General features: G+C 70.7%; 98 protein-coding genes and 6 pseudogenes (1 of these 104 only partly in view). 54 read left to right on the forward strand and 50 right to left on the reverse strand.

All coding sequences use genetic code 11. The features are described from left to right. The 3 genes and pseudogenes from RCO28_RS08125 to RCO28_RS08135 form a co-directional block, all read left to right on the forward strand. Positions 1–119, forward strand: a pseudogene (locus RCO28_RS08125) (electron transfer flavoprotein subunit alpha/FixB family protein); the annotation flags it as partial. A gap of 468 nt (positions 120–587) precedes the next feature. Then, positions 588–1,877, forward strand: a complete 1,290-nt coding sequence (locus tag RCO28_RS08130; RefSeq protein ID WP_308940317.1) for a DUF6986 family protein — start codon at positions 588–590, stop codon at positions 1,875–1,877. A 78-nt stretch (positions 1,878–1,955) separates the two neighbouring features. Beyond that, a complete protein-coding gene (locus RCO28_RS08135; RefSeq protein ID WP_308940318.1) occupies positions 1,956–3,779 on the forward strand; it encodes a protein kinase in 1,824 nt (607 codons plus the stop codon). Here RCO28_RS08135 and RCO28_RS08140 read toward each other — a convergent pair. Together RCO28_RS08140 and RCO28_RS08145 are read right to left on the reverse strand one after the other, a co-directional pair. Then, positions 3,725–4,359 (reverse strand): annotated as a pseudogene (locus tag RCO28_RS08140) (TetR/AcrR family transcriptional regulator). The gene RCO28_RS08135 and the pseudogene RCO28_RS08140 overlap by 55 nt on opposite strands. A 75-nt stretch (positions 4,360–4,434) precedes the next feature. Beyond that, positions 4,435–5,421 (reverse strand): LacI family DNA-binding transcriptional regulator, encoded by a 987-nt coding sequence (locus RCO28_RS08145; RefSeq protein WP_308940725.1) that lies wholly within the window; start codon positions 5,419–5,421, stop codon positions 4,435–4,437. Between the two features lie 242 nt (positions 5,422–5,663). Between RCO28_RS08145 and RCO28_RS08150 the strand changes: the two genes are divergently transcribed. Together RCO28_RS08150 and RCO28_RS08155 are read left to right on the forward strand one after the other, a co-directional pair. Then, complete coding sequence (locus RCO28_RS08150; RefSeq protein ID WP_308940319.1) at positions 5,664–6,629, forward strand: ROK family protein; 966 nt, start codon at positions 5,664–5,666, stop codon at positions 6,627–6,629. Positions 6,630–6,883: 254 nt separating this feature from the next. Then, positions 6,884–7,054, forward strand: a complete 171-nt coding sequence (locus RCO28_RS08155; RefSeq protein WP_308940320.1) for a hypothetical protein — start codon at positions 6,884–6,886, stop codon at positions 7,052–7,054. Between the two features lie 76 nt (positions 7,055–7,130). Here the strand turns inward: RCO28_RS08155 and RCO28_RS08160 are convergent. Then, positions 7,131–7,280 (reverse strand): annotated as a pseudogene (locus RCO28_RS08160) (S-(hydroxymethyl)mycothiol dehydrogenase); the annotation flags it as partial. 406 nt (positions 7,281–7,686) lie between these two features. Here RCO28_RS08160 and RCO28_RS08165 point away from each other — a divergent pair. Continuing rightward, positions 7,687–8,253 carry a GNAT family N-acetyltransferase gene (locus RCO28_RS08165; RefSeq protein ID WP_308940321.1) on the forward strand — a complete coding sequence of 189 codons (567 nt, stop codon included), beginning with the start codon at positions 7,687–7,689 and terminating at the stop codon, positions 8,251–8,253. Between the two features lie 388 nt (positions 8,254–8,641). Here the strand turns inward: RCO28_RS08165 and RCO28_RS08170 are convergent, their stop codons facing one another. The 3 genes from RCO28_RS08170 to RCO28_RS08180 form a co-directional block, all read right to left on the reverse strand. Then, positions 8,642–9,451, reverse strand: a complete 810-nt coding sequence (locus RCO28_RS08170; protein ID WP_308940726.1) for a metalloregulator ArsR/SmtB family transcription factor — start codon at positions 9,449–9,451, stop codon at positions 8,642–8,644. Positions 9,452–9,539: 88 nt separating this feature from the next. Beyond that, positions 9,540–10,463, reverse strand: a complete 924-nt coding sequence (locus RCO28_RS08175; protein WP_308940727.1) for a pentapeptide repeat-containing protein — start codon at positions 10,461–10,463, stop codon at positions 9,540–9,542. A 217-nt stretch (positions 10,464–10,680) separates the two neighbouring features. Further along, positions 10,681–11,082 carry a DUF1992 domain-containing protein gene (locus RCO28_RS08180; protein WP_308940322.1) on the reverse strand — a complete coding sequence of 134 codons (402 nt, stop codon included), beginning with the start codon at positions 11,080–11,082 and terminating at the stop codon, positions 10,681–10,683. A 358-nt stretch (positions 11,083–11,440) separates the two neighbouring features. On the opposite strand from RCO28_RS08180, the gene RCO28_RS08185 reads away from it, so the two are divergent. The 4 genes from RCO28_RS08185 to RCO28_RS08200 all read left to right on the forward strand — a co-directional run bounded on the left by RCO28_RS08185 (position 11,441) and on the right by RCO28_RS08200 (position 17,590). Beyond that, entirely contained in the window at positions 11,441–11,878 is a 438-nt protein-coding gene (locus RCO28_RS08185) for an STAS domain-containing protein (RefSeq protein WP_308940323.1), read from the forward strand. Between the two features lie 194 nt (positions 11,879–12,072). Beyond that, positions 12,073–13,728, forward strand: a complete 1,656-nt coding sequence (locus RCO28_RS08190) for a methyltransferase domain-containing protein (protein WP_308940324.1) — start codon at positions 12,073–12,075, stop codon at positions 13,726–13,728. A 189-nt stretch (positions 13,729–13,917) separates the two neighbouring features. Beyond that, positions 13,918–15,981 (forward strand): ATP-binding protein, encoded by a 2,064-nt coding sequence (locus RCO28_RS08195; RefSeq protein ID WP_308940325.1) that lies wholly within the window; start codon positions 13,918–13,920, stop codon positions 15,979–15,981. A 349-nt stretch (positions 15,982–16,330) separates the two neighbouring features. Then, a complete protein-coding gene (locus tag RCO28_RS08200) occupies positions 16,331–17,590 on the forward strand; it encodes an ABC transporter substrate-binding protein (protein ID WP_308940326.1) in 1,260 nt (419 codons plus the stop codon). Positions 17,591–17,620: 30 nt separating this feature from the next. Here RCO28_RS08200 and RCO28_RS08205 read toward each other — a convergent pair whose 3' ends face one another. Further along, a complete protein-coding gene (locus tag RCO28_RS08205) occupies positions 17,621–18,361 on the reverse strand; it encodes a FadR/GntR family transcriptional regulator (protein ID WP_308940327.1) in 741 nt (246 codons plus the stop codon). A 261-nt stretch (positions 18,362–18,622) separates the two neighbouring features. On the opposite strand from RCO28_RS08205, the gene RCO28_RS08210 reads away from it, so the two are divergent. The 3 genes from RCO28_RS08210 (at position 18,623) to RCO28_RS08220 (ending at position 21,903) form a co-directional block, all read left to right on the forward strand. Beyond that, positions 18,623–19,873, forward strand: a complete 1,251-nt coding sequence (locus tag RCO28_RS08210; RefSeq protein WP_308940328.1) for an SLC13 family permease — start codon at positions 18,623–18,625, stop codon at positions 19,871–19,873. Further along, the gene (locus tag RCO28_RS08215; RefSeq protein ID WP_308940329.1) at positions 19,870–20,421 is read left to right on the forward strand and encodes a DinB family protein; all 552 of its coding nucleotides are present in this window, start codon (positions 19,870–19,872) and stop codon (positions 20,419–20,421) included. Before RCO28_RS08210 ends, RCO28_RS08215 begins: the two co-directional genes overlap by 4 nt. A gap of 474 nt (positions 20,422–20,895) precedes the next feature. After that, complete coding sequence (locus RCO28_RS08220; protein WP_308940330.1) at positions 20,896–21,903, forward strand: NUDIX domain-containing protein; 1,008 nt, start codon at positions 20,896–20,898, stop codon at positions 21,901–21,903. Between the two features lie 15 nt (positions 21,904–21,918). On the opposite strand, the gene RCO28_RS08225 is transcribed toward RCO28_RS08220, so the two are convergent. Together RCO28_RS08225 and RCO28_RS08230 are read right to left on the reverse strand one after the other, a co-directional pair. Further along, entirely contained in the window at positions 21,919–22,713 is a 795-nt protein-coding gene (locus RCO28_RS08225) for an MBL fold metallo-hydrolase (protein WP_308940331.1), read from the reverse strand. Between the two features lie 102 nt (positions 22,714–22,815). After that, positions 22,816–24,195 carry a dipeptidase gene (locus tag RCO28_RS08230; protein ID WP_308940332.1) on the reverse strand — a complete coding sequence of 460 codons (1,380 nt, stop codon included), beginning with the start codon at positions 24,193–24,195 and terminating at the stop codon, positions 22,816–22,818. Positions 24,196–24,490: 295 nt separating this feature from the next. Between RCO28_RS08230 and RCO28_RS08235 the strand changes: the two genes are divergently transcribed. From RCO28_RS08235 to RCO28_RS08245, 3 genes are all read left to right on the forward strand, one after another. Further along, positions 24,491–25,729, forward strand: a complete 1,239-nt coding sequence (locus RCO28_RS08235; RefSeq protein WP_308940728.1) for a geranylgeranyl reductase family protein — start codon at positions 24,491–24,493, stop codon at positions 25,727–25,729. Positions 25,730–25,842: 113 nt separating this feature from the next. Then, positions 25,843–27,093: a histidine kinase gene (locus tag RCO28_RS08240; RefSeq protein WP_308940333.1), complete on the forward strand. Its 1,251-nt coding sequence runs from the start codon at positions 25,843–25,845 to the stop codon at positions 27,091–27,093. After that, the gene (locus RCO28_RS08245) at positions 27,090–27,755 is read left to right on the forward strand and encodes a response regulator transcription factor (RefSeq protein ID WP_308940334.1); all 666 of its coding nucleotides are present in this window, start codon (positions 27,090–27,092) and stop codon (positions 27,753–27,755) included. The genes RCO28_RS08240 and RCO28_RS08245 overlap by 4 nt, the downstream gene beginning before the upstream one ends. Before the next feature lie 13 nt (positions 27,756–27,768). Here the strand turns inward: RCO28_RS08245 and RCO28_RS08250 are convergent, their stop codons facing one another. Next, positions 27,769–28,509: a maleylpyruvate isomerase family mycothiol-dependent enzyme gene (locus tag RCO28_RS08250; protein WP_308940335.1), complete on the reverse strand. Its 741-nt coding sequence runs from the start codon at positions 28,507–28,509 to the stop codon at positions 27,769–27,771. 59 nt (positions 28,510–28,568) lie between these two features. Beyond that, the gene (locus tag RCO28_RS08255) at positions 28,569–29,771 is read right to left on the reverse strand and encodes an MFS transporter (protein ID WP_308940336.1); all 1,203 of its coding nucleotides are present in this window, start codon (positions 29,769–29,771) and stop codon (positions 28,569–28,571) included. Positions 29,772–29,829: 58 nt separating this feature from the next. On the opposite strand from RCO28_RS08255, the gene RCO28_RS08260 reads away from it, so the two are divergent. Together RCO28_RS08260 and RCO28_RS08265 are read left to right on the forward strand one after the other, a co-directional pair. Beyond that, positions 29,830–30,528, forward strand: a complete 699-nt coding sequence (locus tag RCO28_RS08260; protein ID WP_308940337.1) for an alpha-ketoglutarate-dependent dioxygenase AlkB — start codon at positions 29,830–29,832, stop codon at positions 30,526–30,528. Positions 30,529–30,558: 30 nt separating this feature from the next. Beyond that, positions 30,559–31,791 carry an ROK family protein gene (locus RCO28_RS08265; RefSeq protein ID WP_308940338.1) on the forward strand — a complete coding sequence of 411 codons (1,233 nt, stop codon included), beginning with the start codon at positions 30,559–30,561 and terminating at the stop codon, positions 31,789–31,791. 82 nt (positions 31,792–31,873) lie between these two features. On the opposite strand, the pseudogene RCO28_RS08270 reads toward RCO28_RS08265, so the two are convergent. The 3 genes and pseudogenes from RCO28_RS08270 to RCO28_RS08280 all read right to left on the reverse strand — a co-directional run bounded on the left by RCO28_RS08270 (position 31,874) and on the right by RCO28_RS08280 (position 34,047). Further along, positions 31,874–32,834, reverse strand: a pseudogene (locus RCO28_RS08270) (phosphotriesterase). Further along, positions 32,831–33,415, reverse strand: coding sequence for a DUF4865 family protein (locus RCO28_RS08275; RefSeq protein WP_308940339.1), 585 nt, complete (start codon positions 33,413–33,415; stop codon positions 32,831–32,833). The pseudogene RCO28_RS08270 and the gene RCO28_RS08275 overlap by 4 nt, the downstream one beginning before the upstream one ends. Before the next feature lie 71 nt (positions 33,416–33,486). After that, positions 33,487–34,047 (reverse strand): TetR/AcrR family transcriptional regulator, encoded by a 561-nt coding sequence (locus tag RCO28_RS08280; RefSeq protein ID WP_308940340.1) that lies wholly within the window; start codon positions 34,045–34,047, stop codon positions 33,487–33,489. Between the two features lie 208 nt (positions 34,048–34,255). Here RCO28_RS08280 and RCO28_RS08285 point away from each other — a divergent pair, with 208 nt between their 5' ends. The 3 genes from RCO28_RS08285 to RCO28_RS08295 are packed head-to-tail and all read left to right on the forward strand — an operon-like array spanning position 34,256 to position 37,907. Further along, positions 34,256–34,549, forward strand: a complete 294-nt coding sequence (locus tag RCO28_RS08285; protein WP_308940341.1) for an SHOCT domain-containing protein — start codon at positions 34,256–34,258, stop codon at positions 34,547–34,549. Further along, positions 34,546–35,340, forward strand: coding sequence for an ABC transporter ATP-binding protein (locus RCO28_RS08290; protein WP_308940342.1), 795 nt, complete (start codon positions 34,546–34,548; stop codon positions 35,338–35,340). The genes RCO28_RS08285 and RCO28_RS08290 overlap by 4 nt, the downstream gene beginning before the upstream one ends. Beyond that, on the forward strand, positions 35,337–37,907 hold the full coding sequence (locus RCO28_RS08295; RefSeq protein WP_308940343.1) for an FtsX-like permease family protein: 2,571 nt from the start codon (positions 35,337–35,339) through the stop codon (positions 37,905–37,907). The genes RCO28_RS08290 and RCO28_RS08295 overlap by 4 nt, the downstream gene beginning before the upstream one ends. Positions 37,908–37,963: 56 nt before the next feature. On the opposite strand, the gene RCO28_RS08300 is transcribed toward RCO28_RS08295, so the two are convergent. Continuing rightward, entirely contained in the window at positions 37,964–38,431 is a 468-nt protein-coding gene (locus RCO28_RS08300) for an ATP-binding protein (protein ID WP_308940344.1), read from the reverse strand. A gap of 273 nt (positions 38,432–38,704) precedes the next feature. Continuing rightward, positions 38,705–39,034 carry a hypothetical protein gene (locus RCO28_RS08305; protein WP_308940729.1) on the reverse strand — a complete coding sequence of 110 codons (330 nt, stop codon included), beginning with the start codon at positions 39,032–39,034 and terminating at the stop codon, positions 38,705–38,707. A gap of 420 nt (positions 39,035–39,454) precedes the next feature. On the opposite strand from RCO28_RS08305, the gene RCO28_RS08310 reads away from it, so the two are divergent. Further along, positions 39,455–40,555, forward strand: a complete 1,101-nt coding sequence (locus tag RCO28_RS08310) for a PLP-dependent cysteine synthase family protein (RefSeq protein ID WP_308940730.1) — start codon at positions 39,455–39,457, stop codon at positions 40,553–40,555. Between the two features lie 7 nt (positions 40,556–40,562). On the opposite strand, the gene RCO28_RS08315 is transcribed toward RCO28_RS08310, so the two are convergent. Both RCO28_RS08315 and RCO28_RS08320 read right to left on the reverse strand, forming a co-directional pair. Then, positions 40,563–41,048 carry an SRPBCC family protein gene (locus RCO28_RS08315; RefSeq protein ID WP_308940345.1) on the reverse strand — a complete coding sequence of 162 codons (486 nt, stop codon included), beginning with the start codon at positions 41,046–41,048 and terminating at the stop codon, positions 40,563–40,565. A gap of 125 nt (positions 41,049–41,173) precedes the next feature. Continuing rightward, positions 41,174–42,085 carry a DeoR/GlpR family DNA-binding transcription regulator gene (locus tag RCO28_RS08320; protein ID WP_308940346.1) on the reverse strand — a complete coding sequence of 304 codons (912 nt, stop codon included), beginning with the start codon at positions 42,083–42,085 and terminating at the stop codon, positions 41,174–41,176. A gap of 405 nt (positions 42,086–42,490) precedes the next feature. On the opposite strand from RCO28_RS08320, the gene RCO28_RS08325 reads away from it, so the two are divergent. Further along, entirely contained in the window at positions 42,491–44,851 is a 2,361-nt protein-coding gene (locus tag RCO28_RS08325; RefSeq protein WP_308940731.1) for a hypothetical protein, read from the forward strand. Here the strand turns inward: RCO28_RS08325 and RCO28_RS08330 are convergent. From RCO28_RS08330 to RCO28_RS08345, 4 genes are all read right to left on the reverse strand, one after another. Continuing rightward, positions 44,821–47,250 carry a right-handed parallel beta-helix repeat-containing protein gene (locus tag RCO28_RS08330; RefSeq protein ID WP_308940347.1) on the reverse strand — a complete coding sequence of 810 codons (2,430 nt, stop codon included), beginning with the start codon at positions 47,248–47,250 and terminating at the stop codon, positions 44,821–44,823. The genes RCO28_RS08325 and RCO28_RS08330 overlap by 31 nt on opposite strands. Before the next feature lie 251 nt (positions 47,251–47,501). Beyond that, positions 47,502–48,104: a hypothetical protein gene (locus tag RCO28_RS08335; protein ID WP_308940348.1), complete on the reverse strand. Its 603-nt coding sequence runs from the start codon at positions 48,102–48,104 to the stop codon at positions 47,502–47,504. Between the two features lie 386 nt (positions 48,105–48,490). Continuing rightward, a complete protein-coding gene (locus RCO28_RS08340) occupies positions 48,491–49,315 on the reverse strand; it encodes an MOSC N-terminal beta barrel domain-containing protein (RefSeq protein ID WP_308940349.1) in 825 nt (274 codons plus the stop codon). Between the two features lie 50 nt (positions 49,316–49,365). Continuing rightward, positions 49,366–49,803, reverse strand: coding sequence for a DUF6643 family protein (locus RCO28_RS08345; protein ID WP_308940350.1), 438 nt, complete (start codon positions 49,801–49,803; stop codon positions 49,366–49,368). Positions 49,804–50,095: 292 nt separating this feature from the next. Between RCO28_RS08345 and RCO28_RS08350 the strand changes: the two genes are divergently transcribed. Continuing rightward, positions 50,096–51,373, forward strand: coding sequence for a TerD family protein (locus RCO28_RS08350; RefSeq protein ID WP_308940351.1), 1,278 nt, complete (start codon positions 50,096–50,098; stop codon positions 51,371–51,373). A 51-nt stretch (positions 51,374–51,424) separates the two neighbouring features. On the opposite strand, the gene RCO28_RS08355 is transcribed toward RCO28_RS08350, so the two are convergent. After that, a complete protein-coding gene (locus tag RCO28_RS08355) occupies positions 51,425–52,675 on the reverse strand; it encodes a glycosyltransferase (protein ID WP_308940352.1) in 1,251 nt (416 codons plus the stop codon). Positions 52,676–52,733: 58 nt separating this feature from the next. Between RCO28_RS08355 and RCO28_RS08360 the strand changes: the two genes are divergently transcribed. Further along, positions 52,734–53,519, forward strand: coding sequence for an aspartate/glutamate racemase family protein (locus tag RCO28_RS08360; protein ID WP_308940353.1), 786 nt, complete (start codon positions 52,734–52,736; stop codon positions 53,517–53,519). Positions 53,520–53,625: 106 nt separating this feature from the next. Then, on the forward strand, positions 53,626–54,186 hold the full coding sequence (locus RCO28_RS08365; protein WP_308940354.1) for a hypothetical protein: 561 nt from the start codon (positions 53,626–53,628) through the stop codon (positions 54,184–54,186). Between the two features lie 4 nt (positions 54,187–54,190). On the opposite strand, the gene RCO28_RS08370 is transcribed toward RCO28_RS08365, so the two are convergent. Then, positions 54,191–55,261 carry an O-antigen ligase family protein gene (locus RCO28_RS08370; RefSeq protein ID WP_308940355.1) on the reverse strand — a complete coding sequence of 357 codons (1,071 nt, stop codon included), beginning with the start codon at positions 55,259–55,261 and terminating at the stop codon, positions 54,191–54,193. Between the two features lie 316 nt (positions 55,262–55,577). On the opposite strand from RCO28_RS08370, the gene lnt reads away from it, so the two are divergent. The 3 genes and pseudogenes from lnt to RCO28_RS08385 form a co-directional block, all read left to right on the forward strand. After that, positions 55,578–57,158: an apolipoprotein N-acyltransferase gene (gene lnt / locus RCO28_RS08375; RefSeq protein WP_308940356.1), complete on the forward strand. Its 1,581-nt coding sequence runs from the start codon at positions 55,578–55,580 to the stop codon at positions 57,156–57,158. 45 nt (positions 57,159–57,203) lie between these two features. Next, entirely contained in the window at positions 57,204–57,683 is a 480-nt protein-coding gene (locus tag RCO28_RS08380; protein WP_308940357.1) for an NUDIX domain-containing protein, read from the forward strand. A gap of 1,043 nt (positions 57,684–58,726) precedes the next feature. After that, a pseudogene (locus RCO28_RS08385) lies at positions 58,727–59,295 on the forward strand (IS5 family transposase); the annotation flags it as partial. Positions 59,296–59,449: 154 nt separating this feature from the next. On the opposite strand, the gene RCO28_RS08390 reads toward RCO28_RS08385, so the two are convergent. Genes RCO28_RS08390 through RCO28_RS08415 form a run of 6 tightly spaced genes read right to left on the reverse strand, consistent with a single transcriptional unit; the run spans position 59,450 to position 64,156 of the window. Then, positions 59,450–60,493, reverse strand: a complete 1,044-nt coding sequence (locus RCO28_RS08390) for an LLM class flavin-dependent oxidoreductase (RefSeq protein WP_308940358.1) — start codon at positions 60,491–60,493, stop codon at positions 59,450–59,452. Then, positions 60,490–60,723, reverse strand: coding sequence for a tautomerase family protein (locus RCO28_RS08395; RefSeq protein ID WP_308940359.1), 234 nt, complete (start codon positions 60,721–60,723; stop codon positions 60,490–60,492). Before RCO28_RS08395 ends, RCO28_RS08390 begins: the two co-directional genes overlap by 4 nt. A gap of 1 nt (position 60,724) precedes the next feature. After that, positions 60,725–62,212, reverse strand: a complete 1,488-nt coding sequence (locus RCO28_RS08400; protein ID WP_308940360.1) for an aldehyde dehydrogenase — start codon at positions 62,210–62,212, stop codon at positions 60,725–60,727. Then, complete coding sequence (locus RCO28_RS08405) at positions 62,205–62,936, reverse strand: alpha/beta fold hydrolase (RefSeq protein ID WP_308940361.1); 732 nt, start codon at positions 62,934–62,936, stop codon at positions 62,205–62,207. The genes RCO28_RS08400 and RCO28_RS08405 overlap by 8 nt, the downstream gene beginning before the upstream one ends. 6 nt (positions 62,937–62,942) lie before the next feature. After that, the gene (locus RCO28_RS08410; protein ID WP_308940362.1) at positions 62,943–63,494 is read right to left on the reverse strand and encodes an amino acid synthesis family protein; all 552 of its coding nucleotides are present in this window, start codon (positions 63,492–63,494) and stop codon (positions 62,943–62,945) included. After that, complete coding sequence (locus tag RCO28_RS08415) at positions 63,491–64,156, reverse strand: amino acid synthesis family protein (RefSeq protein ID WP_308940363.1); 666 nt, start codon at positions 64,154–64,156, stop codon at positions 63,491–63,493. The genes RCO28_RS08410 and RCO28_RS08415 overlap by 4 nt, the downstream gene beginning before the upstream one ends. Positions 64,157–64,401: 245 nt before the next feature. On the opposite strand from RCO28_RS08415, the gene RCO28_RS08420 reads away from it, so the two are divergent. From RCO28_RS08420 to RCO28_RS08445, 6 genes are all read left to right on the forward strand, one after another. Next, complete coding sequence (locus RCO28_RS08420) at positions 64,402–66,018, forward strand: BCCT family transporter (protein ID WP_308940364.1); 1,617 nt, start codon at positions 64,402–64,404, stop codon at positions 66,016–66,018. Next, complete coding sequence (locus RCO28_RS08425; protein ID WP_308940365.1) at positions 66,005–66,430, forward strand: ester cyclase; 426 nt, start codon at positions 66,005–66,007, stop codon at positions 66,428–66,430. The genes RCO28_RS08420 and RCO28_RS08425 overlap by 14 nt, the downstream gene beginning before the upstream one ends. 79 nt (positions 66,431–66,509) lie before the next feature. Continuing rightward, positions 66,510–67,013 carry a flavin reductase family protein gene (locus tag RCO28_RS08430; RefSeq protein ID WP_308940366.1) on the forward strand — a complete coding sequence of 168 codons (504 nt, stop codon included), beginning with the start codon at positions 66,510–66,512 and terminating at the stop codon, positions 67,011–67,013. A 34-nt stretch (positions 67,014–67,047) separates the two neighbouring features. After that, entirely contained in the window at positions 67,048–67,746 is a 699-nt protein-coding gene (locus RCO28_RS08435; RefSeq protein WP_308940367.1) for a GntR family transcriptional regulator, read from the forward strand. A 59-nt stretch (positions 67,747–67,805) separates the two neighbouring features. Beyond that, positions 67,806–68,225, forward strand: a complete 420-nt coding sequence (locus RCO28_RS08440) for an NUDIX domain-containing protein (protein WP_308940368.1) — start codon at positions 67,806–67,808, stop codon at positions 68,223–68,225. Beyond that, positions 68,200–68,373, forward strand: coding sequence for a hypothetical protein (locus RCO28_RS08445; RefSeq protein WP_308940753.1), 174 nt, complete (start codon positions 68,200–68,202; stop codon positions 68,371–68,373). The genes RCO28_RS08440 and RCO28_RS08445 overlap by 26 nt, the downstream gene beginning before the upstream one ends. A gap of 46 nt (positions 68,374–68,419) precedes the next feature. Here the strand turns inward: RCO28_RS08445 and RCO28_RS08450 are convergent, their stop codons facing one another. The 3 genes from RCO28_RS08450 to RCO28_RS08460 are packed head-to-tail and all read right to left on the reverse strand — an operon-like array spanning position 68,420 to position 71,946. Further along, positions 68,420–69,706, reverse strand: a complete 1,287-nt coding sequence (locus tag RCO28_RS08450; RefSeq protein WP_308940369.1) for a M20 family metallo-hydrolase — start codon at positions 69,704–69,706, stop codon at positions 68,420–68,422. A 48-nt stretch (positions 69,707–69,754) separates the two neighbouring features. Next, a complete protein-coding gene (locus RCO28_RS08455; RefSeq protein WP_308940370.1) occupies positions 69,755–70,564 on the reverse strand; it encodes a class II aldolase/adducin family protein in 810 nt (269 codons plus the stop codon). A 56-nt stretch (positions 70,565–70,620) separates the two neighbouring features. Next, positions 70,621–71,946, reverse strand: a complete 1,326-nt coding sequence (locus tag RCO28_RS08460; RefSeq protein ID WP_308940371.1) for an MFS transporter — start codon at positions 71,944–71,946, stop codon at positions 70,621–70,623. A gap of 146 nt (positions 71,947–72,092) precedes the next feature. On the opposite strand from RCO28_RS08460, the gene RCO28_RS08465 reads away from it, so the two are divergent. Together RCO28_RS08465 and RCO28_RS39315 are read left to right on the forward strand one after the other, a co-directional pair. Beyond that, complete coding sequence (locus tag RCO28_RS08465) at positions 72,093–73,250, forward strand: helix-turn-helix domain-containing protein (protein WP_308940372.1); 1,158 nt, start codon at positions 72,093–72,095, stop codon at positions 73,248–73,250. A 254-nt stretch (positions 73,251–73,504) separates the two neighbouring features. Further along, positions 73,505–73,744 carry a hypothetical protein gene (locus tag RCO28_RS39315; protein ID WP_374991119.1) on the forward strand — a complete coding sequence of 80 codons (240 nt, stop codon included), beginning with the start codon at positions 73,505–73,507 and terminating at the stop codon, positions 73,742–73,744. Positions 73,745–74,005: 261 nt separating this feature from the next. Here RCO28_RS39315 and RCO28_RS08475 read toward each other — a convergent pair whose 3' ends face one another. The 5 genes from RCO28_RS08475 to RCO28_RS08495 all read right to left on the reverse strand — a co-directional run bounded on the left by RCO28_RS08475 (position 74,006) and on the right by RCO28_RS08495 (position 79,142). Further along, a complete protein-coding gene (locus RCO28_RS08475; protein WP_308940373.1) occupies positions 74,006–75,199 on the reverse strand; it encodes a helix-turn-helix domain-containing protein in 1,194 nt (397 codons plus the stop codon). A 107-nt stretch (positions 75,200–75,306) separates the two neighbouring features. Then, positions 75,307–76,680, reverse strand: coding sequence for an NAD-dependent succinate-semialdehyde dehydrogenase (locus tag RCO28_RS08480; protein WP_308940374.1), 1,374 nt, complete (start codon positions 76,678–76,680; stop codon positions 75,307–75,309). A gap of 67 nt (positions 76,681–76,747) precedes the next feature. After that, positions 76,748–77,398 (reverse strand): RraA family protein, encoded by a 651-nt coding sequence (locus RCO28_RS08485; RefSeq protein WP_308940375.1) that lies wholly within the window; start codon positions 77,396–77,398, stop codon positions 76,748–76,750. Next, positions 77,395–77,784: a RidA family protein gene (locus tag RCO28_RS08490; RefSeq protein WP_308940376.1), complete on the reverse strand. Its 390-nt coding sequence runs from the start codon at positions 77,782–77,784 to the stop codon at positions 77,395–77,397. Before RCO28_RS08490 ends, RCO28_RS08485 begins: the two co-directional genes overlap by 4 nt. Beyond that, on the reverse strand, positions 77,781–79,142 hold the full coding sequence (locus RCO28_RS08495; RefSeq protein WP_308940377.1) for an MFS transporter: 1,362 nt from the start codon (positions 79,140–79,142) through the stop codon (positions 77,781–77,783). The genes RCO28_RS08490 and RCO28_RS08495 overlap by 4 nt, the downstream gene beginning before the upstream one ends. Before the next feature lie 322 nt (positions 79,143–79,464). Here RCO28_RS08495 and RCO28_RS08500 point away from each other — a divergent pair, with 322 nt between their 5' ends. Beyond that, positions 79,465–81,123: a thiamine pyrophosphate-dependent enzyme gene (locus RCO28_RS08500; RefSeq protein WP_308940378.1), complete on the forward strand. Its 1,659-nt coding sequence runs from the start codon at positions 79,465–79,467 to the stop codon at positions 81,121–81,123. 864 nt (positions 81,124–81,987) lie between these two features. Here RCO28_RS08500 and RCO28_RS08505 read toward each other — a convergent pair. The 4 genes from RCO28_RS08505 to RCO28_RS08520 form a co-directional block, all read right to left on the reverse strand. Then, entirely contained in the window at positions 81,988–83,628 is a 1,641-nt protein-coding gene (locus tag RCO28_RS08505; protein WP_308940732.1) for an NAD(P)/FAD-dependent oxidoreductase, read from the reverse strand. Positions 83,629–83,754: 126 nt separating this feature from the next. Beyond that, entirely contained in the window at positions 83,755–84,546 is a 792-nt protein-coding gene (locus RCO28_RS08510; RefSeq protein ID WP_308940379.1) for a nitrilase-related carbon-nitrogen hydrolase, read from the reverse strand. Further along, positions 84,539–85,798, reverse strand: a complete 1,260-nt coding sequence (locus RCO28_RS08515) for a M20 family metallo-hydrolase (protein WP_308940380.1) — start codon at positions 85,796–85,798, stop codon at positions 84,539–84,541. Before RCO28_RS08515 ends, RCO28_RS08510 begins: the two co-directional genes overlap by 8 nt. A 26-nt stretch (positions 85,799–85,824) precedes the next feature. Then, a complete protein-coding gene (locus tag RCO28_RS08520; RefSeq protein ID WP_308940381.1) occupies positions 85,825–87,288 on the reverse strand; it encodes an amino acid permease in 1,464 nt (487 codons plus the stop codon). Positions 87,289–87,505: 217 nt separating this feature from the next. On the opposite strand from RCO28_RS08520, the gene RCO28_RS08525 reads away from it, so the two are divergent. Next, positions 87,506–88,672, forward strand: a complete 1,167-nt coding sequence (locus tag RCO28_RS08525) for a helix-turn-helix domain-containing protein (protein ID WP_308940382.1) — start codon at positions 87,506–87,508, stop codon at positions 88,670–88,672. 19 nt (positions 88,673–88,691) lie between these two features. On the opposite strand, the gene RCO28_RS39320 is transcribed toward RCO28_RS08525, so the two are convergent. Further along, the gene (locus RCO28_RS39320) at positions 88,692–89,198 is read right to left on the reverse strand and encodes a PP2C family protein-serine/threonine phosphatase (RefSeq protein ID WP_374991120.1); all 507 of its coding nucleotides are present in this window, start codon (positions 89,196–89,198) and stop codon (positions 88,692–88,694) included. Positions 89,199–89,320: 122 nt separating this feature from the next. On the opposite strand from RCO28_RS39320, the gene RCO28_RS08535 reads away from it, so the two are divergent. Continuing rightward, positions 89,321–89,794, forward strand: coding sequence for a MarR family transcriptional regulator (locus tag RCO28_RS08535; protein ID WP_308940383.1), 474 nt, complete (start codon positions 89,321–89,323; stop codon positions 89,792–89,794). Between the two features lie 273 nt (positions 89,795–90,067). Beyond that, positions 90,068–91,690 carry an MFS transporter gene (locus RCO28_RS08540; protein WP_308940384.1) on the forward strand — a complete coding sequence of 541 codons (1,623 nt, stop codon included), beginning with the start codon at positions 90,068–90,070 and terminating at the stop codon, positions 91,688–91,690. A gap of 188 nt (positions 91,691–91,878) precedes the next feature. Here RCO28_RS08540 and RCO28_RS08545 read toward each other — a convergent pair whose 3' ends face one another. Next, positions 91,879–92,655: an IclR family transcriptional regulator gene (locus RCO28_RS08545; protein ID WP_308940385.1), complete on the reverse strand. Its 777-nt coding sequence runs from the start codon at positions 92,653–92,655 to the stop codon at positions 91,879–91,881. Between the two features lie 93 nt (positions 92,656–92,748). Here RCO28_RS08545 and RCO28_RS08550 point away from each other — a divergent pair, with 93 nt between their 5' ends. The 8 genes and pseudogenes from RCO28_RS08550 to RCO28_RS08585 all read left to right on the forward strand — a co-directional run bounded on the left by RCO28_RS08550 (position 92,749) and on the right by RCO28_RS08585 (position 99,638). Next, positions 92,749–93,912 (forward strand): cupin domain-containing protein, encoded by a 1,164-nt coding sequence (locus tag RCO28_RS08550; RefSeq protein ID WP_308940386.1) that lies wholly within the window; start codon positions 92,749–92,751, stop codon positions 93,910–93,912. After that, positions 93,909–94,748, forward strand: coding sequence for a fumarylacetoacetate hydrolase family protein (locus tag RCO28_RS08555; RefSeq protein WP_308940387.1), 840 nt, complete (start codon positions 93,909–93,911; stop codon positions 94,746–94,748). The genes RCO28_RS08550 and RCO28_RS08555 overlap by 4 nt, the downstream gene beginning before the upstream one ends. Continuing rightward, positions 94,748–95,455 carry a maleylpyruvate isomerase family mycothiol-dependent enzyme gene (locus tag RCO28_RS08560; protein ID WP_308940388.1) on the forward strand — a complete coding sequence of 236 codons (708 nt, stop codon included), beginning with the start codon at positions 94,748–94,750 and terminating at the stop codon, positions 95,453–95,455. The genes RCO28_RS08555 and RCO28_RS08560 overlap by 1 nt, the downstream gene beginning before the upstream one ends. Before the next feature lie 188 nt (positions 95,456–95,643). Next, the gene (locus RCO28_RS08565) at positions 95,644–96,888 is read left to right on the forward strand and encodes an FAD-dependent oxidoreductase (protein WP_308940389.1); all 1,245 of its coding nucleotides are present in this window, start codon (positions 95,644–95,646) and stop codon (positions 96,886–96,888) included. After that, positions 96,875–97,588 (forward strand): annotated as a pseudogene (locus tag RCO28_RS08570) (thiolase family protein); the annotation flags it as partial. The gene RCO28_RS08565 and the pseudogene RCO28_RS08570, both read left to right, overlap by 14 nt. 59 nt (positions 97,589–97,647) lie before the next feature. Further along, a complete protein-coding gene (locus RCO28_RS08575; RefSeq protein ID WP_308940390.1) occupies positions 97,648–98,064 on the forward strand; it encodes a hypothetical protein in 417 nt (138 codons plus the stop codon). Positions 98,065–98,082: 18 nt separating this feature from the next. Further along, positions 98,083–99,156, forward strand: a complete 1,074-nt coding sequence (locus RCO28_RS08580) for a CocE/NonD family hydrolase (RefSeq protein WP_308940391.1) — start codon at positions 98,083–98,085, stop codon at positions 99,154–99,156. Continuing rightward, complete coding sequence (locus RCO28_RS08585) at positions 99,063–99,638, forward strand: CocE/NonD family hydrolase C-terminal non-catalytic domain-containing protein (protein WP_308940392.1); 576 nt, start codon at positions 99,063–99,065, stop codon at positions 99,636–99,638. The genes RCO28_RS08580 and RCO28_RS08585 overlap by 94 nt, the downstream gene beginning before the upstream one ends. A gap of 6 nt (positions 99,639–99,644) precedes the next feature. Here the strand turns inward: RCO28_RS08585 and RCO28_RS08590 are convergent, their stop codons facing one another. The 5 genes from RCO28_RS08590 to uxaC all read right to left on the reverse strand — a co-directional run bounded on the left by RCO28_RS08590 (position 99,645) and on the right by uxaC (position 106,030). After that, positions 99,645–100,148: a hypothetical protein gene (locus RCO28_RS08590; RefSeq protein ID WP_308940393.1), complete on the reverse strand. Its 504-nt coding sequence runs from the start codon at positions 100,146–100,148 to the stop codon at positions 99,645–99,647. Positions 100,149–100,154: 6 nt separating this feature from the next. Beyond that, on the reverse strand, positions 100,155–101,594 hold the full coding sequence (gene gndA, locus RCO28_RS08595; protein ID WP_308940394.1) for an NADP-dependent phosphogluconate dehydrogenase: 1,440 nt from the start codon (positions 101,592–101,594) through the stop codon (positions 100,155–100,157). 79 nt (positions 101,595–101,673) lie between these two features. After that, positions 101,674–103,206: a gluconokinase gene (locus tag RCO28_RS08600; RefSeq protein WP_308940395.1), complete on the reverse strand. Its 1,533-nt coding sequence runs from the start codon at positions 103,204–103,206 to the stop codon at positions 101,674–101,676. Then, positions 103,203–104,612 (reverse strand): mannitol dehydrogenase family protein, encoded by a 1,410-nt coding sequence (locus tag RCO28_RS08605; RefSeq protein ID WP_308940396.1) that lies wholly within the window; start codon positions 104,610–104,612, stop codon positions 103,203–103,205. Before RCO28_RS08605 ends, RCO28_RS08600 begins: the two co-directional genes overlap by 4 nt. Next, positions 104,609–106,030 (reverse strand): glucuronate isomerase, encoded by a 1,422-nt coding sequence (gene uxaC / locus RCO28_RS08610; RefSeq protein WP_308940397.1) that lies wholly within the window; start codon positions 106,028–106,030, stop codon positions 104,609–104,611. Before uxaC ends, RCO28_RS08605 begins: the two co-directional genes overlap by 4 nt. Positions 106,031–106,129: 99 nt before the next feature. Between uxaC and RCO28_RS08615 the strand changes: the two genes are divergently transcribed. Further along, positions 106,130–107,458, forward strand: coding sequence for a lactate racemase domain-containing protein (locus RCO28_RS08615; protein ID WP_308940398.1), 1,329 nt, complete (start codon positions 106,130–106,132; stop codon positions 107,456–107,458). A gap of 15 nt (positions 107,459–107,473) precedes the next feature. On the opposite strand, the gene RCO28_RS08620 is transcribed toward RCO28_RS08615, so the two are convergent. Continuing rightward, the gene (locus RCO28_RS08620; RefSeq protein WP_308940399.1) at positions 107,474–108,535 is read right to left on the reverse strand and encodes a LacI family DNA-binding transcriptional regulator; all 1,062 of its coding nucleotides are present in this window, start codon (positions 108,533–108,535) and stop codon (positions 107,474–107,476) included. 203 nt (positions 108,536–108,738) lie between these two features. Between RCO28_RS08620 and uidA the strand changes: the two genes are divergently transcribed. The 4 genes from uidA to larB all read left to right on the forward strand — a co-directional run. After that, the gene (gene uidA / locus RCO28_RS08625; RefSeq protein WP_308940400.1) at positions 108,739–110,523 is read left to right on the forward strand and encodes a beta-glucuronidase; all 1,785 of its coding nucleotides are present in this window, start codon (positions 108,739–108,741) and stop codon (positions 110,521–110,523) included. A 436-nt stretch (positions 110,524–110,959) separates the two neighbouring features. After that, positions 110,960–112,339, forward strand: a complete 1,380-nt coding sequence (gene uidB, locus RCO28_RS08630; protein ID WP_308940401.1) for a glucuronide transporter — start codon at positions 110,960–110,962, stop codon at positions 112,337–112,339. 103 nt (positions 112,340–112,442) lie between these two features. After that, on the forward strand, positions 112,443–113,315 hold the full coding sequence (locus tag RCO28_RS08635; RefSeq protein WP_308940402.1) for an ATP-dependent sacrificial sulfur transferase LarE: 873 nt from the start codon (positions 112,443–112,445) through the stop codon (positions 113,313–113,315). Then, positions 113,308–113,646 carry the 5' portion of a nickel pincer cofactor biosynthesis protein LarB gene (larB, locus tag RCO28_RS08640; protein ID WP_308940403.1) on the forward strand. 393 nt of this gene lie beyond the right edge of the window, so 339 of the gene's 732 nt are visible here — the first part of the coding sequence; the start codon lies at positions 113,308–113,310; the stop codon falls past the right edge of the window. Before RCO28_RS08635 ends, larB begins: the two co-directional genes overlap by 8 nt.

The following is a 113,646-nucleotide window of genomic DNA, read 5'->3' on the forward strand; positions in this document are numbered from 1 at the left end:
TGGCGATCAACAAGGACGCCGAGGCCCCGATCTTCGACCTGGTCGACTACGGCGTGGTCGGCGACCTCTTCGAGGTCGTCCCGCAGCTCACCGAAGAGGTCAACACCCGCAAGGGCTGAGCCTGTTCGCACCGAAGGCCCCCGGGACCTCCCGGGGGCCTTCGCGCGTCCCCGTACGCCTACGCGAGCGTGAGCGTGGCCCGTACGGGCAGATGATCCGAGCACGCTTGAAGGGCGAGCTCTCGCGAGCGCGGCGTAGATTGAACGACATGGTGCGCAGCCTGCCGAGGCGCCGGTGGCCAGGGAGTGGCGAGGGCCGCGCCGAGGGTGGTCCTCAGGCCGAGTCTGCGGCTGAGGGGGCGGTCGTGGGGCATGCGTTCTCCTTCCGTCGCGGAACAGCGTGGGGGGAGCGCCGCCGATGCTGTGAGGTTCGCGCGAGACAGAAGTGAACGGATCGGGACCGGAGTGGTGAACGGTGCAGGTCCGGGGAGAAAGGGGGTGTTGACCAGATGGAAGGTACACAGATAACTTCGCCATACGGATTGTTGATTCCGTGAAGCGGAAAAGCGTGACGTGGAGGGTGTAAGGATGGGTCAGCAAGAGCAGGTGGCGACGAGCCTCGCGGGCGCGGTCAGCGAGGGCATCAGCGCGTCCCTCGCCCCGGTGGACGCCGAGTTGGAGCGCCGCTATCCCGGAGACCCAGGCACCCGCCAGCCGGTCCACACCGTGTACGTACCGGGTGAGGTCTTCGACGCGGACACCGTCCGCAGCTGGGGCGACCGCGCCCTCGCCGCCCTCGACGAGCACGCCCCGGACGCCGCCACCTTCGCCGAGGCCGTCGGCCTGAGCGACGAACTGGCCGAGCCGGTCTACGCGCGCGTGCGCGCCAAGCTGGAGCGCGAGCCGATTGAAGACCTCCGCGTGGACTTCGAGGACGGCTACAAGGGCAAGGACGAGGACCACGACGCCGCCCGCGCCGCCCGCATCATCGTCGAGGCGTACGAGAACGGCACCGCCGCCCCGTACATGGGCATCCGCATGAAGTGCATGGAGTCCCCGGTCCGCGACCGCGGCATCCGCACGCTCGACGTCTTCCTCACCGGCCTGATGGAGGCCGGCGGCCTGCCCGAGGGGCTCGTCCTGACCCTGCCGAAGGTGACGTACACCGAGCAGGTCACCGCGATGGTGCGGCTCGTCGAGGAGTTCGAGAAGGCCCGCGGCCTGGAGCCGGGCCGGATCGGCTTCGAGATCCAGATCGAGACCAGCCAGTCCATCCTCGCCGCCGACGGCACCGCCAACGTCGCCCGCATGATCGACGCCGCTGAGGGCCGCGCCACCGGCCTGCACTACGGCACCTTCGACTACAGCGCCTGCCTCGGCGTCTCCGCCGCGTACCAGGCCAGCGACCACCCGGCCGCCGACCACGCCAAGGCGATCATGCAGGTCGCCGCCGCCGGCACGGGCGTGCGCGTCTCCGACGGCTCCACCAACGTCCTGCCGGTCGGCTCCACCGCCCACGTCCACGAGGCCTGGAAGCTGCACTACGGCCTGACGAGGCGCGCCCTGGCCCGCGCGTACTACCAGGGCTGGGACATGCACCCGGCGCACATCCCCACCCGGTACGCCGCCGTGTTCGCCTTCTACCGGGAAGGCTTCGAGGCCGCCGGCAAGCGTCTCTCCGCCTACGCGAACCACGTCGACGGCGACGTGATGGACGAGCCCGCCACCGCCAAGGCCCTCGCCGGCTACCTGCTGCGCGGCCTCGACTGCGGCGCGCTCGACATCGCCGAGGTCGCCCGCCTCACCGGCCTGACCCGAGCCGACCTCGAGGGCTTCTCCTCGCCGCGCCGCGCGGCCCTCACAGCATCGGCCCAGTAACGGCCGCACGCGGTGTCACTGCTGCCCCTTAGTCTGTACGCGTCTTGGCAGTAGGCCGTACAGAGGATCGGGGCAGCGGTGGCTTCGGGGGAGAACCAACAGGGTGACGGCGTCGGCCGCCTGCTCGCGGGCCGGTACCGCGTCCAGGAGCAGCTCGGCCGCGGCGGCATGGGCATCGTCTGGCGGGCGGTCGACGAGGTCCTCGGCCGCCCGGTCGCCGTCAAGGAGCTGCGTACGTTCACGGACGCGGCCGCGACGGAGCTGTCCGCACTCCGCACCCGTATGCAGCGCGAGGCCAGAGCCGCCGCCCGGGTCCGGCACACCGGCGTCATCGCCGTGCACGACGTGGCGGAGGTCGACGGCCGCCCGCTGATCGTCATGGAGCTGGTCGACGGCCCGTCCCTGGACGACGTCCTGCGCGAGCGCGGCACGCTCCCGCCGCGCGAGGCCGCCGCCATCGGCGCCAAGGTCATGGAGGCGCTCGCCGCCGCCCATCAGGCGGGCGTCCTGCACCGCGACGTCAAGCCGGGCAACATCCTCCTGGAGCGCGGAGGGCGCGTCGTCCTCACCGACTTCGGCATCGCCATGGTCGACGACCCGGGGGACGGCAACTCCACCAACCTCACCCGCAGCGGCGAACTCGTCGGCTCCCTCGACTACTTGGCGCCCGAGCGAGCCCAGGGCCACGAGCCCGGCCCTGCCTCCGACATCTGGGCCCTCGGCGCGACGCTCTACGGCACGGTCGAGGGCAACGCCCCCTTCCGCCGCACGTCCACCTGGTCGACGCTCACCGCGATCGTCAGCGAACCGCTGCCCGCCCCGGTCCAGGCCGGCCCCCTCGCGCCGGTCCTCCAGCAGCTCATGGCGAAGGACCCGCAGGCCCGCCCCGACGCCGAGACGGCCGTCCGGCTCCTCACCGCCGTCGCCGAGTCGGACCGGGACGACGACACCACGGTGCTGCGCCCCGGCGCCCGGCCCACCCCCGGCGTCCCGCCCGTGCACGGAGCGCCGACGGTCGGCTCCGGCGGCTTCCCCGTCACGCCCCCGCCGGTCGGCAGCGGGCCGCAGTCACCCCATGGCCCGTACGCACCGGGCCCGTTCGGCGCGCACGGCGCGGACACCCCCAACGGCTCGGACACCCCGCTGGTCACTCCGGTCCCCGGCGCCCCGGCCGAGCGGGGGCGGCGCCGTGCGCTGATCGTCGCCGCTGCGGTGCTCGCGGTCCTCGCGGCGGGCGGCGGTGGGTACGCGTGGCTGGCCGGGGGAGACGGGCAGCGCGTCGAGGCGGGCGGCAGCGGAGGGCCGAGCGCGCCCGAGTCCCCGTCGAAGGAGGCGGGCCCGAGCGCGTCGGGCAAGCCCAAGCCGACCGAGCAGGGCGACAAGTCGCCTTCCCCCTCGGCGAGTTCACCGGACGGCTCCGCGGACAAGCCCGGCGAGGACGCCTCGAAGCCCGCGGCCGAGGGCGGCACCACGAGCGGCGGCTCCGACGGAGGAGCGGGCGGCGGCTCGGACGGCGGCGGCTCCACGGGCGGCGGTTCGGGCGGTACGTCGGGTGGCTCCGGCGGCGCCTCCGGAGGCTCGGGCTCGTCCGGCTCCTCGGGCGGCGGCGGAGAACCGGCGCCGGTCTGCCACCCCGCGGGCGGCGGCAAGTACAACTGCGACGTCTGGCGCACGGCCGACTCGTACACGGCGTCCGGTGCCAAGGCCGGCGTCCTCAACGCGGGCACCAACTACTTCTACTGCCAGCAGAACCTGGGCCGCCGCGAGACCTACCAGGGCTGGACGAACGTCTGGTGGGCCAAGACGGACGACGACAGCGGCAACACGAACGTGTTCGTCAGCGACGTCTACATCAAGGGCGGCGAGAACGACAAGCCCCTGCCGGGGTTGCCGGTCTGCTGAGCGGTGCCTACGCCCGCCCCCCCGAGCGGCCGCTGCAGCAGCAAGTCCGCCGCGTCCGCGAGGACTTGCTTGCGGGTGCGGTCGCCGTGGTCCGCGAGGAGGAAGTGTTCGCCGATCGCCGCGCAGAAGGCGAGCAGGCTGCGGGCCTCGACCTCGGCGGGGTCGGAGCAGAACGTGCCGATCATCTCCCGCAGCAGGTCCATGCGCCGGTTGTCCACGCGCCGCAGCCGCTCGGCGACGGACTCGTCGCGCCGGGCCCAGTCGCGGACGGCCAGGTCGAGGGGGAGCAGCCGGTCGTCGGAGAAGGTGAGGGCGGCCGCGCGCTGGATCCTGGTCTTGGGGTCGCCGCCTTCGTCCTCCACGCGGGCGATCACTTCGTCGATGCTCTCCCGCTCCCAGGTGTCGAGCATCTCCGTCAGGAGCGTGTCCCGGTCGGCGAAGTACCCGTAGAACCCGCCCTTGGTGACGCGCCGAGGGCCTTCGCGAGGGCCTCGACGCGTACGGCGTTCGGGCCGCCGGCGGCCAAAGCCCGCAGCCCTTCCTCGATCCACTTCTCACGCGGCGTACGGGGAGCGGCCACGGGGTTCCTACAAACACTGCTCAGGGGTCGACAGGGGACAGCGGGCAGGGGCCGGGGGGGGCAAGGCCCCGACTCTCAGTCCACCGGCGGGAGTTCGCCCGAGCCGCGCGTGACGAGCCGGGTCGCCAGCTCGAAGCGCTGGGCGGTGTCGGGCGCGCCGTCGAGCCGGTGGAACAGGCGCTCCGCCGCCGTACGGCCCAGCTGGGCGGCGTCCTGGGCGATCACCGTCACGCCGGGGCGCAGCAGGTCCGCCAGCTCGAAGTCGTCGAAGCCGACCAGGGCGACCGGGCGTTCGAGGTCGGCGAGGACCCGTACGACCGTGACCGTCACGCGATTGTTGCCCGCGAAGATCGCCGTGACCGGCTCGGGTCCGGAGAGTATGGCCTCGGCCGCCGAGCGGACCCGCTCCGGTGCCGTGGAGCCGAGCGAGACCCAGGAGTCGTGCACCGGAAGACCCGCCTCCGCCATCGCCGCGCGATAGCCGCGCAGGCGCTCGGCGGCCGTGTGGATGCGGGGCTGGTCGCCGATGAAGCCGATCCTGCGGTGACCGTGCGCGATCAGATGGGCCACGCCGTCGCGCGCGCCGCCGAAGTTGTCCGAGAGCACCACGTCCGCGTCGATCCGCCCGGCCGGGCGGTCCACGAAGACCGTGGCGACGCCCGCCTTCAGCTCCGGCTCCAGATAGCGGTGGTCGTCCCCGGCCGGGATCACCACCAGACCGTCGACCCGGCGCGCGCACAGGGCGAGCACCAACTCCTGTTCGCGGTCCGGGTCTTCGGCGCTGGAGCCGTTGATGAGCAGGGCGCCGTGCGCGCGGGCGACCTCCTCGACGGCGCGGCTGAGCGGACCGTAGAACGGGTCGGCGAGGTCCTCCAGTACGAGACCGATGCTGGCCGTGCGACCCTTGCGCAGGACCCGGGCGCTGTCGTTGCGCCGGAATCCGAGCGCCTCGATGGCTTCCTGGACGCGGCGCTCGGTGTCGGGCGTGACGCCGGGTTCGCCGTTGACGACGCGGGACACCGTCTTCAGGCCGACGCCGGCGCGGGCTGCGACGTCCTTCATCGTGGGACGGTTGCCGTAGCGGTGCTCGGGTCGGGCGGTCTCGGCCACGTGTGCTGTCCTGTTCTGGTGCAACGGAGCCCCGTGGGGCTCGGAGGGTCGGGGGTCGGCGGGTTCGACGGCTGTGCCGTCGAGCATAGAGCCTAGACAACGTTGTCAGTCTCGGTGGAGACTGTCCGTAGGTCCCCCCACCAGCGGAATGCCCAGCGGAACGCCCAGCAGAACGACCAGGAGATCCGACTCTGATGCAGAACGACATCGTCGCCGCGCTCGACATCGGCGGCACCAAGATCGCTGGTGCGCTCGTGGACCTGCACGGGCGGATCCTGGTGCGGGCCCAGCGCCCGACCCCGGCGCAGGAGGACGGCGAGACCGTGATGCGGGCCGTCGAGGCCGTCGTCGCCGAGCTGTCCACGTCGTCGCACTGGCCGCGGGCCCGCGCGCTCGGCATCGGCAGCGCGGGCCCCGTCGACGCGTCGAAGGGCACGGTCAGCCCGGTCAACGTACCGGGCTGGCGAGGCTTTCCGCTGGTCGAGCGCGTGGTGGCGGCGAGCGGCGGGCTGCCCGTGGAGCTGATCGGCGACGGTGTGGCCATCACCGCGGCCGAGCACTGGCAGGGCGCCGCGCAGGGGTACGACAACGCGCTGTGCATGGTCGTCTCGACGGGCGTCGGCGGCGGCCTGGTCCTGGGCGGGCGGCTGCACCCGGGCCCGACGGGCAACGCCGGGCACATCGGCCACATCAGCGTGGACCTGGACGGCGATCCGTGTCCCTGCGGGGCGCGCGGTTGCGTGGAGCGGATCGCCAGCGGGCCGAACATCGCGCGCCGAGCCGTCCGCGACGGCTGGGTTCCCGGGCCGGACGGCGACAGTTCGGCGGCCGCGGTCGCTGCGGCGGCGCGTGCGGGCGACCCGGTGGCGCGCGCCTCCTTCGAGCGCGCCGCCCAGGCGCTCGCGGCCGGGATCGCCGCGACGGCCACGCTCGTGGAGATCGACATCGCGGTGATCGGCGGGGGAGTGGCCAAGGCGGGCGACGTCCTGTTCACCCCGCTGCGCCGCGCCCTGCGCGACTACGCCACGCTCTCCTTCGTCAGCGGCCTGACCGTGACCCCGGCCGTCACCGGCACCGACGCGGGCCTGATCGGCGCGGCGGCCGCGGCCCTCGGGGCGCCGGGGCGGCGGCGGGACATGGTGGTGGGCGGCGGGGCGTGAGGGTTCTCTGCGCGGGCTGCCCAACGTACGTGTGACGTAGGGGAGTTGAGGCCCGCGCGCTCGCACCGGGCGCCACCGCGGGGGGTGCGCCCGCGTGCTTCCCGGTCTGCGTCACTGGCAGATGCCCGTATGGGAACCACGACCGGGGGAGAGCGCGTGCGGGCCGGGCAGGCGGGGATGGACTACATACGGCTGGCGGCCGTGCTCACCGACCCCGGAATGATCACCGAGGAGACGGCCGGGAGCGTGCTGGGATGGCCCTCGAGGTGCTGCGGTCGGCGGACGACCCGCGGGGGTTCCGCTGCGTCGAACAGCGGCGGGCGATTTTCGACGACGACATCATGGTCCTGGCCACAGCCGAGCAGCGCGAGGGCCTCAGCCGCGCACTGGGGCTGACGTTCCAGGCCCCGCTAGGCGGCTGCTGACCCCGAGGGGCCGAGTTCCGGCTCACCTAAGGCACGCCGGGCACGCCGGGCACGCCGGGCACGCCGCACTCTGCCGTCAGAACAGCACCACCGAACGCAGCACGTCCCCGCGGTGCATCCGCTCGAAGGCCGGCTCGACCTCGTCGAGCGCGATCGTCTCGGTCACGAACGACTTCAGGTCGAGCCGCCCCCGCAGATACAGGTCGATCAGCATCGGGCACCGTCGTCTCCGTACAGGCACCTCCCGCAGCGGGTCGCCGCCGTCGATGAACAGCCGTCCGCCGGGCGCGAGCACGGCCGCCGCGGACCGGTCGATCGCCACGACGTGCCCGGTGTCGAGCCGCGCGGCCACGGCTCGCGCGGCGGCGCCGGGTCCGCAGCCGATCTCCAGTACGCGCAGCTGCGGTTCGAGCGGGAGCGCGTCGACGGCGCGGGCGAGGCGCGGGGAGAGGGCGGACATGGCATCGACGGTACGCCGGGCCGTCCCCTCCGGCGCGTCGCAGAAACGGCTGGCGGGCGTCGGTGCGGCCTGGGTAGCGTCCCGGCTCGTGACCTCTTCCGTGCCGTCTTCTGTGCCGTCTTCCGTGACGCCTGCCGTGACGTCTTCAGTGGCCTCTTCCGTGCCCTCTTCCGTGAGCCCGTCAGGCGCTCCGGCCACGGCAGTTGAGCCGTTGCGGCCGGCGTCCGGTACGCCGCGTCTGCGCACCCGCCGCCTCTGCCTCGACCCGTACGTCCCCGGCGACGAGGACGGGTTCGTCGCGCTGTTCGGGGACCCGCGGGTGCATCGGTGGATGGGCGACGGCACGTCGTCGGAGGACGCGGACCGGGCCCTGTTCGGGCGGATCTTCAGCAAGGTGTACGCGCGGCGGCTCTTCGACGTATGGGCCGTGCGGTACGAGGCGCGGCTGATCGGGCACGCCGAGATCAAGCCGACCGAGGAGAGCGGCGGCCACGAACTCGTCTACGCCCTGCACCCCGACACCTGGGGCCGCGGCCTCGGGCGCGAGCTCGCCGGGGCGATCGCAGCCCACGGCTTCGGCACCCTGGGACTGACCGAGGTGCACGCCACCGTGGCCGCGCCGAACGAGGCCTCGCTCGCGCTGCTGCACCGGCTCGGCTTCGTCCACGTCCGCGACCTCACCGAGGACGACGGCAGCACGACCCGGCTCCTCACCCTGCACGCCGCCCCGCTCCCGTAGGTCCTGTCTTCAATCTCCCGTCTGCCCCGCGGCGCCATGCACGCACTCTCGCCGCACCGGGCGAAGACCCAAGTAGCTCCGCTACGAGGGCCTGCGCCCGGCACGCCGAGAGCACGCACCTGATGCCGCGGAGCCGCCCTTCGGGCGACGACGGGAGATTGAAGACAGGACCTAGGCCCGCGCCCCGCGCGACACGCCTGACATGCAGGGGCAGCGCGGGCCGCTTACGGTCGTGGCACGTGCTCGAACCCGTGCGCGACCGCCCGCCGCCGCTGAACCCGGCGGCCACCACAGACCGGTTCCCGGCCACCACAGACCGGTGGACCGCAGAGCGGGCGGGGAGGTCCGTTGAGGCCCGGACTTCCCCGCTCTTCCTTGGACGAGGGCGTCAGTGCTGGTCCGCGAGGCGGCGGCCGCCCTCCAGGAGGGTCTTCAGGGCCGAGAGGATCATGATCCAGCCGCCACTGACGCTCTCCAGCATCTTGCTGTCCGGGCCGTCGAAGCCGTCGTGCGTGATCGTCAGCTTCACCCCGGCCGAGTCCTCCTCGGCGGGCTCGATGTCGAAGGTGACCTGGGAGCGTTCCTTGACGGCCTGCTCCCACTCCTCGTCCGAGGTGATGCCGATCATCTCGCGGTGCATGGGCTGCAGCGTGTGCCAGGTGTACGAGAGGCGCCGGCCGGGGACGGCCTCCAGGACCCGCTGGCCGAGCTCCTCCGCCTCGCCGTCGGGGCCCATCTTCCACTTGACCGTCGAGCCGACCTCCCAGGTGGACTGCGGACCCCAGCCGTCCATGTACTCCTTGATGAACTCCCAGTCGGTGAGCGCCTCGTAGAGCTTCTCCGGGGTGGTCTGGATGTACGTCACGTAGATGAACTCGGGCTTGCTCATGGTGCTTCCTTCCAGATTCCGCTTGAGGCGGGAGAGGCTCGCGAGGCGGCCCCGTTCGTACTGTCCGATCCAGCGGTCGGCGATCTCCTGGATCGGGACCGGGTTGAGGTAGTGCAGCTTTTCGCGGCCGCGCCGGACGGTCGATATCAGCCGGGCCGACTCCAGGACCGCCAGGTGTTTGCTGACCGCCTGCCGGCTCATGTCGAGCCCCTCGCCGAGCTCTCGCAGGCTCTGCCCGTTGCGGTCGTTCAGCCGGTCGAGCAGTGCCCGGCGACTCGGATCGGCGAGTGCGCGGAACACGTCGTCCATCGTCACGTCCGCCATTATAGGCAACCATTTGGTTGCCCTTCAAGCGTCGCTGTACGGGGGCCCGACGGGGCAGGGGAGTGTGCGGGACTCAGGCCGTCCAGTGGCCGGGGCGCGTCACCGTGTCCGGGAGCTGGGTGTGCTCGTCGCCGCGCGCCGCGTTGACCTGCGCCTGGGTCAGGAACAGCGCGCCGCGCAGGTCCGCGCCGGACAGGTCGGCGTCCCGCAGGTCGGCGCCGATGACGTCGGCCGTGCGCAGGTCCGCGCCCGCGAGGTCGGCGGCGATCAGGAGGGCGCCGCGGAGGTTGGCGCCGCGCAGGTCGGCCTGGCGGAAGCGGGCGCCGATGAGGTCGGCGCCGCGGTGATTCTTGTTCTTGCGCGGCTTCTTGCCCGGGGTCTTGCCCGAGGTCTGGCCTGTCTTCCGGTCTGTCTTCTGGTCTGTCTTCTGGCTTGGCTTCCGGCTGTGCTTCTGGCTTTGCTTCTCGTCCGTCGTCCGGCCCGGCTTGTCGTCCGGTACGGCGGCACGCGCCAGCTCGCTCGCGCGCAGCAGCAGGACGTTGATCTCGCCGCGCAGCGCGGCCACGTCGACCGCGATCACCGTCTCGGCGTCCGCGCGCGTCAGGGCCCGTACGTCGTCGAGGGCGCTCCGGAGGTCCGCCCGCAGGGGCCGGGAGGTCGGCAGGGCCAGGGCCTCGTTCACGTACCAGAGGAGTTCGTGCAGGTGGCGCATCACCGGGAAGACCGCGAACATCTGCCGCGAGCTGTCCGGCTCGGCGCGCCAGTCGCGGCCGCCGAACGTCACCTGCGAGACCTGCTGGCCGGCGCCGAAGCAGTCGTAGACCGTGCAGCCCGGGTAGCCGCTCTCGCGCAGCCGGGCGTGGATGCCGCAGCCGAAGTCGGTGCGCAGATTGCCGCAGGGCGTGCCCGCGGCCTTGTCCGCCGCGAAGTCCGAGGAGGCCGCGAACGGCAGGGCCACGCAGCAGAGCCCGAAGCAGTTGGCGCAGTCCGCCTTCAGCTCGTCCCGGGCGACTCCGACCGCCGAGGGTTCTGCTGCGGCGCGGCGGTCAGGGGCGGCGGCGGACGCGGACTGCTTCGACAAGGCGGTGGGTCTCCAGATACGGGACGTGGCGGGCGGCATGCCCGGGCGGGAGCGCCGGACGTCCATTGTCCCCGACCGGCCACGACGGCCCGCACCGGGAGAGCCCACCCTGGCCGCACCGGAGCGCCCCCGGTCAACCCTCGCGCGCAGTGCGCCTGCGCGCCAGGACGTCCTCCACGTCGTACGGCTTGATGCCGAGCGGTGGGCCGGGCGGCGGGCGGAGGAGCATGCTGGTGATCTTCTTGTTGATCTCCGTCAGGATCCTGCGCGCGGTCGCCTCGGTCGGTGCCGCCTCCGCCGCCGCGAGCGCGTCCTCGGCCTCCTTGCGGAGAGCCAGGGCGGGCGGGAGCACGGAGATGTTCTCGCGGCGCATCTTCTCCTTCAGCCACCACTGTTCGTCGTAGGGACGGTCGAGGCCGGGGAGCGGCCGGCCGATGCCGGGCAGCTCGGCGAAGTCGCCGCGCTGTTCCGCCTCCCGGATCTGTCTGTCGACCCAGGACTCGAAGCTGACGGCGGGGGGTTTCCGCTCGGTCACCGTGCGCTCCTCTCGGAGATCGGAGGTCGGAGGTTGGAGGTCTGTCTACGCGTATCCCCACGGTACGTCGGGCCGGTCACCGCGTGCGGCGGACGTGGGTCGCGTCCGTACGGCGGTCTCCGTACGGGTACCGCGTGATTCGCGTGGGGTTCGGCCGGGAAATGGCGCGATGTCGCCCCAACGTCCGGGATGGGGACGTAGGTTGGCGGTGCGGGGGAGTGTGACGGCGCAATCGGTGCGTTTCAGGCCGAGTGGCGCCGTACCGTACCCCAGGGGGCACACGAGCACGGACCGCGCACGCGGCGCCCGCTCGCGCGCATCGACACGGGCCCTCGCCCGGCAGCCGGACGGAGGAGCGATGTCCACGCAGAGCCACCGCCTGACCATCACCGAGCTCTCCGCCCGGCAGGAGTCAGCCGTGCTGCGCGTCAGCGGCGAACTCGACCACAACGTCGAGCAGTTCTTCCTCAGCACCCTCGGCACGAGCGTCGCCGCCGGTCGTGTGCACCTCGTCCTGGACGTCACGGCCCTCGCGTTCTGCGACTCGCGCGGCCTCAACTGCCTGCTCGCCATCCGCTGGCTGCTCGCCCGGCGCGGCGGTCTGCTGGTCCTCGCGGGGGTGGGCCGTCGCCTCGCCGAACTCCTCGCCCAGACCGGAAGCACGGAGCTGCTGCCCGCCCGCCGCACCGTCGCCCAGGCGCTCGCCGACCTCCCCGAGGAGCACCGCCCCGACTGGCCGCCGCACCGTGACGACACCGGCGCGCAGGAGACCCGCGCGCCGGTCGGCGAGGGCTAGGGACGGGCCTGAGTCCGCCGCGCACTGGCCGAAACGCCGATCAATCGTGGCTGATCGACCAACTGTGCCCTTGTATACGTCGGTTGAAGGGATGAACCGGCCAGGTCTGGACAGGCGATGCACGCGGGCACCGTGACCGTCCGCGAACGCAAGGCACTCGCAGGCATCCGACGATCGAAGGGTTCTCCCACATCGTGCGACCGGCCCAGGAGTTCGGCGACAACCCCGTCGCAGTCAGGCAAACCGGCCACTACACGGAGGAATACGTTCCCAGCTTCGTCGAGAAGTGGGACTCGCTCATCGACTGGCAGAAACGAGAGGAGAGCGAAGGCAATTTCTTCGTCGATCTGCTGCGCAAACGAGGCGTGAAGAGCGTCCTCGACGTGGCGACCGGCACCGGCTTCCACTCCGTGCGGCTGCTCGCCGCCGGCTTCGAGACCGTCAGCGCCGACGGCAGCGCGGAGATGCTCTCCAAGGCCTTCGCCAACGGCATGAAGGACGGCGGCCACATCATGCGTGTGGTGCAGGCCGACTGGCGCTGGCTCAACCGCGACGTGCACGGCGAGTACGACGCCATCGTGTGCCTCGGCAACTCCTTCACGCACCTCTTCGCCGAACGCGACCGCCGCAAGGCCCTCGCCGAGTTCTACGCGATGCTCAAACACGACGGCATCCTCGTCCTCGACCAGCGCAACTACGACGCGATCCTCGACGACGGCTACACCAGCAAGCACAAGTACTACTACTGCGGCGACGACGTCGAGGTGGAGCCGGAGTACGTCGACGACGGGCTGTGCCGCATGAGGTACCGGTTCCCGGACGAGTCCGTCTACCACCTCAACATGTTCCCGCTGCGCAGGGACTACACCCGCAAGCTCATGACCGACGTGGGCTTCCAGCGGGTCGAGACGTACGGCGACTTCCAGCACACCTACCGGGGTGAGCAGCCGGACTTCTTCGTGCACGTCGCGGAGAAGGAGTACCGCGTCGACGACACCGACGCCCGCTACTCCGGCGCCGTCAGCACCGCCCGTACGTACTACAACTCACCCGACGCCGACACGTTCTACGCCAAGGTGTGGGGCGGCGAGGACATCCACATCGGCCTGTACGAGCAGCCCGGCGAGCCCATCGCCGACGCGAGCCGCCGCACGGTCGAGCGGATGGCCGGCAAACTCCCGCTGACGAAGGAATCCGTGGTCCTCGACCTCGGCTCCGGGTACGGCGGGTCCGCCCGACTGCTCGCCGAGCGGTACGGCTGCAAGGTGCTCGCCCTCAACCTCAGCGAGGTCGAGAACCAGCGGCACCGCCAGCTGAACGCGGCCCGCGGCCTCACCGACCGCATCGAGGTCGTGGACGGCTCCTTCGAGAGCATCCCGTACGGAGACGCCGAGGTCGACGTCGTCTGGTCCCAGGACGCCTTCCTGCACAGCGGCAACCGCGCCACGGTGCTCCGGGAGATAGCCCGCGTCCTCAAACCGGGCGGCCGGCTGATCTTCACCGACCCGATGGCCACGGACGACTGCCCGCCCGGGGTGCTCCAGCCGATCCTGGACCGGATCCACCTCGACGACATGGGCTCACCCGGCTTCTACCGCAAGGAACTTCGCGACCTCGGCTTCACCCCCGGGGACGCGGCCGACGCGGACGGCTTCGAGGAGCATCGCGAGCAACTCTCCACGCACTACGCGCGCGTGCTCGCGGAAACCAACCGCCAGGAGAAGGAGGGCCTCGCCCGCGAGGTGAGCCACGACTACCTCGCCCAGATGAAGAAGGGCCTCGGCCACTGGGTCGACGGCGGCCGGCGCGGACATCTGACGTGGGGGATCTTCCACTTCGTGCGCGGCTGAGGTGTGACGGGGACGGCGGCGCTCACCGTACCTTCGGTGGTGCGCCGCCGTTCTCGCCCCAAGTCCCCTGTGAGACACGCCATGTGACGGTAATTCAGAATCCGCTTGCACCCCTCCCGGCGTGCCGCGATATTGATCCCCTGCCGAGTCGCCACACCGTCGTGGCTGCCGGGCGCGGGAGGGCGGGGCATGGCGCAGCAATGGCCGGGCAGGTCCACGCGGGACCAGTCCGTACACGCGTACCTGAAGGCCCGGGTGCTGCCGCAGGGACAGGCCGCCGCGGAGCGCCGGACGGCCGCCGCCGGAGTCCCCTTCACGCTGATCCTCGGCCCGCGCGGCAGCGGCAAGACCACCTTGCTCGACGCGCTCGCGGGGCACGCCGCACTCCTGCCGATGGCACACCTCGACCTGATGCGGTTCGCGCAGGGCGACAAACAGCCCGTGGACGTGCTCCACGAAGTGGCGTTCACGCTGCAGGCGCGCCGTGAGCACCCGCCCCATCTGACCCTCAGCGGCTACGAGTTGACCCGCAGGGCGCTCGCCGTCCCCGTAGGTCACATGGGTCGCGAGGACGCCCGCCGCGCCATGGCCGAGGCGCTCGCGATCCCGCTGGGCAGACGCCTCGCCACGGCCATCGAGGTCGGGCAGATAGCCGGGCCGCTCGTCGGCCTGCCACCGCTCGCCACCGCCGTCCTCCAACTCGTCCCGCTGGCCGAACGGACCAGGGCCTGGGGCCGGTTGCAGACCTCGCTCGGCACCCGCGGCAGCCTCACGTCCACGGTCTCCGCCCTGGACAAGCTCGTCGCCGTCAGCAGCGACTACCACGTCACCGAACGCGGCGGGAGGCACCGGGCCGAACGCGAGATCTTCGACGCCTTCCTCACCGACCTGGTACGCGCCTACGAGGACAAGGAGTGGGCCGCCCGCTGCCTGGTCCTCCTCGACAACGCCGACAACCGGCTCGGCCGCCGCTTCCTCGACCTCCTGGAGGCCGCCCGAACCCCCCACCCCGGCGACCCCCTCGTCCTCTTCGCCACCACCGGCAGCTACCCCGGCGCAGCACCCCAGCCCGGCCCCACCGCCGTCGGACTCTGGCCACCGGGCAGACCCTTCGCACCCGAACCGCTGGAGAGCGGCCGGGTCCTCGGGCGGCTGCGCAACCTCACCCGCGCCGAGGTGCAGGAACAGGCCGCCGAGGTGCTGGGGGCCGTGCCCGCGCCGACCGGGCCGCCCGCCCTCGGCGCCGTCGGCGTGAGCTGGCTCGGCTGGATCGTGCACGAACTCACCCGCGGCCACCCCGCCGCCACAAGCCACGTCCTCGACGAACTCCTCGACTGCCGCGCCACCACCCCCTGGGACGAACGCCTGCGCCGCGTCCTCGAACCCGGCCCGCGCAGCGGCCAGTTGCTCGACCGGCTGCTGCCCCTCGGCCTCTCGCACGAGCTGCGGCGCATCCTGCGACAGGCCGCCGTCGCCCCCGACCTCGCCGAGTCCCTGGTCTCCGACGGCCTGCCCGAAGGCGCCGCGGGCCCGCCCGCCGGACTCTTCGAGTTCTGCTCCGACCCGCTGCGCACCCTGCACATCGACACGGGCGAGGAACGGCGCGACGGCGGCCCCGGCGTGCCCCACCCCGCCCTGCGCCGCCTCCTCCTCGGCGGCCTCGGCGGGCTCGGTGGCCTCGGCGGGCTCGGTGGCCCTGACGGCCCCGGTGAGCCTGGTGGCCCCGGTGGCCCTGGCGGCCCGGTCGCCGAGCACACCCGCCGCCGCGCCGCAGCCCACGCCCGCGCCGACCGGCGCGCCGAGGCCTACCACGCCCTCGCCCTCGGTGAACTCCCCTTCGCCGCCGCCTACTTGGACGACACCTTCGGCACCGGCGACGTCCGCGACTGGTGCGCCGACCTCTGCAGGCTCCGCCGCGCCCCGCTGCCCGCCCCGCGCGAGGACGACGACCACCGGCCGTGGCGACGGTACGAGCACCTCGTACGGCATCTCGACGACGACTCGGTCGGCCCGCGCCTGCGGACCATCACGCGCCTCCTCGCGGCGAGCTGGATCAGCCCCGAGCCGCCCGAGGACCCGGCGACCGACCTGGTCGGTGACCCGTACGGAGACCCGCTCGCCGATCCGTACGCCGAGCTCTATCCGGAGATCAACGCCCGTTTCAACACCTTGGCCGCAGCGCACACCGGGGACGTCGTCTGGGTGGCGACCCTGTTGCAGAAGGCCCAGCAGTACAGCAAGGAGCCGTGGTAGCCGTGAACGCGCATGCCGGGGACGACCGCAACGACGATCCTGAACTCCCGTACGGGCCGGGCCCCTTCGAGCCCGAGCCCGGCGACGTCATCCGCCCGCCGAGCGCGCCCCCGAGGCGTGGCCTGCGTGCCCTCGTCGTGGCGTTCGCCGTGCTCGTCGCGGCCGTCGCCGGGTACCTCCTGCTGATACGTGAGCCCGAGTGCGCCGACGGCATCGCCGAGACGTCGGACGGCCAGTGCGTCGGCATCAGCGACGGCGCGCACGCCTTCCCCGGACTCGTCGGCATCAGCGCGAAGATCCACGAGGAGAACCGGCGCGTCGCGGACGAAAGCCCGTCACCGTCGTCCACATGGAATCCATGTCCGGCGGCTCCGCCGACCGCGGCAAGGAAGCCACCGTCGAGGCCGTCACCGGCGCCCACCTCGCCCAGCGCACCGTCAACCACGAGCGCGGCACCCTGCCCCGGATCCGGCTGCTCCTCGCCAACACCGGCAACAACGACGCCCACGCCGACGACGTCGTGGACGCCATCCTCGCACTCAAGGAGACCGAGCGGCTCGCCGCTGTCGTCGGCGTCGGGCAGAGCAACTCCCGCACCCTGAAAGCCGTACGACGCCTGCGCGACGCCGGGGTGCCGACGGTCGGCGCGACCGTCGCCGCCGACCAGTTCGTGTCCTCAAGGGCCGGGTTCTTCCGCGTCTCCTTCCCCGCGAGCGACCAGGCCCAGGCGGCCGCCGCGTACCTGAAGAAGGAGCAGGACGCCGCCGAGGCCGCCGCACGGAAGAAGGGCGAGAAGGCCGACTACGACGTCCAGGTCGTCTGGGACCGCAAGGAGGACGACGGCTACAACAAGGCGCTGCGCGAGACCTTCGAGAAGGCCGCGAAACAGCGCGGCGTGCATGTCAGGCCCGGCTTCATCCCCGTCTGGTCCGACGCGGGCGGCGGCGCCGGCAACGCCCTGCACGGCGCCGCCGACAAGATCTGCCGCGAGGGCGAACAGCGTCCCGACGCCGTGTACTTCGCGGGCCGCGGCCGGGAGATCCGCAGCCTGATCGAGGCGGCGGGCGAGGGCGGCCGCAGCTGCCCGGTCACGCTCGTCTCCGGCTCCAGCGCGGTCGGCGTCTTCTTCGACACGACCGGCGCGAGCCGCACCGAGGAGCTCAGGACCCTCGGCGAACGCTGGTCCGCCTCGGGCATGAAGGTCCTCTACACCGCGTTCACCCACCCCCGCGTCGCCGCGAAGACGTACGGCGACGGCGCCAACTCCCCGTACCCGAAGTTCGAACGCGACTACCTCGCCGTACGCGGCGGCACCCCCGCCCCGCTCGCCGACGGGCAGGCCATGCTCGGGCACGACGCGCTGCTCGCCGTGGGGCGCGCCGCGCGGGCCGCGTACGCGCACTACCCGGGCAGCAAGGACGTCGCCGCCGACGTGCGGGCGGAGCTCGGCCAGCTCAACAACGGGAACGCCGTGCGCGGGGTCACCGGGAAGGTCGCCTTCCACGAGCAGACCGGCGAGCCCGTCGAACGCCCCATGGCCCTGGTCCGGCTCCACCGGCCGGGGACGGAGGAGGGGCGGTTCGAGTACGTGGAGGCGCTGTACCCGTAAGGCTCAGGGGAGACGCTGTACCCGTAAGGCTCAGGGGCGCGGCTCGTCGGGCTCGTGGAGGAGGACGTCGTCCTCGGCGGGGGACCAGTCCAGGAGGCGTACCTTCGCCACCGTCCGGACGTGGCGCCGCATCGCCGCCGCTGCCGCCGCGGGGCGGCGCGCCTCGATCGCGTCCAGGATCGCGTGGTGCTGCGCCAACGACCGCTCGGGGCGGCCGGGTTGGCGCAGCGACTCGTGGCGGCTCTCGGTGATCTGCTCCGCGATGGACCGCATGAAATCGGCGAGCAGCGCGCTGTGCGCCGCCGCCGTCACGCCCGCGTGGAACCTGCGGTCGCCCTCCGTGCCGTGCCCGTCCGCCGCCAGCTCCTCCGCCATGTGATCGAGGGCCGCGCGCAGCACCGCCAGATCCTCGTCCGTGCGGCGCTCGGCGGCGAGTTCGGCGAGCTTGGTCTCCAGGGCCTCCCGCGCGTCCAGGACATCGGGCAGCCTGCGCCGACGCTCCACCAGCTCCTCGACCGGCTCGACCTCCAGGCTGTCCTTGCGGAGGTACGTACCGCCGCCGTGCCGCACCTCCACCAGGCCCTGCACTTCCAGGACGACCACGGCCTGCTTCACCGAGGCCCTCGACACCCCCAGGCGCTGGGCGAGTTCACGCTCGGCGGGCAGCCGGTCGCCCGCGCGCAGGCCGCTCTCCGTGACGTGGTCCCGCAGCCGGTCGACGACCTGCTCGTACAGCCGCGTCCTGGCCATCGGCCGCAGTGCGTCGCTCATGGTCCACCCCCACCGGATCTCATGGTCCACCCCCACCGGATCTCATGGTCCACCCCCACCGGATCTCATGGTCCACCCCCACCGGATACGGATCCGCAGCGTAGCAAGGGGCCTGGCTGTGTGGCTGTGTGGCTGAGTGGTTGAGCCAATTTGCGTCCGCTCTCTTGACGGCGGGATCCGCGCGCCCGAGTCTGAGGGGCACTTGGGCGCAAGTGGCCCAGCCACTCTGCCAGTTGAGCCCCTCCGCCGGTTGGAGCTGCCGTGTCCGCAGAACTCATCTCGATCCTCGTGCTCGCCGTGGTCTTCGTGATCGCCACGACCCGCTCCATCAACATGGGCGCACTCGCCTTCGCCGCGGCCTTCGGCGTCGGCGAACTCGTCGCCGGTATGGACGCGGACGGCATCTTCGCAGGCTTCCCCGGCGACCTGTTCGTGGTCCTCGTGGGCGTCACGTACCTGTTCGCGATCGCCCGCGCCAACGGCACCACCGACTGGCTGGTGCACGCCTCCATCCGGCTCGTGGGCGGGCGGATCGCGCTGATCCCCTGGGTGATGTTCGTGATCACCGGCGCCCTCACCGGGATCGGCGCGGTGAGCCCCGCCGCCGTGGCCATCGTCGCGCCGATCGCCCTCAGCTTCGCCGCCCGCTACGGCATCAGCCCGCTGCTCATGGGCGCGATGGTGGTGCACGGCGCACAGGGCGGCGGCTTCTCGCCGATCAGCATCTACGGCTCGATCGTCAACGGCATCGTCGCCCGCGAACAGCTCCCCGGCAGCGAGCTGTTCCTCTTCCTCGCCTCCCTCGTCGTGAACCTGTTGATCGCCGGGATCCTCTTCGTCGTACTCGGCGGCCTGAAGCTGCACGGGCAGGACCTGACGGCGGGCGAGGAAGACGACGAGGGAGAGGGCGTGCGGCTCAACCCGGCGCGGATCGCCACCCTGGCCGCCCTGGTCGCCCTCGTCGTGGCCGTGCTCGTCCTCGAACTCGACGCGGGACTGAGCGCGATCACCCTCGCCGTGCTCCTCAGCGCCTGCTGGCCCGCCGACAGCAAGCAGGCCGTCGGCGCCATCGCCTGGCCGACGGTCCTGCTGATCTGCGGTGTCCTCACCTACGTCGGCGTCCTGGAGGAGATAGGCACCATCGAGTGGGCGGGCGAGGGCGTCGGCGGCATCGGCGTACCGCTCCTCGCCGCCGTACTCCTCTGCTACATCGGCGCCCTCGTCTCGGCCTTCGCGTCCTCCGTCGGCATCATGGGCGCCCTCATCCCGCTCGCCGTGCCGTTCCTGGCGCAGGGCGAGATCGGCGCCGTGGGCATGGTGGCGGCGCTGTCCGTGGCCGCGACGGTGGTCGACGTGAGCCCCTTCTCCACGAACGGCGCCCTCGTCCTCGCCGCCGCCCCCGACGTCGACCGCGACCGCTTCTTCCGCCAACTCATGGTGTACGGAGGCCTGGTGGTCGCCGTCGTACCGGCTGCGGTGTGGCTGGTGCTCGTGGTACCAGGGTGGGCATGACCTCTCACCAGGACCGGGAACAGGGCCGTTACCAGGACCAGGACCAGGACCCGCGCGTCGGCCCACCGAAGCTCGGCGGCGAACGCGAGACGCTGCGGGCCTTTCTCGACTACCACCGGGCGACCCTCGCCCTGAAGTGCGCGGGCCTGACCGACGACGAACTGCGCCGACGATCCGTGCCGCCCTCGACGCTGACCCTGCTGGGCCTCGTACGACACCTGGCCGAGGTCGAACGCGCCTGGTTCCGCCGCCCGTTCGAGGACCAGAACGCGCCGATGGTGTGGTCCGACGAGATCGACTTCCAGGCCGCGTACGACGTGAGGACCTCGACCCGCGCCGAGGCCTTCGCCGCCTGGGAGGCCGAGGTCGAGACCTCGCGCCGCATCGAGCGCGCCGCCGACTCCCTCGATGTGGCCGGATTTCAGCCACGTTGGGGCGAGGAGGTGTCCTTGCGGATGGTGATGGTCCACGTCCTGCTCGAGTACGGCCGCCACAACGGCCACGCCGACTTCCTGCGGGAAGGGATCGACGGGGCGGTGGGGGCGTAACCATCGGAGGCTGAACTTCCTTTACACATAGGGACGTTGAGCGGATAGCGGTAGCACGTCGACGGGCAATTCCGGTTCATTGCCCGGACTCAATCACGCACCCGGTCCAAGCCGCTGATGGGCGTGCTATCTCCGTATCGGTCCCTTCCGCGGAGTGCACGCGATCACCGGAGTCGTAAAGCGGGGTGCATGCCGCCGGGGCACGGCATATGCCCACCGTGTCGTGCCTTCGGCGAATTCCCGAAGACCGCCCGCCGCGACTTCGACGTCCTCACCGAAAATGCCCAACCAGACCGTGTTGTACGGCAGTTGTGAACGGAACCCTTTCCACCGGCTATTCCGGCAGACGGAGTTCCCGGCCCCGCGCGATTCCCGCAGCCGGAACGCGCTCTATGGTGTGCCCTGCTCTGCCGGTGGTTTTCCCGGCACAGTGGAACGGGCAAGCCACAGTGGGCCAAGAGAAGAGGGGGAACCGTGATCATCTGGATCAACGGTGCGTTCGGTGCGGGCAAGACCTCCGCCGCACGGGACCTTGTCGAACTGATCCCGAACAGCACGCTCTTCGACCCCGAGGTCATCGGCCGCGGGCTGCGCCACCTGTTGCCCCAGAAGCATCTGGACGAAGTGAGCGACTTCCAGGACCTGACGATCTGGCGACGCCTCGTCGTCGACGCCGCCGCGGCACTCCTCCACGAGGTCGGCGGTGTCCTCGTCGTCCCCATGACCCTGCTGCGCCAGGAGTACCGCGACGAGATCTTCGGCGGCCTCGCCGCCCGCCGCATAGCCGTACGCCATGTGCTGCTCACCCCGGCCGAAACGATCCTGCGCGCCCGCATAGCCGGCCTGCCCGCACCCGAGTGGGCATACGACCACATCGAGCCGTACCGGGCGGCGCTGGCCGGTTGGCTCACCCGCGATGCCCATCCCGTCGACACCAGCGCCCTCACCCCGTACGAGACCGCCGAGCGGATCGCCGAGGCCGTCCGCAGCTCGGATCTCGGGCTCTGCGACATCGTGCAGACCCCCGAGCCCACCTCCGAGACCCTCGCCTCGGGCGTGCTGCTCTTCGACGAGCGGGACCGGGTGCTGCTCGTCGACCCCACCTACAAGCCCGGCTGGGAATTCCCGGGCGGCATCGTCGAGTCCGGCGAGGCTCCGGCGGTGGCCGGGGTGCGCGAGGTCGCCGAGGAGACCGGCATCCGACTCGACCGGCTGCCAAGCCTGTTGCTCATCGACTGGGAGGAGGCCCAGCCTCCGGGGTACGGCGGGATGCGGCTCCTCTTCGACGGCGGACGCCTCGACAGCGCCGCCACGGAACGTGTCCTGCTGCCCGGCCCCGAACTCCGTGACTGCCGTTTCGTCACCGAACAGGAGGCGGCGAGCCTGCTGCCCCCGGTGCGCTACGAGCGGCTGCGCTGGGCCCTGCGCGCCAGACGGCAAGGCCGACCGCTGTACCTGGAGGCCGGGGTGCCGGTCGGATGAGTCCCCCTACCGGGCTCAGTCCTCGTATCTCCCCGCCGCCGCGCGCAGCATCGCACCCGCGCCTGTCAGCACCGGCTCGCCGTGCCCGAAGCAGGCCACTTCCGGGTCGAGCGCGGCCAGTTCACGGAAGGAGGCCAGGGCCCGCTTCCGGTCGACGTTGAAGACGCCGAGGATCACCTCGCCGTCCATCGGTGACACGGCGATCGCGTCGCCGGTGAACAGCACGCCGTGGCGCGGGAGATGGATGCCGATGCTGCCGTCCGTGTGGCCCGGCGCACCCACGATCCGGGCGCCGCCGCCGAAGTCCAGCACGTCCCGGTGCTCCACCTCGTCGACGGCTTCCGCCGGGACCGCGGTCGGCGGATCGGCGGGCAGCAGCTTCGCCACCTCTCTCCGTATCGGCACCTCCCAGTCCTCGAACACCGGCTGCGGGCCCGCCGTCTCACCGCGCACGAACGGGGCGTCGAGGCGGTGCACGTACACCCGCGCCCCGCTCAGCTCGGCCAGCTCGGCGGCTCCGCCCATGTGGTCCTCGTGGAAGTGGGTGACGACGATGCGGCGTAGGTCGGAGACGCGGTGACCGAGTGCCGTCACGACCTCGACCGTGCGGGCGGCGGAACCCACCGGGCCGGCGTCGATCAGCGTCAACTCGCCCTTGTCACGCCAGAGATAGGCCTGGCCCACGACGAAGCGCAGCAGATACAGCAGCCCCGGCAGCAGCTCGACCACGTCGGGCCGCTCCACTTCGACACGCGCGCCCGCACCGGCGTTCACGTCCGCGGTGCGGGTGCGCAGCTCGTTCTCGTCCATGCCGCGAGCCTAGGCAGCCCACCGCCCGACGCGACAGGGTCCTCTGCTGACAGCAGAGGACCCTGGGCAAGCGCCTGACTTGGTGGTTTCGTGGGCGGGCGGTCAGCTCGTCGCGTACTTCTGCAGGACGCTCGTCGCGTACCTCTGCAGGAACAGCGCCTCCGTCACCGAGAGGCGCTCCAACTCCTCGGGCGAGACGCTCTCGTTGACCGCGTGGATCTGCGCCTGGGGCTCGCTCAGGCCGATCAGCAGGATCTCCGCGTCCGGATAGAGGGAGCTGAGCGTGTTGCACAGCGGGATCGAGCCGCCCTGCCCGGCGTACTGCATCTCCTCACCGGGGTACGCGATCCGCATGGCCTCCGCCATCGCCGCGTACGCCGGGCTCTTGGTGTCCGCGCGGAACGGCTGGCCCTGCCCGATCTGCTCGGTGCGGACCCGCGCGCCCCACGGCGTGCGCGCCTCCAGGTGCGTGCGAAGCAGCTTCGCGGCCTCGGCGGCGTCCACGCCCGGCGGCACCCGCAGGCTGATCAGCGCCCGCGCGCTCGCCTGCACGGAAGGCGTCGCGCCCACCACGGGCGGGCAGTCGATGCCGAGCACGGTGACCGCGGGACGCGCCCAGATCCGGTCGGCGACGGTGCCGTCACCGATCAGCTCCACGCCCTCCAGAACCTTCGCGTCCTTGCGGAAGTCGCCCTCCGCGTACTGCAGTCCGTCCCACACCTGCCCGCCGTCCAGGCCGTCCACGGTCGTCGAACCGTCGTCGGCGCGCAGCGAGTCGAGCACCCGCACCAGCGCCGCCAGCGCGTCCGGAGCGGCACCGCCGAACTGGCCGGAGTGCAGATTGCCCTCCAGGGTGTCCACCTCGACGCGCACCAGCGTCATCCCGCGCAGCGTCGACGTCACCGTCGGCAGACCCACCCGGAAGTTGCCGCTGTCCCCGATCACGATCGAGTCGGCCTTCAGGAGTTCGGGGTGAGCCTCCGCGTACCGTTCGAGGCCGCCGGTGCCCTGCTCCTCGGAGCCCTCCGCGATGAACTTGACGTTCACCGGAACCCCGCCGTCCGCCTTCAGTGCACGCAGCGCCAGCAGATGCATGATGACGCCGCCCTTGCAGTCCGCGGCCCCCCGCCCGTACCACCGCCCGTCCCGCTCGACGAGTTCGAACGGCGGGGTCGCCCAGGCCGCCTCGTCAAGGGGCGGCTGCACGTCGTAGTGCGCGTAGAGCAGCACGGTCGGCGCGTCCGCGGGGCCGGGCAGGAATCCGTACACCGACTGCGTACCGTCCGGGGTGTCCAGGAGCTCCACGTCCCGGAAGCCCTCCGCGCGCAGCGCGTCCACCACCCAGTTCGCGGCGGCCTCGCTCTCGCTCCTCGGGAACTGCGTGAAGTCCGCCACCGACTTGAACGCCACCAGCTCGGCCAGCTCCGCCCGCGCGCGCGGCAGGAGGGAGGCGACGGTCTCGGCGATCTGCTGCGACGGCATGGGCACGCTCCTTGTGGGTGCGACGTTGTGTACGTAGGAGTGCGTGTGCGCACTTCGAATACGGGCTCGATCTTCCCACAGGCGGGTGTGATCGGTGCCCGCCGTAGGATGCCGTGGACAGCGGCGGAAGACAGCTGGATCGGAGCAGCAGCCCATCGTGAGCAGCGAGAACTCGAGCGAGAAGCCGACCGACGAGCGGCGGGAGCAGCCGGGCACGGGACCGGACGGCACGACCCCCGAGGAGGCGCGATCGCCCGAGGTGGACCGGACCGCGGAGGCGGAGCGTTCGCCCGAGGTGGACCGGACCGCGGAGGCGGAGCGGGCTGTGTGGGACGTGATCGTCGTCGGCGCCGGGCCCGCGGGAGCCTCCGCCGCCTACGCCGCAGCCGTCGCCGGACGCCGCGTGCTCCTCCTGGAGAAGGCCGAACTGCCGCGGTACAAGACATGCGGCGGCGGGATCATCGGCCCCTCACGCGACTCCCTGCCGCCCGGCTTCGAACTGCCCCTGCGCGACCGGGTGCACGCCGTCACCTTCTCCCTCGACGGCAAGTACGCGCGTACGCGCCGCTCGAAGCAGATGCTCTTCGGCCTCATCAACCGCCCCGAGTTCGACCATCAGCTCGTCGAGGCCGCGCAGAAGGCCGGCGCCGAACTGCGCACCGGCGCCACCGTCTCGCGCGTGGAGCAGCACGGCCCCGCGGTGCCCGACCGGCGCACGGCGGCGGTCGTCCTCTCCGACGGCGAGACCCTCCTCGCGCACGCCGTGGTCGGCGCCGACGGCAGCGCCAGCCGCATAGGGGCGCACGTCGGCGTCAAGCTCGACCAGGTCGACCTCGGCCTGGAGGCGGAGATCCCGGTTCCGGAGACGGTCGCCGAGGACTGGGCGGGCCGCGTGCTCATCGACTGGGGCCCGATGCCCGGCAGTTACGGCTGGGTCTTCCCCAAGGGCGACACCCTCACCGTCGGCGTGATCTCCGCCCGCGGCGAAGGCGCCGCCACCAAGCGGTACTTGGAGGACTTCATCGCCCGCCTCGGCCTCGCCGGTTTCGAGCCGAGCATCTCCTCCGGGCACCTGACGCGCTGCCGCAGCGACGACTCACCGCTCTCCCGCGGCCGTGTCCTGGTCTGCGGTGACGCGGCGGGCCTCCTGGAGCCGTGGACCCGCGAAGGCATCTCGTTCGCTTTGCGCTCCGGGCGGCTCGCGGGGGAGTGGGCGGTCCGGGTCGCGGAGGCGCACGACGCGGTCGACGCCCGCAGGCAGGCCCTCAACTACGCCTTCGCCGTACGAGCGGGCCTCGGCGTGGAGATGAGCCTGGGCCGGCGCATGCTGAGCGTCTTCGAACGCCGCCCGGGACTGCTGCACGCGGTCCTGACCGGCTTCCGCCCGGCGTGGAACGCCTTCGCGAAGATCACCCGCGGCTCCACGTCCCTCACGGAGCTCGTCCGCACCCACCCGCTGGCCCGGCGCGCCCTCTCGGCACTCGACCGCGAGGAGAAGCAGGGGGTCCGGGAGGGGACTGAGGAATCGGCGTAGCCCACCAGCGGGCTCGCGGTACTCCGCCTACCCCGCGTACTCCCCAGGTAGTACCCCCGATGACCGCGCACGGCGGACGTCGGGGAGGGGAGGTCCGGTCTAGCGTGGCCGGTATGGACGAGGAGCACACCCGCAGGCCGGGCGGCCCGGTGCCCTGGCGGCACGCGGGGCCGCCCGGTCTGCGGCGCTGGGACGACGGTGAGCAAGGGGCGGCGGACGGGAACCGGCTGCCCTGGGTCTCGACACTCTTCGTGACCGTGTTCCTGCAGGTCGGATCGGGTTTCGCGGAGCATGGCCAGATCGGCGACCGGACGCCGCTCGACGGTTACGGCCGGGCGTTGCTGCTCGTCGCGGGAGCGATCCTGCTGCTGCGCCACCGCTTCCCGGTGGTCGTGGCCTTCGCGGCGTCGGCGGTCACGTTGGTCTATCTCGGGGCGGGGTATCCGTACGGCCCGGTGTTCCTGAGCGCGGCGCTCGCCTGCTTCGCGGCTGTGGTCGCCGGGCACCGGCACGCGGCGTGGGGAGCGCTCGGCCTGCTGTGGGCCGGGCATCTGCTGATCTCGCACTGGCTGTACGCGTGGCTGCCGCCGGACGGGGACCGCGCGGCGCCCTGGGCGCAGGAACTCCTCGTCGTGGCCTGGGTGGTGGCGATCCTCGCGCTGTCCGAGCTGGTGCGCGCCCGCCGCGAGCAGTGGGCCAGGGAGCGCGCGGAACGGCAGCAGGCCGCGAAGCGCCGCGCGGACGAGGAGCGGCTGCGGATCGCCCGCGAGCTGCACGACGTACTGGCGCACTCGATCTCCGTGATCAACGTCCAGGCGGGCGTGGGACTCGCGCTCCTCGACAGCGACCCGGAGCAGGCGCGTACGGCGCTGACCACCATCAAGTCGGCCAGCAAGGAGGCGCTCGGCGAGGTACGGCAGGTGCTCGACACCCTGCGCACGCCGGGGGACGCGCCCCGCGCTCCCGCGCCCGGCCTCGACCGACTGCCGGAGCTGGTCGAGCAGGCGGCGAGCGCGGGGCTCACCGTGGAAGTCGCCCGCGAGGGACGGGAGTCGGCCCTGGCGCCCGGCGCCGATCTGGCTGCGTTCCGGATCGTGCAGGAGGCGCTCACCAACGTCGTACGCCACTCCGGTTCGCGCCGCGCGTCCGTACGGGTGCGGCACACCGAGGCGGCCGTGGAGCTGACCGTCGACGACGACGGTCCCGCGACCCGTACCGACGCGGGCGGCAGCGGCAACGGCCTGGCCGGAATGCGGGAGCGGGCCGCCGCTCTGGGTGGCACGATCGAGGCGGGCCCGCGCCCGGACGGCGGTTTCCGGGTACGGGCCGTCCTGCCGCAGCGCCCCGAGGGGGGAACGACGTGATCCGCGTACTGCTCGCCGACGACCAGGTGCTCGTACGAGCCGGATTCAAGGCGCTGCTCGACGCCCAGTCGGACATCGAGGTCGCGGGGGAGGCGGCCGACGGCGAGGAGGCGGTGCGTCTGGTGCGCGAACTGCGGCCGGACGTGGTCCTGATGGACATCCGCATGCCGCAGCTCGACGGCCTCGCCGCGACCCGCGCCGTCACCGGGGACCCGGACCTGGAGCAGGTCAAGGTGGTCATGCTCACCACCTTCGAGCTGGACGAGTACGTCTTCGAGGCGATCCGCTCCGGCGCCTCCGGCTTCCTCGTCAAGGACACCGACCCCGATGAACTGCTGCGCGCGGTACGGGCGGTGGTGCACGGTGACGCGCTGCTCTCGCCCGGCGTGACCAGGCGGCTTATCGGCGAGTTCGCGGCCCGCTCCAAGGAGCCCGCGGCGGCGGACGCGCTGAGCCAACTCACCGAGCGGGAGCGGGAGGTGATGGCGCTCGTCGGCATCGGCCTGTCGAACGAGGAGATCGCCCGCCGCCTGGTCGTCAGCCCGCTCACCGCGAAGACCCACGTCAGCCGCACGATGGTCAAGCTGGGCGCCCGCGACCGTGCCCAACTGGTAGTCCTCGCCTACGAGTCGGGCCTGGTCCGGCCGGGCTGGCTCGGCTGACCCGCTCTCTCCCCTACGACCAGGTGACCGCCGAAGTCTCCCGCCACAGCCGGGCGAGGCCCGGGTCGCCGGTGAGGCGAGGGGCCGGGAGCCGGTTCCACAGGGAGAGGTAGACCCGCGCGGCCGGGCCGCTCAACTCGCAGTCGGCCTCGCCCTCCTCATCACGCGTGGTGACCGGGGCGTCCTGCGAGAGCCGTACGGTCCACACGTCATCGGTGTCGGTGGCACGCACCCGCAGCACCGCGGGCTTCTCGGTGCGGACCTCGCTGCGCCGGCGGGCGTGGAAGCCGCGCAGGAGTTCGTCGATGCCGTCGACGGCGAAGCCGGGGGAGATCGCCACATGGCTCGTGCTCAGGCGGGCCGACTCGGCGTCCACCCGGTGCACGGTCGTCTCGTGCGCCTGCCGCCGGGCCCAGAACGCCAGCGGGGACGGCGCGGGCAGGAACGTCCAGCAGTCCAGGTCGGCCGGGGCCGAGGTGAGCGCGTCGACGAGGGCGGCGTGGCCGGTGCGGAACCATTCGAGCAGCTCCTTCCCGTCGAGGTCGGGGAGGCCGCCGTCGGGGTGGTACGAGGTGTGCCCCTCGGCGACGTACGCGGTGGCCCAGCGGTGCACCATGCCCGTGTGCCGCAGCAGGTCACGGACCTGCCAGCCGGGGCAGGTGGCCACGGCCGCGCCGGGCCCGGCCTCCTCCGCGGCATGGGCGAGCAACCGGCCTTCCCGGTCCAGGACTTGGACGTGTTCGACAGTCTTCATGGCCAGATGATGCCCCCGCTACAGGTGGCTAGGCGGCGCTGTCCCACGTTCCGGAAGGTTCACTCCCGTACGCCCGCGCCCCGCACCGCGTACCCGATCACCGCCGAGACCGCGGCCAGGACCGCCACGCTGGTCAGGGCCACGGGCAGCGAGAACCAGTCCGCCATGAAGCCGATGGCGGGCGGGCCGAGGAGCATGCCGCCGTAGCCGAGCGTGGACGCGGCGGCGACCCCGCTCGGGCCGGCGAGAGCACCGGCGCGCTCGATCGCGACCGGGAAGATGTTGGCGAGGCCGAGCCCCGTGATCGTGAAGCCGACCAGCGTCGCCCCCACCGAGGGCGCGAGCGCGCCGACGAGCATGCCGACCGCGGCCGTCGCGCCGCCCGCCACCAACGTCCGGGTCTGGCCGAGGCGTTCGAGGAGCGTCGTGCCGGTGAGGCGGCCGACCGTCATGGCGAGCGCGAACACCGAGTACCCGGCGGCCGCGACACCGGGGTGTGCGCCGAGGTCCTGCTGCAGATGCAGCGCGCCCCAGTCGGCGAGCGCGCCCTCGCCGTACGCCGTGCACAGCGCGATCAGGCCGAAGACGGCGACGATCCAGCGCGTACGGCCGCCGGGGCGCGGGGACTCGGCCGTGGCCGGCCGGTCGGCGGAGGCCGGGATGGAGTGGCGCAGCAGCGTCGGTGCGGCGGCCGCGGTGATCAGCAGGCCGAGGACGGTCAGGCCGAGCAGGTGCCGGGTGGGGGAGAGGTGTCCCGCGACCAGGCCGCCGAGACCGGCGCCGAGCATGCCGCCGAGGCTGAACGCGGCGTGGAAGCTGGGCATCACGGGCCGGCGCAGGGCGCGGACGAGGTCGACGGCGGCGCTGTTCATCGCCACGTTGATGCCGCCGTAGGCCGCGCCGAAGACGAGCAGCACCGCGCCGAGCGCGAGCGGGGAGCCGGTCAGCGGGGGCAGCGCGACACTGAGCGGCATCAGGACGCCGCAGGCCACGGTCACGGCACGGCTGCCGTAGCGGCGACAGAGCCGGCCGGTCAGGGTCATCGTGATCACGGCGCCGGCCGAGACGCCGAGCAGGGCGAGCCCGAGATCACTGGCGGACGCCCCGGTCTGCTCCTTGATCGAGGGGATCCGCACGACCCAGCCCGCGAAGATGAACCCGTCGAGCGCGAAGAAGGCGGTCAGGGCGAGCCGGAGGCGCTTGAGGGTCGCGGTGCGCGGGTCGTCGGACGCCGTCGTCCTGAGTTTGTTTAGTATCGGCACAAAATCAGCGTACGGGCCGGGCGGGGGTACGGGCAAAGCGCCCTGGACAATGGGAACCATGCAGGACCGCCCCGAGCGCCCCGGCCGCCCCGAGCGCCCCGATGAGCTGTTCGCCCTCCCCCGCGAGCGGACCGAGATCGCCCCCGGCGCCGTGCACGTCCCGGACTGGCTCGGCCCGCAGCGGCAGCGGGAGTTGGTCGCCGCCTGCCGTGACTGGTCGAGGCCCCCCGCCGGACTGCGCACCGTGCGCACACCGGGCGGCGGCGAGATGACCGCCCGGCAGGTGTGCCTGGGCTGGCACTGGTACCCGTACGGCTACGCCCGCACCGTCGTCGACGGGGACGGCGCCCCGGTCAAGCCGTTCCCCGACCTGCTCGGCAGGCTCGCGCGGGAGGCCGTGCGCGCGGCGTACGGACCGGACCTCGCGCCCGGCGCGTACGACATCGCGCTGGTCAACTTCTACGGCGAGCAGGCGCACATGGGCATGCACCGCGACAGCGACGAGCGGGCCGACGACCCCGTGGTCTCGCTCAGCCTCGGCGACACCTGCCTGTTCCGCTTCGGCAACACCGAGTCGCGGGGCCGCCCTTACACCGATGTGGAACTGCGCAGCGGCGACCTCTTCGTCTTCGGCGGACCCTCGCGGTTCGCGTACCACGGCGTGCCCAAGGTGTGGCCGGGCAGCGGAAGCGGCGCCATCGGGATGGAGCGAGGTCGGCTCAACATCACACTGAGAGTCTCCGGACTCCAGGGCTGAGCCGTGCCCGATCATGGGAGACTCGCCTGCATGAACGGCAAGGCGGCGTCCGGTGAGGCGGCTCAGGTGGCCACGCGGAATCGACTGGAGAGAGGGCGCGGCGCACTCGGCCCCGCACTCGAACTCGTACACACCGGACGCGCCCCCACCCGCGCCGTCCTCACCGCCGAACTGGGCGTCACCCGCGCCACGGCGGGCGCCGTCGCCGCCGAGCTGGAGGCGCTCGGCCTGATCCGCGTCGAGCCCGGAGCCGCCGCCGGCGCGCAGGGCCGCCCCTCGCACCGCCTGGTGGTCGCCGACGACGGCCCGGTCGTGCTCGCCGCCCAGGTGCACGCCGACGGATACCGCGCGGCGCTCGTCGGCCTCGGCGGCACCATCGCCGCCACCGCGCCCGGCTGCGAGACCATCGACGCCGACCCGGCGCAGATCCTCGGCTCGCTCGTCGAGGCCGGAGTGGAACTCCTTGAGCAGACCGGGCGGCGCTGTGTCGGCGCCGGGCTCGCCGTGCCGTCGGCGGTCGCCGAGCCCGAGGGCCAGGCGCTCAACCCGCTCCACCTGGCCTGGCCGGTGGGCGCCCCGGTCCGCGAGATCTTCGCCGAGCGGGTACGGGCAGCGGGCCTCGCCGGTCCCGCGTTCACCGGCAACGATGTCAACCTCGCCGCGCTCGCCGAGCACCGCCACGGCGCCGGCCGAGGCTCCGCCGACCTGCTGTGCGTGGCGACGGGGCACCGGGGCGTGGGCGGCGCGCTCGTCCTCGACGGCCGTCTGCACACCGGGAGTTCGGGCCTCGCCCTGGAGGTCGGCCACCTCACCGTCAACCCCGAGGGCCGCCCCTGCTACTGCGGCAGCCGCGGCTGCCTGGACGTCGAGGCCGACCCGCTGGCGTTCCTCACCGCCGCGGGCCGCGCCCCCGGCCCCGAGGTCTCACTCCTCAAGGAGTCCCGCGAACTGCTCACGCACGAGTACGACGACCCGTCGGTACGCGCGGCCGCCGCCGAGCTCATCGACCGCCTCGGCCTCGGCCTCGCCGGCCTGGTCAACATCCTCAACCCGGACCGCATCATCCTCGGCGGCCTGCACCGCGAACTCCTCGCCGCGGACCCGGAACGCCTGCGCGCCGTGGTCGCCGACCGCAGCCTGTGGGGCCGCAGCGGCGGCGTCCCGATCCTCCCCTGCACCCTCGACCACAACAGCCTGGTCGGCGCGGCGGAACTGGCCTGGCAGCCGGTGCTCGACGACCCGCTGGGGGCGCTGGCGGGGTAGGTCGGGGAGCGGGGAGCGGGGAGCGGGGGTCGGGGGTCGGGGGCCGGGAGTCGGGGGCCGGGGGGCGCCGGAAGGGGCGCGCCTACCGCCACTCCACCCCGAAGGCCCGAGCCGCGTTCTCCGTCAGCAGGCGGTCCAACTGGCCCTTCCCCAGGGCGAGTTCGAGCCGCGGACGCAGCCGCCGCAACAGGTACGCCATGCCCGGAGTCTCCGGCGTGGTCGTGTCCCCGCCGAGCAGCAGCCGGTTGCCGAAGCCCGCCTCGGCCAGGGCCCGTCTCCCCGATCTTTGCGGATCAGGCCGCGGAGATCGGGGAGACGGGCCCTGGCGCCGTCAGCTGATCCGGCAGGCGCCAGTCCGTGGCGTGGTGGGCGCGCGAAGGGCCGTCGAACACCAGGAACGCACCGCTGCGCGCCGCCTCCCGCTGCTCGACCGGATCCGGCGACTGCCCCAGGTGCCCGAGCAGCACCCGCTCCGGCGCCACCCCCAACTCCCCGCAGAGCAGGTCGAGTACGTCGAGGGCGCCGGTGCCCAGCTCCAGGTGTACGGCGATCGGCGCGCCCGTGCGGTGGTGGGCGCGCGCGGCCGCCGTCATCGTGCGCCGGGCGTGCGCGTCGACCCCGTGGAAGGCTCCGGCCACCTTGACGAGACCGGCCCGTACCGACGTACCCGCGATGCCCTCCGTCAGCTCGGCGGTGAACAGCTCGGCGAGCCGGTCCACGTCGAGGCGGTCCAGCAACTCCCGGGCGTACTGCGCCGCTTGGTGCAGCCCGGTCGCCGCCACGATCCGGACGCCGCTGTCGGCCGCGAGGCGCGCGAGCTCCGCCGCCCCGCGCCCCATGCCGTACGGAGTCCACTGCACCACCGCGTTCCCGCCGAGCTCCCGGAACGCGCGCAGCCGGGCGGCGGCCTCCTGCGGATCGTCGAGTTCCTTGCCGGGCAGGTGCGGGCTGCGCAGGAAGAGGTGGTCGTGGGCGTCGCACACGCCTAGTTCGGCGGGCGGCAGATCGCCGAGCACGGTGCGGACGGCGGGCGTCGTCGTCATCGCGACCCTCCCGCGAGCGCGGCGCGTTCGGGCGCGGACACATGCAGGACGCGGTACACCTCACCGCTTGGGGCGGAGGGCGGCGGCGCGGACCACAGCGAGAAGTGCGTCAACTCCCAGTGGTGCGGGTCGAGTACGACCGCCGCACACACGGCACCGGTCTCGTCCGCCGTCTGCCGGGCAATGTCCGAGGCTGCCCCGAGCGCCTCCGCCACGTCCGCGTCGACCGGCAGCCGCTCCCGCAGGCGTACGGCGAACCGCGCCTCCTCGCCGGCCGCGCGCCCCTCCACGTACACGTGCCCGTTGCCGTGCCGAACCGTCGGGCGGCCGAAGTCGGCGCACAGGCCCCGGAATCCGGGCCCGGCGAGGAACGCGGCCATCGGGGCGGAGCCGGACCAGAGGTAGAACGGCGCGTACTGGTTCACCGGCGAACCGTCCTGGCCGCGCTCCCGCACCAGATAGGCCTTGAACCCGAGCCCGGGCAGGTCGTCGAGCGGATGGCCCTTGGTCTTCACGCGCTCGTGGATGACGCCCATGTCGTAGTCGGCGGGAAGGGTGATCTCGTACTGCATGGCGTGCACGGGCGGCTCCTCGGCTGCGTCCGGGACGGGGTGTGCTCGGGCGGGTCAGGTGTGGGGTGTGCTCGGATGGGTCAGGTGTGGGGGCGGAGCAGCGCGAGCGCGCCGCGCACGGCCGTGTCGAACGCCTCCGGGCTGCCCGACGAACGGGCCAGGACATAGCCGCCCTGGACGGTGGCCACGAGCAGGGCGGCGGTCTCGTCCGGGTCGAGACCGGGCGGGAACTCGCCCTGGTCCAGGCCCTCTTGGACGATCTCCGCGAGCCGGCCGCGGAGCCAGCCGAGCGTCTCGTCCACGGGCGCGCGCAGCCGGTCGTCGGCGACGACGTCCGGGTCCATCGTCAGCCGCCCCACCGGACAGCCCCGCAGCACGTCCCGCTCGCGCGTCAGATACGCCGCGATCCGCTCGTACGCCGAACCCGCACCGCCGAGCGCACGCTCCGCGGCGCCGCGCAGCTCCTCCGCGGTCCGGGTGATCGCCGCGAGGGCGAGGTCGGGCTTGCCCTTGAAGTGGTGGTACATGCTGCCCTGCCCGGCGCCCGCCCGCTCCTGGATCGCCTTCGGGCTGGTGCCGACGTACCCGCGCTCCCAGAGAAGCTCGCGCGTGGACTCGATGAGTCGGTCCTGAGTGCTCATGACAGCAGTTTACATACTAGTAGGTACAGATGGGGGAGAGGTGCTCTGAGCAGAGCGGGAAGCAGCCCGCGCCCCCTCCCGTACTCCCCGGGAGGTACGCGGACTGCCGCTGGCGGTACGACGACTCGGGCCCCCTCCGCGAGCGAGTCTCGATGCATCACCAGCCATTACGGCGCGGCACTCGCCGCCACCGAGGAGATGAATCGACATGCAGACTCTGGCGAATTGGGACGGCGGGCCCGGCCCGTGGATCCTGTTCTTCCCGCTGATCTGGGCCGCCGTGATCGTCGGCGTCGTGACCCTGCTGCGCCGCACCGTCTGGCGCGGCCGGGGTCGCGGCCCGCAGTCCGGGCCCGACGCACAGTCGCCGATCACGGTGCTCGGCCACCGCTTCGCCTCCGGCGAGATCGACGAGGACGAGTACTGGCGGCGCCTGTCCGTCCTGGACGAGCAGTTCGGACGCAGCGCCGGCGGGCGCGGCAAGAAGGGCGGTGCGGCGTGAACACCGCGCCCGCCCCAGATGTCGCGGCCCGGGTCGTCGACGCCGTGAAGGTGTACGGCAGCGGCGACACCGAAGTGAGGGCCCTGGACGGGGTGACCGTCGGCTTCCCGGCCGGCCGGTTCACCGCGATCATGGGGCCCTCGGGCTCCGGCAAATCCACCCTCATGCACTGCGCCGCCGGACTCGACACGCTCACCTCCGGCAGCGCGGCCATCGGCGGCACCGAACTGAGCTCCCTCGACGACCGCCGGCTCACCGTGCTCCGCCGCGACCGCGTCGGCTTCGTCTTCCAGGCGTTCAACCTGCTGCCCACGCTCACCGTCGCCGAGAACATCACGCTCCCCCTCGACCTCGCGGGCGCACGCGCCGACGCCGAGTGGATCGACGCGCTCGTGGACGTGGTCGGCCTGCGCGACCGGCTGCACCACCGGCCCTCCGAGCTCTCCGGCGGACAGCAGCAACGCGTCGCCGTGGCACGGGCGTTCGCGGGCCGACCCGATGTCGTCTTCGCCGACGAACCCACCGGCAACCTCGACTCCCGCTCCGGCGCCGAGGTCCTCGGACTGCTCGCCCGCGCCGTACGGCAGATGGACCGCACCGTCGTCATGGTCACCCACGACCCGGTCGCCGCCGCCCACGCCGACGAGGTCGTCTTCCTCGCCGACGGCCGGCTCGTCGACCGCATGCCCGAGCCGACCGCGGAGCGCGTACTCGACCGCATGAAGGCCCTGGACGGCGCCCGCGGTGAGGCGGACATTCCGGATCGCCACACGCAAGGAGTGCCGTCATGAGCTCCGCGTCCGCCACCGCGCGGATCAGCCTCACCTCCCTCCGCGCCCACAAGCGCCGCTTCGCCGGTACGTTCGCGGCCGTGCTGCTCGGCGTCGCCTTCCTGACCGGCACCCTGGTCATGGGCGACACCCTGCGCGCGAGCTTCGACTCGATGTTCGCCGGGGCCACGAGCGGCACCGACGCCGTCGTCCGCAGCGCCGACACCATCACCACGCCCGGCCAGTCCCAGGGCGTGCGCGGCCCCGTCGACGCCGACCTGGCCACCCGCGTCGAGCAGGTGCCCGGCGTCGCCGCTGCCGCCCCGAACGTCCAGGGACCCGGTCAACTCGTCGGCGCCGACGGCGAACCCATCGGCGGCCAGGGCCCGCCCACCCTCGCCGGGAACTGGATCGACGACAGCCGCCTCAACCCGTACCGCCTCGCCGAGGGACGCGCACCGGAGCGCAGCGGTGAGGTCGTGGTGAACCGGGGCGCCGCCGAGACGGGCGGGCTGACGATCGGCGACAGCACGGTCCTGCGCACCCCCGACCCGGTGCGCGTCACGATCGTCGGACTCGCCACCTTCGGCGGGGCCGACGGCATGGCGCAGACCACGTTCACCGGCATGACCAGGGCCGACGCCGAGAAATACCTGACGCCGCAGCCCGGCGAGGCCGCCTCGATCCAGGTCCGCGCCGGTCCCGGCACCAGTCAGCAGGAGCTCGTCGACGCACTGACTCCCGTACTGCCCAAGGGAGTCGAGGCCATCACCGGCGAGGCGGCCGCCGCCGAGAACACCGACATGATCTCCGGGCAGTTCCTCGACCTGTTCACGACCTTCCTGCTCGTCTTCTCGGGCGTCGCGCTGCTCGTCGCGACGTTCTCGATCCACAACACCTTCGCCATCGTCGTCGCCCAACGCACCCGCGAAAACGCCCTGCTGCGGGCGCTCGGCGCGGCGCGCGGGCAGGTCGTGGGCGCCGCGCTCGCCGAGGCCGCCGTGGTCGCCGTCATCGCCTCCGCGGCCGGGCTGCTCGGCGGCATCGGGGTCGCCGCCGGACTGCAGGCGCTCTTCCCGGCCATCGGATTCCCGTTCCCCGAGGGCGAGTTGGTGATCAGCGCACTCTCGCTCGGCCTGCCGCTCGCCGTCGGAATCCTGGTCTGCCTCGGCTCGGCCCTGCTCCCCGCCGTGCGGGCCGGACGCACCGCGCCGCTCGCCGCGCTCCGGGAGACCGCCGTCGACCAGTCGGGCACCGCCCGCGGCCGTACCGTCGCCGGACTCGCCCTCGCGCTGGTCGCCGTCGGCACGACCTTGGCCGGGGTGCTCGTCACCCCGTCGATCTGGCGCGCAGGGGCCGGAGCCGTCCTCGCGCTCGCCGCGTTCGTGGTCCTCGGGCCCGTCGCCTCGACCGCAGTGCTCCGCGTACTCGCCCGCCCGCTCTCCCGGCTGCGCGGTGTCACCGGAGGCCTAGCCGGGCGCAACGCGCTGCGCAGCCCCAAGCGCACCGCCGCCACCGCGAGCGCGCTCATGATCGGCGTCGCCGTGGTCGCCCTGTTCACGGTCTTCGGCGCCTCCCTCAAGGCCACCATGAACCAGACCGTCGACCGCTCCTTCGCCGGCGACGTGGCCGTCAGCGCCCCCTCGTTCGGCGCCGGCGGCAGTGGCCTCAGCCCCGCCCTCGCGGACCGGGTCGCCGAGCTGCCCGAGGTCGAGAGCGCGGTCGGGCTCGGCCGCGGCGTCGCCGAAGTCGACGGCGCGGGCCGCCAGTTGACCGTCACCGACCCTGTCGCCCTCGCGCAGGGCCTGGACCTGGGCGCCGTACGCGGAGACCTGGCCGCCCTCGGCACCGACGGCCTCGCGCTCTCCGCCCCCGAGGCCGAACGCCGCGGCCTCGCCCCCGGAGACCGCACCCAACTCGCCTTCACCGACGGCACCCAGGCGAGCTTCACCGTCCGCGCGGTCTACGCACAGCCCGAACTCGCCGGTGACTACGTCCTCACCCGCGAGGCCTGGGCCCCGCACCGCGGCCAGGACTCCGACACCGTCGTCGCGGTCACCTTCAAGGACGGTGTGGACGCCGGTTCCGGCAAGGCCGCCGTCGAGAAGACGGCCGCCGCGTACGGCAATCCGGAGGTGCAGACCCGCGAGGAGTACGCGCAGTCCTCGGCCGGCGGCATCGACATGATGCTGGCGCTCGTCTACGCGCTGCTCGCCCTCGCGGTCCTGATCGCGCTCCTCGGCATCGCCAACACCCTGACCCTCGCCGTCCACGAGCGCACCCGCGAGCTCGGTCTGCTGCGCGCCGTCGGCCAGACCCGCGCCCAGCTGCGCGCGATGGTCCGCTGGGAGTCGGTCCTGGTCGCCGCCTTCGGTACGGCGGGCGGGCTCGCGCTCGGCGGATTCCTCGGGTGGGTCCTCGTCCAGGCCTCGCAGGGCACCGGCGACACCGACTTCGCGTTCGCCGTGCCGCCCGCGCAGCTCGCGGTCGTCGCCCTCGTCGGGCTTGCCGCGGGAGCGCTCGCCGGGTGGCGTCCGGCCCGTCGCGCGGCCCGTCTCGACGTACTGCGCGCGATCGCCACGGAGTGAGCCGACGCGGTGGGCCAGGTGGACTCCCTACCGCGGACGGCTTCTCAACCGCCCGGTCAGCCGACGAAGGCCGACCGGGCGGGAGCCTGTGGTGCGTAGGCGCTGCGCGCGGGCGTGGCCACGTCGGACGCGAGCGCGGGGAGGGTGAACCAGACGACCTTGCCGCGGTCTCCCTCGGGCCGAACGCCCCAGGTCTCGCTGACCGCCGCGATCAGGGCGAGACCGCGCCCGCAGGTGTCGAAGGCGGCGGCCGCGCGCAGTTCGGGCATACGGGGATCGCGGTCGTGCACGGAGACCGTGAGCCGGTCGAGCAGCAACTCGATCTCCACGGTGCACTTCTTGTCCGGGCCGGCGTGCCGGTGGACGTTGGTGAGAAGCTCGGTGACTCCGAGTTCGGCGAGCTCGATCAGCGGATCGAGGTGCCAGTGACGCAGTTGGGCAGAGATGATTCTGCGGACTTTTCCGATGCGTGACGGCAGGGCTTGGAGCTCCACCGTGCAGTGCCTGCTCGGCTTGCTGATCACGGCTGCGACTCCCCGAATGGTGAGGTCCGGAAGAAGACGACATACAGATCCGGGAACGCAGAGCGCCCCTGGATCCCACAGTGCTGCCTGCTGCTGGGCGGTGGACGCCGGTTCACAGCGTGACCGCCGATAAACCCTGAGTGATGTGTGACCAGAGTGACTCAGGGGGTGCAGCTCCGCAACTCGGCGTCCGTTCACGCCTCTTGCGCGCTGTGGTGCCCGCCCGTTCCACCCTCGCGAGCCGTGCTCCGCGCCGGCCCGGATATCCGCCGGTCAGGCGCCCGAAAGCCGCCCGCCCGCGCGGTGCACCGCGTCGATGAACCGCCGCACCGACGGCGGGCCCGCCTCACCGGGGCCGGGATCGTCCTCGCCGAGCGTCAGCGAGTACCGCGTGCCGTTGACGGTGGCCTGCGCCTTGCCGTCCGGGCCGAACCAGGGGCGGCCCGCCGAGACGGCGGCGAGCGGGGCGCTGTCGATCTCGCTGCCGTAGCTGGTCAGCAACTCCAGGCGGCCGCCGCTGATCCGCACCTGTCCGGCCCGGGTCAGCGAGCGCAGCCGCCGCCCGATCCGCACCCCCTTGGCCGTGAACTCCGGCTCCGCCATCCCGCCCGCCCCCTCGTCCGATCGTGCACCGTCGATCTGAGTGTGCCCGCCCGCGAGGTCGAGCACCAGTGCCTCCAACGACGGTACGTGCCCGGCCATTCCCGCCGGGGCGCAGGGGTTCTGTGCGCGCCCGGACGTGCGCCCGGAGGTGCTCTCGTACGTGCCCTCGTACGTGCCCTCGTCCGTGCTCCAGTACGTGAGCCCATGCGCACGCCGGACGGCTGTTCCCACGGTCTTCCTTTGGGCTGCCCAAAGAGGTGTTTATGCAGGTGAGAAGCGTGCGGAAGGTGTCTATCATCGAGCTGACCGACCGGGTCGCCGAGCCGTCCGACCGGTCCCGCACCGGATCTTCCAGGGCCGGGCACGACGCCAAGGAGCGAGCGCGTGAGCACCACACAGCAGCCCGGGGCCCCGAAGGCCATGAGCACCCTCGACGTGGACCGCAGCGACGCGGCCTACCGCGACTGGCTGAAGGAAGCCGTACGCAAAGTGCAGGCGGACGCCAACCGCTCCGCCGACACCCACCTGTTGCGCTTCCCCCTCCCCGAGGAGTGGGGCATCGACCTGTACCTGAAGGACGAGTCGACCCACCCCACCGGCAGCCTCAAACACCGCCTCGCCCGCTCGCTGTTCCTGTACGGCCTGTGCAACGGCTGGATCCGCCCCGGCCGCCCCGTCATCGAGGCGTCCAGCGGCTCGACGGCCATCTCCGAGGCGTACTTCGCGAAGCTGATCGGCGTGCCCTTCATTGCCGTGATGCCGCGCACCACCAGCCGCGAGAAGGTCCGCCTGATCGAATTCCACGGCGCCCGCTGCCACTTCGTGGACGACTCACGGAAGATGTACGAGGAGGCCGCGGACCTCGCCGTCCGCACCGGCGGCCACTACATGGACCAGTTCACGTACGCGGAGCGGGCCACGGACTGGCGCGGCAACAACAACATCGCCGAATCGATCTACCAGCAGCTGCGGTTGGAGCGCTACCCGGAGCCCGCGTGGATCGTCGCCACCGCCGGCACGGGCGGCACGTCGGCCACCATCGCGCGCTACGTCCACTACCTGCAGCACGACACCCGCATCTGCGTGCCCGACCCCGAGAACTCCTGCTTCTTCGACGGCTGGGTCAACGACGACCCGGACTGCACCAGCGACTGCGGCTCCCGTATCGAGGGCATCGGACGCCCGCGCATGGAGCCCAGCTTCGTGCCCGGCGCCATCGACCGGATGATGAAGGTGCCGGACGCCGCCAGCGTCGCCGCCGTACGCGCCCTGGAGCAGGCCATCGGCCGCAAGGCGGGCGGTTCGACGGGAACCGGGCTGTGGAGCGCCCTGAAGATCGTCGCCGAGATGGTCGCCGAGGGCCGCACGGGCAGCGTCGTCACTCTCCTCTGCGACCCGGGCGACCGCTACCTCGACAAGTACTACTCGGACAGCTGGCTCGCCGAACAGGGCCTGGACATCCGGCCGTACACCGCGACGATCGAAACCCTGCTCGCGACCGGGGTGTGGCCCCAGGAGTAGGCCGCGTTCAGCTCTGCGAGGAGTTCGCCGCGATCCGCTTGTCGAGCCGGCCCGCGGCATCCTGGAACGAGCGCCCCATCCCTGGCCGCGCCACCTTCAGCAGGGCCCGCAGTGGTGCGGACCCGTCCGCCGCGAAGGTCCACTGCACCCGCGTCCCGGTCCCCGCCGGGGTCAGCAGCCACTCCTCGACGAGCGCCCGCAGACCGGGTGCGTTCACCGTGTCCACGCGGTACGCGTACCGCTGGTCCGGTTCGGTGGCCAGGATCGTCTCCTGAAGGTGCCCTCCGCCGACCAGCTTCACCTCGCGGCCCGCACCGTCGGCCGTCGGCCGGCACAGCGTCACGGCCCTGAACCACGCGGGCCAGCCCGTCACGTCCTCGGCGAGCGCCCGGTACACGGCGGCGGGCGGTGCGGACAGCTGCCGCGCGAACACCAGGCGCACCGGAGCGGTGCCGACGAAGTCGAGCCCCACGGGGCTCAGTTGGCGGGCCATGGACTCAGCACCCCACGGGGACGGCAGTCGATCGGGCCCGGTCACCATAGCTGGCAGCCCGTCAGATGTCTCTAGGCGCGGGTGAGGCGTCGGGCGCAACTCCCGGATGCGGCAGGGGCATTCACTCAGGCCTCCACCGAAGCGCCTCCGCCGCTCTCCTGCCCGCTCTCCCGCCCGCTGTCCTGTCCACTCGCGTCGCCGCTCCGCTCGCCCTCGCCGTCCCCCGACACCTCGCCCGCGACGACCAGTCGGTTCAGCCGCTCGGAGATCTCCGTACGCACCTCTGCCGGAAGCCCCGTGTCCGTCACCCACGTGTCCACCTGCTCGAGCGACGCGAACGAACTCAGGCCCACCGTCCCCCACTTGGTGTGGTCCGCGACCACCACGACGCGGCGCGCGGACTGCACCAGACTCCGGTTCGTCTCCGCCTCCGCGAGGTTCGGCGTGGAGAGCCCCGCCTCCACCGAGATGCCGTGCACCCCGATGAACAGCAGGTCGAAGTGGAGCGTACGGATCGCCTGGTCCGCGACCGGGCCCACCAGCGAGTCCGACGGCGTGCGCACCCCGCCCGTCAGCACCACCGTGGCGCCGCTCTGCCCCTTGCCTGCCAGCCGCTGCGCCGTGTGGAACACGTCCGCCACCCGGACCGAGTTGGTCACCACCGTCAGATCCGGCACGTCGACCAGGCGATGCGCCAGTGAGTACGTCGTCGTACCGCCCGAGAGCGCGATGGCGCTGCCAGGGGCGACCAGTGCGGCCGCCGCCCGCGCGATGTCCTCCTTCGCGCTCAGCTCCAGGCCCGACTTGGCCTCGAAACCCGGCTCGTGCGTGCTGGCCTCGACGATCGGGACGGCCCCGCCGTGCACCTTCTCCAGGACGCCCTGCCGCGCGAGCGCGTCCAGGTCCCGCCGCACCGTCATGTCGGACACGCTCAGCTTGCGGGTGAGTTCGTTGACCCGCACTCCGCCCCGGCGTCTGACCTCGTCCAGGATCAGGGCGCGGCGCTGCTCGGCGAGCAGGTTCTGGTTCTCGCTCACGCCCGGTCCCGGTCCTTCCGTCGCGTACGGTCCTCGGCCTCGGCCCTCGTGCGCCACCTCGGCGGGCGGCCTCCGATACCGCGCCGCCAACTGGCATTCATCCTCGCACGCTGCACTGACAGCGGTTCCATCGCCCGTACGTGCGGCGGGACCGTACACCTTTGGGAGATTCCGTGACGAGGGGTGCCCAGCGGGCCCGCGAACGAGGATCCTGGTCACGCACCATGAACTGCACAGTCACGGGGGGTCGGGGGACCAGTGGGGCGTGGGAACGACACAGCTGAACAGCGGGGACAGGACCAGTCGCCGCCGGACCCGTCCGCACCCGGCGAGGCCGGCGAGGCCGGCGACCGCATCGCCCTGGAACTCCTCGTCCACGGAGTCGGCGGCACCACACCGCAGGAGATGCTCAACGACCCGAGCACCGTGCGGATCACCGGCGACAGGACCGCCGCGGTCCACCGCCGCGCGGACGACGTCGACGCCGAGGAACGCCCCCAGGACTACGCGGACCAGCCGGTCGCCGAGGCGTACGTCTGGTCCAACCTCACCTCGGGCAACGGCGCCCGCGCCCTGTGGCTGCTGCTGCTTCCGTTCATGGTGGTCAACCTCGCCCACTGGATGCGCCCCACCGCCGACGGCATGCGCCGCGCGGTGAGCGTGTACGGCATGCTCGTGCGGCTCGTCGCCCTCACGCTCACCGTGCTGCTCGTCGCCGCCGTCTGCGAAGTGGCCCTCGACCTCACCGCCTGGCAGTGCGCCGGCACGCGCGCGTGCGCCGAGGACCGTGCCTGGCTCGCCTTCCTGGCGCCCAGCGAGAGCGGCACCGGCTGGTGGACGCAGCCCGGCCGTCGCCTCGCCCTCGCCGCCCTGGCCCCCGCGGCCCTCACCGCCCTGCTCTGGTACCTCGCGCAGCGCACCTGGAGCGCGTACGAGTCCCAGCAGCCGCTGCCGCACCAGAGCGAGCCCGAGGAGGACGGCTCGCGCAGCGCCCTCAGCCGCCCCGGCTTCTGGTACGGACGGCGCCTGGTCGCCCGCCTGCGCGCCGCGCACACCGCCGCGGGCCTGCTCACCGTCGCCGCCGCCGTCGGCACGTCTGCCGCCCGCTACGACCGCACCGCGGACAGCGCCGCCCTGCACGCCTTCGGCGTCGTACTCGAAGCGGTCCTGGCCCTCGGCGCCGTGATCGTCGTGGTCGTCGTCTGCCGCCGCGGCCGCAGCGAGTCCACCCTCGACGACCACCTCGACCGCGTCGTGCGGACCCTGCCGCTCGCCTCCCTCGCCGTACTCCTCCTCGCCGTGGTCTACGCGGGCCTGGACCGTCCCGAATGGCGCTCATCGGGCCGGCTGCCGGGTGACGAGACCTTCGGCGTGATCGCCCTGGTGCAGGGCCTGCTCGTCCTCGCCCTCGCCGGAGTCGCCTGGGCCCTGCACCGCCGAAGTGCCGTACCGGGCACGGTACTTGGCGGCCTCGGCGGCCCCGCTGTCGCGATGCTCGCGTGCGCCCTCGGCGGCGTCATGTCCGGCGGCGTCGCCCAGCGCGTCGGGGACTGGCTGGACGACGGCAGCACGCCCGGCGCGGACGGCGCCGCCTTCCTCGGCCCGCCCGTCGTCCTGACCTGGCAGTCAGCGGTCATCCCCGTCCTGCTCGCCGTCGTCCTGCTGCTCGCCGTCGTCCTCGGCCTGCGCACCCGCCGACGCAGCCGCCTGGAGATCGCCCGCGTGCCGAGGGACTACGCGGGCGAGCGCCCCGACACCGAACGCACCCGCCGCATCGCGGGCACCCGCGCCCGCGCCGCCCTCACCGACCACGCCCCAGTCATCGTCGGCATCGTCTCCGCCCTCACCCTGCTGCTCGGCGCCGCCGCGCTCGTCGGCGCCTGGGGGACCAGGGAGGTGCCCGGCGAGGCCGCCGAAGGCACGCACGCGTTCATCGAGGGCGTCGCGGACACCACCCAGGCGCTCGGCTCCTGGCTGATCGGCTTCGGCTTCATACTCTTCGTGACCTGGGGCCGCCGCGCCTACCGCGACCCCTCGGCCCGCCGCACCATCGGCATCCTCTGGGACGTCGGCACGTTCTGGCCGCGCGCCGCCCACCCCTTCGCCCCGCCCTGCTACGCCGAGCGTGCCGTGCCCGACCTGACCTGGCGCATGGCCACCTGGACCCGGCAGACCGGCGGCCGCCTGGTCATCTCCGGCCACTCCCAGGGCAGCGTCCTCGCCGCCTCCGCGCTCTGGCAGCTCCGCCCTTCGGTGCGCCGCCGCGTCGCCCTGCTCACGTACGGCTCCCCGCTGCAGCGCCTGTACGGCCACTGGTTCCCCGCCCACTTCGGGCCCGCCGCCCTGATGTCCCTGCACCGCGAGGTCGACTGCTGGCGCAATCTGCACCGGCCCACCGACCCCATCGGCGGCCCCATCGGCCTGCCCGGCGCCTGCGGCCCCGACGTCGACCACGCCCCCCTCAAGGACCCCCTCGCCTACGGCCGTACGGAGAGCCAGCCGCTGCCCGCGCCGATCCTCGGGCACGGCGACTACCAGGCGGACCCGGTCTTCGCCGAGGTCCGCGGCACTCTCCTGGCCCGCCTGCGCCCCGGAGCCGGACGCCGGCAGAGCCACGACTGCGTCGGCGACAGGACCGCCGCACGGGCGGTGTCACCGGCCGGCCTCCCCGCGCCGCGCGGGGACGGCGGTGAGCCCGTGGCCGCCGATCCCGCATCCGGCGCCGCGGAGCCCCGTCAGGGCAGCTCGGGCAGGTCCTCCGGGTAGAGCAGCGTCAGATCGTCCGTGCTCGCGTCGGCGAACTGGGCGACCCGGCCCGCGTGCCGCTCCACCATCGCCTCGAATGTCTGGCGCGCGGTCCGCCCGTTGCCGAACGCCGCGCCTCTCGGCAGCACCGTGAAGTACTTGAGCAGCGCCTCGGACGTACCACTGCCGAGGCGGTACTCGTGCTCGTCGGCCTGCTGCTCCACGATGCGCAGGAGCTCCTCCGGCGCGTAGTCACCGAAGGTGATGGTGCGTGAGAAGCGGGACGCCACACCGGGGTTGACCGAAAGGAAGCGCTGCATCTCCGCGGTGTAGCCCGCGACGATCACCACGACCGAGTCCCGGTGGTCCTCCATCAGCTTCACCAGCGTGTCGATCGCCTCACGGCCGAAGTCCCGCCCGGAGTCCTCGGGGGACAGCGCGTACGCCTCGTCGATGAACAGCACTCCACCACGCGCGCGTTCGAAGGCCTCCTGTGTACGGATGGCCGTCGAACCGATGTGCTCGCCGACCAGATCGACCCGGGACACCTCGACCAGATGCCCCTTGCCGAGCACGCCGAGCGAGGCCAGGATCTCGCCGTAGAGCCGCGCCACCGTCGTCTTTCCGGTGCCCGGCGAACCCGTGAAGACCAGGTGGCGGCGGACCGACGCGGCCTTGAGACCGGCCAATTGACGCTTCCGGCCGACCTCGATCATGTCGGTGAGGGCACGCACCTCGCGCTTCACGCTGTCCAGGCCGACGAGCGCGTCCAGCTCACCCAGAACGTCCTGCGAGCTGCGGACCTGCTCCGGCTCGGGCTCGACCGCCGGCTCCGTCGGCCGCTGCTCGGGCACGCCGCCGAGCAGCCCCGCCGACTGCGTGGCCCGCTGCACGACGGGCTCGGCCTGGGACGGCGGGCGGACGCCGCCGCTCTCGTCGCTCGTGCACTCCTCCACCTGGGGCCCTGCCGTACCGCCGGAGGCCTGGGCGCCGCCGTCCCCGAACTCGTAACCACCGCGCGCGCAGCGCTCCGTACGGCAGCGGCGGAGCGTGGCCCGGCAGCCGTCGAGGACATGGAAGCCGTAGCCACCGCTGCCCGTCACCCGGCAGTTGACGAAACTGCCGCGCCCCTCGGCCGACACATAGAAACCGGCCTCCGAAGGAGAGGTGACCTCGCAGCGCTCCACCGTCGGATCGGCGCCCTTGGTGACGATGACGCCGGTCTGCGCGCTGTCGATCGTGCACCCGGCGAGCGTTCCCCCGCTGCCGTGGTCGCGGAACCAGGCGCCGGTCGCGACCTCGCGGATCCGGCAGTCGTCCAGCTGCGCGATCGCGCCGTCGCTCACCGACACCGCCGTGTTGCGGACCTGCGCGAGGTCGCTGTCCACGACGTCCACGCGTGAGCCGCGGTCGAGCACGAACAGCGCGTCCGGCACGTCCCGCACGCGGCAGGCGTCGAGCACCGCCGTCGCACCGTCGCTGACCCACACCGCCGGGTAGTCGCCCGTACTGCCGTGGATCTCCGACTGGTTGGCGTCCACGCGCGTGCCCGGGTCCCACACGGAGAGGCCGTTGCGGCCGAAGCGGCTGATCGTGGAACGGGTCAGCGTGAGCACGGAGCGGGAGCGCAGGTCGATCGCGTTCTCCGGGATGTCGTGCAGGCGGCAGTCGGCGAGGGTCAGCACCGCGTCCGTGTCGAGCGTGATGCCGTCCGCGCTCGTGCGGTGCACCTCGCAGTCCGTGAGGTGGGCGCCGGCCCGCCCGGTGATCTGCACGCCGGCGCCCTTGACCTCGTACACCTCGCAACCCAGGCCTTCCAGCTGGGAGTTCTCGCCGGTGACCGAGATTCCCGTGCCCGAGGCGTGGTGCACGCGGCAGCGCTCGAGTCGGGGATGGGCGCCGCCGCGCACGGTCACACCGCTCTGCCCGGCCGCGACGACCTCGCAGTCCTCGAAGACTCCGCCCGCGCCGTCGAGCACGGCGATGCCGATGCCCGCGGGGTTGTCGACCGTGCAGCGCCGCACCGTCGGACGCGCCCCGGAGCGCACTTCGAGCCCGGCGGCGGACCGCGTGACGATGCGCACGTCCACCAGCTCGGGGGCGCCGTCCTCGACGAGCAGCGCGGGCGCCGCCCCGTCCTGCCCCTCGAACTGCAGGTCCTGCAGTACGGCCGAGGCGCGCACGGTCAGCGGCACCCCGTCGGCCGGAGCTATCCGCACCGATCCGGGGGAGCCCTCGGGCCCACGCAGCGTCACCGCCCGCTGCACCACGAGGTTCTCCCGGTACGTCCCGGGAGCAACGCTCAGCACGTCACCGTCGCCGGCCGCCTCGAGGGCCGCGGCGAGCGATCCGTACTCGCCCGTGCGGCGCCGCCACCGCGAAGTGCCGGTGTGCGTCACCTGGACCGTGCCCTGTGCCATGGCGTTGCTGTGCCCCCACCTCGTGCGATCCCGTCGGACAGGCGTCCACCGTAGCGTGCGCGGGGGACGGGAGTTGACCGCTCACCCCGGTCTGTGGATAACCCGTCCCGAGCGGCCCGGGGAGGTGTTGTGATGCTGCGGTGTCGGGCCGATGAGCGGGGCGCGCAAGCCGGGTCGAGGAGCGGCAGGCACAGGGCAGTTCGGCGCGCTCATGGTCGGTGGGCGCAAGGGTGCGTGCCGGACGGCCGGGCTCAACTCCCGGTGCCCGTACGGCCCCAGTCCGGTCCTGCGGCCGCCCACTCGCGGTCCCAGTCCGCGTACCGGCGGCACACCAGCCGCCACAGGACGAGCCGTCGGGCGCCCTCGATGGTCGCTCCGGTGGCCGCGGCGACGCCGAGTCCGGCGAGCACGGCGTGCACCGTGGCCGTCCCGGGGTCCATCGGCCGCGCGACCGGCCGGCCGGCGTGATCGGTCCACAGCGGGACGCGGTCGCCGGGGGCGGCGACGGCACCGGCGGTCACGGTGCCGGAGTGCTGACTGCCGTCGGGAGCCGTCCAGTTCGCGATGACGCGGCGATGGCCGTCACGCGCGGTAGCGGTTTCCGGGTCGGGGTCGACGGGTGGCTGCGTCACGGTTCTGACCACCGTCGCCGTCACCTTGTGGCGATTTTCGTGCTGTGCCCGCACCGCCTGGTGCAGGGCGTCTTCGGTGAGTCCACCCGCGACAGAGCCGACGAAGGGCGCGGCCACTGCGATGAGTACCGCGGCCGCCAGGGCCACCAAGGCCTCTACGAGATCGGTTTTACGGCGCAACGGGTTGTGCCGCCAGCGCCAGAGTCCCGCGATCGCCCGCACGATCCTGCACCTCCCCCTTCCGCGTCCGTCATTACCGCCAACGGCACGGCCCAAGCGCGAGTGGCGCCGAGAGAGAGCGAAATCACCCTTCCCGGCGGCCGACCGCGCACGCGTCCGGCTCGCCGAGCCGTTCCGCGTCGCGAACCGGATCGACGCCCGGTGGCCGCATCTTCGCGGACCGAGTTCCGTACCGCCTCTTGCCCAGTGTGCGCCTGGACGCTTTCGGCCACACCCCGGGATGGGTGGCGGCGACGCTCCGGATCGGGCCGGTGCCGTGCGGTTGTGCTGATGGGTGCGGCCGCCGATGTCGCGTCGGTGGTGTCGTCCGACATCAGGAGAGGGTCGACGACCGTCCGCAGGGGAGCGGGTTCCCGCGGAGGAGCGCCCTATTCGAGGATTTTCACGGGATCGCCGACGTGGATCGTGCCCGTGCTCTCGGGCACCAGGTTCTGGCCGAAGACCAGCTGGTCACCGAAGCGCCGATGCCGGGCGAGCGTGCGCAGCGGCTCCTTGCCGCGCTCGGCGGTGCGCTGGTCCGTGGTCGTCACGACACAGCGGCCGCAGGGCTTGGCGACACGGAAGGTGAGCTCGCCGATGGCGATGCGTGACCACTCGTCCTCGGCCCAGGGCGCCGTGCCGTCGACGACGACATTGGGCCGGAAGCGGTTCATGGGAAGCGGGCCCTCGTCGGCATGATCGCCCTGCTCGATGAGGGAGTTGAGGGCGTCGAGGGAAGACAGCGCGGCGAGCAGCAGCGGGAATCCGTCGGCGAAGCTGACCGTCTCGCCCGGCTGCGCGTACCCCGGGTCGAGGGGGCGGCGGTGGGCCGGGTCGTCCATGTGCACCAGGCGTATCCCGGCCTCGAGCCACTCGCTCAGCCAGGCGCTCGCGGACTCCTCGGCGGGGACGGCCTCCACCTTGTCCCGCCAGACCTCCACCGGGACCGTGCGGGACGCATCGGGCACCGGGACGGTCAACGGCGCGCGCCCCGGTGCGGTCAGGCGCAGGCCGCCTCCGGGCAGGGGTTCGGCGGTCACCAGTGCGAGCCGTGGCTGCTGGCGCTGTGTGACGGACCGGCCGTCCGGCTCGACCACCATCCACCGGCGGTCACCGGTGAGCCCCCAGGGCTCCACGACGGCCTCCGTCGTGGCATGCCCCTGCACCGATTTGAGCGGGTGGATGTGGATCGAGCGCAGCGTTGGGTTCGGCATGGGGCCATCCTGCCAGGAGGCACTGACAGCCCCAGGAGCCGGTCGAGCCGTCAGTACCCGCGGCCGGGGTGCTGGCGGTAGTACGGGTCGTCATACGGGTTGGGTGCCGGTGCGGGGCGCGGTGTCGCCGGGCGCATCGCCTCGTAGCCCGTGCCGCCGAACGGCCGTTGCTGCTGCGGCTGTCCGCCCGCGTACCCGCGCGGACCGGAGGCCTGCTGCGGGATGTGCGGAGCGGGCGCCGACTGCATCGGGGCCTGCTGCTGCGGATAGCCGTACGAGGAGGTCTGCGGGGAAGGCGCGGCCGGCAGGGCGGGCAGCGCCGACGGAAGCGCCGGCAGGCTGCTTCCGGTGTCGTAGGCGGAGGGGACCCGGATCGGGGCGATTTGCGGAGTGCCGCGCTCGGCCACGAGCGAGTCATAGATCGGGGTGTCCGGGAAGGACGGCGCGGAGTAGTAACCGCCGCCATAGGTGGAGCGGGGGGAGGTCATGGCACATAAGTTAAGCCCAAGATGTGCTGGTTGGGGAGACCGATAAGAGGGTTGCTTTACGTGTCGGTAGTGACCGGGGATCCCCAATCCGAGCGAACTCGGCTAAAAACGGTCGCCCCTGAGGGTGTTGATCGTGTAAAGGGCACGTTACCGGCGGTTGACCAGTGATCTTCGTGCCCCCGAGTTGGGGCCCCCGGATCCTCGGGGAATAGGTTGGCCGTAACTAATCGGTCGCTCCTGGGCGGCCGTTCATGAACCCTTCCCGACCCGACCACTCGCAATGGGGGCGGACATGTCAATGCCCAAAGGATCGAATGTTCCGGTGCCCGCGCCGGCGGTGCGCGTCGAAATCGGCTGGCAGTCCGGCCCCGGCGTACCGGACGCGGACGCCTCGGCGTTGCTCCTCGTGTCCGGAAAGGTGCGCTCCGACAGCGACTTCGTCTTCTACAACCAGGCCGAGCACGCCTCGGGAGCGGTGCGGTACGAGGGCAAGCGGCCCGCGGGCGGCCAGGTGACGGACGCCCTCGTCGTCGACCTCGCGCGCGTGGAGCCCGATGTCGAGACCCTCGTCCTGGCCGCTTCGGCCGACGGCGGCACCTTCGGGCAGATCCCCGGCCTGCACATCCGGCTGCTCGACGCGGCGAACGGCACCGAACTCGCCCGCTATGACAGCGGGGACGCGTCCGTGGAGACGGCTTTCGTGCTCGGTGAGCTCTACCGGCGCCAGGGCGCCTGGAAGTTCCGCGCCGTCGGCCAGGGCTACGACAGCGGACTCGCGGGCCTCGCCACGGACTTCGGGATCGCCGTGGACGAACCCCAGGACACCTCACCCGCCCCGGCCTCCGCAGTGCCCACCGCGCCGACCGCCACGCCCGCCCCGGCTGCCGTGCCGCCTCCGCCGCCCTCCGCCCCAGCCGCGCCGATCAGCCTCAGCAAGGTCACGCTCACCAAGGAGTCCCCGGCCGTCTCCCTGACCAAGCAGGGCGGCACCTCCGGCGCGATGCGGGTCAACCTCAACTGGCAGGTCCGCAAGCCGCAGGCGAAGGGCTTGATGGCCAAGCTCAACAAGGCCGTCGCCGCCGCCCAGTCCGGCGGACTCGACCTCGACCTGGGCGCGCTCTACGAACTCACCGACGGGCGCAAGGGAGTCGTGCAGGCGGTCGGCAACACCTTCGGCGCCCTGCGCGAGCCGCCGTACATCCATCTCGACGCGGACGACCGCACCGGTGCGCGCTCCAGTGGCGAAAACCTGACCATCAATCTGGATCACTCGAACGAGTTCAAGCGCATCCTCATCTTCGTGACGGTCTACGAGGGCGCCCGGAGCTTCGCCGACCTCAACGCGACCGTCACCCTCTCCCCGCAGCACGGCGCCCCCATCGACTTCCACCTGGACGAATGCACGGTGCCGTCCACGGTGTGCGCGCTCGCCCTGCTCACTCAGGAGGGTGGCGAGCTCGTCGTGCGCCGCGAGGCCGCCTATCTGGTGCCGGAGCGCGGCGTCAGCATGCAGCGGACCCTCGACTACGCGTACGGCTGGGGCATGAACTGGAGCCCTGGACGCAAATAGCGGACTACAAGAAGGGGCGGGTTTCACGGAAGGGCGCGCGGTTGCGGTCCCTCACTGGTCGGGTGCGGCCTCGGCACGGTCCGGGCGCTTATAGGTGCGCCCTTTCCACGCGGCGCCCTTTCCTCTGTAGTGCTGGAACGCGGAGTCCACGGTCATGAGCAGATAGAGCAGCGCCGTCATCGGCAGCAGCGGCGCCAGCCACAGCGTCTGGCTGTAGTAGCGGAGCATCGGCAGATACGTCGCGATCATGATCAGCCACGCCGCACCACCCGCCGCCGCGGCAACCGGCTCGTCCCGCACCAGGCCAGCCACCAACGTGACCGGCGGCGCCAGATACACCACCGCGAGCCCGAGCACCGTGCCCACCAACAGCGCCGGACTGTGCCGCAGTTGGGAGTACGCGCTGCGCGAGATCATCTGCCACAGGTCGGCGAGACGCGGATAGGGGCGCACGCTGTCGACCCGCTCCGCGAGGCCCAGCCAGACCCGGCCGCCACAGCGCTTCACCGCCCCCGCCAGCGCCACGTCGTCGATCACCGCGTGCCGGATCGCCTCCGGCACCCCCGCCCGCTCGGCTGCCTCCGTCCGCAGCAGCACACAGCCACCCGCCGCGGCCGCCGTCCGCCCGCCCTCCTTCGCCACCCAGCGGAACGGATACAGCTGCGCGAAGAAGTACACGAACGCCGGGACGACCAGCTGCTCCCACACGCTCTCCACCCGAAGCCGGGCCATCTGCGACACGAGATCGAACCCGCCGGAACGCGCCGCGGCCACCAACTCCCGCAAGCTGTCCGGCTCATGGGCGATGTCCGCATCCGTGAGGAGCAGATACTCCGGCGCCTTCCCGGTCGCGTCGTATCGGCCCTCGCGCCCGGTCGCACGCGCGCGTGGTCCCTGTTTCCGCTCGCCCGCCGCGCGCGCGTAGGCGATTCCGTGCCGCACCGCCCACAGCTTTCCCGTCCAGCCCGCCGGAGGCTCACCCGGCGACGTCACCGTCAGCGGAAGGCCCCGATGACGGTCGGCCAGGGCGCGCGCCAGACGGCCCGTACCGTCCGAACTCCCGTCGTCGACGAAGACGATCTCCGCCCGGCCGGGATAGTCCTGCGCGAGCAGCGACGGCAGGCTCTCGCGCAGCACGGCCGCCTCGTCCCGCGCGGGGACGACGACGCACACGTACGGCCAGTCCTCGGGGTCGCGGCGCGGTGGCAGGCGCAGGTCCGTGCGCCAGAACAGGCCCTGGCCGAGCAGCAGCCAGAGCCAGGCGGCCAGGGATACGAGGGCGGTCCACGCAACGGCGCTCATCCCCGGGAGTCTGCCCCACAGGGCAGGGCCCGCAAGGCCGATCGACTATGGTGACCGGGTGAAGATCGCGCTAGTCGACTCCGGAATCGGACTCCTCCCGGCCACCGCGGCGGTACGCCGTCTGCGGCCCGACGCCGACCTGGTCATCTCCTCGGACCCCGACGGAATGCCCTGGGGACCGCGTACGCCAGAGGACCTCACACAGCGCGCCCTCCTCGCCGCCGAGGCCGCCGCCGCGCTCGGCCCCGACGCGCTGATCGTCGCCTGCAACACCGCTTCCGTACACAGCCTGCCGACGCTGCGCGCCCGTCTGGAGCCGCAGCTTCCGGTGATCGGTACGGTGCCCGCCATCAAGCCCGCGGCGGCCGGCGGCGGACCCGTCGCGATCTGGGCCACGCCCGCCACCACCGGCAGCCCCTACCAGCGCGGGCTGATCCGGGACTTCGCCAACGGCGTCGACGTCACCGAAGTGCCCTGCCCCGGCCTCGCCGACGCGGTGGAGCAGGCCGACGAGAGCGCCATCGACCGCGCCGTCGCCGCGGCCGCCGCCCTCACGCCGCCCGAGGTGACGACCGTCGTCCTCGGCTGCACCCACTACGAACTCGTCGCGGAGCGTATTCGCGCGGCCCTGCAGCAGCCCGGCGCGGAGCCGCTCGTGTTCCACGGCAGCGCCGGTGCCGTCGCCGCCCAGGCGCTGCGCCGTATCGACGTGCCCGCGCAGCCCGACGCCGAGCCGACCGGGTCACTCACCGTGCTGCTCAGCGGGCGCGAGGCAGCCCTGCCCGGCCGTGCTCTGCACTACGCCGAGGGGCGTCTGCTCGGTCAGCTCAGCACCGCTCGCTGACACCGTCCGCCGTTCTCCGGAGCGGGCTCTCGACCTGGCTTTCCCTGCGCGTCATCACGCTCGGTGATGTCCTGCCTGCGGAGCGGGACACGAGTAGCCTTTGCGTATGAGGCACCATCCGCACACCGCGCGGGGCGCCCACGAGCCCCCGCCGGACGTCTGGACCGGACACGCGACCAATCGCATGCAGTGGCTGCTCGCCCTGGCGGGCGCCGCGTGCCTGGCGCTCGGTATCAAGCTCGCCGTCGACTCGTCCTGGACCACGGGATTCGGGGCGCTGATCATGGCCGTGGTCGGCTGCGTCGCCGTCGGACTCCTGGTTCTGTTCGGCACGCTCGCGTTCGTGAACGTCGCGGTGCGCGTCGACCAGGACTCGCTCGAGGTGCGCTGCGGTCACATGGGTCTGCCCCGCCGCCGTATCCCGCTGTCGCACATCGTCGGCGCCGAGTTCGTCCCGGATGTGTGCCCGCGCCAGTGGGGTGGTTGGGGCTACCGCTGGCGGCCGGAGAAGGGCACCGCCGTGATCGTGCGACGGGGCGAGGCCGTGGTGCTGAACCTCGGTGACGGGCACAAGTTCACGGTCACGGTGGACGACGCGGAGTCGGCGGTCCAGGTCATCAAGGACCGGCTGCGGATGCGCTCTACGGGGCCCGCTGCAGGAGTCTGAGGGGTCAGCGTCCGTCGGCGTCCGCCCAGTCCTCGTGCAGTGGACGGGCTGTGGCAAGGCCCGCGAGCACACCCACGCCGACGGTCACCGCCGCGAAGCTCAGAGTGTTGCCGACCGTAGCCGTCGCGGCGACCGAGGCCAGCGCGAGTCCCGCCGTCAGTACGAACGGAGTGGACCGCGACGAGCGCCACAGGGCGTGAAGGAGCCAGCAGAACGCGGTCGCCGAAAGTGCCACACCTATAAGGCCCTGTTCTGCGGCGAGCTGCAGAGGTGCGGAGTGCGGCCTGATGTCGGAGTGGAGCAGCTGTTGGGCCGCGGCGCTGAACTCGGCGTACCGGCCTGGCCCGACGCCCAGTGCCGGGTCGCGCTCGGCCAGCAGCAACGCGTCCTGCCAGAGCGCCACGCGATGGCCGGACAGTCGAGCCGTGAGGGTGTCGGCCAGACCGCCGGGGATTGCCGAGGCCGCCGCCGCCCAGACCGTCGCGACCAGCAGTCCGACCGCTAGTCCGAGACCGGCGAGGGCCCTGCCCCGGTGTGTGACGCGTGCGGCGGCGAGCGAGCACAGCAGCACCGCGACGCATCCGACGAGACCGGCCGCCGAGCCGAGCGCCGCCGACACGGCCGCCGTCCCGAGCGCGAACAGACGCAGGACGAGCCGGAGCCCGCCCCTGCCCGTCGCCCAGGCTCCGCAGCACGCGGCACCGGCGGACAGCACCAGGAGTGCCGCCACCGGACTTGTGTGGCCGAGCGGGGACGTGCTGATCCCGGACATCCCGGTACGGGAGGGGTCGGCGCTCGACACGGCGGGGGAGGCGGTCACGGCGAGGTACAGGCCCGCGGCTGAGGCCATGGCACAGGCCCCGACGGGCAGCACCGCGCCCCCGATCCGCCCGCAGGCGTACCCCGCCGCCAGGGCGAGAACGGCGAGCAGGACTCCTTCGGGCCCACCTCCTCGCGCTGTCGCGGTGATCAACGCCCATAACGCGCAGCAGGCCAGAATCGCCATGCCCGCGACATCGGCCGCGCCGCGGCGGGCGGACGCACCGTCACAGATGCGGACCGTCGCAGAAGTCATCGGCTGTTTCCCCCCCCCCCCCGGTCGCCCCCGACTGCCTCCCCGTCCGACCGAGCCGGGCAACAGCGCCGGACAGCCGGTCGGAGGCACGGGCACACGGTAATGGCTGGGGTGCGGATTTGTGCCCCTGTCACGGGGATGCGGAATCTTGTAGTGCAGGCATACGGAGGTTGAAGGGCGGCGGAGGATGATCAGCGCTGCAGGGACGTGGCGTTCAGCGGGCCGCACGCGCGCGTGCCGATCGCTCGCCCTCGGGGTGCTGCGCGGCCCGGACCACCATGCGGCCCTGTCAGTGCCGCGCCGTAGACTCCGCGAGGTGACAGCCACCACCACCTCCACCGACGTGCCGGGCCCGCAGGAACCGGATTCCGGGCGTTCCGCGCGCGACAAGCTGCTGCGGCGGTTCGCGCCGCCCGTGGCCGCCGTGGTCTCGGGACTGCTGATGTACGCCGCGTTCCCGCCCCGCGAACTGTGGTGGCTCGCACCGATCGCCTTCGCCCTGTTCGGCCTCGCCGTGCACGGTCGGCGGGCGCGCGCCGGGTTCGGACTCGGCCTGCTCATGGGGCTCGGTTTCCTGGTGCCACTGCTGTCCTGGACCGGCGTCGACGTGGGCCCGTTGCCGTGGCTGGCGCTCGCCGTCACCGAGGCGGTTTTCGTGGCCCTGGGGGCGGCGGGCATCGCCTTCGTGACCCGGCTGCCCGCCTGGCCGCTGTGGGCTGCGGCCGTGTGGATCGTCGACGAGGCGCTGCGGGCCCGGTTCCCGTTCGGCGGCTTCCCGTGGGGCAAGGTCGCGTTCGGGCAGCCCAGTGGTGTCTTCCTGCCGCTGGCGTCGATCGGCGGCACGCCTCTGCTCGGGTTCGCGGTGGTCCTGTGCGGGTTCGCGCTGGCCGCGCTCGTACGCGTAATCGTCACTACAAAGGGGGTGCGGGACCGGGCAGTCATCGCAGCGGGGGCGCTGACCGTGGCGCCGGTCGTCGCCGGGGCCGCCGTGCTGCCGGCGATGTCGAACGAGGCGGAGAACGGCACCGCGCGGGTGGCCGTCATCCAGGGGAATGTGCCCCGCATGGGCCTCGACTTCAACGCCCAGCGGCGGGCGGTGCTGGACTACCACGTACGCGAGACGATGAAGCTCGCCGACGCCGAGGTGAAGCCCGACCTGGTGGTGTGGCCGGAGAACTCCTCGGACATCGACCCGTACGTCAACGCGGACGCGTACGCCGAGATCGACAAGGCCGCCAAGGCGGTCGGGGCGCCCATCTCCGTCGGTGCCGTCGTCACGGCGGAGGACGGCACCGCGCGTAACCGCCAGATCCTCTGGGACCCGAAGACCGGTCCCGGGGCGGTGTACGACAAGCGGCAGTTGCAGCCCTTCGGGGAGTACATGCCCTACCGCGGCTTCTTCAGGATCTTCAGCAAGGACGTGGACCGCGCGGGCAGCTTCGTGCCCGGCGACAAGCCCGTCGTGTTCGACATGGCGGGCACCGGGATCGGTCCCGTGACCTGCTACGAGGCCGCGTTCGACGGGGTGGTGCGGGACCAGGTCGAGGCCGGTGCCGAGATCCTGTCCGTGCCGAGCAACAACGCGACCTTCGGGCGCAGTCAGATGACGTACCAGCAGCTCGCCATGGACCGGGTGCGGGCCGTCGAGCACGGACGCGCGGTGCTCGTTCCGGTCACCAGCGGCGTCAGCGCGGTGATCCGCCCCGACGGGTCGATAGCGCAGGACACCGGGATGTTCGTGCCCGACACGCTCGTCGCCGAGGTGCCCAAGCGCACCTCGCAGACCGTGGCCACGCGCGTGGGTGCCTGGCCGGAGGCGCTGCTTGTCGCGGTCGGCGTGGGCGGACTCGGCTGGGCCCTGGCGCGATCGCTCAAGGCACGGCGCCCGGCGGCCTGACGCACCGGGCGGGCAGTGTCGTAGGTGGCCGTTAGGGTCGTCGGCATGGCGATTCCTGAGTTCCTTCGTGAGATCCGCGCCTCGGCGGGGCACCAGCTCCTCTTCTTGCCGGGCGTCACCGCGATCGTCTTCGACGACGAGGGCAGAGTGCTGCTCGGACGCCGCTCCGACACCGGCAACTGGGCGGTCATCGGCGGCATCCCCGAGCCCGGCGAGCAGCCCGCCGAGTGCGCGGTCCGCGAGGTGTACGAGGAGACCGCCGTGCGCTGCGAGGTCGAGCGCATCGTGCTGGTGCAGGCGCGGGAGCCGATCCAGTACCCGAACGGCGACATCTGCCAGTTCATGGACATCACACTGCGCTGCCGGGCGCTGACTACTGAGTGCTATGTCAACGACGATGAGTCGCTTGAGGTGGGCTGGTTCGAGCCCGACGCTCTGCCACCCCTGGAGGAGTTCGGCATTCATCGAATCAAGCAGGCCATGGAGAATGGGCCGACTTGGTTTGAAGGTAATGCGTCGGTGTGAAGCGGTCTTGGGGCACCGTCGGTGCGGGAGGTCGAGTCGACGAATTGCGCGGGAATGGGAAGGCGTTCCTTCAGGTCTTCGAGGAACCTGGGAACCGGAATGTCGCGCCACTCGCCCGCTAGGCGGTGCTTGAGGGGAGAATGGAGGGCGACGTACTTTCCGGATCCGTCTTTGACGCGGGTAATCTGTCGGCGAGTGCGCAGAGTCCCCTTCAGGAAATCGCCAGGCAAGACTCCCAAGGATCCCCCGATTCGCAGACCGGCGCCCGCCATGAGCCAGACGGCAGGCTCAAGTCGTGGACCGATTTCCTGAGCGAGTGCGGCTACTTCAGCTTCACTCGGAAGTGATCGCTCGTCCACGGGCAAGGTGGGATTGTCCGGCTTCTTGGCCTCCTGCACAGGATTGTTGGGGATGCGCTTAGGCTGCACAGCGTGCGAGAACAGGCCGGAGAGCGGTATGCGTCGAGCCTCGATGGTGTTGGAGGCCGCCCCATCCCGGCGCCACCGGGCGTACAGCGCTTCCACGTCCGAAGCGGGGCCAGCCACTCATCGGCATAGTGATGGACCGACACCTCGCCCGCAGCAGGATCGATGTAGGCATTTTCGCGCTTCGGCGACTGGGTGATGTTGTATTCGATAAGTCCGGCCAAGCCAAACGTGTTTGGGTGACACAGACCTGGCTCCGAGGGCATGGAGGTCTTATTTGCGAAATCGTGGGCCCGGATCGGAGCCGTTCCGGTCCGATAGACTCCTGAAGTCGTAGAGGCTGACTGCCTCGGGACGTACGTCATGAAGTTCGCTGGTCGGGCGCCCTGAGCTGCGGTTCTGACCGCAGTCGGGCGCCTGACCTGCAGCGACGTGCCTTTCTGGAGCTTTCACAGTCGTTCGCATTTATGCGGCCGGAACTCCCCACAGCCTCCCCCACTAGGGCCGATCTCCCCAGGAACTCCCCAAGGAAACGGATGGACAGCTGCCCCCGGGAGGGTCCGGATGTTAAGTGATCCAGGCCTTGGGGCGGCGGCTCTGTCGGTTTGGCCCCAGGCCGTGTCCCACAGTGGATCGCTCGTTACTCCGTTCGTGGCGTGTCGACATGAACTGACGGATGAGGTTTGGGGTGTTGATCGAGCCGTTGCTGGCGCCGGGGCGGATGGGCAGGCCGGTGCGGGACCGGTGCCAGGTGGTCAACGGGATTCTGTGGAAGCTGTTCACGGGGGTGGCATGGCGGGACCTGGCCGAGTGCTTCGGGCGGTGGAAGACGGTCTACGAGCGCTTCCGGCTGTGGTCGGCCGACGGGCGCTGGGACGGTCTGCTGGCTCACGTCCAGCAGTACTCTGATGCGGTCGGGGCCGTGGACTGGGCGATCGTCTGCGTCGACTCGACCACGGTGCGGGCCCACCAGCACGAGGCCGGGCCCGAAAGGGGGGAACTGGCCGGGTGAGGCGATCGGCCGGTCCAGAGGCGGGCTGAACACAAAGATCCATCTGGCCTGCGACGGCCATGGCCGGCCCCTCGCCTTCACCCTCACCGGCGGGAGCGTCAACGACTGCACCCAGTTCGAGGCCGTCCTGAACCGCATCCGCATCAACAGGCCGGGCCCGGGCAGACCCCGGACGGGTCTCCTGGAATGACTTCCTCGCAGCGGTCGTCAGTCGGGGATTCGCGGCCTGAGGGCGGCTGCGGAGCAACGTCGACCGATGGTGCAGGTAAGGGGTGGTTGAGCCTTCCGGAAGGCTCAACCACCCCTTACGCGCGCATCGCCGCCAGTCGTCACTGGAAAGCCGGCATGACCTCCTTGATGAACAGTTCCAGGGACTTGACCTTCTCCTCGTGGGGCAGGCCGGTGTCGATCCAGAAGCTGTACTCGTCGATGCCCATCTCCTCGTACGCGCGCAGTCGTTGGACGACCTCGTCCGGGGTGCCGATCATCGCGGTCTTGTGCAGGGCCTCCGGGGCGAACTCGGGGCGGTCCGCGAACTTCGACTCGGGGCTTGGCTGGAGGAAGCCGTCGACCGGGGCGTTCTTGTTGCCGAACCAGGCGTCGAAGGTGCGGTAGAAGCGGTTGATCGCCTCCGCCGCCGGGCGCCAGCCCTCGGGCTCGTCGGGGGAGTGGACGTGGGTGTGGCGCAGGACCATCAGGTCGGGTCGCGCCACCTCGGGGTGGTTGGCCACCGCGGTGTCGAACTTGCCCTTGAGGTCGGCGACTTCCTCGTCGCCCTTCATCAGCGGGGTGACCATGACGTTGCAGCCCTGGGCCACCGCGAAGTCGTGCGAGTCGGGGTCGCGGGCGGCGATCCACATGGGCGGCGTGGGCTGCTGCACCGGCTTGGGCACGCTGGTCGAGGTCGGGAACTTCCAGATCTCGCCGTCGTGGGCGTAGTCGCCCTGCCACAACGCCCGTACGGCGGGCACGAGTTCGCGCAGGTGCTTGCCGCCGTCACGGGCTGAGAGGCCGTCGGCGAGGCGGTCGAACTCGAACTGGTAGGCGCCGCGGGCGAGTCCGACCTCCATCCGGCCGTTGCTGATGACGTCGAGGAGCGCGCACTCGCCGGCGGCACGGACCGGGTGCCAGAACGGGGCGATGATGGTGCCCGCGCCGAGCCGGATGGTCGACGTCTTCGCGGCCAGGTGCGCGAGCAGCGGCATCGGGCTCGGGGAGATCGTGTACTCCATCGCGTGGTGCTCGCCGATCCACACGGTGCCGAACCCGCCGGCCTCGGCCATCAGGGCCAGCTCGGAGAGGTTCTCGAAGAGCTGCCGGTGGCTGACCTCCTCGTCCCAGCGCTCCATGTGCACGAACAACGAAAACCTCATGACTGCTCCTCGTGTGCGGGGGTGCTCGGGCCGTTCAGCTCGGTGTCCATCTCGGTGAGCGTGATGTCACCGGTGGCCCAGTGCGTACGGGGGACTTCGTGGACGACGACCCGGATGTGCTCGGGGCGGGTGCCGGTGGTGCGCAGGACTGCGGTGTGCACCTCGTGCAGCAGGTCCCGGATCTGGGCCGGGGTGCGGCCCTCGGCGAGGGTGATGGCGACCTGGGGCATGTCAGCTCCGCATCGTGAACGGGTCGGCCACGGGCTCGTCGCTCGTGTTGATCCAGACGCTCTTGAGCCGTGTGTACTCCTTGATGGACTCGGTGCCGTGCTCGACGCCGACGCCGCTGGTCTTGAAGCCCTGGCGCGGGGACATCGGGGACATGGCCCGGTAGGTGTTGACCCATACGGTTCCGGCGTCCAGGCAGGCCGCCATGCGGTGCGCCCGTGCGAGGTTCTGCGTCCAGACCCCGGCGGCGAGCCCGTAGTCGGTGTCGTTGGCCAGGCGGACGACCTCGTCCTCGGTGTCGAACGGCATCACGGCCAGGACGGGGCCGAAGATCTCCTCGCGTACGACCCGCATGTCGTTGTGGACGTCCACGAGGACGGTGGGCTCGTAGAACCAGCCGCCGAGGCCGCCGTCGGTGGGGTTGCCGCCGGTCAGCACGCGGGCGCCCTCCTCGCGACCGAGGTCGACGTACCCGGCGACCTTGTCCCGCTGCTCGGCGAAGGCCAGCGGGCCGAGTTCGGTGTGCTCGTCCATCGGGTCGCCGATCCGGATGGCCTTGGCGCGCTGCGTGACGCGCTCGACCAGCTCGTCGTAGACCGACCGGTGTGCGAAGACGCGGCTGCCCGCGATGCAGGTCTGGCCCGCGGCGGCGAAGATGCCCGCGACCACGCCCATCGCCGCGTTCGGGATGTTCGCGTCGTCGAAGACGATGTTCGGGGACTTGCCGCCGAGTTCGAGCGTGGAGCCGATGAAACGGCTCGCGGTCGCCGCGGCGATACGGGAGCCGGTGGCCGTGCTGCCCGTGAAGGAGATCTTCGCCAGGTCGCGGTGGTCGACCAGGGCCTGTCCGGCCTCGGCGCCGAACCCGGTGACGACGTTGACGGCGCCCGGCGGGAACCCTGCTTCCAGGGCGAGTTCGGCGAGCTTGAGGACGGTTGCCGAGGTGTACTCGGAGGGCTTGATCACCACAGTGTTGCCCGCGCAGAGCGCCGGGGCCAGCTTGCTGCTGGTGAGCGTCAGCGGAGAGTTCCACGGGGTGATCGCGCCGACGACGCCGAGGGGTTCGCGGGCCGTGTAGTTGAGCACCTGGCGGTCGGAGGTGGGGATGAAGTCGCCGTGGATCTTGTCGGCGAGGCCGGCGTAGTAGTGGAAGTACTCGGGCAGGGTGGCGAGTTGGCCGCGCATCTCGCGCAGCAGCTTGCCGTTGTCCCGGGTCTCCATCCGCGCGAGTTCCTCGGCGTTCTCGGTGATCAGGTCACCGAGCCGGCGCAGCAGATGCCCACGCGTGGTCTGGCTGAGGTTCCGCCAGCGCGGGTCCTCGAAGGCGAGGCGGGCGGCGGCCACGGCCCGGTCGACGTCGGCGGCGTTCCCGCGCGCCGCCCGGTAGAGGGGCTGCCGGGTGGCCGGGTTGGTGCTCTCGAAGTACTCGCCCGACGCGGGCTCGACCCACGTACCGCCGATGAAGTGCTGCAGCGTGGTGAGTTCAGACATGTGCGCGCTCTCCGATGAACGTGGTGAGGGAGTCGACGAACGCCTGCGGGCGTTGGACGGGCAGCATGTGCCGCGCTCCGGGGACGACGACCGCGCGGCAGTGCGGCAGCGCCGCGGCGAGCCGGTGCGTCATCTCGGGCGTGGAGCCGGGGTCGTCCGCGCCGGTCACGGCAAGCGCGGGTACGGCGATGTCGCCCAGGTGCGGGGCGAGTTCGGCGTCCGCGGTGGCGAAGACGCGGTAGCAGCCGAGGAAGGACCCCACGTCGTTGGCGAGCAGCGTGGCTTCCGTACGGGCGATCCGGTCGGCGTCGACGTCCGTGCCCGCGTACCAGCGCTGCAGGGAGGCGGCCGTGCTCGCCGCGCAGTCGGCCTCGGCGGCGCGCAGCCGGTCGAGGACGGACGCGCGCTCCTCGGCCGTCCGCGCGCACACCGAGCTGACCGACGTGAGCGTGGCCACCAACTCAGGGTGGTGCAGGGCCAGTTGTTGTGCGACGAGCGCGCCGAGCGAGAACCCGACCAGGTGCGCGCCGACCGGGATCTCGCCGGCGACGCCGTCGGCCAGCTCGGCGAGCGTCACCCCGTCGTGCACAGGCGGGCGCGCGCCGTGGCCCGGCAGGTCGGGGGTGATCACGGTGAAGCGGTCGGCGAGGAGCGCGGCGGCGGGCTCCCACATGGTGTGGTCGAGCCCGACGCCGTGCAGCAGCACCAGGGGCGGCTTGGTCATACGGGCCTACTGTTCGGTGGAGAGCGGGGCCAGGCGCTGCTGCGGGCGGCCTTGGGCGGCGGCCGCGAGCGCGATGACGATCTCGCCGGGGTGCGGCGCGTCGGGGATGCGGACCTCGATGGTCTGGTGGTGCGAGCGGATCGTGGCGTCGGTGATGTGCTTCAGCGGGATGTCGAAGACCACGCCGGCCGGTCCGCGCTTCTCCACGGCGGGCAGCAGGGTGGTGGCGTTCGCGGCCTTGCGGAAGTGGTCGCCGAACTTCAGCGTGTGGATCAGCGCCGAGCCGTGTTCGACCTCGCCGTCCAGGCCGACGATCGCGGCCTTGCCGTACGCCTCGGCGGGTGCCTGCAGGGCGTCGAGGACCTCGGGGGCGAGTAGCGCGCCGATGTCGGAGGCGGTGGCGTCGATGCCGGGGTTGAGGTCTTCGACGAAGCCCTGCCCGGCCCACGGGTTCTCGATGATCGCGGCGACGACGGCGACCCGGGCGGGTGGGCTGACCGGGCGGCCGCCCTCGCTGCGGATCTCTTCGACGTAGGTCACGATCTTGCGCACGTTCATGAGGGAACTACCTCCAGGGTTTCGGTGGTGACGACGGGGTCGGTCATGCGGTCCCCGATGCGGGGGTGCGGGCGCGGGCCGGTGGACGCGGCCGCGATGACGACGAGTTCGTCGGCGCGCGGTGCGTCGGGGACCCGGGCGCCGATGGTCTGGTAGTGGCTGCGGGTCGCGGCGTGGGTCTTGTGCCAGAGCGGGACGACCAGAGTCTCGCCCGCTTCGGCCCGGTTGTCGGCGAAGCAGATGATCGACTCGCCCTGCAGGTACTCGCGGACGAGATTGCCGAAGTACGGGGTGTGGATCAGCGCACCGGCGTGTTCGATCTCGCCCGCCGTGCCGACGACGGCGGCCTTCCCGAACGCCTCGACAGCATCGACGCCGCCCAGTGCGCCGACGAGACGGTCCGTGAGGAACCTCGCGAGCGTCGGGGCGATGCGCAGCTGCTCCGCGGTGAGGTCGACTCCCGGTCCGGAGCCCACCCAGGGATTCCGGATGACGGCGGCGACGCTGGCCCGCCGGGCCGGCCGCGCGGGCGCCTCGCCGGCCTCGGTGAGGACGACCTCCTGGTGGAGCACGAGCTTGCGGAGACCGATGCCCGCGTCGGCGACGACGGACGGATCGGATTGGTCAGACGGATGCAGACGATCCTGGATGCGCTCTTGCATGCCACAGGACGTTAGACATCCGGCTAAGCCTCGGTCAAGAGGGTGCCTGTAGTGGATTTCCCGGAAGGGTAAGAAATGGGTACAGACTGCCCCAGTGGAAGGCTTTGACCTGGGCATTAACCCTGTATGTGGGCGCCTTGGGAATTCATTCCGCTCGACCTCTTGACGCTCAATCTGTGACATGCCTTACTGCTTCTTGCATGCCAACGCCGTGGCCTGTTGGCCCCGCGGACTCAAGGAGTTTCATGGCAAGTCACCTTCGAGCAGACGCGGAGACGTCCTCCGCGCAGCCGCCGGGGAGCACGGATGCAGACACCGGCGACGGTCCCGCCTGTAGCACTACCGTCAGTCCGGAGAATGGTCGTGAAATCGGTTCCGTTTTCTGGGCCTCACTCGGCCTGTCCGCCGTCTTCGTGGCCTGGGCCGTGCTCTTCACGGACAACCTGAACAAGGTCACCAGCGCCTCCCTGAACTGGGTCACGGGCACCTTCGGCTGGACCTATCTGCTGGTCACCCTCGCCATCCTGGTGTTCCTGGTGTTTCTCGCGTTCAGCCCCGCCGGAAGCATCCGGCTCGGCAAGGACGCCGACCGCCCCGAGTTCTCTACGCCGGCCTGGATCGCCATGATCCTCAGCGCCGTCATGGGCATCGGCCTCATCTCGTACGGTGTCGCCGAGCCGGTCTCACACCTCTCCACCCCGCCGCACGGGCTCGCCGAGCCGGGCACACCGTCGGCGGCGGTGCGGGCCCTGCAGTACTCGTACTTCGACTGGGGCCTGCACGCCTGGGCGATCTTCGCGGTCTTCGGGCTCGCCATCGCGTACTCGACCCATCGCAAGCAACGCCGCACGCTGGTCAGCCAGTTGTTCGTGCCACTGCTCGGCGACCGCGTCAACGGGCCTGTCGGCAAGGCCATCGACGTACTCGCCGTGTTCGCGACGCTCTTCGGCACCACGACCTCGCTCGGTCTGGGAGCACTTCAGATCAACAACGGCCTGGGCACACTGTTCGGGATCCCGGTCAACTCGGTGACCCAGGTGCTCATCATCGCCGCCGTCACTGGGCTCTTCACGCTCTCTGCTGTGACCGGCGTCAGCAAGGGCATCAAGCTGCTCAGCCAGGGCAGTTCACTGCTCGCCGTCGGCCTTTTCGTGTTCATGCTGGTGGTCGGCCCGACCGTGTTCCTCGCGAACCTGTACAGCGAGGCGGTGGGCCAGTGGGCCACCGACTTCTTCCGGATGAGCCTGCAGGGCACCGCCTTCGGCGGGCTCGAATGGATGCAGCTGTGGACCTACTTCATGATGGCCTGGTGGGTCTCCTGGGGCGCCTTCGTCGGCGTCTTCCTCGCCCGCATCTCGCGCGGCCGCACCATCCGCGGCTTCATCGTCGGCGTCCTCGCCGTCCCCAGCGTCGTCTTCTTCACCTGGTTCACGGTCTTCGGCGGTACGGCGATCCACGTCGACCTCTTCGAGGACGGCGACATCGCCCAGCAGACCGCCGCCGACATCAACTCAGCCTTCTTCGCCACGCTCGACCACTTCCCGCTCGCCTCGGTCACCTCGGTGATCGCGATCGTCCTGGTCGTGATGTTCTTCGTCTCCGGCGCCGACGCCAACACGTACGTCCTGTCGATGATGACCTCGAACGGCTCGCTCACCCCGCGCCGCCCCGTGCTCGTCCTCTGGGGAGTCCTCACCGGCGTCACCGCCATCGTCCTCATGCTCGCGGGCGGACTGAACGCCCTGCAGAACACCGTCATTGTGACGTCCCTGCCGTTCCTCGTGATCATCGCCGGCCTGGCGGTGTCCTTCTGGAAGGAACTGGACGCCGACCGAAAGGAAAAGACCCATGTCGCACGCTGAAGCCCGCCGCCTGCTCATCGAGAAGGTGTGGAACGCGGCCTGGGGCGAGGGCGACGCCGACGCACTCGACACGCTCCTCGGCCCCGGCTACCTCCGGCACGGATCGGACCCGCAGCCGCAGGACCTCACAGCCTTCAAGGCCGCGATCGTCTCCACCCGGGCCGCGTTCCCCGACCTGACCACGACCGTCGACGAGATCGTCGTGGACGGCGACCGCGCCGCCATCCGCTGGCACAGCAGCGGCACCCACCTGCACTCCTTCCTCGGCGTCCCCGCCACCCGCCGCCGCGTCGACGTCAGCGGTGCCACCTTCGCCCGCTTCGAGGGCGACCGGATCGTCGAGGAACACGTGACGTGGGATCCGCGGGCACTGCTCTCGGCCCTCGGCATCATCCCCGTAGGACAGGACTGAACGCGTGTCGGACGACGACGGCACCCCCACCCCGCACAAACAGCAACACGGCATGGCCGGAACGACAAGGAGCACGCACATGACCGCACTCGCCACGAAGCCCGACATCGACGTGATGAAGCAGGTCAACCGGCAGTTCGTCACCGGAGTCACCGTCGTCACCGCGATGGACGGGGACACCCCGCGAGGGCTGGCGGTCAACGCCTTCTCCAGCATCTCGCTCGACCCCGCGACCGTGATGGTGTGCGTCCAGCGCACCTCGTCCACCCACGACTGCCTGTTCCGCGCCGGCCACCTCGCGATCAACATCCTGTCGACGGACCAGCTCGACGTCGTCGGCACGTTCGCGGGCAAGTCCGACGACAAGTTCAAGGACCTGGACTGGGAGAGCGGACCGTTCGGTAGCCCGCTGATCGCCCGGAGCAGCGCGCGGATGGAGGTCGAGATCCGCGAGCGGCTGCAGGCCAGCACCCACACCGTCTTCATCTGCAGGGTCGTGCACGCCTCAGCGTCCGAGCTCCCCGCGATGGTCTACAGCGCGGGTAAGTTCTACGACGGCGGCGCGCTCGCCCCCCTGGCATGACCGGCGGGCCGCTCACGAGACGGAGGAGGAGTCGGTGAACAGCGGAAAGAGCCCGGCGAAGAACGGCTCGGCGCAGGGCCGGGTGATAGCCGAGATGCGGCGGCGCATCATCGAGGGTGGCATCGAGCCCGGCGCCCCCCTCTCGGAGCTCGCCCTCGCCGACGAGTTCGGAGTCAGCCGTACACCGGTACGCGAGGCCCTCAAGCAGTTGCAGACCGAGGGCCTCGTCGAGATCCGGCCCCGCGTCGGAACCTTCGTCACCACCCCGTCCCGGCGTGAGATCACCGAACTCTTCGAGATGAAGGAACTCCTGGAAGGCGCCGCTGTCCGCCTCCTCGCCCAACGCGGCCGCGTCCCGGAGCTCGACCTCCTCGAACGCAACCTGCGCGAGGCCGACGAAGCGGTGGCCCGCGACGACCGGGAGCGGTACGCCGAGCTGGTCCGGGAGTTCCACGACCTGCTCATCTCCGGCGCCGACAACACCAAGTTGGAGGCGCACTACCGCATGCTCATGAACCAACTCGCCTACTCACGCCTCGTGAAGACCTCGCTCAGCCAGCCGGGCCGCGCCCTCCAGTCGGACCGCGAACACCATCGCGTACTCGAGCTGATCCTGGAGAAGGACGGCGACAGCGCCGAGCAGGTCATGCGCGAGCACGTCCGCGCCAGCCGACGCGCGTTGCTGGCGGGCCTGCCCACCAGCGGTCGGCAGACGCCGGGGGGCTCCCCATGACCCAGTCAGCTGCTCGGCAACTGACGCCCATGACCGCGTCGTACGCCTCGACTCCGACCATGGTCGCGCAGACGGCCCGACCCGGCATCGTCGTGGCCGTCGTTCTCACCTGGCGCGGGCGCATCGGCCTGTTCAAGCGGAGCCGCGACGTCGGGCACGACGCCGGCCACTGGCACTGCATCACCGGTCACCTCGACAACGGTGACTCCGCGCACGCCCAAGCGCTGCTGGAGCTTTTCGAAGAGACCGGGATCCCGGCCGCCGAACTCACCGACTTCCGCCCTGGGCCGGTCCTGGAGCTCCCTGATGCCCGCGGCCACTGCTGGCGAGTGCACACGTTCCGTGCCGGGACCACACGCCGAAAACTGCGGTTGAACTGGGAACACGACGCGTACCGATGGGTGCGTCCCCAGGACGTTCCGCGCTTTGACGGTCAGGTGCCGTGGCTGCGCAATGTCCTGGAAGCGATTGCTGCCTGATGGAAAAGGACCGGGACGGTTTGGGGGCGACCCGGCCGCCGCCTACGCGGGCCTGCTCTTCGAGCGCGACGACGTCCACTACGCCGGTGCGCGCATGGACTACGGCCGGGAGTCGATCGTCCGCGACGACTGGAAGAAGGTGTTCTAGGACGAGGAGCTCGCCCGCGATGCCTGCTTAAGCGTCGTCCAGTTCGTCACCGTGGGTCGTCCAGTGCACCGGACATCAGCTGCTCGAGCACCCCGGTCAGCAGATCGGTCCCGGCGCAAACGTCCCGGTCGTGGGTGTACTCGCCCTCGTTGTGCGAGATGCCCTCGACGCTCGGCACGAAGAGCATGATCGAAGGCGCCACGTCCTTCATATTGACCGAGTCGTGGCCAGCCACGGTCATGACGTTCTCGTGGCTCAGCCCCAGTTCATCGGCTACCCGGGCGGCGAGCTCGACCCCTGCGGCGGGGAAGGGCGCGACGCCCCAGCCATGCGTCTGTACCTGTTCGATGCTGACCGAGGCGCGCGCCTCGATCTCCGGGATGGATTCGGCCAGCTTCTTGGCCGCTTCGTCGAGCAGGGCCTCGTCGGGCGAGCGCAGATCCACATGGAGTCGGACTTCACGGGCCACCACCACAGGGGAGTTGGGCAGGATGGTCATCTCGCTCACCGAGGTGTGCAGCGGGATGTCCGTGCTCTGCTCGGCCAGTTCGCGCGCGGCCACGACCAGGAGGGACGCGCCCACGAGAGCATCTCGCCGGTCCGCCATGATCGTTGATCCGGTGTGAGACTGCTCGCCACGCACCACGATCTGGTACTTCCGCGCCGCCCAGGTGGAGTCGACGAGTCCGATCGAGGTCCCCTCGTTCTCCAGGCCTCGACCCTGTTCGATGTGGATCTCGGCGTACGAGGCCACGCTGGGACCCTCGTAGTCGCCGATGGTCCCGATCTCTTGGAGCGCGGACCGCACCGTCGTGCCGGCGGGATCCGTGGTCGCGAGTGCGACATCGGCCGGAAGCTTCCCAGTGAAGACGGCGCTGCCCATCATGCTGGGCTTGAACCGTGAGCCTTCCTCGTTGAACCAGTTGACGACGGCCACGTTGTAGCGCGGGCTGCTCTCCGAGTTCTCCGCATGGCGGACGGCCCGGTGTGCGGCGTGAGCTGAGGCGAGGACGCCGTACGCGCCGTCGTAACGGCCGCCGAGCGGCTGGCTGTCGAGGTGCGAGCCACTCAGGACGTACGGCGCTCCGGGAGCGACGGTGAAGAGACCGAACTGGTTCCCGATGTTGTCGTAACGCACCTCGAATCCGCGGCTGGTGAGCCACTCATGGAGCCAGGCGCGCTGCTCGCCGTCGGCTGTGGTGGCGGCCTGGCGGTCGACCCCGCCGCCGGGAGTGGCTCCGAAGGCCGAGAGCGTGGCGAAGTCGTTCAAGAAGGCTGTGTCGTGCTCGTTCGGGGTGAAGGCCGGGCTGTCAGAGTGCGTGCGATTGTTCACGATCGTGTCCTTCGTGTCCGTATTAGCTGTGGGCCGGGGTACTGCTCGTCAGGAACGGTGGTCGGGGGCGATGCGGTCGGCGAGGCGCTGCAAGGCGGCCCAGGCCAGGTCCCAGTTGTCGCTGTTGTCGTGGTCGTCGGCACCCTTGGGGAGCTCGTTGTTGAGCTGGCGGGCCGTGTGCTCGGCGATGTCGTGCGACGGCAGGTTGAGCTCCAACCCCGCCGATTGCGCGGCGATTTGGATCTCGCAGGCGCGCTCCAGGTAGAGCATCCGCAGGAAGGCTCGGCTCGCGCTCTCGCCCACGGTGAGCAAGCCGTGGTTGCGCAGGATCATGGCGTTGTGGTCGCCGAGGTCTGAGACGAGGCGGGCCTTCTCCTCGTTGTTGAGGGCCACGCCTTCGTAGTCGTGGTAGGCGAGACGGCCGTAGAACTCCATCGACATCTGATTGACGGGCAGCAGCCCGTCCTTCTGTGCCGCGACTGCGCATCCGTAGCGGGCATGGGTGTGCAGGACGCTGTGCGCATCCGGCCGGGCCTGGTGAATCGCGCTGTGGATCACGAAGCCGGCGGGGTTGACTCGGTGCCCGCTGGGGGACACCAACTGGCCGTCGATACCGACGACGACGAGGTTCGACGCGGTGATTTCCTCGAACAGCAGGCCGTAGGGGTTGATGAGGAACCGGGGCTCCTCGCCGGGCAGCCGCAGCGAGATGTGGCTGAAGATGAGGTCTGTCATCCGGAAGTGGGCGACGAGGCGGTATACCGCGGCGAGTTCCACTCGGAGATTCCACTCGTCTGCGTGGGTCGTGAGCGTGGGGTCAGGGGTGCTGATCCCCGCGTGAGATGCGGCCATGGTCATGACCAGGCTCCTTCCCTGCCGTTGATGGAGAGGCAGCTGAGAGTGGGGGCCTGCGATCAGTGCTTGAGGCCGGCCTCGTGGACGCTGTAGCGGGGGGTGAGCACGCCACCGACGAGCGCTATGGCGCCGATCAGCACGAGGATGGCCGCGCTGGGCCACAGGGTGTCGCCCGTCCTGGTCAGAATGGCGGTCGCGACGAGTGGAACGCAGCCACTCAGGAGACCGGCGAAATTGGAGGAGACGGCGACTCCGCTGTAGCGCACCTGTGCCGGAAAGAGGCTGGTGAGGACCGCTCCTGCGACAGCGTAGGGGTAGGAGACGGCGGCGACCGCGACAGTGATCGCTACGACGACGACGATCGGATTCGCCGTACCGATCGCCCAGAAGACGGGGAAGGCGAGCAGCATGGTGGCCAACGCTCCGCCGATCACCACGCGGCTGGACCCGTAACGCTGTCCGAGGCGCCCGCCCGAGACGATGACCGGGATTTCGACGACGGCAGCGATGACGGTGGCGAGCAGCAGCAGGGAGGAGCTGAGGCCCAGGACTCGCTGGCCGTAGCTGATGACGAAGGTGGTCACGAGGTAGAAGCCGCCGGCGCCGATGAACATCACAGCCGTACCGATGAGCAACTGACGCCAGTCACGCCGGAAGACCTGGCGCAGAGGCGCCTCGGCCACCGTGTCCTCCTCCTGGAGAGCCTTGAAGGCCGGGGACTCCTCGAGCTGGCGCCGGATCACGACCGAGATGGCGAGCATGGGCAGGGCCAGCAGGAACGGTATGCGCCATCCCCAGGCGTCGAAGCTTTCCTTGGTGAGCAGCACCGAACAGAGGAAGAACGCACCAGAGGAGAGGACGGTGCCGACCGGGGAGCCGAGCTGGGGGACGCTGGCGTAGACCGCACGGGAAGCGGCAGGCGCGTTTTCGGCGGCGATGGTGACCGCCCCGCCCCATTCGCCGCCGACGCAGAGACCCTGCAGGAAGCGGAGCGAGGCCAGCATGATGGGGGCGGCCACACCGATCGTGGCGTAGGACGGCAGCAGACCGATGAGCACGGTGGCCACGCCGATGCCGACGATCGTCGTCATCAGCACCCGCTTGCGGCCGACCCGGTCACCGAGCCAGCCGAAGAGGAGCGCGCCGACCGGGCGGGCGACGAATCCGACGGCGAGGGTGGCGAACGATGCCATCGTGGCGGTGAGGGCGTTGTCCGACACGAAGTACTGCACGTTGAACACGACTGCCGCGGCCGTGGTGAAGAGGAAGAAGTCGTACCATTCCATGGCTGTGCCGACGAAGGCCGCGACGGCCACACGGCGCGCGACTGCGCGGTCCGGGGATGCCGGATCGGCGGAGTGGGCGGCCGTGACTGTGTCGCTCATGGTGAACTCCGGGGGAAGACGGGCCGGATGTTGGCTGACATCCATTCGACCCGGGGCCGGGCATCTGGAACATTGCCGTCCGCCTCTGATATCAGCAAGATGCTTGTGCACTCGCACACCCTCGAGGCTTCGTCAGGGAGGCACGGATGAAGAGCCTGGAAGCCCGTACGAGCGACTCCCTGCCGCGCTGGCGGGAGCTGGTCGGGTCTCTCGCCCTGGAGGTGGACACCCTGGCCGAGTCATTCCTGGCCAGGCTGAATGAAGCCGGGGTTTACCAATCGGGGCTCGTTCCTGAAGAGCATCTGCGTGCATCGGCGCGCGACTCCCTCGCGTTGATCCTGCGCGCCCTCGCCACTGACTCGACCACGACGAAGCTGAGCGATCTGCCCAATGAGCTCGGGCGACTCCGCGCCCGCCAAGGTGTACGGGGCGAAGATCTCGTCGCGGCGGTACGGCTCGACTTCAGCGTCGTCTGGTCCGCGATGCTGGCGCAGGTACGCCCCGACGACATGGCAGTGCTGGCCTTGCACGCCGAGAGCCTGTGGCGGGTGGTGGACGACTATGCCCGCGCCGTCCAGCAGTCCTACCTCGAGGAACGGGCTCTCATGGCCGCAGCCACACGCGACGAGCAGATCACCTATCTCGCGGAGTTGCTGGCGCCCGGAGGCCAGGCTTCCCGGAACGTGCCGAACATCGCCCGAGCCCTGGGCGTCGACGCCGATGACACGTTCCGTGTGGTCGTGGCGGAGACAGCTGCCTCCCACGACGCGCATCGAGCGGCGGCGCAGGTCAGCGCGCTCGGAGAGCGCCTCTTCGTGCTCAACCAGCCGGGAAGAGTCGTCCTCGTGTGGCCGGCGGGCACGTCGGGCCCCGAACACGATCTGCAGCAGCGGCAGTTGCGGGGCATGCAAGGTGGCCTGGTCCCTGACGTCGAGGGACTGGGAGCCGTCCCTGCGGCGGCTGCGACGGCGTACGAGATCTGCCGGACCCTCCGGCCCGAGGACACCGGTCTGTTCACGCTTGCTCAGACATGGACCCGCGTCACCAAGAGCCAGCTCGACGAGCAGCACGGCTTCTCCACCGAGCTGCTCAGCAGGCTTCAGGCGGTGGCGGAACCGGATCGGAGCGTGATCGTGGATACGGTCCGTGCCTACCTGGCAACAGGAAGTCTCACCGGCAGTGCCGAGAGGCTGTACTGCCACCGCAACACGGTGTTGAACCGCCTGGGGCGATTCCAGAAGCTCACCGGCCTCGATGTCACGATCCCGGAGCAGGCGGCCATCGCACTTGTTGCTCTGGCTTAGTGAGGCGGTGCGGAGGAAAGTCCGCAATCAGGGCAGGGCTGCCCAACAAGGCGCAGCCCACGCTGCACTCAACTGACGGCCGATTCAGAGCCAGCGGTGGTCACCGCGCCTCTGACTACCCAGGGTGCTGGAACGGGGTTATGAGCCCGTCCGGTAGGCGTTCCGGTAATCGGGGCGGGGCAGTTGGTGTCGACGAGCCGACCCGGCCCACGTCGGGTCGAAGTCTCCGTTCGCTCATCAGAATGCAGAGCGTCATGAGCACGATGCTTCCGCCACGCCCCAGCGACGACATCGCTTTGATGGTCGCCCGAACTCGGAGGCTGGCGGCGGACAGGGTTTCCGAGTGGTCGGTGCCGTCGGATCCGGCAACTGTCGGCCCGATCCGCTCTCAATGCATCCGCAAGCTCGAGTCGTGGGGGCTGGACGGGATCGCGTTCACAGCTGAACTCGTACTGAGTGAGCTGATCACCCATGCCATCCGCGGCCATCACTGACGAGGGTGGGCGCGGTCTGTTCCTCGTCGGGCACTATGCCGAACGTTGGGGCATTCGCTACCCGCCTCGGGGGAAGGTGATCCGGGCCGAGCTGTCTGCGCACGCACAACAGGAGGAGCCGAGCGTTGAGTTGACGGACGACTTCCTGGACCAATGGGATGACTCTGAGCTGTAGCCTGCCCCGGCAGCGCCGGGGGACCCCGCCAAGTCATGTTCTCCGTGACGCCCCGATGCCCCGATGCCCTGATGCTCCGATGGCTGTCACGTCTGGTGCAGACGATTCGCGCTGAGAGCCAGGGCCACCAGTGCCGCGTCCTCGGGACGTCGTGGATCGCGACCGGTGAGTTCGGCAAAGCGGTTGAGGCGCTGCTGGATCGTGTTGCGATGGCAGTACAAGGTCGCAGCTGTGTCAGCCACGGACCCGCCGCCCGACAGGTGAACCTGGACGGTTTCCAACAGCCGGTCCGCCTCCACACAGGGAACTCCGCTGTGCAGCCCGCCCAGTATGTCTGCCGCCAAATACCGACCCAGGTCCTCGGCCCGGTGGACCAGGACATCGATCCAGCTGTCCTCAAGTCGTCGCGGTCCAGCGGCGTCGGGCGGCAGTACTCGGGCAGTAGCGGTGGCCAGAGCCACTGCACGGGGCACCTCGGCCAGCCCTGTCACCACCGGGGAGACCCCGCACGGTGCCCCGTGGAGCTGTGCCAACAAGGCATCTCGGGTCAGCCGAGGGCTCAGCTGAACGACCAACACCATGTCTGAGGCGATCGCCTGGTGCTGCAGCGGGGCGTCGAGACTGCGGAGAGCGCCGGCGACTCCCCGAAGAATCCCCTCGCGCTCTCCGGACGCGACCGCACACACGAATTGCTCGGACATATGGAACCCGAGAGCCCGCGCGGCGTCCTGCACCACGGTGGAGTTTCGTCCGCCGCTGTCGAGAAGCCGACTGAACCACAGGCGCCGCTCATCCTCCGTACGGCGCCCCATCTCCAGAACGGTGCGCTGATAGGCGGTCATGATGCCGGTGACATGCCGCTCGACCGCCTCCCACACGTAGTAGGCGGAGTTGACCAACTGCGCTCGACCCGCATCTCCCGCGTGCCGCACCAGGGCAGCCCAGACGACCCGGAAGTCGACACGAGCAGCCTGCAGCAGCGCGTCCAAGGGAACGCCTTGTCGGGCGCGCTGTTCCCCGACCCGCTCGGATACTCCGGTGATGCGCTCCGGCACCGGCAACTGGGCGACAGTGCGCAGCAGGAGTTCGAACGCCTGCCAGGCGCTGTCCCGGAACTCCTCGTGCGAGACCAGGTCGGAGTAGGACGCACGCACGGGCCGGACGTATCCGGCCCACTCGTCGACCAAGTCGTCGATCTCCTCCAGGCATTCGCGCGCCAATGCGACGGCATGGCGGTCCGGCGGGGGCAGGGCGAAGTGCGACGTGTGCATGTCTTCCATCGTGACGTTGTCCTCACCTGGCTCAACGAACGTCGTTGCTTGTCCCAGCGCCCACTGCCCCCGTGCTGCACCGAGGCGCACTTCAACTTCTCGCGCAGTTCGAGCGCTCAGCCACGCACCCGGATCACCTTCCGATTGACGAACTCGCTCATTCCGTAGGCGCCTAGCTCCCGTCCCACGCCGGAGAGCTTGACGCCACCGAAGGGAAGATCCTCCTGAGTGTCGGAGGGACCGTTGATGGAGACCATGCCGACGTCGAGCGCATCGGCGACCGCCCTCGCTGCAGAAGCCTCGCGGCCGAAGACGACACTGCCGAGGCCGTACGGTGTGTCGTTGGCGAGGCGAATCGCCTCCGCGGTGTCGGGCACGCGATGGACGACCGCAACCGGACCGAAGATCTCCTCGTGGTACGCAGGCATGTCCGGTGTGACGCCGGTGAGAATGGTGGGTTCGACGAAGGCGCCGCTGCGCAGCGGGCGCGCGCCTCCTGTCACCGCCGTCGCGCCGCGCTCAACTGCGTCGTTCACCTGCGCCATCACTCTGAGGGCGGCCTCTTCGGAAGAGAGGGGGCCGAAGGAGACGCTGTCGTCCGTGGGTTCGCCAACTGTCAAAGACCGGACCGCGTCGGTGAAGGCGTCCAGGAACCGGTCGTAGACGGGATCGACCACGATGAACCGTTTCGAGGCGGTGCACGCCTGGCCCGCATTGCTCATCCGGCCCTGGACAGCAGCACGGACCGCCGCCTCCAGGTCGGCGTCGGGAAGGACGATGAACGGGTCGGAGCCGCCGAGTTCGAGGACGTACTTCTTGAGGTGACGCCCGGCGACTTCCCCCACTGCGCGGCCGGCACGCTCCGAGCCTGTGAGGGACACACCCTGAACCCGCTGGTCGGCGACGATTCGAGCGACCTGTTCATTGGTGGCGTACACGTTGACGTACGCGCCGGCCGGCAGGCCGGCTGCTCTCATCACCTCCTCGATCGCCTGGGCCGACTCGGGGCAACTCGGGGCGTGCTTGAGGATGATGGTGTTGCCGAGGACGAGGTTGGGAGCGACGAAGCGGGCGACCTGGTAGTACGGGTAGTTCCAGGGCATGATCCCGAGCAGTGCGCCGAGCGGCTCCGAGCGGACGACCACGTCGTCACCGCCGCGGATGTCGAGCCGTTCGTCAGCGGCGAAGGCGGGGCCGCGTTCCGCGTAGTACGCAAAGATTGCCGCCGCGAGATCCACCTCGGCCAGCGCTTCGCGGGTGGTCTTGCCCATCTCGCGCGTGATGGTCGCGGCCAGCTCGTCCCGCCGGTTCTTGAACTCATGGGAGACGGCGAGGACGGCGTCGGCTCTGTCCTTGATCGAACGTCGCCGCCAGTCCGCGAACTCCTCCGCGGCGGCCGCGATCGCGCGGTCCACCGTGCCCTCGTCCGATGGTGCGTATCGGCGCACGACAGTGTTCGTGGCCGGGTCGACGACCTTGTATTCCGTCACGTGATCTTTCCTTCGCTACTTCTGGCGGCCGGCGTCGGGCAGCTCGGTGCTGCGGTCTGGTCCTCGATCAATCGACATGGAGGAGCGTCCGGAGGTCCTCGCCCGCTCTGATCCGGCGGAGGAGCTCGGGTTCGGCCGCGTCGGAAAGCTCCGCCTGATGTACGACGACGGCCAGTGAGGACGCCGGCAGGGCGATCACCCCGTTGGCGTCGCCGAGGACGAAGTCCCCGGGAGTGACGCGGACGCCGCCGATGTGCACGGGAACCTGGCGTCGCTCCCGCCGGCCGTCCAGCCTTTTCGTGGTCAGGCAGCTGGTGCCGCGGGCGTAGACGGGCAGGCCGGAGTGCGCATCCCTGAGCGCTTCCACGTCGGTCACCACACCATCGACGACGATGCCCGCCGCCCCGCGTGCTCGTGCGGCAGCCACTGTGACGGCGCCGATAGGGGCGTGGGTATGGTTGCCGCCCATGTCGACGACCAGGACCTCGCCAGGGTTCAGCTCGACGAGAGCGCGGTTCACCGCTGTGGCGTCGGGTGCGTCCAGGGCGAGGGTGACGGCGGTCCCGACCATGCGCCGCCGTTGGCCGAGCTGCCGGACAGCCGAGCTGACGAAGCCCTCTTCGAGCAGATGGCCGAGGGTGGGGAGGTCGACGCAGCGGAGGCGTTCCAGTAGGTCCGCCGATGATCCGAGTCCGGCCGAGAGCGGAGAGATGGTCACTGGTCGGCCCCCGGCTTGACCACGGCGATGCAGTCGATCTCCAGGGATACGCCCCACAGCCCCACGCACACCGTCGTCCTCGCGGGCCGGCGGGCGGCGAAGTGCTTCTCGTACACCTCGTTGTAGGGGGCGAGCTGGTCCGGTGAGCTGAGGAAGGTGTTGACCTTGACGACGTGGTCGAGATCCGAACCCGCCGCAGTGAGAACGGCCTCGAGGTTGCGCAGCGTCTCCCGCACCTCGTCCTGGAACGTGCCGATCGACACCCCCGGCGCGGCGGGTATCTGACCTGTCGTGAAGACGAACCCGCCGGCGCAGGTCGCCTGGACGTAGGGGCCGACAGCGGCCGGGACGCCCGGTGCGGAGTCGATGCGCGTGATCTCGCTCATGCCTCGGCTCCCGTCAGGCGTGCGGCGGGCTGGGGCTCCAGGCCGGGCTCGTCGATGTCTCCGAACCGGGTCTCGGCCAGCAGGAGCAGGGCCAGCAGGGACAGGGAAGCGGCGCCAAGGATGTACCAGGCGATCGAGGAGCTGCTGCCGGTGAGCGTGAGCAGCCATGCGGTGATGGCGGGGGTTGCCGCGGAGCCCAGCAAGCCCGACAGCATGTAGGCGACCGAGAGCCCCGAATACCGCACTCGGGCGCCGAAGAGTTCCGCGAGGAAGGTCGCAATCGGCCCGTAGTTGGCGGAGAACGCGAGCATCATGAGTGCGTACGCGACAAAGACCAGGGGCACCGACCCGGTGTCCAGGAGCCAGAAGAACGGGAAGGCGAACACGGCCTCAGCGGCAATGCCCGCGTAGATGACGGGCTTGCGGCCGACGCGGTCGGACAGGCGGCCGAAGTACGGGATTGCCAGGAACGCGATGACGCAGGAGAGCATGACCGCCCACAGCATCAGGCCCTTTGAGTGGCCGAGGTCCTTGGTTCCGTAGCTCACGCCGGAGGCGACCAGCAGGGTGAAGGTCGAACCCGTGGACAGCGTCGTGACACCGCCCAGCAACACCTGGCGCCAGTGCCGGCGCATCAGCGCGACGAACGGGATCTTGGCCTTGGCCCCCTCCTGCCGGACTGCTTGGAAGGACGGCGTCTCCTCGATGTTCAGCCGGATGTAGATGCCGACGCCGACGAGGACCGCCGAGGCCAGGAACGGAATCCGCCACCCCCAGGAGAGCAGCGCAGCCTCGCTCAGGCCCGAAGCCACCAGCAGGAACGCGCCGTTGGCGAGCATCGTCCCGATGGGCACGCCGACTTGGACCATGGAACCGAAGAATCCGCGCCGGTGTTCGGGTGCGTGCTCGACGGTCATCAGTACGGCGCCGCCCCACTCACCCCCGAGCGCGAGGCCTTGCACCAGGCGCAGGCCGAGCAGCACCAGAGGCGCGGCAACTCCGATGGTGTTGTAGTCGGGGACGAGGCCGATGGCGAAGGTTGCCACGCCCATCGTCATCAGGGAGACCAGCAGCATGGACTTTCGTCCGACACGGTCGCCGAAGTGACCGAAGAATACGGCACCCACCATGCGTGCCAGGTACGCGGAGGCGAATGTCAAGAACGCCAGAATTGTACCGACTGCGCCGCCGAATTCAGGGAAGAATACTTTGTCGAACACCAGCGCAGAGGCTGTTCCGAACAGAAATAGGTCGTACCACTCGACCGTGGTTCCTATTACGCTGGCGACGGAGATTCTCCGCATCTTCTTCGCGTCGAGTTGGCTGTCGGCGGTTGCCGAGGAGCTGGACGGTGTCATGTGAACTCCGGTTGAGCAGAGAGATCGTCGGAGGTGAAGTGGGCGCCGTGCGGTTCGCCAACGGTGCCTCCGCGAGCTGGCTGGCCACAAGAAGCAGGAGCACATCGCCGCAGGCCGATGAGTGTGCAGTTGAACAATGAGTCACGTCGTAGCGCTGAAGCCCAAGTGAAGACTCCCCGTGACCGGCGACGTGTGTCGGCCCGGTCCTGTTCACCTGCACATCGCCGTGCCGTTTTCCGGGGGCTTACGCCTCGTGTCTTCCGGATCCAGGAAAGGAAAAATGGTCGGGTAACCACGGTCTCAACAAAAGGAATCAACTCCGATGTCGAACGCCGAATCACCTGAGCGCCCCCTTTCTGCGGGCCACCTGATCGTCGCGCAGCTGGAGCGTGAAGGAATCCAGCGGGTGTACGGCGTTCCCGGAGAGTCATTCCTTGACGTTCTCGACGGCCTGCACGACTCGCCGATCTCAACGGTGGTGACCCGGCACGAGGGTGGTGCGGGGTTCATGGCGTTGGCGGAGGGGAGGCTGACGGGGTTGCCCGGGGTGGCCATGGTCACCCGGGGCCCGGGCGCAGCGAACGCCTTCATCGCCGTCCATACCGCGTACCAGGACGCCACGCCGATGATCCTCTTCGTCGGGTTGATCCCGGTGGCCGATCGCGGACGGGAGGCGTTCCAGGAGTTCGACCTGAGCGGATGGTTCGGCAGCACAGCAAAGAAGGTCGTCATGCTGGACGACCCCGCTGCCGCGTCACGAGTCGTCGCTGAGAGCGTCCATACGGCGTGCAGTGGCCGGCCCGGGCCGGTGGTGATCGGCCTTCCCGAGGACGTTCTCACCCAGCCGACGGGCACGTCCCGCACGGTTCAGCCGCTCGAGGTGCCCCGGCCGCGCGTTGCCGAGGCGGACGTGAAGGAGCTGGTGCACCGGTTGGAGCGCGCGAAGCGGCCCCTCGTTGTGGTCGGGGGCGAGGGATGGACCGCCGAGAGCGGACAGGAACTCATCCGCTGGACGACGGATCACTCGATCCCCGTCCTCGCCGACTTCCGCGCCTACGACGCCGTCCCCCACGACCTCGAGGGTGCGGGGTCGTTCGTCGGCTCCCTCGGATACGGTCGCAGCGACCACGCGGCCCGGCTGCTCGACGAGGCCGACCTCACGGTCCTTCTCGGTACTCCGCGCGGCGACGTACTCAGCGACGGATACACGCGCGGACTGGACTCGGAGACCGTGCTCGTACTCCCCGGCGACGCACGCGGCCACTGCGGCCGCATCGACCAGTTCATCGCCGCCCACGCGCCGTCCCTCGCCCTCGATCTCGTCACCACACCTACAGCACCGGATGCCGATGTCGCCTGGTTCAAGGCCGCAAGGGTGGCCCACGACCGCTTCCGCACTCCCGTCCCCGAATCCGCCGCGGACAGCGCTCACGTCGACCTGACCGCGGTCATGGCTGTACTTCGGGAAGAGCTCGCACCCGATGCCGTCATCACCTACGGCGCAGGCAACCATGCCCTGTGGCCTGCCCGTTACCTCTCGCACGGGAGCCCGGCCTCGCTCATCGCACCACGCAACGGTGCCATGGGCATGGGAATACCGGCCGCCGTAGCCGCTGCACTCACATTCCCCGAACGCGAAGTTGTGTCCGTCGCGGGTGACGGCTGCTTCCTGATGAATGGTCAGGAAACGGCCACTGCAGTGGGGTACGGCGCAGCTTTCGTAGCTCTCGTCGTCGACAATGGCTGCTATGCGACGATCCGGGAGCACCAGGAGAACGCCTACCCGGACCGTCCGTCGGGCACCCATCTGACCAATCCGGACTTCGCGGCGTGGGCCCGCTCGTACGGCGCCTACGGCGAAACCGTGCGGTCGGCCGACGACTTCCGCGAGGCATACCGGCGCGCCCGCGCGAGCGGGCTCCCGGCGGTGCTCCACCTGGTCCAGGACCCCGCTGTCCGCGCGCCGGGGAGCGCAGACTGAGCCGCGATGTTGCGACCTTCGCCAGCCCGAAGGCGTCCTCGTCGCCGCGCACCATCGCAGTCAGCCACTGGTGAACTCGCGTACTCGCCCCCGGAGGTGATGGCGATCTTGCAAGGCTGGCGGTGGCCTCAAGTCCTGCGCCGGTCCTCGTGTGGTGGCGCGCGCCGCGCTGTGCCGAAGCCCGGCCTCGGATCGGTTCCGGGGCCGGGCTGGGGGCTGACAGGCCACGCGTGGTTCGCCGTTGGTGATGGGGCCGTTCAGTTGGTGAGGCATTTCGCAGCGCTGGCCTGGTCTCGTTCTGCTTGGTCGGCCACCTCTCGCTCGGCTGCGTCGAGTCGTGCCGCCAGGTTGGTCCGTGCTTCGGCGATCGCACCGCTGGCCAGAAGCTGAGCGAACCTCTTGTGCTCTGCGAAAGCTGCTTCGAAGTCCGCTTCGGTCGCGGTGATGACCAGTCGCAGTTGTCCATCAAGTGCCGGTGTGCTGCACCGACAGCAAGGAGATGCTGGGAGCCCAGAAGCGCGACTACTTCTGAGGCAGAGCAACTCGCGTACTGAACTCATGAGTTGAAGGAAGGCTGCGACCCTAACTTTGACGTGGGTCCGACTCTGCGGCGCAGTGCCCTCACGTGCATCGGGCCGGACTCCCGGGCAGAACGCCGGGCCGCCCTCGACACCCTGGGATGGAGCAGGAACTACCCCGGAACAAGACTGTGTTGGAGGCATGGAAAGCTCATCCGCGCCCTTGGTAACGATCTCCGAGGGCGCGGATTGACGCGTGTGGCCGACCCTGGTCGGGGGCGACCTCTCGCCGATGCGATACGTGAAAGCAAAACGGGGTCTGCGAGGCGAACCCAGAAGCAGATCCCTAGGCCAGTCGGATCGGCTTCAGTTCATCGAAGCGGTCGCCGGGGCCAGGGTTGGCGGCGCTGCTCTTGCCGCCCAGTTGGGTCATGACGCCCCAGACGGCGTTCAGGCCGGTCGTGACGGCGCCTTCGGCCCAGCCACCGGTCCATGACACGTCGTCACCCGCTAGGAAGATGCCGCGGTGGGCGGGGTCGAAGCGGTCTTGCATGAAGTGGGTGTAGAGGCGTTCCTGGTAGCGGTAGTGGCCGGGCAGGTTGTCGCTGAAAGCGCCCATGAAGTCAGGGTCGTCCTCCCAGGAGATGGTGACGGGCTCGCCGACGATGTGCGAGGCGATGTCGACGTTCGGGTAGATCTGCTTCAGGGAGTGCAGCATCAGCCGGACGCGCTCCTCGACATCGAGCGGCAGCCACTTCAATGCGTCGTCGTTCCAGGTGTACGAAAGGCAGATCAACGCCGGCTTGTCGGGGCCGTCGTCCAGCAGGTATGTGCCACGGGTCAGGCGGTCCGTGAGGGTTGTGCTGAGCACGTGCTGTCCGGTCTCCGGGTCGATGTCCTTCCAGAAGGGCCGGTCGACCACGACGAACGTCTTGGACGACTGCATGTAGTGCGTGCGCTCGATGGCAGTCCACAACTGGTGGCTGAACAGCGACTCGTCCGTATCGATTCGGGCGGACAGGAGCCACGACTGGCAGGTGGCGATGACTGCGGGATAGGCCGACGTTTTTCCCCATCGGTCGGTCACCTCGATATGACGGCCTGGCCCGTCGCCCGTCCGCCTGATCTTCCGCACCGCGCTGAGAGGCGAGCTGCCGTGCAGAGAGGCGAGGCTGGTCCCGGCCGGCCAGTGCGCCAGGTGCTCAGGGGCGTGCTGCCACAGGAGTTGGGGAAGGCGCTGCGCGCCGCCGAGAATGCGATGTTGGTCGTCCTCGGCTCCCACATAGACGACGCGCAAGATCTCGAGCATCGAGTCGGGGAAGTTGGTGTCCCAGCCGCCCGTGCCGAAGCCGACCAGCCCGAACGCTTCCCGGTACTCGAACGGGAGGGCGGAGAACGCCTTGGACGTGGCGAGGTAGTGCGACAGGGACATGTCGTCCAGTTGCGGCACCAGCTCGTTCCAGAGCTGCTTGATCGTGCCGTAGTCGCGGTCCGCTATCGCCCGTTGCATGGAGCCGAAGTGGGACCGCTCCACCAGACTGTCGTGCCAGGCAGCAGCGACGTCGTGGAACATCTGCGGCAGATCGGCGGCGGACTCGGCGTAGTGCTTGCGTCCGGCGATCTCGATCACGGTGCTGTCGGAGGCCGGGGTGAGGGGGTTCGGGAACGGCTTTGTGTCGAGGCCGAGCATGCCGATGTAGTGGAAGAGGGCGCGAGCGGACCGGGGGAACCGCATGCCTCCCAGGTCTGCCACCGGATGGTCGGTGCCCGCCTGACGTGCGCCACGCATCCGACCGCCGAGCTGGGCGGACTCGTAAACGACCGGTTTGAGGCCGAGCTTCATCAGCTCGTACGCGGCGACCAGACCGGACATGCCGGCGCCGACGACGGCGATCTCCGTGCCGTGGTGCTCGGGCGGGATCCAGCCGAGCCCGTCGGGGTGGGCCAGGTACTCGTCGTAGGGGAAGGGGAAGTCCGGGATCAGCATGCTGATCCCGCTGTGCGGGGGCGTGTTCACGGGCTGTCCTGAAGGTTCGTGCCGGGGACGGCCCGGCGCGGATCGGTTGTGCGAGAGAGGTCGTACGGAATGAAGGGGCGTTCTGAGACGTGGCGGTCAGCCGCGCCGGGAGAGGTAGTCGGTGTCGTGGCGCGCCGCGCGCAGAATGTGCCGGCTTACCTCGCCCACCACGAGTGCCTCACCGGACTCACCAGCCGCGACGCGTTTCCCATACGGGTCGCTGAGGCAGCTCAGTCCGGCGAAAGTGGGCCCGGCGTGGTTGGCGTATGCGATGAAGATCTGGCTCTCGAGTGCCCGCGTCGGCACCACCATGCCCGGCACGAGCCGGGTGTCGAACGGCGCGGGCCGACCGTCGACGGGCACCCGCAGCGGCACCGCCGTCGGTACGCACAGCAGCTCGGCGCCGGACAGCGCCACGTCACGGACGAACTCGGGGAACTCCACGTCGAAGCAGATGCCGAGCGCCACGCGGACGCCCCGCAGTTCAACGACCTGAGGCCGTAGCCTGCCGGGCGTGAAGAACGCGTTCTCCGCAGCCCCGAAGAGATGGGCCTTGTGGTACCTGCTCAGTTCCCGCCCGTTGCGGTCGAAGAGCGAGGCGCTGATGAAGCGTTCACCATCCTGGTGGTCGACGGTGGACGCCACGATCGCCACCCCAGCAGACCGCGCCACGGCCGCGAGCTGCTCCCGGTGACGGGAGCCGTCGTCGTCGGCTACGGCCGCCGGGCCGTAGCCGCTGGCGAACAGCTCCGGTGTCACCAGAAGCTCTGCACCGCGAGCGGTCGCCCGATGCGCGAATTTCTCGACAGTCGCCAGGTTGCGGCTGGCGTCGCCGACGATGCCGGTCGCCTGCATCACGGCCACCCGCACGGCTCCGGGCTCAGTCATCTAGCGCACCCTCGCACAGCCGCCGGACCACCTCGGTCAGCACGTCGACTCCGGAGCACAGGTCGCCGTCCTCGGTGAACTCGCCCTCGTTGTGGCTGATCCCGTCCTGGCTCGGGACGAACAACATGACCGTCGGCACGACGTCGTTCATGTTGATGGAGTCGTGTCCGGCCAGCGTGTACACGGGCCGGCTGGTGAGACCGAGGGAGTCGGCACACTCACGCGCCAGGTCCACACCGGCTGCCGGGTACGGACGGACACCCCAGGCATGAGCTCCGCGTACCTCGACCCGGACGTCGGCCTCGTCTTCAATGAGCTTGATGCCGTCGTCCAGCAGCTGCTTGGCCTCGGCGAGGATGTCCTCGTCGGCGGAGCGGAGATCCATGGTGAGATCGACCCGACGGGGAACGACGACGGGGGAGTTGGGCAGCACGGTGAGCTGTCCGACGGAGGTGTGGAGAGCGCCGGCGGGGTAGTGGTCGGCCAGCTGGCGCAGCAGCACCACCAGGCGGGAGGCCCCGAGCAGGGCGTCGCGGCGGTCGGCGATGACCGTGGACCCGGTGTGCGCCTGCTCGCCGTGCACGGTGACGGTGAACTTCTCCGCTGCCCAGCAGGAATGCACGAGCCCGATCGTGGTGCCGGAATCCTCGAGCGACCGACCCTGCTCGATGTGGATCTCCGCGCACGCGGCGGGCACCGGCCCGGTCCCCGACCCGGAGTGCCCGATGGCGCCGAGGGCATCGGCGACCGTCACGCCCGCCGCGTCCCGCGTGCTGAGGGCGTCCACCGCGGTCATCTTCCCGGTGAAGACCGAGCTGCCCATCATGGACGGGGCGAACCGGGAACCCTCTTCGTTGAACCAGTCCACAATGGCCAGGTTGTACTTCGGCCGATGACCGGGATCGTGGCCCTCGGCTAGCCGTCGGCCCGCATGCAGGGCTGCTGCGACCCCGTATGCCCCATCGAACTTGCCGGCGAGGGGCTGACTGTCGAGGTGGGAGCCGACCAGCACGTAGGGCGCACCGGGGTTCCACTCCAAGAGGCCGAAGATGTTTCCGATCGCGTCGACCTCGACCGTGAAGCCGTACTGGTTCAACAAGCTGGTGAACCAGGCCCGTGACTGGGCGTCGGCGACGGTCGCGGCCTGCCGGTCGACGCCTCCTCCGGGTGTCTCGCCGATCGCGCTGAGCGAGCGGAAGTCACGCAGGAACAGGTCTGCGTCGGAGCCCGTGGTGGTGTGCTTGAGGGTCATGTCTGCCTCCTCAGGAGAGAGTCTGGTCAAGGGAGTTCGGAGGGCCTCGGCGCGGAGGACCGGGCCCGGTCCTCCGCGAGGGCGAGGACGCGGCCGCGTACGCAGTACCAACCGAGAACGAGAGCGGGGACGATGAAGATCAGCGTGCCGATGGTGTAGGTCCCGACCGGGTAGTCGAAGACCATGAGGACGAGGACCCCGAAGAGGAACAGAAGCGTGAGGTAAGACGTCCAGGGGGCGCCGAACAGGCGGAACGCGGGTCGGGCCACCTTGCCCTGCTGGGACCAGCGATACAGCCGCAGTTGACAGAGGACGATCGTCGCCCACGTACAAAGGATCGCCAGGGCAGTCGCGTTGATCGCGATCTCGAATGCTTGCTCCGGGACGATTGCATTGAGCCCCACTCCGAGGAGCGCGAGCACTGCTGTGAAGAGGACCCCGCCGTACGGCACGCCCTGACGGCTGAGGCGGCCCATGAAGCGGGGAGCGGTGCCGGTGCGGGCCATCGAACGGTAGATGCGTCCCGTGGAGTACAGCCCCGCGTTCAGGCTGGACAGCGCCGCAGTGAGTACCACCAGATTCATCGCCCCGCCGGCTCCGGGGACACCGAGCTTGGTGAACACCGTGACGAACGGCGACTCGTTGGCCTGGTAGGAGTCGTACGGCAGCAGAAGTGCGAGCAGAACGGTCGAGCCGACATAGAACACCGCGATCCGCAGGATGACGGCGTTGACTGCGCGCGGCATCACCTTGGCCGGGTTCTTCGTCTCCCCGGCCGTGACGCCGATCAGGTCGATGCCGGCGTAGGCGAAAACGATGCCTTGCACGACGATCACCACGGGGAGGATTCCATTCGGCAGGATGCCGCCGTGCTCGGTCAGCACCGACACGCCCGTGCTCTGGCCGTCCGCCGGGAAGCCGGCGGCGAGGATGACGCCTCCGACGACGAGGAAGATGGCGATCGCCACCACCTTCACCAGGGCGAACCAGAACTCCAGCTCGCCGAAGAGGCGAACGGAGACGAGGTTGGCGCACGTCACGACGAGCAGTGCGGTGAGAGCAAGCAGCCATTGCGGGACGCTGGTCAGTGCCGGCCAGAAATGGAAATAGGTGGCGACCGCGGTGATGTCGACTATGGCAGTGAGCGCCCAGGATATCGAGTAGACCCAGCCGGATACGAAGGCGGCCTTCTCGCCGAAGAATTCACGCGCGTAGGAAACGAAAGAACCAGAATTTGGGCGATGAACAACCAACTCGCCTAGGGCCCGGAGGATGAAGAAGGCGAAGACCCCGCAGAGAGCGTAGACGATGGCCAGCGCCGGGCCTGCCGAGGCAAGTCGTCCCCCCGCTCCCAGGAAGAGTCCTGTACCGATCGCGCCCCCGATACCGATCATTTGTATCTGGCGGTGCGACAACCCCTTCTGGTATTCGGGTTCTTCGCTGTCGGAGCCTCTCGGTCGTGCTGTGTCCGTGCCCGTTTCCACAGCCACGAGTGCCTCCTTGTGTCGCCGTTGAACTGGGTGCGAACGGAAGGTTGCCAGCGGCCGTGTGAACCGACAATGAAATGCTGCACCGTGCGCGGAGCCAAAAATTAGGCGCATGCACAAAACTGCGGCGGGCGATCTCAGAGATGAGGGGTGATGTCCGCGCGTGCGAGCGGCGACGTAATATTTCGAGGCCCTGGGCGCCCATGGGAAGGAGACGTGCGTGACCGATGAGGACGAACGGCGATGGGACGGCCTCATCGAGCAGACGCGCGGTCGTTTGGGTGCGATGGTGGAACAGTTCCTCGCTCGCACGATGGCGGACCCGTCCTATGCCGATTCCGAACTGACGGCAGAGGATTTGCGCCGGGCGAGTGTGGAGTCGTTCACGGCGCTACTGGACAGTCTGTCTTCGGACGGGACCACTAATGGGCTCGCCGTCATCGCCGAATCGCTGGGCACCCGGCGCGCCCGACAGGCCGTTCCGCTGGACAGCCTGCTTCGCGCTGTCCGGTTGGACGCGACTGTGCTGTGGGAGCACCTGGCGGAGCCGTCGTCCGGGGTTGACCCGACTCTGCTCGTTCGCAACGCCGGACGGGTGTGGGGCACGGTGGACGAGTTCGTGCTGCATGTGCAGGACGCCTATCTCGCGGAACAACTGGCCATCGAACAGGCCAACGCCGATCTCCAAAGGCAGTACCTGTCCCAGCTGTTCGCGGCGACAAGGCCGACCGAGGCCGCCCTGGAGCGCATCGCCGGGGCGCTGCGCATCTCTCTGTCCGGAAATTTCTGCGTGGCCGCGGTCTCCCGTGACGACGGAGCAGTGGTGCGCCGGCGGATCCGCGGCAAGGCGCGGAGCGCGCATGCCTTCTTCGCCTACGACATGGGCCATCACACGCTGTTCGTCTGGCCGACAACCGAGGCTGCCCTGAGACGGCTGGTGGCCCCTGCGAAAGAACTCTTCGCCGACATGGCTGTCGCGGTCGCACCCGTGGCACGAGGGCTGGCGCGGGTGAGGGAGTCCGCTGCGGCTGCCCGAGAGATCATGATCGACCTACCGATGGACAGCTCGGGCGTGGCCACCTTGTCGGATCGGTGGCGGTCGGTCACTCGGCACCTTCTCGCCGGTGTGGGTTGCGACTTGGGCCAGATCGTCTTCCCACACCTGGAGAATTGCACGGATCTCGAGCGCAGGAAGATCTTGGAAACAGTCAGCACCTACCTGGACTCCGGGAGCTTGGGGGAGACGGGGCGGGTTCTGCACTGTCATCGCAACACTGTTCTGAATCGGCTGAATGCCTTCGAGAGGTACACAGGGCTGGACGTGCAGCGTCCCTACGACGCTGCGGCCGTGATCATCGCTCTGGAGAAGCACGGAGCACGGCCCTGACGGACGAAGCTGAGGAAGTCTAGGAGGGATTGCTTCCGGTGCCGGTTGCGCTGTTTTTCAGCGAGATGATCCAGAGTTGAATCCCCTGGCGCGACGTGGGTGAGACGCAGCTGCGAGGTGAACCGGCGTCAGAAAGCTGGAGGCGTCCGCGACCTCGCAAGTCAGCGTGGACTGGAGGATCATCCGCAGACTGACGGGCGGTCGTCCATAGCGGATCGCGTTCATCACGAGTTCGCTGACCATGAGCTCTGTGCTGAAGGCCAGGTCGTCCAGGTCCCAGGCGGCCAGCCGGTCGGTCGCGTAGGTGCGCGCGATTGAGGAGTTTGTCCGGCATCAGGTCGATGTCCGCGAGCGTGCGTACGGCCGTGCGCAGCCGCCCCATGATTGCGGAGGCATACAGACCACGGCCCACCACGTCGCCGATGACGAAGGCGATCCGGGCGCCGGAGAGCGGAATCACGTCGTACCAGTCGCCTCCCACACCCGCCCGTGCGCTGGAGGGCAGATAGCGGGCGGCCGTCTCCACAGCGCCGTGTCTGGGCATGCGGGTCGGGAGCACGCTCCGCTGGAGAGCCAGGGCGGTCGTGCGTTCATGGATGTACTGGCGGGCGTTGACATAGGTATGTGGAGATACCTATGTTGTCATACATGCTTCCTGGCAGTGCTCCCGAACAGCGCATCGACCGTGTGGCCTCCGAGCTCGCGGCGTGCCTGCCTGCGCTGCACCGGGCACTTGAGCGGCGGGTGGCAAGGGAGTACCCCCACCCCAAGCCGCCCGAGGGGCAGCTCGCGCTGCTGCGGTTCGTCGCGCAGCGCGAAGGCGCCACGGTCCGCGAGGCGGCCGATGCGCTGCTGATGAAGCCCAACAACGTCAGCGCCCTGGTCTCTCAACTCACGGAGCGGGGCGAACTGGAGCGCCGGCAGGACGCCGCCGACAAGCGGATCGCGCGCCTGCACCTCACGGCCTCCTCCCGGCAGCGGATCGCCGAGGTGACCGCCCTCGAAGAGGGGTACCTCCGCGAGGCGCTGCCGTCCCTCACCGAGGGCGAGATGGACGCGCTCGGTTCCGCCGTCCATGCGCTGAAGTCGCTGACGCGCCACCTTCACCCCACGGCGGGCTGACGGGGCAGGGGCGCCGGCTCACACATCCGCGTGTGCCGAGGCGTTTCGCCTTCCGTGTTCTTCCTGTGCCGAGGGCAGTTCCCATGGGGACTGCCCTCGGCACAGGCCCGTCCTGCCCTCGCCCCGTCCCCTTGTCGGCCGGCGGGGCCGCCCCCGTACCAGCTGTGGCAGTACCAGCTGTGGCAGCACCGGCTGTGACCGTGGCGATGCCGCGCTTCGTGCTGCTCGTACAGCCATCCCCTTCAAACTCCCTTCAAAAGAAACGGCCTCTTCATGGTGTCCATTTCCATGGGCAACTCCGCCCCGGCCACGGCTGCTCCCGAGCAGCCGAAGTCCGTGGGCCGCCGGGGCAATCCCTGGCTTGCTCTGATCGCGGTGTCGTTCGGCCTGCTCATGGTGCAGCTCGACGGCTCCGTCGTCGCCATCGCCAACCCGGCGATCGGCAAGGACCTCGGGGCGAGCACCGCGGAGCTGCAATGGGTCACCAACTCCTACCTGCTCGCCCTCGCGGCTTCGATGATCCTCGGCGGCAAGCTCGGTGACCGGTTCGGCCGGCGCTTCTACTACCTCTTGGGTGTCGGCGGATTCGTCGTCACCTCGGTCGCCATCGGACTCGCGAGCAGCGTCGAGGGTGTGATCGTCTTCCGTGCTCTGCAGGGTCTGTGCGGAGGCATCCTGATGCCCAACACCCTGGGCATCCTGCGCGCCGTGTTCCCGCCGAAGAAGTTCGCGCTCGCGGTGGGTATCTGGGGCATGGTCTCGGCCGTGTCGACCTCGCTCGGGCCGATCATCGGCGGCCTGCTCGTCGAACACGTCGACTGGACCTGGGTGTTCTACCTGAACGCGCCGATCGGCGTCGTCGCCCTGCTGTTCAGCATGGCGGTCCTCGCGGAGTCCAAGAGCTCCAGCGGACGGGAGCGCTTCGACATCGCGGGTGTCGTCCTGCTCGCCGCCGGTCTGCTTGCGCTCGTCTTCGGCATCGTCAAGGGCGAGACCTGGGGCTGGTCCTCCGTCGGAACCCTCGGTTCCATCGCCCTCGGCCTGGTGCTCCTGGTCCTCTTCTGCCGGTACGAGACCCGGCAGGAGCACCCGCTGCTGCCGATGCGCCTGTTCCGCAACCGTTCGCTGACCACCGGCGCGGTGATGACCCTGCTGAACTTCTTCGTGATGCTCGGCGGCATCTTCTTCATCATGCTGTACCTGCAGAACGTGCGCGGCTACACGCCTGTCGAGGCCGGTATCAGCACGCTGCCGATGTCGATCGCCTCGCTGTTCGCCTCCCCGATGGGCTCCCAACTGACCACCCGCTTCGGCCCGCGCGTCACCATCCCGCTGGGTCTGGTGCTCTCGGCCGCCGCCATGTTCTCTATGCTCACCTGGACCGTCGACTCGTCCTACGCGACCATGTGGCCGGCGTACGTCGCGATGGGTCTCGGCGTGGGCATCGTGCTGCCCGCCACCGCCGCGGCGATCATCGGCAACGCGCCGGTCAGGGACGGCGGTGTGGCGTCCGGCCTGCAGTCCACCATGCTGCAGATCGGTGGTGCGCTCGGCACCTCCGTGCTGGTCACCGTGATCGCGGGCAAGGTCGGTTCCTCGCTGTTCGGTGAGCTGACCCGCGCGGGCGTTCCGGTCTCCGTGGCCCACGAACTCGAGCAGGCCGAGGACGCCGTCACGATGGGGATCGCCCCGGTCTCCTCCGACATGACGGCACAGCTCAAGGCCGCGGTCGTAGAAGGCAGCGGCCAGGCCTTCGTGAGCGGTCTGCACTCCGCCGTCACCGTGACCGGCATCCTCTGCCTGATCGGCGCCGTCGTCGCCGTCGTCGGGATCAGGAGCCGCGCCGAGGAGGCGAAAGCCGGAGACGGGGACGTGGTGGTCGTCGCTGCTCATTGAGCACCGCCACCCGCGTGGGACGGCGCTGCCGGGGCGCGAATCGGCCCCGGCGGCGCCGTCCCGGAAGTGGAGCACGGCGTCGAACCGGTGGCTCGCCCGGCTTGCTCCACGTCGCGGCGGGTGACGGCGCCTCGCCCCGCTCGGCCGCGGACGGCTCGGCCGCTGACCGCCCGACCGCCCGCCCAGGCTCACCGCCGCTCGACCAGGTCCTCTTCCAGTGCGTGTGCCGCGGCGTTCAAGGTGGAGACCAGGGACTGGAGGTCGTGCGGGTCGTAGCGCACGCCGGGCATGGACACGGACAGGCCCGCCAGTGCGGTGCTGTCCCGGTCGCGCACCGTCACGCCGACGGCGACGAGGCCGCGTTCGGACCGCTCCCGGTTGACGGCGAAGCCGTTGCGGCGCAGTCGCCTCAGCTCGGTCCGCAGCGCGGAGAGGTCGGGGCGATCGCCGGGACGGTCGCGGTAGCGCTCGGGGGCGTACACCTCCTCCAGCTGCTCGTCGGGAAGTTCGGCGAGGAGCAGCAGTCCCGCCGTCGTGCGGTGGGCCGGGAACACCATGCCCTCCCTGGAGCCGACTCGCAGGGCCTGCCGGCACTCGACGCTGGCGATGAACCGTGCCGTGTCGCCGGTGCGGACGATCAGGTTCGCGGTCTCGTCCACGAGGCCGACGATCCGCTGCAAGTGGGGCAGGGCCGCCGTGCGCAGCCGCGACACCAGGGATTGGGAGTGCGCGGCCAGCTCCAGTACCGGGCCCGCGCGGTAGTGGCGGTCCTCGTCCTGCACGGCGAAGTCCCGGTAGACGAGCATCGCCAGGAGCCGGTGGGCGGTGGAGCGGGCGACTCCCAGCCGCTCGGCGATCTGCGAGACCGTCACGCCGCCCTCCATCTGCAGGATGGTCGCGGCTCGCAGTGCGTGATCGACACTCGCGATCGGGTAGGGCGGTGGCGTCTTGAGCGGTTTGTCCATGGCCTGCCTTCACGTTCGCGCCGTTACGCGTTCTGCGTTCTGCTCTCCAGAATCTACGTGTTCCGCTGAGCAGTTCGATCCACGCTGAGTCGCATGACTCAGTCCTCCATCGCCCACGCCACGGGTTCCCCGGTCCGGCTCCAGGCCGTCACGGCGGAGGGGCAGCCCGAGGTCACCCCGGCGCTCGAAGAGCTGTACCGGGGCTTCGAACAGGAACTGCTCGTCCCGTTGTGGACCGAGATCGGTGACCTGATGCCGGCCCACCCGCGCTCGCGCGCCGTCCCGCACGTGTGGCGCTGGGAACAGCTACGCGCGCTCGCGGCGCGGGCCGGCGACCTCGTCCCCGTCGGACGCGGCGGCGAGCGCCGCGCCATCGCGCTGGCCAACCCTTCGCTGGGCGGCCGACCGTTCGCCACGCCGACCCTGTGGGCCGCGATCCAGTACCTGATGCCGGGGGAGGACGCCCCGGAGCACCGGCACACACAGCACGCGTTCCGGTTCGTCGTCGAGGGGGAGGGCGTCTGGACGGTCGTCGGCGGCGACCCGGTGGCCATGCGACGCGGCGACTTCCTCCCGCAGGCAGGCTGGAACATGCACGCGCACCACAACGCCACCGCCGAGCCGATGGCCTGGATCGACGGTCTCGACATCCCGTTCCAGTACGGCACCGAGACCCAGTTCTTCGAGTACGGCCGGGACGAGATCGGCGACGCCGAGCGGATCACCCCCGAACGTTCGCGCTCCGAGCGGCTGTGGGGCCACCCCGGCCTGCGCCCGGTGTCCGCCCGCACCACCCGGCCCGGCTCACCCCTGCTGGCGTACCGCTGGGAGCACACCGACAGCGCCCTGAACGATCAACTCGCCCTGGAGGCCGAGGACTTCGAGGGAACCGTCGAGCCCGGCCACGCCGCCGTCCGGTTCAGCGACCCGGCCACGGGCGCCGACGTACTGCCCACCATCCGCGCCGAGATGCACCGCGTCGCGCGCGGCGCCGAGACCGCGCCGGTCCGCGAGACCGGCTCGTCCGTCTACCAGGTCTTCGATGGCTCCGGCACCGTCACCGTCGGCGAGAAGACCTGGTCCGTGACGCGCGGCGACCTGTTCGTCGTCCCCTCCTGGCAGCCGCTGTCCGTGCGCTCCGAAGCCGGTACCACCGACTCCGACTCCGGCGCCCTGGACCTGTTCCGCTTCAGCGACTCCCCGATCTTCGAGGCCCTCCGGCTCGACCGTACCCACGTGGAAGGAACCACCCGATGAAGCTCGCCACCCTGCGCACCGGCGGCGCCACCAAGGCCGTCCGGCTCGACGGCGACGTCCTGATCGACCTCGGCGTCCCGGACGTCGGCACCCTCCTCGCCCAGGACGACTGGGCCGATCGAGCCGCCGCGGCCACCGGACCGGCGTACGACGTGACCGGAGCCGACTTCGCGCCCCTGGTCCCGCAGCCCTCGAAGGTGATCTGTGTCGGCCTCAACTACCGCAACCACATTCAGGAGATGGGGCGGGACCTGCCCGAACACCCCACCCTGTTCGCGAAGTTCGCCGACGCGCTGATCGGCGCCGGCGACAACATCGCCCGGCCGGAGGAGACCGACGAGTTCGACTGGGAGGTCGAGCTCGCGGTGGTCGTCGGCAAGCGGGTGCGCCGCGCCCGGGGCGAGGAGGCCGAGCAGGCGATCGCCGGGTTCACCGTCCTGAACGACATCACCTGCCGGGACTGGCAGTTCCGTACCCGCGAGTGGCTGCAGGGCAAGATGTGGGACTCCAGCACCCCGGTCGGCCCCTACCTGGTCACACCCGAAGAGCTGCCCGGCGGCGTACGCCCCGCCCTCGACGTCCGCCTGACCGTGGACGGTGCGGTCATGCAGTCCGACACCACCGCCGACCTGCTCTTCGACCCGGTCGACCTGGTCGAGTACGTCTCGACGATCGTGCGCCTGAACCCGGGCGACATCATCGCCACCGGCACCCCGGGCGGTGTCGGTCACGCCCGCAAGCCTGCCCGCTACCTGCTGGGCGGTGAGACGGTCGTCGCCGAGATCGACGGCATCGGCCGCCTGGCGAACCGTGTCGTCAAGGAGAAGTCCGCCTGATGTCCCGCACGTTCGAGGAAGCCAGGCGCTGGGCGCGGCTCGGAACCGATCTGTTCGTCCGGGCGGCGGATATTGGTGAGGCCGGTCTTGACGCGCCGAGCGCGCTGCCCGGCTGGACCCGCAAGCATCTCGTCGCGCACGTCGCCGCCAACGCCGATGCCCTGGGCAACCTCGTCCACTGGGCGGCCACAGGCGACCGCAAGCCGATGTACTCCTCCCCGGAGGAGCGCGCCGCCGGGATCGAACGGGGCGCGGCCATGCCCGCCGCCGAACTGACCGCGTGGCTCCGCCGATCCGCGGACGAGCTGGCCGCGTCGACGGGCTCGCTCAGTGACGAGCAATGGCGGTCCCCGGTCGTCACAGCACAGGGCCGCACCGTGCCCGCCACCGAACTGCCCTGGATGCGTTCCCGTGAGGTGTGCGTCCACGCGGTCGACCTCGGTACCGGTCTGACCTTCGCCGCCCTGCCGACCGGCTTCCTCGCCGCGCTCTGCGACGACGTCGTGGCCAAGCGCGCCAAGGACGGCGGCCCCGCGCTGCTCCTGGAGGCCACCGACACCGGTGCTCGCTGGGAGCTCCCCGGGGAGGGCGAACCGGCCGGGCTCACCGCCCCCCTCCACGAGATCACGGCCTACCTGACCGGGCGCGAGCACGCCCTCACGGCCCCCGGCGGTGGTCCGGTGCCTGCCCTGGCTCGCTGGCTCTGACCGCCGGGCCCCACGAAGACTCCTGCCACCCGAACACACGAAGACTCCTGCCACCTGAACGCACGAAGACTCCTGCCACCCGAACACACGAAGACTCCTGCCACCCGAACACACGAAGACTCCTGCCACCCGAAGAAGAGACAGAGACGATGAACCCTGCGACCCCTCCCGCTGGCGACCAACCCGACGTGATCATCGTCGGAGGAGGCATCGGTGGCCTCAGCTCCGCGTTCGCCCTCGCCCGGCAGGGGTTGCGCGTGCGCGTCCTCGAACGGGCCCCGGAGTTCGGCGAGGTCGGCGCCGGCATCCAGATCGCGCCCAACTGCACCCGCATCCTCGACGAGTACGGCCTGCTCGACGAGGCCAAGGACCTGGGCGTACTCCCGGAGAACATGGTGATGCGCGACGCCCTCGACTCCCGGGAGCTGACCCGGCTCGACCTGCGGGACCTGGAGCGGCGCTACGGCTTCCCGTACATGGTGATCCACCGCAGCGACCTGCACGGCCTCTTTCTGCGCGCCTGTCAGCGGGCCGGTGTGGAACTGCTGACGGACCAGACGGTCGTGGACTACGAGCACACCGACGGCGGCGCCCGGGTCCATCTGGAGAACGGCCGGACCTACGAGGCGCCGGTGATCATCGCCGCCGACGGCCTGCATTCGGTGGCCCGGCGCAAACTGGTCGGCGACGACGTGGCCAGCTCCGACTACGTCGCCTATCGCGCGGCCGTCCCGATCGACCAGGTACGCGACAACGGCATCGCGGAGAAGGACGTCACCGTGTACGTCGGGCCGCGCTGCCACTTCGTGCAGTACGCCCTGCGCGGCGGCGACATGTTCAACCAGGTCGCCGTGTTCGAGTCGCCGAAGGCGCTCGCCGGGAAGGACGACTGGGGCACACCGGACGAGCTGGACGCGGCCTTCGCGGACACCTGCGACACCGTACGCAAGGGCATCCCGCTGATGTGGCGTGACCGCTGGTGGCAGATGCTCGACCGGGACCCGATCGAGACGTGGGTGCATGGCCGGATCGCCCTGCTCGGCGACGCCGCCCACCCGCCGCTGCAGTACATGGCGCAGGGCGCGATCATGGCGATCGAGGACGGCTGGGTCCTCGCCCAGCACGTCACCGGCCAGACTGCCGGAAACACTGGAAACGTCGGAGCACCGGACTGGGACGCCGTACTCGCCTCCTACGAAGCCGTCCGCGTCGAGCACTGCCGCCGGGTGCAGTCCACCGCCCGCGCGTGGGGCGAGCTCTGGCACCTGGACGGCGAACAGCGGCTGCAGCGCAACGCGATCATGCGTCAGCGTGACACCCACGACTACGACTTCACCGACTGGGTGTACGGCCCCACCGCGCTGTCCCCGGACGAGGAACCCGCGATGTTCACCCCGATCCCGCTGACCACGGCCGGAGGCGTCACCCAGTGAGCGACGCCTACCTCTCCATGCGGTGCTCCTCGCCGGACTGCCGGTGAGCGTGCCCGCCACCACCGTGAACCGGCTCTCCGGCTCCAGCCTGGACGCGGCGATCATCGCCTCGCGCACCCTGGAATCCGGCGATGCGGACATCGTCGTAACCGGTGGCGTGGAGTCCATGACCCGCGCACCCTGGGTGCTGCCCAAGCCGGACCGCGCCTACCCCGCCCGCGACGCCATGGCCGTCTCGACGACCCTGGGCGATACGGATCCCTGGCAACTCGCCGCCCTGAAGCCGTCGTTCCGCCCGGACGGGACGATCACGGCAGGCAATGCCTCCCCGCTGAGCGACGGCGCATCGGCCGTGCTCCTGGACACCGAGGCGGCAGCCGACCGCATCGGGCTGCGGCCCCTCGCCCGGATCGCGGGCCGCGGAGCGCATGCCGTCGAGCCGCGGATGTTCGGGTACGCACCCGTCGAGGCCGCCGGGTAGGCGCTGCGACGGGCCGGGATCGGCTGGGGTGACGTCGGCGCGGTCGAGCTGAACGAGGCGTTCGCGGTGCAGTCGCTCGCCTGCGTGGACGCCTGGGGCATCGACCCGGAGCTGGTCAACACCCGGGGTGGCGCCATCGCCCTCGGGCATCCGCTGGGCGCCTCGGGCGGCCGGCTCCTCGGCACCCTGGCGAAGGTGCTGCGCGAGCGGCGTGAACGCACTCGATCCCGGGCCACACGCCCGGATCGGTCGCCTACGCCGTCGACGGGCAGCGCTCGGTGTTCGTCGGCGACGCCGTGCAGGTCCACGGGGCCGCCAACGGCTTCCCCGGCTACGTGGACCCGGCCGCCTACCGCACCAGCCTGGAGTACGTGCGTGACGAGCTCCGGCCGCAGCACCTGTACCTGGGGCACCCGTACCGCCGCGCCGACGGCACGCCGTACGGCGTCGAGTTGGACGCCGCGCAGGCCCAGGAGGCCATCGCCCAGAGCATCGCCGTCGAGGGCAGTGTCGGGGAGGCGGCCTGCGGCTGTCTACGGGCCGGCCTGGAGGAGACAGATTCGCCGTACTCCCCGTTCGCCCGCGCCGCCGAGGAACTCGGCTACACCGGCGACCCCACGCTCGAGCCGTCGCCCTTCTTCACGTCGATGCACGGCTACCGCGAGCACCTCTCCCAGAACCCGCAGCACTCGTAACACAGGAGCTTCGCACTCATGACTGACTTCCAGACGATCCGGGCGGGCGAGCAGACGATCGCCGTCCGCAAGGACCTCCGGGTGCCGATGCGCGACGGCGTCGAACTCGCGGTGGACGCCTACGAGGGCCCGGACGACAAGCCGCGCCCTGCCCTCATCGCGATGAGCGCGTACGGCAAGGAGCTGCAGGCCCTCGCCCTCACCACCCCGCCGCAGCTGCGGCCCAGCCCGATGTGGGACGGCTGCATCGAGGCCGGTGACATCGCGCGCGTCGTCAAGGAGGACTACGTACACGTCATCGGTGACATGCGCGGGACCGGTGACTCCGGCGGCGTGATGATCGGCAACTACAACTTCGGCGGCGTCTCCCAGGGCCAGGACCTGTACGACCTCATCGAGTGGGTCGCCGCGCAGCCGTGGTGCGACGGCAACGTCGGCATGATCGGCATCTCCTACTTCGGCTCCATGCAGGTGCTCGCCGCCGCCGAACGGCCCCCGCACCTCAAGGCGATCTTCGTCAGCGGCGGCCACTACGACTTCTACGAGACCACCTACCACGGCGGCGTCATGTGGTTCATGCCGCGCGCCGCCCGTGAGGGACGCGGCGGCGACTCCGGCATCGCGCACACCGACGTCAAGTCCCGTATGCAGGAGGTGTATTCGCCCGAGGAGCTGAAGAAGCTCGTCGACGAGCGGCTGCGGGACCCGGACGTGGCGGCCTGGCCGAACCTCGTACACGTGCTCAAGTACCCGAAGAACCGCGAGTTCTGGTTCGACATCGTGATGAACCCGCTCGACGGCGACTGGTACGAGGAGCGCAACCCGATCACGCTGGCCGAGAACATCGACATTCCGGTCTACCTGCAGATCGACCAGGGGCGCGGCTGGACCCTGGACGGCCACATCGAGCTGTTCGACGTCCTGAAGGGGCCCAAGAAGCTGGACATCGGCTCCTACCCGCCGATGCAGTCGCGCCCCTGGGTCGAGGACACGACAAGATGTTCCGCTGGTACGAGTACTGGCTCAAACACGCCGCCCCCGACGGCTTCTACCAGGCACCGCTCACCGTCACCGACAAGGTCGAGGTCCTGAACTGGAGCACCGCGGCCTTCGAGGAGCCGACCGAGCTGATCGGCACCGGCGCGGCGCACCTGTTCGCGGAGATCGACCAGGACGACACCAACTTCATCCTGCGCATGTGGGACGAATCCTCGGGCGGCGCCCGCCAGTTGATCACCAGCGGCTACCTCAAGGCCTCGCACCGCGAGCTCGACGAGGAGCGCACCAGCGAGGGGAACCCGTACCACCCCCACACCCGTACGGTGCCGGTGGAGCCCGGGAAGATCGAGGAGTATGTGCTGCGGCTCTACCCGTTCGCCGCCACGTTCAAGGCCGGTCACCGCCTGGTGGTGGAGGTCTCGAACAACGAACCGCTGGCCGACGCGCACAACGCGCTGCTGCCCCCGGACGCCTTCCACCTGCCGGTGGGCCGCCCCGTCACCCACAAGATCTACCGCGACGCCGCGCACCCGTCCCGGCTCGTGCTGCCCTTCACGACGGTCACGAAGGCATGACCATGCTCAGCGCGGACGGACCTCCAGCCGATGGTGGGCCGGATCGACGAGTACGTTCTCTCCCTTCCCCGCGTGCAGGTCACGCCACGCGGCCAGGCCTCCGGACAGCGTCCGTGTCCAGTCCGACTCGGTGAAGGGAAGGCGGGCGCCGGCGGCCAGGCCCAGCACTCCCGTGACCAGATGCGGATCGACCAGCTCGGCCCAGTCCGCATCGGCGAAGCGCGTCGCGTACTGGAGCGTGAACAAGGCCACGAGGTCCTCACGGCCCGCGTCTTCCCTCCCGGCCGCTCGGTAGGTCGGCCGGAAGACGTCCGGAAGCATGAGTTCAGTGTGGGGGGACCAGCCGAGGTAAGCGGCATGGGCGAGGCAGAGCACCGGAAGGAAGCGGTACCCGGCGGTTCCGTGCGCGGAGTCCACCAGCGGCCGACCGAGTTCCTGCCCTGCATGACGCAGGACGTTCGCGGGATACCCGGATGCGTCCAGATACTGGTGGAATTCGACGTGGAACACGGATCGTTACCCGATTCGTTCCTGCGAGCGGTCGCCGCCCCACCTGGTGTGGAAACTGCCTTCCCGGTCAGTGCGGCGGTAGGTGTGCGCTCCGAAAAAGTCCCGCTGTGCCTGAATCAGAGCGGTCGGCAGGACATCGCTGCGCAGCGCGTCGTAGTACGCCAGCGCAGCGCAGAAGCCGGGGGTGGCGATGCCGAGCCGCGCGGCGGTGCCGATCACTTCGCGCCAGACGTCCTGCGCCGCACCCAGCTCCTTGGCGAACTCCTCGTCGGCCAGCAGGGACGGCAGGCGCGGATCCGCGGCGTATGCCGCGCGAATGCGGTTCAGGAAGTCGGCGCGGATGATGCAGCCACCGCGCCAGATCGTCGCCAGCCGGCCGAGGTCGATGTCCCAGCCGTACTCTTCCGCGGCGGCCGCGATCATGTGCCAGCCCTGCGCGTACGAAACGACCTTTGAGGCGTACAGCGCCTGTTCCACCTGCTCCGTGAACCGGGCGGCGTCCTTGGGGGAGAGCGCCTGCGGTGTCGGGCCGGGCAGCGTCCGCGCTGCCGCTCGAACGGGAGCGTGGCCGGAGAGCGAGCGCGCAAAGACGGCCTCGGCGATGCCGGAGACCGGAACGCCGAGGTCGAGCGCGGTCTGCACGGTCCAGCGGCCGGTGCCCTTCTGGCCCGCCTGGTCCGCGATCACGTCGACCAGCGGCCTGCCCGTGTCGGCGTCGGTGTGGCCGAGGACCTCGGCGGTGATCTCGATCAGGTAGGAGGCGAGTCGGCCGCCGTTCCAGCGGCGGAAGGTCTCCGCCAGCGCGGCCGGATCCTGACCGCCGGCCCGCCGCAGCAGGTCGTACGCCTCGGCGATGAGCTGCATGTCGGCGTACTCGATGCCGTTGTGCACCATCTTCACGAAGTGGCCGGCGCCGTCCGGCCCCACATGCGTGCAGCAGGGCGTGCCCTCGACGCGCGCGCTGACCTCGGTCAGCAGCGGCGCGACCTTCTCGTACGCGGCAGCCGTTCCACCCGGCATGATCGACGGGCCGTTCAACGCGCCCTCCTCGCCGCCGGAGATGCCGGCGCCGACGAACTCGATGTCCCGCTCGCGCAGCGCAGCCTCGCGACGGCGGGTGTCGGCGAAGTGCGCGTTGCCGCCGTCGATGATCACATCGCCCGGCTCCAGGAGCGGCGTGAGCTGCTCGATCACCGCGTCGGTCGGCGCGCCGGCCTGGACCATGATGACAAGGCGGCGGGGTCGGGTCAGGGCGCCGACGAAGGCGTTCAGGGATTCCGTGCCGACGAAGGTTCCCTCGTGTCCGAACTCCTCGACCAGGGAGTGCGTCTTGGCTTCGGAGCGGTTGTACAGGGCCACCGCAAAGCCGTGACGGGCGAAGTTGCGGGCCAGGTTACGGCCCATCACGGCCAGGCCGATCACGCCTACATCAGCGTTGTTGGACATGGTGACTGAATCCTATCGATGTGTCCGGAGAGGTTGGGCAGGGTTGTGCCGGGAGGCGGGCATGGCCGGGACGGGCTGCTTATGCGAACAGCTCCGCGACCGATGCGTAGGAGGAGAGCAGAGGCGGTATCGCAGCCCGCACATTCCGGTACACCTCGGCGTCAGCCGGGGAGACGGGGACGGGATCGCCGGTGTCCGGCGAGGGAGCGCCCAGCAGCGCGGGTGCGTCTGCGAGGCGGGGGGCCCGCCCCAGTGCATGGAGTCCGAGCGCTGCGGCACCCAGCGCGGATCCCTCGGCGTCGGCGACCAGGTGGACAGGCCTGCCGAGCACGGAGGCGATCACCGAAGTCCACAGCGGTGAGCGGAACGCGCCGCCGGTGACCTGCACGGACTTGACCGGCTCGATGCGGTCCAACTCGTCGACGACGGTGGACAGTTGCAGTGCCACACCCTCCATGGCCGCCCGTACGAAGTGGCCGCGGGTGTGCGAGTGGCGCACTCCGAGGTAGGCGCCGGGCACATCGGGGTCCCACAGCGGGGCCCGCTCCGCCAGGAGGTACGGAAGCATCACCAGGCCGTCGCAGCCGGCCGGCACACTCTCGGCGAGCGAGAGAACAGCCTGGTCGGACAGCGCGCCGTCATCACCGGACCCGCCGCCGAACGTGCGGCCCGCCCAGCGCATCACGACGCTGCCGTTGCTGACCGCGCCGCCCACCACCCATGCGGTGTCGGTGAGCGCGTAGCAGAACAGCCTGCCGCCCGGAGCGACGAACGGCTCCGGCACGGCGGCGCGGACCGCGCCGCTGGTGCCCAGGGACAGGCCCACGGTGCCCGGTGCCATCGCCTGCGAACCGAGATTTCCCAGCGGGCCGTCGGCGGCGCCCACGCACACCGGCGTGCCGGGCGGCAGGCCGCTCTCCCCGGCCGCCCTGGCGGCCAGCGGCAGCAAGGAGGTGGTCGGCAGGACGTCCGGCAACTGGTCCGGTTCGATGCCCGCCAGGTCCACTGCCGCCGGCTGCCAGGTCCGGGTGGACAGGTCCAGGAGGCCGGTGCCGGACGCCGAGGACAACTCGGTGACAAGGGAGCCGGTCAGGAGCCACAGCACGTAGTCCTTGAGCCCCACCCACCAGCGCACCTTGGCACACAGCTCAGGCTCCGCCCGGTGGAACCACATCAGCTTGGTCAGTGGTGTCATCGGATGGACCGGAGCGCCGGTGGACTGGTGCAGCGCGGTCGCGCGTCCGGTGGCCCGCAGCTCCGCCGCCTCCCCACGCGCACGGTCGTCCGCCCAGGTCACCAGCGGGGTGAGCGGCCGGTGACCGGCGTCCAGACCGATCAGGCCGTGCATCGCGGCGCTGACCGAGACGGAGAGGACCCGAGAGCCCGCGCACTGCTCGGCACACGCGCGCAGGGCCGAGAAGACCGCGGCGGCGATGGTGCCCGGGTCCTGCACCTGTTGGCCACGCCTCGGAGTGAGCAGGGGGTACTCGCGGACCGCGGTACGGCGCCAGGTGGACCCCACACCGAACGCCACCGCCTTGACCGCGGTCGTGCCCACGTCGAGCCCGATGACGATCTCGCCGGGGGAGCGGTCGGTCGCGTTCGCGGTCATGATGCGGTCAGCTCCTCGCCGCTCAGCTCGGCGGCTTGTTCCCGTACTGCTGTCACCACAGGGATGTCGGCCGCGAGTGCCGGATCGAGGTGGCCGAGCACGGCGCGTACGGCGTCCGGGAGCGAGCCGTCGACCCGTGGCAGCGCAGTTCCGGCGGCGTCGTTCACCGGTGCGCCCAGGCCTCGGAGATGGCACACCCAGGCGGCGAGCACCCGCGTCGCACCGAGGGGAAGCACGCCACGCGCACGCTCCTGACGCAGTGCCGGGAGGACGCGGACCGGCAGCTTCTGCGAGCCGTCGGCGGCGATCTGCGCGAGCGCATGCCGGATGCGGGGGTTGCCGAACCGCTCAAGCAGCGCGACCCGGTAGATGTCCAACTCCTCCTGCGGCAGCGTGAGATGCCGGCAGGCGGAGTTCCACCACTCCTCCAGCCACTCGCGGCAGACAGGGTCGGCCACGGCCTCGGCGACCGTCTCGTGACCGCGCAGTGTGCCCGCGTAGGCCAGCAGCGAGTGGGCGCCGTTGAGCAGCCACAGCTTGCGTTCCTCGTACGGCGTCACATCGTCGGTGAACGTGGCCCCGGCGTCCTCCCAGCGGGGGCGCCCGGCGGGGAACGTACCGCTGATCACCCACTCGCTGAACGGTTCGGTGACCACGGGGGAGGCGTCCACGAGGCCTGTCCGCGCCAGCACGGCGGCGCGATGCTCATCGCTCGTGGCCGGGGTGATGCGGTCGACCATGGTGGTGACGTACGCGGCCCCCTTGTCCGCGGCCTCGACCGGTTCTGGGCGGCCTGTCCGTTCCGCCATCTCGCGCACGAGCCGCTCCAGTACCGCGCCGTTGCCCGGCAGGTTGTCGCAGGGCACCAGGGCGACCGGGCCGAGGCCGGCGGCGCGGCGTGCCTCAAGACCGGCCACCAGCTTGCCGACGGCAGTGCGGACGGGGGCGTCGGGGTGCTCGCGCAGCGCGTGGATGTCGGCATGCACGTCATCGCGGTCGATGGCCAGGAAGCCGTCCGCGTCACGGGCGTAACCGGCTTCGGTGACGGTCAGGGTGACCACCGCGAGCGCCTCCTGCCGCCAGTAACCGAGCCATGCCGCGTGGTCGTCGCCCGGGTGCGTGGCGGACAAGGCTGCCGGAACGTCGAAGCGGTCGCCGTCCGGCCCACGAGTGATCAGGGCGTAGAGCCCGTCCTGTGGGCCCAGCAGTTCGGCGGCAGCGGGGCGCCGGCCGGTGAAAGCCGCGATGCCCCACTCCGCGGCATCCGGCGCGCGGTCCGTGTACCAGGCCTGATGTGCGCGGAAGAAGTTGCCCAGACCCAGGTGCAGAATCCGGACCGGGGCCGTGGGGCGGCCGTCGTGTGTGGCGCGGGAGAGACGGCGGACCACGCGCGAGGTGGCGTTCACAGCTTGAAGGCCTTTCGCGGATTTCCGGCGACGAGGCCGACGGCGGTCTCCAAGGCCTCGTCCTCGTCCAGGCGGTGCTCGGCGACGAGTTCTGCCAGCACACCACTGTCGAGCCGGCGGGACATGTCGTGCCGGGCCGGGATGGAGCAGAACGCCCGGGTGTCGTCGATGAAGCCGGAGGCGCGCGAGAACCCCGCGGTCTCCGTGACGGCCCTGCGGTACCGGCGGATCGCGTCCGGCGCGTCCAGGAACCACCAGGGAGCACCCGCGTACACCGACGGGTAGAAGCCGGCCAGCGGTGCGATCTCGCGGGAGAACACTGTCTCGTCCAGGGTGAACAGCACCAGCTGGAAGTCCGGATGAGTACCGAAGGCGTTCAGCATCGGCTGCAGGGCCTGCGTGAACTCCACCTGGACGGGGATGTCGTGGCCGGTGTCCGCCCCGAAACGCTCGTAGGTGGGCGTGTGATGGTTGCGGTGCACCGCCGGGTGCAGCGTCATCACCAGGCCGTCCTCGGTGGACATCCGCGCCATCTCGAACAGCATGTTGCGCCGGAAAGCGGTGGCCTCGGCAGCGGTCGCGGTGCCGCCCAGCGCGGCGGCGTAGATCCGCGCGGCCTCGTCGGCGGGCAGCGGCTCCGCGCGCACATCCAGGTGGCTGTGGTCGGCGGAGGTGGCGCCGTGCTCGACGAAGTACCGGCGGCGGGCCGCAAGGGCGCTGAGGTAGCCGTCGTAGCTGCCGGTGTCCACGCCCGAGACCTCGCCGAGTCGGGTTACGGACTCCCGCCAGTCGGCCCGGTCCGGCTCCAGGTAGCGGTCGGGCCGGAAGGTCGGAATGACGCGGGCGCTCCAGGCGGGGTCGTCGACCAGGGCACGGTGCGCGCTCAGGTCGTCGCACGGGTCGTCCGTGGTGGCCAGCACCTCGATGCCGAAGCGCTGGAAGAGCGCGCGCGGCCGGAACTTCTCCTGCGCGAGCCGCTCGGCGATCTGGTCGTACAGGCGGTCGGCGTTGTCGGCACTGGGGCGCTCGGTGACGCCGAAGATCTCCGACAGCTCGGCGTCGAACCAGTAGCGGACCGGAGTACCGCGGAAGGCAGCCCAGTGGGAGCACAGATGCCGCCAGGCCCGACGGGCCTCCGGCTCGGGGAGCGGGCCGCGGCCCACTCCCAGCTCGGCCAGCGGCACGCCGCTCGCGTGCAGCATCCGGGTCACGTAGTGGTCCGGGGTGACGAGCAGGCTCGCCGGGTCGCGGAACGGCTCGTCGGTCAGCAGCAGCCGGGGGTCGACGTGACCGTGCGGCGAGATGATCGGCAGCTCACGCACGGCGTCGTACAGCCGCCGCGCAATGGCGCGTACGCCCGGGTCGGCAGGAAGGAGACGGTCGGGGTGCGGCTGCAAAGGGGATGTGGAACGCGGCATACCCAGGAGTGTCGACACGCCGGAAGGGCTGTGGCAATCGGTTGCCATAAGTTGTCTCGGCGCCTTGCGCGGCTGCTGCCGGAGCGCCATCGTGCGGCCATGGATGACAGTGCAATCGTGACGGCCGAACAGCTCCCGAGGACTGCCGCAGCGGCTTCGCAGGCCGCCCATATCGGCGGGCCGGACACGGTCCTCACCGATGCCCAGGTGGCGGAGTTCGTCACCGAGCAGCTCTCCGGCGCAGACCTGGACGGGCAGAGTGTCTGCGTCGTCGTGCCCGATGCCACGCGCAGCTGCCCGCTGCCGCTCCTGCTTTCCGCCGTGCACGGCGCGCTGGCCGGGCGGGTGAGCCGACTGACGGTGCTGATCGCTTTGGGCACCCACGCGGCGATGGGCGAGGTCCAGCTGGCCAGACACCTCGGTTACCCGGAAGGCGACCTGGCGGCTCGGTACCCGGGCATGACCGTCCTGAACCACGAGTGGTGGGACCCGGAGACCTTCGCCTCGCTCGGCACCATCTCCGCCGACCGGATCGGGGAGCTGTCCGGCGGACTGCTGCGCCACGCCGTCGACGTCCGCCTCAACCGTGCAGTCGTCGACCACGACGCGACCCTCGTCCTCGGCCCGGTCTTCCCGCACGAAGTGGTCGGGTTCTCCGGTGGCAACAAGTACTTCTTCCCCGGCGTCGCGGGCGCCGACATCATCGACCTCTCGCACTGGCTCGGCGCACTCATCACCAGCGCCGACATCATCGGCACCCGCGGCATCACCCCCGTACGCGCCCTGATCAACGAGGCGGCCGGTCTCATCCCCGGCCGCCGCCTGGCGCTCTGTGTCGTCGCGCAGTCCGGCTCGGGTGCGCTGCACTCCGCGTCCTTCGGTACACCCGAGGCCGCCTGGGCCGCAGCCGCCGACGTCTCCGCCGAGACGCACGTGCGCTATCTCGAAGCGCCCGTCAAGCGAGTGCTGTCGATCATGCCGGACAAGTACGAGGACATCTGGACGGCCGCCAAGGGCTTCTACAAGCTGGAGCCGGTGGTGGCCGACGGCGGCGAAGTGATCCTCTACGCCCCGCACGTGACCACCATCTCCGAGATGCACCCGGAGATCGCCGAGATCGGATACCACTGCCGGGACTACTTCACCAAGCAGTGGGACCGCTTCAAGGACCTGCACTGGGGCGTGCTCGCACACTCCACCCACCTGCGGGGGGCCGGTACGTACGACGAGGAGACCGGTGAGCGTCTGCGCGTCACCGTCACGCTCGCCACCGGCATTCCGGAGGAGGTCGTACGAGGGGCGAACCTCAACCACCTCGACCCCGACTCGGTGGACATCGCGGCGTACGAGGCCGATCCGGACACCATGGTCGTCCCTCAGGCCGGCGAGGTCCTGTACCGGCTGAGGGACGACCACGGGGAGTCGTAGCGCCCGCGCACGAGCTCAAGGGGCGGGCGTCTCGGAGGCCTGCGTGGCCGACGGCTTCCGCCCCCGGCGCGCCGTCGACTGCCGTACCACCAGGCGGGTCGGCAGGATCGCCGACTTGCCGGGGTGCGCCTGGGAGTCGCCCAACTCGGCCAGCAGTGTGCGGACCGCGGTGTGGCCCTGTATGCGGGCCGGCGTGGCAATCGTCGTCAGCTCCGGCGTGACCAGTCCGGACCCGCTGATGTTGTCGAACCCGACCACACTGAGTTCGCGCGGCAGTTGAACGCCGGAGGCCTGCAGCCCGCGCATCAGGCCGATGGCCATCTGGTCGTTGTACGCGATGACCGCGGAGGACTTCGGCCGGCCCAGCTCCCCGGCGGCCTGCAGCCCACCCGCCACCGTCGGAGGGTACGCAACGGTGCGGTTCACCCGTACACCCAGGTCCGACGCCGCCTCGCGCAGCGCGCGCCAGCGCACCCCGCTCGCCCAGGAGGCCTCGGGCCCCGACACGTAGGTGATCGTGCGGTGGCCCAGCTCGCTCAGGTGTTCCGCAGCCTGGCGCATCCCGTCCATGTCGTCGTTGACCAAGCTCGTGACATCGCTGACCACGCGGTTCAGCACGATCAGTGGCCGCTGTTTGGCGATCATGCGGATCGCCGAGTCCGACATACGGGAACTGGCCAGCACGATCCCCTCCACCGCAGGCAGGGTGCGCTCCAAGGACTCGCGCTCCAGCTGGTCCGACTCCTGGGCGTCCACCAGCAGGATCAGGTAGCCGGCCTCGCGTGCGGCCTTCTGCGCCCCGATGACGATCTCCGCGAAGACCGGATTGGCGATGTCGGCGATCACGCAGGCGATCAGCGTCGTGCGGCCGGTCGGCAGTGCGCGGGCCAGCGGGTTCGCGTGGTAGCCCAACTCCGCGGCGACCTGCCGGATGCGCTCTGCCGTGGCGGCGTTCACGCGGCCGGGGCGGGAGAATGCGCGGGAGACCGTCGACGGCGCCACGCCTGCGGCCGCCGCCACGTCGTAGATGGTCGGCGAGCGGGAGGCGCCCCCCTGCGGAGACGGTCTGTCTGCCACGAAAAGCTCCTGGTGGTCAAGGTTCTGTCGTGTCGGCGAGCGGATGGTGCGCAGGGCGGTGCCCAGTGTGTCCATGGGGAGTGCCCCGCTCCAGGGCAATAGATGGCAACCGCTTGCCAGTCTCCTGCTCGCGATCAATTAATTGAACGTTATACCCGGTACACACCGCCGCGGCGATGCTGCATGACAGTCAGGAGCACGGAATGCTGAGGCCCCAGGACACCGCAACGCGAGAGCGCAAGAACCTCAACGGACTCTGGGCCTTCCAGCTGGACGCTGAGGGCACAGGCCGGTCGGCGGGCTGGTGGCGGGATGCGCTCCCGGCATCGCGCGAGATGCCGGTACCGGCGAGCTACAACGACATCGTCCCCGACCTCGCGGTCCGCGACCACGTCGGCGACGCCTGGTACCAGACCACCGTGCGGGTCCCGAAGGGCTGGGCCGGCGACCGCGTCGTCCTGCGCTTCGACTCCGCCACGCACCGCGCCGTGGTCTGGGTGAACGACATGGAGGCCGCACGGCACGAGGGCGGCTACACACCCTTCGAGGCGGACATCACCGACCACGTCACACCCGGCGCGGAAGCCCGCGTCACCGTGGTCGTCAACAACGAGCTGACCTGGGAGACGCTGCCGCCCGGCAAGGTCGAGGAGACCCCGCAGGGCCGCAGGCAGAAGTACTTCCACGACTTCTTCAACTACGCCGGCCTGCACCGCTCCGTATGGCTCTACTCCACTCCCGTCGCACACGTCAGCGACATCACCGTGGTCACCGGCCTGGAGGGCGCCGCGGGCACGGTGCGGTACACCGTGGTCGGCGAGGGCGCGGCGGACCACGCGGTCCGCGTCACGCTGCGCGACGCGGACGGCGCGACCGTCGCGGAGGGAGAGGGCGCCGAGGGCACGCTGCGCGTCGAGGACGTGCACCGCTGGGCGCCGGGGGACGGCTACCTCTACGACCTGGAGGCCGCCCTCGTCGCCGCCGACGGCACGGTCGTGGACAGCTACCACCAGAGCGTCGGCGTCCGCACCGTCGAGGTCGACGGCACCCGCTTCCTCATCAACGGCGAGCCCTTCTACTTCACCGGCTTCGGCAAGCACGAGGACGCAGCGATCCGCGGCAAGGCGCACGACGACGCGCTGATGGTGCACGACTTCGAGCTGATGGAGTGGCTGGGCGCCAACTCCTTCCGCACCTCGCACTACCCGTACGCCGAGGAGGTCCTGGACTACGCGGACCGGCACGGCATCGTCGTCATCGACGAGACGGCCGCGGTCGGCATCAACCTGGGCGTCGCGGGCGGCATTCTCGGTGACGTCAAGGGCGTGACCTTCTCCGACGACACCATGGGCGAGCCGCTGCAGCGCACCCACCTGCAGGCGATCCGCGAGCTGATCGCGCGCGACAAGAACCACCCGAGTGTCGTGCTCTGGTCCATCGCCAACGAGCCGGAGTCGGACACTCCCGAGTCCCGGAAGTACTTCGAGCCGCTGTTCGCCGAGGCCCGCAGCCTGGACCCCACCCGCCCGATCGGCTTCGTCAACGTCATGCTGGCCCCCGCCGGCAAGTGCGTGGTCAGCGACCTCGCCGACGTCCTCATGATCAACCGCTACTACGGCTGGTATGTGAACACCGGTGATCTGGCGGCCGCCGAGGCCGCCCTCGAAACGGAGCTGCGTGCCTGGGTGGAGGGCCAGGGCAAGCCGATCATCATGACCGAGTACGGTGCGGACACCGTCCCCGGCCTGCACTCCGTCGTCGACATGCCCTGGAGCGAGGAGTACCAGGACAACCTGCTGGCGATGTACCACCGGGTCTTCGACCGCATCGACGCCGTCGTCGGTGAGCAGATCTGGAACTTCGCCGACTTCGCGACCTCGCCCGGCATCTTCCGGGTCGACGGCAACAAGAAGGGTGTCTTCACCCGCGAGCGGCGCCCGAAGGGCACCGCGTTCACCCTGCGCCGCCGCTGGAACAAGGACGCCTGACCCGCTCCCTCCCAGGCGTGGCCGCCCGCCGCTCCGCCCTCCGCAGACCGGCCCGTCGGCCCGTCTGCGGAGGGCGTCTGCGTTCATGGGCTGGGGCGCGCGGCGCCCGGGGTGGCCCGGGTCGGCGCTTCAGAGGGGAACGGCGGCCGTGTGCGAGCCGCGCGGACGGCCCGCCGGGCAACAAACGGCAACCGCTTGCCAACGCTCACGGCCGGCTCATTAATGGACTCTTACATCCCCGTGACACCACCGGTCATCCAGCCACTCAACGGCAACGACCGGACGCCACCGGCTGCCGCGCGGGCTCTTCTCACGCGGCACCGCGGATCCAAGCCGCCCCCCCCGCGCGTCCGAGCGCCGACAGGCGCCAGGGCACTGCTCAGCCCCGCCCCTTACCCATCAGGCAACGATGCCTGCCCACTCAGGGAGCAACAGTATGAAGCTCCGCGCCTCCACCGTCCTCGGCTACGGAGCCGGTGACGCTGCGAACAATCTCGCCTTCAGCCTCTCCGGCATGTTTCTCCTGCTGTACTACACCGATGTCGTAGGGCTTTCGGCCGCAGCCGTCGGCACCTTGATTCTCCTCGTACGCGTATGGGACGCCTTCGCCGATATCTTCGCCGGACGCATGGTGGACCGGATGAGCTCCCGCTGGGGCAAGTTCCGGCCCTTCATCCTGTTCGGCGCGGTGCCGCTGCTCCTGCTGAACGTCGCGGTCTTCAACGTCCCGGACATGTCCCAGGGCGCCCAGCTGGTCTACGCATACGTCACTTACGCCCTGCTCGGCCTCGCCTACAGCCTGGTGAACATCCCCTACGGTTCACTCGCCACCGCGATGACCCAGGAGCCGTCCGAACGCGCGAAGCTCGCCGCCATCCGCGGTGTCGGCGCCCAGGCGGTCATCATCGTCCTGGTCATCGCGATCTCCCCCGCCCTCAAGAGCAGCGGCAGTGGCCTGCAGAGCTTGTTCACGAACATCACCTGGATCTTCGTGGGCGCCGGCGCGCTGCTTTATCTGTGCACCTTCCTCACGGCCAGGGAGCGCGTCGAGCGCAGCGTCGTCCAGGTCTCCTTCCGCCAGACCGTGGCCGCGCTCAAGGGCAACCGGCCCCTGTACGTCCTGTGCGCCAACACCGTCGTCGTCCTGAGCGGCCTGTTCGCCCTACAGGCCGCGGGCGCCTTCTACGCCCGCGATGTGCTCGGCGACCCGAGGCTCTACATCGTGCTCTTCCTCGTCAGCGCCGTGATGAACTTCGCGATCGCACCGCTGATGCCGCGCATCGTCAAGTCGTTCGGCAAGCGGAACGCCTACATCGCGGCGGGTGGACTCACGGTCGTCGGCGGCGTCGGTACGTTTCTGCTGCCCGCCACCCCGGTGGCGCTGCCGATCGTCGCCTGGACTCTGCACAGCACGGGCTTGGCCATCGTGTCCGCCCTGCTCTGGGCGCTCGAGGCGGACACCGTGGAGTACGGCGAATGGAAGAGCGGGGTTCGGACGGAGGGCGCCACATACGCGGTGTTCTCCTTCACCCGCAAGATCTCCCAGGCCATCGGTGCGGCCGTCGCCTCGTACGCCCTCGCGATCGGCGGGTACGAGGCCGGCGCAGCGCACCTGACCGACGGAGCCCTCACGGGCATCCGCTTCGCTGCCGGCGCGGTGCCCGCGATCACGGCACTGATCGCCATCGCGATCATGTGGCGATACCCGCTGACCGACAGCAGGTTCCAGGAGATCGTCCGAGAGATGGCCGAGCGCCGGGAGAAGGAGTCCAGGGACGCGGCGCCCGCCGTCGCACCCATGTCCAGTACGGCGTAGTGAAGTCGGCGGAGGCGCCACCCCGGCGGAGGCGCCACCGCCACGACGGCGCGACCTTGAAGCGGTGGCGCCGCCGCTGACCCTGATGTTGATGGAGGCAAGGATGACAACCCACGATGCGCACCGCCTCGACGGTGCCGACGCGGCGGCGGCGGCCGCTGTCACCGAACTGCTGCATGGCGCCGCGCCACTCGGCGTAGCCTTCTCCGGCGGCGTGGACTCCTCCCTGCTGCTCGCTCTCGCCGTACGTGCACTCGGCGCCGGTCAGGTCGTCGCGGTCCTGGGCGTCTCACCCAGCCTCGCCGCCGACGAGCGCATGGCAGCACATGACGTGGCTGCCTACGTAGGCGCTCGGGTCGTCGAAGTCCACACGTACGAAGGGGAGTCGGCGGCCTACCGTGCCAACGGCCCGGACCGCTGCTTCCACTGCAAGGACGAGCTGTTCACCCGGATCTCCGACGAGGTCGTCGCCGCCCACGGCTTGGCCGCGGTCGCATACGGCGAGAACGCCGACGACGCCCGACGTCCTGACCGGCCCGGCAGTCGTGCCGCGACCGACCACCGGGTGCTGCGGCCGCTCGCCGACGCCGGTCTCGACAAGGCGGCCGTCCGCCGTCTTGCCCGCGCCCTCGGACTGCCCAGCGCCGACAAGCCCGCCGCGCCCTGCCTGGCATCCCGCATCCCGCACTTCGAGGAGGTCACGCCCGCCAAGCTCGGCCAGATCGAGCAGGCCGAAAAGGCCCTGCGGGCACTTGGCTTCACCGACTCCCGGGTCCGCCATCACGGCGACATCGCCCGCCTCGAACTGCCCGCTCACGACATCGCTCGCGCCGCCTCGCCCGACCTCCGCGGTGCCGTTCTGGACGCGGTGAAGGCCGCGGGTTTCCGTATGGTCGCGGTGGATCTGGCCGGCATCCAGTCCGGTGCGTTCACCCTTCCGCTGGTGGGCGTGAAGGGAGGCACGGACCGTGTCTGAGACCACTCGCGACGAGGCCGTACCGCACCGTCCCTCCGACATCCGGCAGCCCCCTCCGGACCTGGCCGCCATCGCCGACCTCGACCACGGCCGGGCCGGCCGTCGCGGCTACCCGGAAGCGATCTACTGCGAAGGGAAGACGCCGCCCCAGGTCGCGGCCATCGCCGCCGCTGTACGGGAGCGAGGCTCGGGACCGGTCACCCTCTTCACCCGTGCCGATGAGGAACACGCCAAGGCCGTCCTCGCCGAACTGCCCGACGCCCACTACGACACCGAAGCCCGGCTGCTCGCCTGGCCGCCCACGGCACCCAGTCCCACCGGCGGCAAGGTG

This window comes from Streptomyces sp. LHD-70, from assembly GCF_031157275.1.
Taxonomy (GTDB): domain Bacteria; phylum Actinomycetota; class Actinomycetes; order Streptomycetales; family Streptomycetaceae; genus Streptomyces.

Bases quoted from the DNA above. Each gene is read 5' to 3' on its own strand.
- RCO28_RS08280 (WP_308940340.1), bottom strand. From the start codon at position 34,047: ATGAGCACTCAGGACCGACTCATCGAGTCCACGCGCGAGCTTCTCTGG.
- RCO28_RS08550 (WP_308940386.1), top strand. From the start codon at position 92,749: ATGACTCAGTCCTCCATCGCCCACGCCACGGGTTCCCCGGTCCGGCTC.
- RCO28_RS08510 (WP_308940379.1), bottom strand. From the start codon at position 84,546: ATGACTGAGCCCGGAGCCGTGCGGGTGGCCGTGATGCAGGCGACCGGC.
- RCO28_RS08500 (WP_308940378.1), top strand. From the start codon at position 79,465: ATGTCGAACGCCGAATCACCTGAGCGCCCCCTTTCTGCGGGCCACCTG.
- RCO28_RS08540 (WP_308940384.1), top strand. From the start codon at position 90,068: ATGGTGTCCATTTCCATGGGCAACTCCGCCCCGGCCACGGCTGCTCCC.
- RCO28_RS08285 (WP_308940341.1), top strand. From the start codon at position 34,256: ATGCAGACTCTGGCGAATTGGGACGGCGGGCCCGGCCCGTGGATCCTG.
- RCO28_RS08330 (WP_308940347.1), bottom strand. From the start codon at position 47,250: ATGGCACAGGGCACGGTCCAGGTGACGCACACCGGCACTTCGCGGTGG.
- RCO28_RS08460 (WP_308940371.1), bottom strand. From the start codon at position 71,946: ATGAGCGACACAGTCACGGCCGCCCACTCCGCCGATCCGGCATCCCCG.
- RCO28_RS08390 (WP_308940358.1), bottom strand. From the start codon at position 60,493: ATGAGGTTTTCGTTGTTCGTGCACATGGAGCGCTGGGACGAGGAGGTC.
- uidB (WP_308940401.1), top strand. From the start codon at position 110,960: ATGAAGCTCCGCGCCTCCACCGTCCTCGGCTACGGAGCCGGTGACGCT.
- RCO28_RS08305 (WP_308940729.1), bottom strand. From the start codon at position 39,034: ATGGCGGAGCCGGAGTTCACGGCCAAGGGGGTGCGGATCGGGCGGCGG.
- RCO28_RS08445 (WP_308940753.1), top strand. From the start codon at position 68,200: ATGTCCTGGAAGCGATTGCTGCCTGATGGAAAAGGACCGGGACGGTTT.
- RCO28_RS08635 (WP_308940402.1), top strand. From the start codon at position 112,443: ATGACAACCCACGATGCGCACCGCCTCGACGGTGCCGACGCGGCGGCG.
- RCO28_RS08380 (WP_308940357.1), top strand. From the start codon at position 57,204: ATGGCGATTCCTGAGTTCCTTCGTGAGATCCGCGCCTCGGCGGGGCAC.
- RCO28_RS08490 (WP_308940376.1), bottom strand. From the start codon at position 77,784: ATGAGCGAGATCACGCGCATCGACTCCGCACCGGGCGTCCCGGCCGCT.
- uxaC (WP_308940397.1), bottom strand. From the start codon at position 106,030: ATGCCGCGTTCCACATCCCCTTTGCAGCCGCACCCCGACCGTCTCCTT.
- RCO28_RS08340 (WP_308940349.1), bottom strand. From the start codon at position 49,315: ATGCCGAACCCAACGCTGCGCTCGATCCACATCCACCCGCTCAAATCG.
- RCO28_RS08425 (WP_308940365.1), top strand. From the start codon at position 66,005: ATGTCGCACGCTGAAGCCCGCCGCCTGCTCATCGAGAAGGTGTGGAAC.
- RCO28_RS08415 (WP_308940363.1), bottom strand. From the start codon at position 64,156: ATGCAAGAGCGCATCCAGGATCGTCTGCATCCGTCTGACCAATCCGAT.
- RCO28_RS39315 (WP_374991119.1), top strand. From the start codon at position 73,505: ATGAGCACGATGCTTCCGCCACGCCCCAGCGACGACATCGCTTTGATG.
- RCO28_RS08555 (WP_308940387.1), top strand. From the start codon at position 93,909: ATGAAGCTCGCCACCCTGCGCACCGGCGGCGCCACCAAGGCCGTCCGG.
- RCO28_RS08185 (WP_308940323.1), top strand. From the start codon at position 11,441: ATGTCCACGCAGAGCCACCGCCTGACCATCACCGAGCTCTCCGCCCGG.
- RCO28_RS08150 (WP_308940319.1), top strand. From the start codon at position 5,664: ATGCAGAACGACATCGTCGCCGCGCTCGACATCGGCGGCACCAAGATC.
- RCO28_RS08395 (WP_308940359.1), bottom strand. From the start codon at position 60,723: ATGCCCCAGGTCGCCATCACCCTCGCCGAGGGCCGCACCCCGGCCCAG.
- RCO28_RS08250 (WP_308940335.1), bottom strand. From the start codon at position 28,509: ATGAAGACTGTCGAACACGTCCAAGTCCTGGACCGGGAAGGCCGGTTG.
- RCO28_RS08370 (WP_308940355.1), bottom strand. From the start codon at position 55,261: ATGACTTCTGCGACGGTCCGCATCTGTGACGGTGCGTCCGCCCGCCGC.
- RCO28_RS08355 (WP_308940352.1), bottom strand. From the start codon at position 52,675: ATGAGCGCCGTTGCGTGGACCGCCCTCGTATCCCTGGCCGCCTGGCTC.
- RCO28_RS08260 (WP_308940337.1), top strand. From the start codon at position 29,830: ATGCAGGACCGCCCCGAGCGCCCCGGCCGCCCCGAGCGCCCCGATGAG.
- RCO28_RS08580 (WP_308940391.1), top strand. From the start codon at position 98,083: ATGACTGACTTCCAGACGATCCGGGCGGGCGAGCAGACGATCGCCGTC.
- RCO28_RS08295 (WP_308940343.1), top strand. From the start codon at position 35,337: ATGAGCTCCGCGTCCGCCACCGCGCGGATCAGCCTCACCTCCCTCCGC.
- RCO28_RS08155 (WP_308940320.1), top strand. From the start codon at position 6,884: ATGGCCCTCGAGGTGCTGCGGTCGGCGGACGACCCGCGGGGGTTCCGC.
- RCO28_RS08465 (WP_308940372.1), top strand. From the start codon at position 72,093: ATGAAGAGCCTGGAAGCCCGTACGAGCGACTCCCTGCCGCGCTGGCGG.
- RCO28_RS08200 (WP_308940326.1), top strand. From the start codon at position 16,331: ATGGAATCCATGTCCGGCGGCTCCGCCGACCGCGGCAAGGAAGCCACC.
- RCO28_RS08145 (WP_308940725.1), bottom strand. From the start codon at position 5,421: ATGAAGGACGTCGCAGCCCGCGCCGGCGTCGGCCTGAAGACGGTGTCC.
- RCO28_RS08315 (WP_308940345.1), bottom strand. From the start codon at position 41,048: ATGGCCCGCCAACTGAGCCCCGTGGGGCTCGACTTCGTCGGCACCGCT.
- RCO28_RS08350 (WP_308940351.1), top strand. From the start codon at position 50,096: ATGTCAATGCCCAAAGGATCGAATGTTCCGGTGCCCGCGCCGGCGGTG.
- RCO28_RS08410 (WP_308940362.1), bottom strand. From the start codon at position 63,494: ATGAACGTGCGCAAGATCGTGACCTACGTCGAAGAGATCCGCAGCGAG.
- RCO28_RS08545 (WP_308940385.1), bottom strand. From the start codon at position 92,655: ATGGACAAACCGCTCAAGACGCCACCGCCCTACCCGATCGCGAGTGTC.
- RCO28_RS08345 (WP_308940350.1), bottom strand. From the start codon at position 49,803: ATGACCTCCCCCCGCTCCACCTATGGCGGCGGTTACTACTCCGCGCCG.
- RCO28_RS08440 (WP_308940368.1), top strand. From the start codon at position 67,806: ATGGTCGCGCAGACGGCCCGACCCGGCATCGTCGTGGCCGTCGTTCTC.
- RCO28_RS08560 (WP_308940388.1), top strand. From the start codon at position 94,748: ATGTCCCGCACGTTCGAGGAAGCCAGGCGCTGGGCGCGGCTCGGAACC.
- RCO28_RS08215 (WP_308940329.1), top strand. From the start codon at position 19,870: ATGACCTCTCACCAGGACCGGGAACAGGGCCGTTACCAGGACCAGGAC.
- RCO28_RS08455 (WP_308940370.1), bottom strand. From the start codon at position 70,564: ATGACCATGGCCGCATCTCACGCGGGGATCAGCACCCCTGACCCCACG.
- RCO28_RS08405 (WP_308940361.1), bottom strand. From the start codon at position 62,936: ATGACCAAGCCGCCCCTGGTGCTGCTGCACGGCGTCGGGCTCGACCAC.
- RCO28_RS08225 (WP_308940331.1), bottom strand. From the start codon at position 22,713: ATGGACGAGAACGAGCTGCGCACCCGCACCGCGGACGTGAACGCCGGT.
- RCO28_RS08615 (WP_308940398.1), top strand. From the start codon at position 106,130: ATGGATGACAGTGCAATCGTGACGGCCGAACAGCTCCCGAGGACTGCC.
- RCO28_RS08365 (WP_308940354.1), top strand. From the start codon at position 53,626: ATGAGGCACCATCCGCACACCGCGCGGGGCGCCCACGAGCCCCCGCCG.
- RCO28_RS08495 (WP_308940377.1), bottom strand. From the start codon at position 79,142: ATGACACCGTCCAGCTCCTCGGCAACCGCCGACAGCCAACTCGACGCG.
- RCO28_RS08195 (WP_308940325.1), top strand. From the start codon at position 13,918: ATGGCGCAGCAATGGCCGGGCAGGTCCACGCGGGACCAGTCCGTACAC.
- RCO28_RS08515 (WP_308940380.1), bottom strand. From the start codon at position 85,798: ATGACCCTCAAGCACACCACCACGGGCTCCGACGCAGACCTGTTCCTG.
- RCO28_RS08325 (WP_308940731.1), top strand. From the start codon at position 42,491: ATGCTCAACGACCCGAGCACCGTGCGGATCACCGGCGACAGGACCGCC.
- RCO28_RS08430 (WP_308940366.1), top strand. From the start codon at position 66,510: ATGACCGCACTCGCCACGAAGCCCGACATCGACGTGATGAAGCAGGTC.
- RCO28_RS08600 (WP_308940395.1), bottom strand. From the start codon at position 103,206: ATGACCGCGAACGCGACCGACCGCTCCCCCGGCGAGATCGTCATCGGG.
- RCO28_RS08475 (WP_308940373.1), bottom strand. From the start codon at position 75,199: ATGGAAGACATGCACACGTCGCACTTCGCCCTGCCCCCGCCGGACCGC.
- RCO28_RS08170 (WP_308940726.1), bottom strand. From the start codon at position 9,451: ATGGACGACGTGTTCCGCGCACTCGCCGATCCGAGTCGCCGGGCACTG.
- RCO28_RS08310 (WP_308940730.1), top strand. From the start codon at position 39,455: ATGAGCACCCTCGACGTGGACCGCAGCGACGCGGCCTACCGCGACTGG.
- uidA (WP_308940400.1), top strand. From the start codon at position 108,739: ATGCTGAGGCCCCAGGACACCGCAACGCGAGAGCGCAAGAACCTCAAC.
- RCO28_RS08585 (WP_308940392.1), top strand. From the start codon at position 99,063: ATGTTCCGCTGGTACGAGTACTGGCTCAAACACGCCGCCCCCGACGGC.
- RCO28_RS08240 (WP_308940333.1), top strand. From the start codon at position 25,843: ATGGACGAGGAGCACACCCGCAGGCCGGGCGGCCCGGTGCCCTGGCGG.
- RCO28_RS08205 (WP_308940327.1), bottom strand. From the start codon at position 18,361: ATGAGCGACGCACTGCGGCCGATGGCCAGGACGCGGCTGTACGAGCAG.
- RCO28_RS08130 (WP_308940317.1), top strand. From the start codon at position 588: ATGGGTCAGCAAGAGCAGGTGGCGACGAGCCTCGCGGGCGCGGTCAGC.
- RCO28_RS08265 (WP_308940338.1), top strand. From the start codon at position 30,559: ATGAACGGCAAGGCGGCGTCCGGTGAGGCGGCTCAGGTGGCCACGCGG.
- RCO28_RS08420 (WP_308940364.1), top strand. From the start codon at position 64,402: ATGGCAAGTCACCTTCGAGCAGACGCGGAGACGTCCTCCGCGCAGCCG.
- RCO28_RS08230 (WP_308940332.1), bottom strand. From the start codon at position 24,195: ATGCCGTCGCAGCAGATCGCCGAGACCGTCGCCTCCCTCCTGCCGCGC.
- RCO28_RS08505 (WP_308940732.1), bottom strand. From the start codon at position 83,628: ATGCTGATCCCGGACTTCCCCTTCCCCTACGACGAGTACCTGGCCCAC.
- gndA (WP_308940394.1), bottom strand. From the start codon at position 101,594: ATGTCCAACAACGCTGATGTAGGCGTGATCGGCCTGGCCGTGATGGGC.
- RCO28_RS08535 (WP_308940383.1), top strand. From the start codon at position 89,321: ATGCTTCCTGGCAGTGCTCCCGAACAGCGCATCGACCGTGTGGCCTCC.
- RCO28_RS08400 (WP_308940360.1), bottom strand. From the start codon at position 62,212: ATGTCTGAACTCACCACGCTGCAGCACTTCATCGGCGGTACGTGGGTC.